107 protein-coding genes and 3 tRNA genes (2 of these 110 only partly in view) are annotated in these 113,869 nt (G+C 56.6%); 66 read left to right on the top strand and 44 right to left on the bottom strand.

The window, feature by feature from the left end; all coding sequences use genetic code 11:
- Both URZ40_RS07070 and ecnB read left to right on the top strand, forming a co-directional pair.
- Positions 1-55: the end of an entericidin A/B family lipoprotein gene (locus URZ40_RS07070; protein WP_028015234.1), read on the top strand. It extends 77 nt beyond the left edge of the window; the window shows 55 of its 132 coding nt (coding positions 78-132); its start codon lies off the left edge, out of view; it ends in the stop codon at positions 53-55.
- 108 nt (positions 56-163) lie between these two features.
- A complete protein-coding gene (gene ecnB, locus URZ40_RS07065; protein WP_003025482.1) occupies positions 164-310 on the top strand; it encodes a lipoprotein toxin entericidin B in 147 nt (48 codons plus the stop codon).
- A gap of 37 nt (positions 311-347) precedes the next feature.
- Here ecnB and URZ40_RS07060 read toward each other — a convergent pair whose 3' ends face one another.
- Positions 348-947, bottom strand: a complete 600-nt coding sequence (locus URZ40_RS07060) for a LuxR C-terminal-related transcriptional regulator (protein ID WP_116344018.1) — start codon at positions 945-947, stop codon at positions 348-350.
- Positions 948-1,206: 259 nt separating this feature from the next.
- On the opposite strand from URZ40_RS07060, the gene sugE reads away from it, so the two are divergent.
- Positions 1,207-1,524: a quaternary ammonium compound efflux SMR transporter SugE gene (sugE, locus tag URZ40_RS07055; protein WP_061099494.1), complete on the top strand. Its 318-nt coding sequence runs from the start codon at positions 1,207-1,209 to the stop codon at positions 1,522-1,524.
- Here sugE and URZ40_RS07050 read toward each other — a convergent pair.
- Positions 1,521-2,051: a lipocalin family protein gene (locus URZ40_RS07050; protein WP_116344017.1), complete on the bottom strand. Its 531-nt coding sequence runs from the start codon at positions 2,049-2,051 to the stop codon at positions 1,521-1,523. The two genes, sugE and URZ40_RS07050, sit on opposite strands and share 4 nt — an antisense overlap.
- Positions 2,052-2,157: 106 nt before the next feature.
- The gene (gene blaACT, locus URZ40_RS07045) at positions 2,158-3,303 is read right to left on the bottom strand and encodes an ACT family cephalosporin-hydrolyzing class C beta-lactamase (RefSeq protein ID WP_166712663.1); all 1,146 of its coding nucleotides are present in this window, start codon (positions 3,301-3,303) and stop codon (positions 2,158-2,160) included.
- Positions 3,304-3,435: 132 nt separating this feature from the next.
- On the opposite strand from blaACT, the gene ampR reads away from it, so the two are divergent.
- On the top strand, positions 3,436-4,311 hold the full coding sequence (gene ampR, locus URZ40_RS07040) for a LysR family transcriptional regulator AmpR (protein WP_116344016.1): 876 nt from the start codon (positions 3,436-3,438) through the stop codon (positions 4,309-4,311).
- Between the two features lie 29 nt (positions 4,312-4,340).
- On the opposite strand, the gene frdD is transcribed toward ampR, so the two are convergent.
- The 4 genes from frdD to frdA are packed head-to-tail and all read right to left on the bottom strand — an operon-like array spanning position 4,341 to position 7,634.
- Positions 4,341-4,700 carry a fumarate reductase subunit FrdD gene (gene frdD, locus URZ40_RS07035; RefSeq protein ID WP_000609653.1) on the bottom strand — a complete coding sequence of 120 codons (360 nt, stop codon included), beginning with the start codon at positions 4,698-4,700 and terminating at the stop codon, positions 4,341-4,343.
- A gap of 10 nt (positions 4,701-4,710) precedes the next feature.
- Positions 4,711-5,106, bottom strand: coding sequence for a fumarate reductase subunit FrdC (gene frdC / locus URZ40_RS07030; RefSeq protein ID WP_116344015.1), 396 nt, complete (start codon positions 5,104-5,106; stop codon positions 4,711-4,713).
- 10 nt (positions 5,107-5,116) lie between these two features.
- The gene (locus URZ40_RS07025; RefSeq protein WP_041911494.1) at positions 5,117-5,851 is read right to left on the bottom strand and encodes a succinate dehydrogenase/fumarate reductase iron-sulfur subunit; all 735 of its coding nucleotides are present in this window, start codon (positions 5,849-5,851) and stop codon (positions 5,117-5,119) included.
- Positions 5,844-7,634, bottom strand: coding sequence for a fumarate reductase (quinol) flavoprotein subunit (gene frdA / locus URZ40_RS07020; protein ID WP_116344014.1), 1,791 nt, complete (start codon positions 7,632-7,634; stop codon positions 5,844-5,846). Before frdA ends, URZ40_RS07025 begins: the two co-directional genes overlap by 8 nt.
- A 310-nt stretch (positions 7,635-7,944) precedes the next feature.
- Between frdA and epmA the strand changes: the two genes are divergently transcribed.
- Positions 7,945-8,922, top strand: a complete 978-nt coding sequence (gene epmA, locus URZ40_RS07015) for an elongation factor P--(R)-beta-lysine ligase (RefSeq protein ID WP_163331116.1) — start codon at positions 7,945-7,947, stop codon at positions 8,920-8,922.
- 197 nt (positions 8,923-9,119) lie between these two features.
- Positions 9,120-10,619, top strand: a complete 1,500-nt coding sequence (gene yjeM / locus URZ40_RS07010) for a glutamate/gamma-aminobutyrate family transporter YjeM (RefSeq protein WP_320720139.1) — start codon at positions 9,120-9,122, stop codon at positions 10,617-10,619.
- 37 nt (positions 10,620-10,656) lie between these two features.
- Here the strand turns inward: yjeM and mscM are convergent, their stop codons facing one another.
- The 3 genes from mscM to rsgA form a co-directional block, all read right to left on the bottom strand.
- A complete protein-coding gene (gene mscM / locus URZ40_RS07005; RefSeq protein ID WP_320720138.1) occupies positions 10,657-13,980 on the bottom strand; it encodes a miniconductance mechanosensitive channel MscM in 3,324 nt (1,107 codons plus the stop codon).
- 19 nt (positions 13,981-13,999) lie between these two features.
- The gene (gene asd, locus URZ40_RS07000; RefSeq protein ID WP_028015245.1) at positions 14,000-14,968 is read right to left on the bottom strand and encodes an archaetidylserine decarboxylase; all 969 of its coding nucleotides are present in this window, start codon (positions 14,966-14,968) and stop codon (positions 14,000-14,002) included.
- A 97-nt stretch (positions 14,969-15,065) separates the two neighbouring features.
- A complete protein-coding gene (rsgA, locus tag URZ40_RS06995) occupies positions 15,066-16,118 on the bottom strand; it encodes a small ribosomal subunit biogenesis GTPase RsgA (RefSeq protein WP_204320753.1) in 1,053 nt (350 codons plus the stop codon).
- Between the two features lie 107 nt (positions 16,119-16,225).
- Between rsgA and orn the strand changes: the two genes are divergently transcribed.
- From orn to URZ40_RS06975, 4 genes are all read left to right on the top strand, one after another.
- Positions 16,226-16,771, top strand: a complete 546-nt coding sequence (gene orn, locus URZ40_RS06990) for an oligoribonuclease (RefSeq protein WP_028015247.1) — start codon at positions 16,226-16,228, stop codon at positions 16,769-16,771.
- Between the two features lie 196 nt (positions 16,772-16,967).
- Positions 16,968-17,043: transfer RNA gene (locus URZ40_RS06985), tRNA-Gly, on the top strand.
- Positions 17,044-17,080: 37 nt separating this feature from the next.
- Positions 17,081-17,156, top strand: a tRNA-Gly gene (locus URZ40_RS06980).
- 36 nt (positions 17,157-17,192) lie between these two features.
- Positions 17,193-17,268: transfer RNA gene (locus URZ40_RS06975), tRNA-Gly, on the top strand.
- Between the two features lie 270 nt (positions 17,269-17,538).
- Here URZ40_RS06975 and queG read toward each other — a convergent pair.
- The gene (gene queG / locus URZ40_RS06970) at positions 17,539-18,678 is read right to left on the bottom strand and encodes a tRNA epoxyqueuosine(34) reductase QueG (RefSeq protein ID WP_320720137.1); all 1,140 of its coding nucleotides are present in this window, start codon (positions 18,676-18,678) and stop codon (positions 17,539-17,541) included.
- Here queG and nnr point away from each other — a divergent pair.
- From nnr to rlmB, 14 genes are all read left to right on the top strand, one after another.
- On the top strand, positions 18,677-20,200 hold the full coding sequence (gene nnr / locus URZ40_RS06965) for a bifunctional ADP-dependent NAD(P)H-hydrate dehydratase/NAD(P)H-hydrate epimerase (RefSeq protein WP_320720136.1): 1,524 nt from the start codon (positions 18,677-18,679) through the stop codon (positions 20,198-20,200). The two genes, queG and nnr, sit on opposite strands and share 2 nt — an antisense overlap.
- Complete coding sequence (gene tsaE, locus URZ40_RS06960) at positions 20,193-20,654, top strand: tRNA (adenosine(37)-N6)-threonylcarbamoyltransferase complex ATPase subunit type 1 TsaE (RefSeq protein ID WP_028015250.1); 462 nt, start codon at positions 20,193-20,195, stop codon at positions 20,652-20,654. Before nnr ends, tsaE begins: the two co-directional genes overlap by 8 nt.
- A 16-nt stretch (positions 20,655-20,670) precedes the next feature.
- The gene (gene amiB, locus URZ40_RS06955) at positions 20,671-22,005 is read left to right on the top strand and encodes an N-acetylmuramoyl-L-alanine amidase AmiB (RefSeq protein WP_116343617.1); all 1,335 of its coding nucleotides are present in this window, start codon (positions 20,671-20,673) and stop codon (positions 22,003-22,005) included.
- Positions 22,006-22,014: 9 nt separating this feature from the next.
- Positions 22,015-23,859, top strand: a complete 1,845-nt coding sequence (gene mutL, locus URZ40_RS06950) for a DNA mismatch repair endonuclease MutL (RefSeq protein WP_320720134.1) — start codon at positions 22,015-22,017, stop codon at positions 23,857-23,859.
- Entirely contained in the window at positions 23,852-24,802 is a 951-nt protein-coding gene (gene miaA, locus URZ40_RS06945; protein ID WP_116343615.1) for a tRNA (adenosine(37)-N6)-dimethylallyltransferase MiaA, read from the top strand. Before mutL ends, miaA begins: the two co-directional genes overlap by 8 nt.
- An 85-nt stretch (positions 24,803-24,887) precedes the next feature.
- Positions 24,888-25,199, top strand: a complete 312-nt coding sequence (gene hfq / locus URZ40_RS06940) for an RNA chaperone Hfq (RefSeq protein ID WP_008502919.1) — start codon at positions 24,888-24,890, stop codon at positions 25,197-25,199.
- Positions 25,200-25,272: 73 nt separating this feature from the next.
- Positions 25,273-26,553: a ribosome rescue GTPase HflX gene (hflX, locus tag URZ40_RS06935; RefSeq protein ID WP_023331851.1), complete on the top strand. Its 1,281-nt coding sequence runs from the start codon at positions 25,273-25,275 to the stop codon at positions 26,551-26,553.
- 56 nt (positions 26,554-26,609) lie between these two features.
- Positions 26,610-27,869, top strand: coding sequence for an FtsH protease activity modulator HflK (gene hflK, locus URZ40_RS06930; RefSeq protein WP_028015254.1), 1,260 nt, complete (start codon positions 26,610-26,612; stop codon positions 27,867-27,869).
- A 2-nt stretch (positions 27,870-27,871) separates the two neighbouring features.
- Positions 27,872-28,876, top strand: a complete 1,005-nt coding sequence (gene hflC / locus URZ40_RS06925; protein ID WP_061099477.1) for a protease modulator HflC — start codon at positions 27,872-27,874, stop codon at positions 28,874-28,876.
- Positions 28,877-28,946: 70 nt separating this feature from the next.
- Positions 28,947-29,144, top strand: coding sequence for a DUF2065 domain-containing protein (locus tag URZ40_RS06920; RefSeq protein ID WP_003855996.1), 198 nt, complete (start codon positions 28,947-28,949; stop codon positions 29,142-29,144).
- A 104-nt stretch (positions 29,145-29,248) separates the two neighbouring features.
- Entirely contained in the window at positions 29,249-30,547 is a 1,299-nt protein-coding gene (locus tag URZ40_RS06915) for an adenylosuccinate synthase (RefSeq protein ID WP_024907332.1), read from the top strand.
- Between the two features lie 192 nt (positions 30,548-30,739).
- Complete coding sequence (gene nsrR / locus URZ40_RS06910; protein WP_061099476.1) at positions 30,740-31,165, top strand: nitric oxide-sensing transcriptional repressor NsrR; 426 nt, start codon at positions 30,740-30,742, stop codon at positions 31,163-31,165.
- 38 nt (positions 31,166-31,203) lie between these two features.
- Positions 31,204-33,645, top strand: coding sequence for a ribonuclease R (rnr, locus tag URZ40_RS06905; protein ID WP_163330671.1), 2,442 nt, complete (start codon positions 31,204-31,206; stop codon positions 33,643-33,645).
- 65 nt (positions 33,646-33,710) lie between these two features.
- A complete protein-coding gene (gene rlmB / locus URZ40_RS06900) occupies positions 33,711-34,445 on the top strand; it encodes a 23S rRNA (guanosine(2251)-2'-O)-methyltransferase RlmB (RefSeq protein WP_116343612.1) in 735 nt (244 codons plus the stop codon).
- Between the two features lie 89 nt (positions 34,446-34,534).
- Here rlmB and URZ40_RS06895 read toward each other — a convergent pair whose 3' ends face one another.
- Positions 34,535-35,809 (bottom strand): MFS transporter, encoded by a 1,275-nt coding sequence (locus URZ40_RS06895; RefSeq protein WP_320720133.1) that lies wholly within the window; start codon positions 35,807-35,809, stop codon positions 34,535-34,537.
- 194 nt (positions 35,810-36,003) lie between these two features.
- Between URZ40_RS06895 and URZ40_RS06890 the strand changes: the two genes are divergently transcribed.
- On the top strand, positions 36,004-37,626 hold the full coding sequence (locus tag URZ40_RS06890; RefSeq protein WP_320720131.1) for an isovaleryl-CoA dehydrogenase: 1,623 nt from the start codon (positions 36,004-36,006) through the stop codon (positions 37,624-37,626).
- Here URZ40_RS06890 and URZ40_RS06885 read toward each other — a convergent pair.
- The 3 genes from URZ40_RS06885 to bsmA form a co-directional block, all read right to left on the bottom strand.
- Positions 37,623-39,554 carry a methyl-accepting chemotaxis protein gene (locus tag URZ40_RS06885; protein ID WP_166709862.1) on the bottom strand — a complete coding sequence of 644 codons (1,932 nt, stop codon included), beginning with the start codon at positions 39,552-39,554 and terminating at the stop codon, positions 37,623-37,625. The genes URZ40_RS06890 and URZ40_RS06885 overlap by 4 nt on opposite strands.
- A 171-nt stretch (positions 39,555-39,725) precedes the next feature.
- The gene (gene yjfN / locus URZ40_RS06880; protein WP_045134420.1) at positions 39,726-40,013 is read right to left on the bottom strand and encodes a DUF1471 family protease activator YjfN; all 288 of its coding nucleotides are present in this window, start codon (positions 40,011-40,013) and stop codon (positions 39,726-39,728) included.
- 136 nt (positions 40,014-40,149) lie between these two features.
- Positions 40,150-40,479 (bottom strand): biofilm peroxide resistance protein BsmA, encoded by a 330-nt coding sequence (gene bsmA, locus URZ40_RS06875; protein WP_028015263.1) that lies wholly within the window; start codon positions 40,477-40,479, stop codon positions 40,150-40,152.
- A 137-nt stretch (positions 40,480-40,616) separates the two neighbouring features.
- On the opposite strand from bsmA, the gene yjfP reads away from it, so the two are divergent.
- Complete coding sequence (yjfP, locus tag URZ40_RS06870; RefSeq protein ID WP_192984715.1) at positions 40,617-41,339, top strand: esterase; 723 nt, start codon at positions 40,617-40,619, stop codon at positions 41,337-41,339.
- Here the strand turns inward: yjfP and ulaR are convergent.
- Positions 41,336-42,091, bottom strand: coding sequence for an HTH-type transcriptional regulator UlaR (gene ulaR / locus URZ40_RS06865; RefSeq protein ID WP_024907324.1), 756 nt, complete (start codon positions 42,089-42,091; stop codon positions 41,336-41,338). The genes yjfP and ulaR overlap by 4 nt on opposite strands.
- A 110-nt stretch (positions 42,092-42,201) precedes the next feature.
- Entirely contained in the window at positions 42,202-43,266 is a 1,065-nt protein-coding gene (ulaG, locus tag URZ40_RS06860) for an L-ascorbate 6-phosphate lactonase (RefSeq protein ID WP_006810379.1), read from the bottom strand.
- A 359-nt stretch (positions 43,267-43,625) separates the two neighbouring features.
- Between ulaG and ulaA the strand changes: the two genes are divergently transcribed.
- From ulaA to URZ40_RS06830, 6 genes are read left to right on the top strand one after another with little or no spacing between them, the layout of a single operon-like run.
- On the top strand, positions 43,626-45,026 hold the full coding sequence (ulaA, locus tag URZ40_RS06855; RefSeq protein ID WP_080328803.1) for a PTS ascorbate transporter subunit IIC: 1,401 nt from the start codon (positions 43,626-43,628) through the stop codon (positions 45,024-45,026).
- A 12-nt stretch (positions 45,027-45,038) separates the two neighbouring features.
- Positions 45,039-45,344: a PTS ascorbate transporter subunit IIB gene (gene ulaB, locus URZ40_RS06850; RefSeq protein ID WP_003856022.1), complete on the top strand. Its 306-nt coding sequence runs from the start codon at positions 45,039-45,041 to the stop codon at positions 45,342-45,344.
- 9 nt (positions 45,345-45,353) lie between these two features.
- Positions 45,354-45,821, top strand: coding sequence for a PTS ascorbate transporter subunit IIA (gene ulaC, locus URZ40_RS06845; RefSeq protein ID WP_061099468.1), 468 nt, complete (start codon positions 45,354-45,356; stop codon positions 45,819-45,821).
- 12 nt (positions 45,822-45,833) lie between these two features.
- Positions 45,834-46,484, top strand: a complete 651-nt coding sequence (ulaD, locus tag URZ40_RS06840) for a 3-keto-L-gulonate-6-phosphate decarboxylase UlaD (RefSeq protein WP_017694667.1) — start codon at positions 45,834-45,836, stop codon at positions 46,482-46,484.
- A 9-nt stretch (positions 46,485-46,493) separates the two neighbouring features.
- Entirely contained in the window at positions 46,494-47,354 is an 861-nt protein-coding gene (locus tag URZ40_RS06835) for an L-ribulose-5-phosphate 3-epimerase (protein ID WP_116343606.1), read from the top strand.
- Complete coding sequence (locus tag URZ40_RS06830) at positions 47,347-48,033, top strand: L-ribulose-5-phosphate 4-epimerase (RefSeq protein WP_316379809.1); 687 nt, start codon at positions 47,347-47,349, stop codon at positions 48,031-48,033. Before URZ40_RS06835 ends, URZ40_RS06830 begins: the two co-directional genes overlap by 8 nt.
- Before the next feature lie 141 nt (positions 48,034-48,174).
- On the opposite strand, the gene yjfY is transcribed toward URZ40_RS06830, so the two are convergent.
- The gene (gene yjfY, locus URZ40_RS06825; protein WP_116343604.1) at positions 48,175-48,450 is read right to left on the bottom strand and encodes a DUF1471 family protein YjfY; all 276 of its coding nucleotides are present in this window, start codon (positions 48,448-48,450) and stop codon (positions 48,175-48,177) included.
- Positions 48,451-48,790: 340 nt separating this feature from the next.
- Here yjfY and rpsF point away from each other — a divergent pair, with 340 nt between their 5' ends.
- From rpsF to URZ40_RS06800, 5 genes are all read left to right on the top strand, one after another.
- A complete protein-coding gene (gene rpsF / locus URZ40_RS06820) occupies positions 48,791-49,186 on the top strand; it encodes a 30S ribosomal protein S6 (RefSeq protein WP_014068637.1) in 396 nt (131 codons plus the stop codon).
- A gap of 6 nt (positions 49,187-49,192) precedes the next feature.
- Positions 49,193-49,507 carry a primosomal replication protein N gene (gene priB / locus URZ40_RS06815; protein ID WP_028015270.1) on the top strand — a complete coding sequence of 105 codons (315 nt, stop codon included), beginning with the start codon at positions 49,193-49,195 and terminating at the stop codon, positions 49,505-49,507.
- Positions 49,508-49,511: 4 nt separating this feature from the next.
- Complete coding sequence (gene rpsR / locus URZ40_RS06810; RefSeq protein ID WP_000135199.1) at positions 49,512-49,739, top strand: 30S ribosomal protein S18; 228 nt, start codon at positions 49,512-49,514, stop codon at positions 49,737-49,739.
- A 41-nt stretch (positions 49,740-49,780) separates the two neighbouring features.
- Positions 49,781-50,230 (top strand): 50S ribosomal protein L9, encoded by a 450-nt coding sequence (gene rplI, locus URZ40_RS06805; protein WP_006810372.1) that lies wholly within the window; start codon positions 49,781-49,783, stop codon positions 50,228-50,230.
- A 151-nt stretch (positions 50,231-50,381) separates the two neighbouring features.
- Positions 50,382-51,311, top strand: a complete 930-nt coding sequence (locus URZ40_RS06800; protein WP_320720126.1) for a DMT family transporter — start codon at positions 50,382-50,384, stop codon at positions 51,309-51,311.
- Positions 51,312-51,357: 46 nt separating this feature from the next.
- Here URZ40_RS06800 and URZ40_RS06795 read toward each other — a convergent pair whose 3' ends face one another.
- Positions 51,358-52,002: an OapA family protein gene (locus tag URZ40_RS06795; protein WP_320720125.1), complete on the bottom strand. Its 645-nt coding sequence runs from the start codon at positions 52,000-52,002 to the stop codon at positions 51,358-51,360.
- A 233-nt stretch (positions 52,003-52,235) separates the two neighbouring features.
- On the opposite strand from URZ40_RS06795, the gene fklB reads away from it, so the two are divergent.
- Both fklB and cycA read left to right on the top strand, forming a co-directional pair.
- A complete protein-coding gene (fklB, locus tag URZ40_RS06790) occupies positions 52,236-52,856 on the top strand; it encodes an FKBP-type peptidyl-prolyl cis-trans isomerase (RefSeq protein ID WP_008502892.1) in 621 nt (206 codons plus the stop codon).
- 311 nt (positions 52,857-53,167) lie between these two features.
- Positions 53,168-54,577 carry a D-serine/D-alanine/glycine transporter gene (gene cycA / locus URZ40_RS06785; protein ID WP_316379806.1) on the top strand — a complete coding sequence of 470 codons (1,410 nt, stop codon included), beginning with the start codon at positions 53,168-53,170 and terminating at the stop codon, positions 54,575-54,577.
- An 86-nt stretch (positions 54,578-54,663) separates the two neighbouring features.
- On the opposite strand, the gene ytfE is transcribed toward cycA, so the two are convergent.
- Complete coding sequence (gene ytfE / locus URZ40_RS06780; protein WP_320720124.1) at positions 54,664-55,326, bottom strand: iron-sulfur cluster repair protein YtfE; 663 nt, start codon at positions 55,324-55,326, stop codon at positions 54,664-54,666.
- A gap of 244 nt (positions 55,327-55,570) precedes the next feature.
- Here ytfE and URZ40_RS06775 point away from each other — a divergent pair, with 244 nt between their 5' ends.
- Positions 55,571-57,220 carry a methyl-accepting chemotaxis protein gene (locus URZ40_RS06775; protein WP_320720122.1) on the top strand — a complete coding sequence of 550 codons (1,650 nt, stop codon included), beginning with the start codon at positions 55,571-55,573 and terminating at the stop codon, positions 57,218-57,220.
- 79 nt (positions 57,221-57,299) lie between these two features.
- Here the strand turns inward: URZ40_RS06775 and URZ40_RS06770 are convergent, their stop codons facing one another.
- The 3 genes from URZ40_RS06770 to URZ40_RS06760 all read right to left on the bottom strand — a co-directional run bounded on the left by URZ40_RS06770 (position 57,300) and on the right by URZ40_RS06760 (position 60,095).
- Positions 57,300-58,265 carry a DMT family transporter gene (locus tag URZ40_RS06770; RefSeq protein WP_316379803.1) on the bottom strand — a complete coding sequence of 322 codons (966 nt, stop codon included), beginning with the start codon at positions 58,263-58,265 and terminating at the stop codon, positions 57,300-57,302.
- Positions 58,266-58,340: 75 nt separating this feature from the next.
- The gene (locus URZ40_RS06765) at positions 58,341-59,165 is read right to left on the bottom strand and encodes an AraC family transcriptional regulator (protein ID WP_302219146.1); all 825 of its coding nucleotides are present in this window, start codon (positions 59,163-59,165) and stop codon (positions 58,341-58,343) included.
- 81 nt (positions 59,166-59,246) lie between these two features.
- A complete protein-coding gene (locus URZ40_RS06760) occupies positions 59,247-60,095 on the bottom strand; it encodes an SDR family oxidoreductase (protein ID WP_320720120.1) in 849 nt (282 codons plus the stop codon).
- A gap of 84 nt (positions 60,096-60,179) precedes the next feature.
- Here URZ40_RS06760 and URZ40_RS06755 point away from each other — a divergent pair, with 84 nt between their 5' ends.
- The gene (locus URZ40_RS06755; protein WP_116343595.1) at positions 60,180-60,566 is read left to right on the top strand and encodes a helix-turn-helix domain-containing protein; all 387 of its coding nucleotides are present in this window, start codon (positions 60,180-60,182) and stop codon (positions 60,564-60,566) included.
- A gap of 86 nt (positions 60,567-60,652) precedes the next feature.
- Here URZ40_RS06755 and URZ40_RS06750 read toward each other — a convergent pair whose 3' ends face one another.
- Positions 60,653-62,596: a bifunctional 2',3'-cyclic-nucleotide 2'-phosphodiesterase/3'-nucleotidase gene (locus URZ40_RS06750; RefSeq protein ID WP_316379802.1), complete on the bottom strand. Its 1,944-nt coding sequence runs from the start codon at positions 62,594-62,596 to the stop codon at positions 60,653-60,655.
- A gap of 190 nt (positions 62,597-62,786) precedes the next feature.
- Here URZ40_RS06750 and cysQ point away from each other — a divergent pair, with 190 nt between their 5' ends.
- Positions 62,787-63,527, top strand: a complete 741-nt coding sequence (gene cysQ / locus URZ40_RS06745; RefSeq protein WP_320720119.1) for a 3'(2'),5'-bisphosphate nucleotidase CysQ — start codon at positions 62,787-62,789, stop codon at positions 63,525-63,527.
- Here cysQ and URZ40_RS06740 read toward each other — a convergent pair.
- Positions 63,521-64,078 carry a YtfJ family protein gene (locus URZ40_RS06740; protein ID WP_316379801.1) on the bottom strand — a complete coding sequence of 186 codons (558 nt, stop codon included), beginning with the start codon at positions 64,076-64,078 and terminating at the stop codon, positions 63,521-63,523. The genes cysQ and URZ40_RS06740 overlap by 7 nt on opposite strands.
- Before the next feature lie 324 nt (positions 64,079-64,402).
- Here URZ40_RS06740 and URZ40_RS06735 point away from each other — a divergent pair, with 324 nt between their 5' ends.
- On the top strand, positions 64,403-64,609 hold the full coding sequence (locus tag URZ40_RS06735; protein ID WP_008501430.1) for a DUF1107 domain-containing protein: 207 nt from the start codon (positions 64,403-64,405) through the stop codon (positions 64,607-64,609).
- A gap of 75 nt (positions 64,610-64,684) precedes the next feature.
- On the opposite strand, the gene URZ40_RS06730 is transcribed toward URZ40_RS06735, so the two are convergent.
- From URZ40_RS06730 to URZ40_RS06705, 6 genes are all read right to left on the bottom strand, one after another.
- Positions 64,685-66,022 carry a hemolysin family protein gene (locus tag URZ40_RS06730; RefSeq protein ID WP_028015283.1) on the bottom strand — a complete coding sequence of 446 codons (1,338 nt, stop codon included), beginning with the start codon at positions 66,020-66,022 and terminating at the stop codon, positions 64,685-64,687.
- Positions 66,023-66,216: 194 nt separating this feature from the next.
- Complete coding sequence (locus URZ40_RS06725; protein WP_320720117.1) at positions 66,217-67,764, bottom strand: MFS transporter; 1,548 nt, start codon at positions 67,762-67,764, stop codon at positions 66,217-66,219.
- Positions 67,765-67,842: 78 nt separating this feature from the next.
- On the bottom strand, positions 67,843-68,865 hold the full coding sequence (locus URZ40_RS06720) for a Gfo/Idh/MocA family oxidoreductase (RefSeq protein ID WP_320720116.1): 1,023 nt from the start codon (positions 68,863-68,865) through the stop codon (positions 67,843-67,845).
- Positions 68,866-68,877: 12 nt separating this feature from the next.
- Positions 68,878-69,945, bottom strand: a complete 1,068-nt coding sequence (locus URZ40_RS06715; protein ID WP_192981773.1) for a Gfo/Idh/MocA family protein — start codon at positions 69,943-69,945, stop codon at positions 68,878-68,880.
- Positions 69,942-71,126, bottom strand: a complete 1,185-nt coding sequence (locus URZ40_RS06710; RefSeq protein ID WP_320720114.1) for a Gfo/Idh/MocA family oxidoreductase — start codon at positions 71,124-71,126, stop codon at positions 69,942-69,944. The genes URZ40_RS06715 and URZ40_RS06710 overlap by 4 nt, the downstream gene beginning before the upstream one ends.
- A 16-nt stretch (positions 71,127-71,142) precedes the next feature.
- Positions 71,143-72,294: a Gfo/Idh/MocA family oxidoreductase gene (locus URZ40_RS06705; RefSeq protein WP_320720113.1), complete on the bottom strand. Its 1,152-nt coding sequence runs from the start codon at positions 72,292-72,294 to the stop codon at positions 71,143-71,145.
- Between the two features lie 193 nt (positions 72,295-72,487).
- Here URZ40_RS06705 and URZ40_RS06700 point away from each other — a divergent pair, with 193 nt between their 5' ends.
- Positions 72,488-73,546, top strand: coding sequence for a LacI family DNA-binding transcriptional regulator (locus tag URZ40_RS06700; protein WP_116343586.1), 1,059 nt, complete (start codon positions 72,488-72,490; stop codon positions 73,544-73,546).
- Here URZ40_RS06700 and msrA read toward each other — a convergent pair whose 3' ends face one another.
- Positions 73,547-74,188, bottom strand: coding sequence for a peptide-methionine (S)-S-oxide reductase MsrA (msrA, locus tag URZ40_RS06695; RefSeq protein ID WP_116343585.1), 642 nt, complete (start codon positions 74,186-74,188; stop codon positions 73,547-73,549).
- Between the two features lie 223 nt (positions 74,189-74,411).
- Between msrA and tamA the strand changes: the two genes are divergently transcribed.
- Genes tamA through URZ40_RS06680 form a run of 3 tightly spaced genes read left to right on the top strand, consistent with a single transcriptional unit; the run spans position 74,412 to position 80,265 of the window.
- On the top strand, positions 74,412-76,145 hold the full coding sequence (tamA, locus tag URZ40_RS06690; RefSeq protein ID WP_116343584.1) for an autotransporter assembly complex protein TamA: 1,734 nt from the start codon (positions 74,412-74,414) through the stop codon (positions 76,143-76,145).
- Positions 76,142-79,918 (top strand): autotransporter assembly complex protein TamB, encoded by a 3,777-nt coding sequence (tamB, locus tag URZ40_RS06685; RefSeq protein ID WP_320720110.1) that lies wholly within the window; start codon positions 76,142-76,144, stop codon positions 79,916-79,918. Before tamA ends, tamB begins: the two co-directional genes overlap by 4 nt.
- 2 nt (positions 79,919-79,920) lie before the next feature.
- Entirely contained in the window at positions 79,921-80,265 is a 345-nt protein-coding gene (locus URZ40_RS06680; protein ID WP_008501424.1) for a gamma-glutamylcyclotransferase, read from the top strand.
- Between the two features lie 54 nt (positions 80,266-80,319).
- Here the strand turns inward: URZ40_RS06680 and ppa are convergent, their stop codons facing one another.
- Positions 80,320-80,850, bottom strand: a complete 531-nt coding sequence (ppa, locus tag URZ40_RS06675; RefSeq protein WP_041911466.1) for an inorganic diphosphatase — start codon at positions 80,848-80,850, stop codon at positions 80,320-80,322.
- A 309-nt stretch (positions 80,851-81,159) separates the two neighbouring features.
- Here ppa and ytfQ point away from each other — a divergent pair, with 309 nt between their 5' ends.
- The 5 genes from ytfQ to URZ40_RS06650 all read left to right on the top strand — a co-directional run bounded on the left by ytfQ (position 81,160) and on the right by URZ40_RS06650 (position 87,568).
- Positions 81,160-82,116 (top strand): galactofuranose ABC transporter substrate-binding protein YtfQ, encoded by a 957-nt coding sequence (ytfQ, locus tag URZ40_RS06670; RefSeq protein ID WP_021240696.1) that lies wholly within the window; start codon positions 81,160-81,162, stop codon positions 82,114-82,116.
- A 135-nt stretch (positions 82,117-82,251) separates the two neighbouring features.
- Positions 82,252-83,754: a galactofuranose ABC transporter, ATP-binding protein YtfR gene (gene ytfR, locus URZ40_RS06665; protein WP_233003414.1), complete on the top strand. Its 1,503-nt coding sequence runs from the start codon at positions 82,252-82,254 to the stop codon at positions 83,752-83,754.
- A 10-nt stretch (positions 83,755-83,764) separates the two neighbouring features.
- Positions 83,765-84,790 carry a galactofuranose ABC transporter, ATP-binding protein YtfT gene (ytfT, locus tag URZ40_RS06660; protein ID WP_162874996.1) on the top strand — a complete coding sequence of 342 codons (1,026 nt, stop codon included), beginning with the start codon at positions 83,765-83,767 and terminating at the stop codon, positions 84,788-84,790.
- Positions 84,777-85,778, top strand: a complete 1,002-nt coding sequence (yjfF, locus tag URZ40_RS06655) for a galactofuranose ABC transporter, permease protein YjfF (protein ID WP_166709927.1) — start codon at positions 84,777-84,779, stop codon at positions 85,776-85,778. Before ytfT ends, yjfF begins: the two co-directional genes overlap by 14 nt.
- A gap of 218 nt (positions 85,779-85,996) precedes the next feature.
- On the top strand, positions 85,997-87,568 hold the full coding sequence (locus tag URZ40_RS06650) for a methyl-accepting chemotaxis protein (protein WP_320720109.1): 1,572 nt from the start codon (positions 85,997-85,999) through the stop codon (positions 87,566-87,568).
- Here the strand turns inward: URZ40_RS06650 and URZ40_RS06645 are convergent.
- Both URZ40_RS06645 and fbp read right to left on the bottom strand, forming a co-directional pair.
- Positions 87,540-87,896: a LysR family transcriptional regulator gene (locus tag URZ40_RS06645; RefSeq protein WP_320720151.1), complete on the bottom strand. Its 357-nt coding sequence runs from the start codon at positions 87,894-87,896 to the stop codon at positions 87,540-87,542. The genes URZ40_RS06650 and URZ40_RS06645 overlap by 29 nt on opposite strands.
- Positions 87,897-88,046: 150 nt before the next feature.
- Entirely contained in the window at positions 88,047-89,045 is a 999-nt protein-coding gene (gene fbp, locus URZ40_RS06640; protein ID WP_023310178.1) for a class 1 fructose-bisphosphatase, read from the bottom strand.
- A gap of 197 nt (positions 89,046-89,242) precedes the next feature.
- On the opposite strand from fbp, the gene mpl reads away from it, so the two are divergent.
- Complete coding sequence (gene mpl / locus URZ40_RS06635) at positions 89,243-90,622, top strand: UDP-N-acetylmuramate:L-alanyl-gamma-D-glutamyl-meso-diaminopimelate ligase (RefSeq protein WP_320720108.1); 1,380 nt, start codon at positions 89,243-89,245, stop codon at positions 90,620-90,622.
- Between the two features lie 94 nt (positions 90,623-90,716).
- Here mpl and yjgA read toward each other — a convergent pair whose 3' ends face one another.
- Positions 90,717-91,268, bottom strand: a complete 552-nt coding sequence (gene yjgA, locus URZ40_RS06630) for a ribosome biogenesis factor YjgA (RefSeq protein WP_116343576.1) — start codon at positions 91,266-91,268, stop codon at positions 90,717-90,719.
- A gap of 95 nt (positions 91,269-91,363) precedes the next feature.
- On the opposite strand from yjgA, the gene pmbA reads away from it, so the two are divergent.
- The 12 genes from pmbA to URZ40_RS06570 all read left to right on the top strand — a co-directional run bounded on the left by pmbA (position 91,364) and on the right by URZ40_RS06570 (position 102,046).
- A complete protein-coding gene (gene pmbA, locus URZ40_RS06625) occupies positions 91,364-92,716 on the top strand; it encodes a metalloprotease PmbA (RefSeq protein ID WP_059354955.1) in 1,353 nt (450 codons plus the stop codon).
- A 40-nt stretch (positions 92,717-92,756) separates the two neighbouring features.
- Entirely contained in the window at positions 92,757-93,143 is a 387-nt protein-coding gene (cybC, locus tag URZ40_RS06620; RefSeq protein ID WP_116343575.1) for a cytochrome b562, read from the top strand.
- A gap of 316 nt (positions 93,144-93,459) precedes the next feature.
- The gene (locus tag URZ40_RS06615) at positions 93,460-93,798 is read left to right on the top strand and encodes a glycine dehydrogenase (RefSeq protein WP_116343574.1); all 339 of its coding nucleotides are present in this window, start codon (positions 93,460-93,462) and stop codon (positions 93,796-93,798) included.
- A 10-nt stretch (positions 93,799-93,808) separates the two neighbouring features.
- Complete coding sequence (locus URZ40_RS06610) at positions 93,809-94,171, top strand: SFCGS family glycine-rich protein (protein WP_023293430.1); 363 nt, start codon at positions 93,809-93,811, stop codon at positions 94,169-94,171.
- A 2-nt stretch (positions 94,172-94,173) separates the two neighbouring features.
- Positions 94,174-94,473: a DUF4312 family protein gene (locus URZ40_RS06605; protein ID WP_008501409.1), complete on the top strand. Its 300-nt coding sequence runs from the start codon at positions 94,174-94,176 to the stop codon at positions 94,471-94,473.
- 23 nt (positions 94,474-94,496) lie between these two features.
- A complete protein-coding gene (locus URZ40_RS06600; protein WP_008501408.1) occupies positions 94,497-95,273 on the top strand; it encodes a DUF4311 domain-containing protein in 777 nt (258 codons plus the stop codon).
- 13 nt (positions 95,274-95,286) lie between these two features.
- Positions 95,287-95,928, top strand: coding sequence for a DUF4310 family protein (locus URZ40_RS06595; RefSeq protein ID WP_024907276.1), 642 nt, complete (start codon positions 95,287-95,289; stop codon positions 95,926-95,928).
- A gap of 42 nt (positions 95,929-95,970) precedes the next feature.
- Complete coding sequence (locus tag URZ40_RS06590; protein ID WP_320720105.1) at positions 95,971-97,104, top strand: amidohydrolase/deacetylase family metallohydrolase; 1,134 nt, start codon at positions 95,971-95,973, stop codon at positions 97,102-97,104.
- Positions 97,088-98,206 carry a DgaE family pyridoxal phosphate-dependent ammonia lyase gene (locus URZ40_RS06585; protein WP_320720104.1) on the top strand — a complete coding sequence of 373 codons (1,119 nt, stop codon included), beginning with the start codon at positions 97,088-97,090 and terminating at the stop codon, positions 98,204-98,206. Before URZ40_RS06590 ends, URZ40_RS06585 begins: the two co-directional genes overlap by 17 nt.
- Positions 98,203-98,943, top strand: a complete 741-nt coding sequence (gene dagF, locus URZ40_RS06580) for a 2-dehydro-3-deoxy-phosphogluconate aldolase (protein ID WP_320720103.1) — start codon at positions 98,203-98,205, stop codon at positions 98,941-98,943. Before URZ40_RS06585 ends, dagF begins: the two co-directional genes overlap by 4 nt.
- Before the next feature lie 36 nt (positions 98,944-98,979).
- Positions 98,980-100,116: a lactonase family protein gene (locus URZ40_RS06575; RefSeq protein ID WP_320720102.1), complete on the top strand. Its 1,137-nt coding sequence runs from the start codon at positions 98,980-98,982 to the stop codon at positions 100,114-100,116.
- Between the two features lie 19 nt (positions 100,117-100,135).
- Positions 100,136-102,046 carry a transcription antiterminator gene (locus URZ40_RS06570; RefSeq protein ID WP_116343569.1) on the top strand — a complete coding sequence of 637 codons (1,911 nt, stop codon included), beginning with the start codon at positions 100,136-100,138 and terminating at the stop codon, positions 102,044-102,046.
- Positions 102,047-102,078: 32 nt separating this feature from the next.
- On the opposite strand, the gene nrdG is transcribed toward URZ40_RS06570, so the two are convergent.
- The 5 genes from nrdG to URZ40_RS06545 form a co-directional block, all read right to left on the bottom strand.
- Complete coding sequence (gene nrdG, locus URZ40_RS06565) at positions 102,079-102,543, bottom strand: anaerobic ribonucleoside-triphosphate reductase-activating protein (protein WP_163330704.1); 465 nt, start codon at positions 102,541-102,543, stop codon at positions 102,079-102,081.
- A gap of 126 nt (positions 102,544-102,669) precedes the next feature.
- Positions 102,670-104,808 carry an anaerobic ribonucleoside-triphosphate reductase gene (nrdD, locus tag URZ40_RS06560; RefSeq protein ID WP_163330705.1) on the bottom strand — a complete coding sequence of 713 codons (2,139 nt, stop codon included), beginning with the start codon at positions 104,806-104,808 and terminating at the stop codon, positions 102,670-102,672.
- 370 nt (positions 104,809-105,178) lie between these two features.
- Entirely contained in the window at positions 105,179-105,751 is a 573-nt protein-coding gene (locus tag URZ40_RS06555) for a PTS sugar transporter subunit IIA (protein ID WP_320720101.1), read from the bottom strand.
- 1 nt (position 105,752) lies between these two features.
- Positions 105,753-108,347, bottom strand: a complete 2,595-nt coding sequence (locus URZ40_RS06550) for a glycoside hydrolase family 38 C-terminal domain-containing protein (protein WP_320720099.1) — start codon at positions 108,345-108,347, stop codon at positions 105,753-105,755.
- 10 nt (positions 108,348-108,357) lie between these two features.
- Positions 108,358-109,755, bottom strand: coding sequence for a fructose-specific PTS transporter subunit EIIC (locus URZ40_RS06545; protein WP_316379790.1), 1,398 nt, complete (start codon positions 109,753-109,755; stop codon positions 108,358-108,360).
- A 179-nt stretch (positions 109,756-109,934) separates the two neighbouring features.
- On the opposite strand from URZ40_RS06545, the gene URZ40_RS06540 reads away from it, so the two are divergent.
- The gene (locus tag URZ40_RS06540; RefSeq protein ID WP_163330709.1) at positions 109,935-110,594 is read left to right on the top strand and encodes a MurR/RpiR family transcriptional regulator; all 660 of its coding nucleotides are present in this window, start codon (positions 109,935-109,937) and stop codon (positions 110,592-110,594) included.
- Positions 110,595-110,602: 8 nt separating this feature from the next.
- Here the strand turns inward: URZ40_RS06540 and URZ40_RS06535 are convergent, their stop codons facing one another.
- From URZ40_RS06535 to treB, 3 genes are all read right to left on the bottom strand, one after another.
- Positions 110,603-111,349, bottom strand: a complete 747-nt coding sequence (locus tag URZ40_RS06535) for an oligogalacturonate-specific porin KdgM family protein (protein ID WP_061099423.1) — start codon at positions 111,347-111,349, stop codon at positions 110,603-110,605.
- 135 nt (positions 111,350-111,484) lie between these two features.
- The gene (treC, locus tag URZ40_RS06530; RefSeq protein WP_320720098.1) at positions 111,485-113,140 is read right to left on the bottom strand and encodes an alpha,alpha-phosphotrehalase; all 1,656 of its coding nucleotides are present in this window, start codon (positions 113,138-113,140) and stop codon (positions 111,485-111,487) included.
- A 51-nt stretch (positions 113,141-113,191) separates the two neighbouring features.
- Positions 113,192-113,869 carry the final stretch of a PTS trehalose transporter subunit IIBC gene (gene treB, locus URZ40_RS06525; protein WP_116343620.1) on the bottom strand. 741 nt of this gene lie beyond the right edge of the window, so only the last 678 of its 1,419 coding nucleotides appear in the window; its start codon lies off the right edge, out of view — the gene reads right to left on this strand; the stop codon is at positions 113,192-113,194.

The raw sequence follows: 113,869 nt of genomic DNA, 5'->3' as shown, positions 1-113,869 counted from the left end.
CATGGGGGAAGATATCCAGGACCTTGGACATATCATTTCCCACGCAGCCAGCTAGGCTCGTCTAATTTTCCTAAAAATGCTTCCTTTTCCGTCAACCGACGGGATCTTGTCTATTCTTAAGTTGCTATACACAAAACAACTTTGGCTATAAAAGGAAGATATTATGGTTAAGAAGACAATTGCAGCGATCTTTTCAGTCCTGGTACTTTCTTCAGTGTTAACGGCCTGTAATACCACGCGCGGCGTCGGTCAGGATATTTCTGAAGGCGGTAGCGCGATCTCTGGTGCGGCAACGAAAGCTCAGCAGTAATGAACACACGGTACGGGACCGAATGGGTTTCGTACCGTCAGCTTTCTGACTCCTGCAAGGATAAAAAGGGTGAAAAGCGCGTATCCATATGCAGTTTCATGCGGATATTTCGTTTATAGGTATAAACCGTTTTGCCATTGATACTCAGGTGAGCAGCAATTTTTTGATTGCTCGCGCCGTCCATCCACAATGTCAGCACTTTCTCTTCCTGTCGGGTTAGCAAGGGAGCGGCCACAGTAGGTCTGTGCGTGCTTGCGCCCGAGATTAACGCGTCATTAATAACCGCCGCGAGTTCCTCAAGACGGGCATTTTTCATCAGCGAAGACCAGACCGGGAAGTTCTCCAGCCAGGCCGTCATGTCCCTGTCCTCTCCTGATTGCAGCATAATAAAGGGTAACTTTTCGCTGGCGTTCAGCAAGGACGAGAATTGCTGAAAATGGTGAATATCCTGGCGGAAACCATGCAGGTCAGCGATAACCAGCGCGGGTTTCCATTGCAGAATGTGTTCTCTGGCAAGGAAGAGATTGTTCAGCCCGGTCACAACGTAGTGCCCCGGGAACAAACCGGAATGATTGAGCCATGCTTCGAACCCGGTACGGGTGAAGTGACAACGGTCAATCAAAAGAATTTTGAACATATTTTATTCGCAATCGGCTAGTGGTTTGGCTTCCTGCCATCAGAAAGCACATCATCATAGAGAAGTCCGATGAGTAATAAATGCCTGAACTCCGCGCCTTACTGCGGCTATTTCTGGGCTTAACGCGATCAGCAGAAATTGATTGAAAAAAAATCGCACACTAACCAAAATATGGGGTGTTATCTGCCTTGCGGGACGACCCGTAAGCGCTTCCTTCATCGGGGACGGCCCCAACTTTTTTTAAGTTAAGGAGCCTGATATGTCCTGGATTATTCTTTTGATTGCTGGCCTGCTCGAAGTGGTGTGGGCGATTGGTCTCAAGTACACGCACGGATTTACCCGCCTGACGCCCAGCGTCATTACCGTTACTGCGATGATCGTGAGTATTGTTCTGCTCTCGTGGGCGATGCGTTCCCTGCCGGTGGGAACGGCCTACGCCGTCTGGACGGGGATCGGTGCCGTAGGCGCGGCGATTACCGGCATTTTGCTGCTGGGTGAGTCAGCGAGCCTGGCGCGCATTGCCAGCCTCGCTCTGATTGTGGCCGGTATCATTGGACTGAAGCTCAGCACCCATTAATGGGGCTGTTTTACCCAGATGAGTTTCGATACATCAAACCCCTGCCGGGTCGCGACGTCCAGCATCTGCTGTTTCATTTCTGACGAAATAGTTGGCGTGCGGGAAAGTATCCACAGATAGTCGCGATCCGGCCCGCAGACCAGCGCGTGACGGTACTCTCTGTCGAGCGCTATTACGTTATAGCCGCCATAAAACGGGCCGAAGAAAGAGACTTTGAGCGCGGCCCGTCGCGGGTCACCAGTGAAGTAGGCTTTCCCAACCGACTGCTGCCACATCTCTCGATCGGGATTATAACCCCGGTTGATCACCTGAATACCGCCATCATCCATCAGGCTGTAATGTGCCGTGACCTTCTCCAGGCCTTGCTCAAACCGGTGATCGAGGCGTGCGATTTCGTACCATGTTCCGAGGAAGCGTTGTGCATCAAAAGGCGTGACGACGGTGACGCCAGGCGGTGGGGTAGGGGAACTGCAGGCAACAACCAAAAACGCGGCCGTCACCGCGGCGATAACAGGCAGAATGCGCATAGGAGTTTCCTTACTGTTTTTTGTTAAGTGTAGATGACAGCAGGAAAAAAGCGGAGCAAAGTGCGGGTGTTTCGCCGGGTAAGCGTTAGCGCTACCCGGCAATGTTTTACTGCATCGCGTCAAGAATACGGTATGCCGCCTCAACTCGCGCCGGGTTCGGATAGCTTTTATTTGCCAGCATCACAATGCCGAGCTGCTTTTCAGGAATAAATGCCACGTAGCTGCCAAACCCGCCGGTTGAGCCGGTTTTATGCACCCATGAGGCTTTTACCGGAGGCGCCGGAGGATTCACTTCTCTCGCGGGCAACGGTGCCAGGGCAACCTTGTTATCGCTGCCTCCGACAACGGTTTTTACATCGACCGGCCAGTTGAGCATCTCCCAGCCCAGCCCCTGATACATAGCACCCACGCGCCAGTAGCGGGACTGCGCCAGCGTAATGCCTTGCTTCAGGGACGTATCCTGCAGCGCGTCAGGGGCCATGTTGGCCATCACCCAGCTTGCCATATCCTGCACGTTGGTTTTCACGCCATACGCCTCTGCGTCCAGCATGCCCGGTGAAACGTGGACCGCTTTACCGTCACGATATCCCCAGGCGTAATGCGCCTCCTCCGCTTTCGGAACATTAATCCAGGTATGGTCGAGCTTGAGCGGCTTAAAGACCCGCGTCGTCATGGCCTGCTCATAGCTCATGCCGGAAGGTTTGATCGCCAGCGCGCCAAACAAACCGATGCTGGCGTTGGCATAAAGACGCGTGGTGCCCGGCTTCCACTGCGGCTGCCAGTTTTGATAGAAGCGCAGCAGGGAGGCGTTATCCGTGACCTCATCCGGTACCTGTAACGGCAGACCTCCTGCTGTATAGGTTGCCAGATCCAGCATGCGAATTCCCTGCCACTGCTTGCCTGTCAGTTCAGGCCAATATTTGGTTACCGGATCGCCCAGCGATATTTCGCCGCGGGCAATGGCATCGCCTCCCAGCACGCCGGTGAAGGTTTTACTTATAGAGCCCAGCTCGAACAGGGTTTGCGGGGTGACGGGTTTGTTCGCCGCGATGTCGGCTTTTCCGAAGGTAAAGTAGCGTGGCTGGCCCTGATAAATCACGGCCACCGCCATGCCTGGAATGGCCTGCGCTTTCATCAGCGGCGTAACGGTACGTTCCACCACGTCAGCCAGCTGTTTTTCTGACATCGGGGCAGCTAATACCGAGCAGGAGGTGCTGAGCAGCAGGGCGCAGCAAAGGGATTTTGTCATCATCATTTATCTTCCGTAATACCAGGTCAAGGGAGTGTCCGGGCCCGACAGACCGCTGTAGTCTGTTGGATTTGACTATGGCTGACAAACGGTTAAATTTAGCATGAGCTGTTAATTTTTCTAACGGATGGAACGATGACCCGCAGCTATCTCCCGCTTAATTCGCTTCGCGCCTTCGAAGCGGCCGCCCGGCATCTCAGTTTTACGCATGCCGCGATAGAGCTGAATGTCACCCATTCAGCCATCAGTCAGCACGTTAAGGCGCTGGAACAGCATCTGAATTGTCAGCTGTTTGTCCGCGTTTCGCGCGGCCTGATGCTGACCACGGAGGGGGAAAATCTGCTGCCGGTGCTGAATGATTCATTCGATCGTATCGCCGGAATGCTGGATCGCTTTGCCAGCCAGCGCGCCCAGGAGAAGCTAAAAATCGGCGTGGTTGGGACTTTTGCTACGGGTGTTTTATTCTCTCAGCTCGCAGACTTTCGCCGCTGTTATCCGCATATCGATCTCCATCTTTCCACCCACAACAACCGCGTCGATCCGGCGGCTGAAGGGCTTGATTATACGATCCGCTACGGCGGTGGTGCGTGGCACGGCACCGAGGCACACTTCCTGTGCCCCGCACCGCTGGCGCCGCTTTGCTCGCCCGAAATCGCCGCCGTGCTCCACTCTCCGACCGACATCCTGAAGTTTACCCTGCTGCGCTCTTACCGACGCGACGAATGGTCGGCATGGATGCAGGCGGCAGGCGAGCATCCTCCCTCGCCAACGCACCGGGTGATGGTATTTGATTCGTCTGTCACCATGCTGGAAGCCGCGCAGGCAGGTATGGGCATTGCCATTGCGCCTGTCGATATGTTTACCCATTTGCTGAACAGCGAGCGTATTGTGCAGCCGTTTACAACGCAAATTGATCTGGGCAGTTACTGGTTAACGAGACTGCAGTCGCGGGCTGAAACGTCCGCAATGCGTGAATTTGCCCAGTGGCTGGTGGGAAAGATGAAGAAATAAAAGGCCCGCCGGATGGCGGGCCAGAAGCGTCAGATAGTGACAACCGCAATCAGCGTCACCACGGTCAGGATGGTTGCCAGCCCGTAGAATACCCATTTACCGCTCGGCACATGGATTTTCAGGTCATGCATCGCATGGTGAATACGGTGCAGACCGCACCACAATGGCAGGACGATCATCAGGAAGATGAATACGCGGCCGATAAAGCTGCTCGCAAACGCCAGCACGCGCTCGTAGCTCAGCGCATCGCCCGGGAACAGCCCCAGCGGCAGCATAATGCCGACCAGCAGGATGATAACCGGGGCGATGATGGCACTCCACATGCCGCCTGCGCCAAACAGGCCCCAGAAGACCGGCTCGTCTGAACGTTTTGGATTTGGATTGATCACAGTAGTCTCCTTACCAGAACAGTGCGACAAACAGAACGACCACAGTGACCAGGATCGTCACTGCCCACAGCCCTTTAATGACTGGCTCCGGCCCCATTTTTTCGTCTTTTATGATGATATTCGCCGCTTTTGGCGCCAGTTCAAACCAGGTTTTGGTATGAAGCAGCGCCGCCGCGAGCGCGATCAGGTTCAGAACTACGATGATTGGGTTTTGCAGGAACCCCACAAAGCTGGCCCAGGTTTCCGGCCCGTGTTTGAGGGCGAAAACGCCGTACATCAGCTCAAGGCTGAACCAGACCGCCGGTACCGCCGTGCCTTCACGCAGCATATAGAAGCGATAAAACGGCAGGTTTTTCCACCAGGTGGACGGCACTGGCCGCACGTAGGCTTTGCGTTTAGTCGTCATTATGCACTCCTTAGCGTGGTTTCAGGGTAGCGATAAGAAAGTCTTTCGAGCTTTCCACTTTACCCTGTTGAATGGCGGCGGCCGGGTCGACGTGCTTTGGACAGACTTCGGAGCAGTAGCCCACAAAGGTACAGGTCCAGACGCCGTTCTGACCGTTAAGCTGCGCCATACGTTCTTTTTTACCGTGGTCGCGGCTGTCTTCGTTATAGCGGTGCGCCAGGGTAATGGCGGCCGGGCCGATGAACTCCGGGTTCAGGCCAAACTGTGGACAGGCGGCGTAGCACAGGCCGCAGTTGATGCAGCCAGAGAACTGATGGTATTTCGCCATCTGCGCCGGCGTCTGGGTGTTCGGACCCTGGTCCGGCGTGCGTGGGTTGCCGATGATGTACGGCTTAATCGCTTCCAGACTTTCGATAAAGTGGGTCATATCGACCACCAGATCGCGCTCGATCGGGAAGTTGCCCAGCGCTTCAACCTTGATGCCCTTAGTGTAATCGCGCAGGAAGGTTTTACACGCCAGCTTCGGTACCTTGTTGACCATCATGCCGCAGGAGCCACAGATCGCCATGCGGCAGGACCAGCGGTAGCTCAGGTCCGGCGCCAGGTTGTCTTTGATATAGCCGAGCGCATCCAGCAGGGAGGTTTGCTCGTCATAGGGCACTTCATAGAAAGCGCTGTGGGGGGCGGTATCCACTTCCGGGTTGTAGCGCACCACTTCAACTTTCAGTTTTTGCATCTCAGCCATTCGCCTTCTCCTTCTTCTCGGCGGCTTCTGCTTCTGCGCCGTACACGCGTTTAGCCGGTGGCAGCGTGGTGATTTTCACGTCGCTGTAATCCAGACGCGTGGTGCCATCCGCATCGCGCCAGGCGAGAGTGTGTTTCAGGAAATTGACGTCGTCACGTTCGGTACAGCCTTCGTCCAGACGCTGGTGTGCGCCGCGAGACTCTTTACGCGCCAGCGCAGAGTGCGCCATACATTCTGCGACGTTCAGGCCGTGGCCCAGCTCAATGGTATAGAGCAGGTCGGTATTGAAGACGCTGGAGGTGTCGGTGATGCGCACGCGCTTGAAGCGCTCCTGCAGTTCCGCCAGCTTGTCGACGGTTTTCTGCATCAGTTCCGGCGTACGGTAGATACCGCAGCCTTCTTCCATCGACAGGCCCATCTCGTCGCGGATCTTCGACCAGTTCTCGTTACCTTCCTGGTTCACCAGATCCTTCAGGCGTTTTTCAACGTCTGTGACCTGCGCATCCAGCGCTGCGCCGTTTGCTTCGCCTGCGGTCGCCGCACGCTCCATCGCACGCTCGCCCGCCATGCGGCCAAAGACGACCAGCTCTGCCAGCGAGTTAGAGCCCAGGCGGTTGGCGCCGTGCAGGCCGACGGAGGAACACTCGCCTACGGCGAACAGCCCTTTAATGCGGGTTTCACACTGTTGGTCGGTTTCAATCCCGCCCATGGTGTAGTGCGCGGTTGGGCGTACCGGAATCGGCTCTTTCACCGGATCGACGCCGACGTAAGCTTTCGCCAGTTCGCAGATGAACGGCAGACGCTCCAGCAGTTTCTTCTCGCCCAGGTGACGCAGATCGAGATAGACCACGTCGCCGCGCGGCGTGGAGATGGTGTTGCCCTTGCGCCACTCGTGCCAGAAGGCCTGAGAGACTTTGTCGCGCGGGCCGAGTTCCATGTATTTGTTCTTCGGCTCGCCGAGAGGGGTTTCCGGGCCCATGCCGTAATCCTGCAGATAGCGGTAGCCGTTTTTGTTGACCAGGATACCGCCTTCGCCGCGGCAGCCTTCCGTCATCAGAATGCCCGAGCCCGGCAGACCGGTTGGGTGATACTGTACAAACTCCATATCGCGCAGCGGCACGCCGTGGCTCAGCGCCATGCCCATGCCGTCACCGGTGACGATGCCGCCGTTGGTGTTGTAGCGATAGACGCGTCCCGCACCGCCCGTTGCCATCACCACCGCATTGGCACGGATCTGGACGAGGGTGCCTTCCATCATGTTCATCGCCACCAGGCCACGTGCATGACCGTCATCGACCAGAATGTCGAGGACGAAATGTTCATCAAAGCGCTGGATTTGTGGGAACTGAAGAGAGGTCTGGAACAGGGTGTGCAGCATGTGGAAGCCGGTCTTATCGGCGGCGAACCAGGTACGTTCGATTTTCATCCCCCCGAAGCGACGAACGTTGACGCTGCCGTCCGGACGGCGGCTCCACGGACATCCCCACTGTTCAAGCTGGGTCATTTCAGTTGGACAATGGTGCACGAAGTAGTCAACGACATCCTGTTCGCAAAGCCAGTCGCCCCCTGCAACCGTGTCGTGGAAATGGTATTCGAAGCTGTCATGATCCTGCGCAACGGCGGCGGACCCTCCTTCTGCTGCCACCGTGTGGCTGCGCATTGGATAGACTTTTGAAATCAATGCGATTTTAGCGTCAGGATTAGCTTGTGCTGCAGCAATCGCAGCACGTAATCCAGCCCCGCCAGCGCCTATTACGGCAAGATCGGCTTGAAAAGTTTGCACGACATTCCTCCAGATTTTTGTTATTTCGCAACGCGACAAACTAAAGGTAGTTCACCCGTCCACGCGGACGATTGCGAAAGCGTTTCCACTGCTCCTTTATGGGTAAAAGAGTATAACCGTGTAGACGTCAGGGAAATTTGACGTGTTCGATTTTTTTGCTGTTCTGTGCGGTGATTTATCATTGTGATTGATGAATTGCGTCACGAAATAATCCACTTAAATGAAATGCGCTTTTTTACTGCGCAAAATTTGTCTCTGTCCCTGCTAACGAGTAGACTTCGTGCCCTTGTCTGAAATCGGAGAAAAACTCATGAGCGAAACGGCCACCTGGCAGCCGAGCGCATCCATCCCAAATCTGTTAAAACGCGCCGCAATTATGACGGAGATCCGCCGTTTCTTTGCCGACCGCGGCGTCCTGGAGGTGGAAACCCCGTGCATGAGTCAGGCAACGGTAACGGATATTCATCTGGTCCCGTTTGAAACCCGTTTTGTTGGCCCTGGCCACTCTCAGGGCATGAATCTGTATCTGATGACCAGCCCGGAATATCACATGAAGCGCCTGCTGGCGGCGGGGTGTGGTCCGGTGTATCAGCTGTGCCGCAGCTTCCGTAATGAAGAGATGGGGCGTCACCATAACCCGGAATTCACCATGCTGGAGTGGTACCGCCCGCATTATGATATGTACCGCCTGATGAACGAGGTGGACGATCTGCTGCAGCAGGTGCTGGACTGTTCAGAAGCCGAAACGCTCTCCTATCAACAGGCCTTCCAGCGCCATCTGGAAATCGATCCGCTGTCGGCGGACAAAGCTCAGCTGCGTGAAGTGGCGGCAAAACTGGATCTGAGCAACGTGGCGGATACCGAGGAGGATCGCGACACGCTGCTGCAGCTGCTGTTCACCTTCGGCGTGGAACCGCAGATTGGTAAAGAACGTCCGACGTTTGTCTATCACTTCCCCGCAAGCCAGGCGTCTCTGGCGCAGATCAGCACCGAAGATCACCGCGTGGCAGAGCGTTTTGAGGTCTATTACAAAGGCATCGAGCTGGCGAACGGCTTCCACGAGCTGACCGACGCGCGCGAACAGCAGCAGCGTTTCGAGCAGGATAACCGCAAGCGCGCCGCGCGCGGTCTGCCGCAGCAGCCGATTGATACTAACCTGCTGGAAGCCTTAAAAGCGGGCCTGCCGGATTGCTCCGGCGTGGCGCTGGGGGTTGACCGTCTGGTCATGCTGGCGCTGGACGCCGAGCATCTCGGCGATGTGATTGCCTTTACGGTCGATCGCGCCTGAAAAAATGCCGGGTGGCGCAGCGCTTACCCGGCATACATTACCTGTGGCAATATTCCTTTCCATTTCCGCACGGCAACATTAAAAACTGCCATTTTCTCTGTACACAGGTCTTTTTCTTAAATTGCCTCGTATAGCCACAATATTAGTCTGGTCATCTGCTACCATCCGCGCAGTTTAATTCCTCTTCGGATGGTTATATGTCCCACTCACTCAAAAAGATGACCCTCACCGGGCTCATCCTGATGATTTTTACGTCAGTCTTTGGCTTTGCCAATAGCCCGTCGGCTTTCTATCTGATGGGCTACAGCGCGACGCCGTTTTATATCGTTTCTGCTCTGTTCTTCTTTATCCCGTTTGCGCTGATGATGGCGGAGATGGGCTCGGCTTACCGGAAAGAAGAGGGCGGTATCTACTCGTGGATGAACAACAGCATCGGCCCGCGTTACGCGTTTATCGGCACGTTTATGTGGTTCTCCTCCTACGTCGTCTGGATGGTCAGCACGGCGGCCAAAGTCTGGGTGCCGTTCTCAACGTTTCTTTTCGGGGCGGATAAAACGCAGATATGGTCTCTGGCGGGGCTAAGCTCCACGCAGGTGGTCGGTATTCTGGCGGTGTGCTGGATGGTGGTGGTCACGCTGGTAGCGGCAAAAGGCATCAACAAAATTGCCCGTATCACCGCCGTTGGCGGTATTTCCGTGATGTGCCTGAACCTGGTGCTGCTGCTGGCGAGTATCGCCATTCTGTACCTGAACGGCGGGCACTTCGCGCAGGAGGTGAACTTCGTATCATCGCCTAATCCGGGCTACCAGTCAGGGCTGGCCATGCTCTCCTTCGTGGTGTTTGCCATTTTTGCCTACGGCGGTATTGAAGCGGTAGGCGGGCTGGTCGATAAGACCGAGAACCCGGAAAAGAATTTCGCCAAAGGGATTATTTTTGCCGCCATCGTCATCTCCATCGGCTACTCGCTGGCGATTTTCCTCTGGGGCGTCAGTACCAGCTGGCAGCAGGTGTTGAGTAACGACACCACTAACCTCGGGAACATCACCTACGTGCTGATGAAAAGCCTGGGGATGACGTTGGGTAACGCCATGCACCTGACGCCGGAAGCATCGGCCACCATGGGGATCTGGTTTGCGCGCATTACCGGCCTGTCGATGTTCCTTGCCTATACCGGCGCGTTCTTTACGCTGATCTACTCGCCGCTGAAAGCGATCATTCAGGGCACGCCAAAAGCGCTGTGGCCGGCACGCATGACGCAGCTGAATACCGCAGGCATGCCTGCCAACGCCATGTGGATGCAGTGTCTGCTGGTGTGCGTGTTCATTCTGCTGGTGTCATTTGGCGGTGATACCGCGTCTGCGTTCTATAACAAGCTGACCCTGATGGCGAACGTGTCGATGACGCTGCCGTACCTGTTCCTCACCCTGGCGTTCCCGTTCTTTAAGGCGAAGCGGGACCTTGAGCGTCCGTTTGTGATCTTCAAAACCCGCGCGGCAACGCTGCTGGCAACTACGGTGGTGGTGCTGGTCGTGGCATTTGCCAACATCTTTACCGTTATTCAGCCCGTGGTTGAGGCAAACGACTGGAACAGCTCGCTGTGGATGGTCGGTGGGCCGATCTTCTTCTCGCTGCTGGCGATGGGAATTTATGAGAATTACCGTCGGCGTTCAATGGCGTACGTCGCGGAAGTGGCGTAGCGGTAAAATCCCCCTCCCGAAAGGGAGGGGAGAAAGATTACAAACTGCCCGCCGGGCGCGATCTTGCTGCCGACGTGAGCGTTTTACCCATCTTGCGTCCGTCCATACTTTCCAGACGCATCTGGAACGGTGGGAACGGCATATCAATACCGTGCTCGCGGAAGCCCGCCAGAATCAGCTGGTGGATCTCATGGCGCAGCGGCATACGGTGCCCCATTTCGGCAGCGTAAATACGCAGTTCGAAAATCTGGATCCCCTGCTGTAAATCGACCAGGAACACTTCCGGTACGGGGTTATCGAGCACCAGCGTGCAGCGTTCGGCGGCGGTGTAGAGGATCTGCGTGACCTCTTCGCTGTTGGCATCCGACGGCGCCGGTACCGTCAGCACCACGCGCGTAACGGAGTCCGACAGCGACCAGTTGATAAACTGCTCGGTAATAAACGCCTTGTTCGGCACGATGATCTCTTTACGGTCCCAGTCGCTGATCGTGGTGGCACGGGTGTTGATCTTCGTTACGCTCCCGGTCAGATCGCGGATCGTCACCGTATCGCCAATACGAATCGGCTTTTCAAACAAGATGATGAGGCCGGACACAAAGTTAGCGAAAATCTCCTGCATGCCAAAGCCAAGGCCAAACGTCAGCGCCGCTACCAGCCACTGCAGTTTAGACCACTCAATACCAATCATTGAGAAACCAACCATCCCGCCAAACAGCAGTATCAGGTATTTCGTAATGGTCGTAATGGCGTATCCCGTGCCGGGGGTTAAATCCAGATGCTGCAGCAGCGCCAGCTCCAGCAGTGCCGGGAAGTTACGCACCAGTTGGGTGGTGATGATCAGCACCAGAATGGCAATCAGCACCGCGCCTAAGGTGATCGGCTCCAGGCTTTCAACGCCCTGCACCGTGGACGTCACGTCCCACAGAGAGATATTCTCCAGGAAGCCAAACGCGGAATGAATTTCTGACCACAGGAAAATCACCGACAGAAGGGCAATCAGCATCAGGAGGGAGCGCACCAGGCGCAGAGACTGGGTACTGATTGCATCCAGATCCAGTTCGACCTCGTCGGCATCCATCGTGCCTTCCGTGCTGTTGACATGGGTTGGCTCTTCCTCACCCCGGGCACGCTGAGCGAGGATCTCCGCCCGGCGATGCTTGGCGCGGTCGAAGGCCAGACGACGGCGCTGGATCAGCATCCCGCGACGGATCACGTGATACACCACCAGCAGCAGGAACCAGATCGCCACCGACGTTTCCAGTCGCGCCAGAAGTGCCTGCGAGGTTGCCAGGTAACCTACCGCGGCTGCCAGCATCGCAATCAAAGGGGCGCTCAGCAGGAGGTTCCAGAGCAGCCGGTTGAACATGTTTTCGCCGCTGCCAGATTTATCCAGATAGAGCGGTATCCCCGCGCGTTTCAGGCTGAGCGTCACGATGGCCAGCGCGCCGCAGATCAGCATAAAGCAGAGGCGGCCCAGCGAGCCTGAAAATTCCCGGTCGTTGAGATTATCAAACATGATCAGCGCCATAATCAGCGGCACAATCAGCCCGATGCTCATCAGGTAGTAGCGCATGGCGCGCGCCACGCGGTTACGCGGCCAGCTAAAGTGGGCAATGAACAAGCCATTCGGCCGTGCGAACGTGGCGCAAATCATCACCACCCACAGCAGCGGCACCGTAGCGGTGACGCCATCGCCAATGGCGACCGCGAGCGGATAGGGCCAGGCTTCCCGCAGGCCATAGCCAAGCGTCATCCACAGCACCGGCAGCGGAGACGCCACGAGAATCGACCAGAACACGGTGCGCAACGTCAGCCAGAAATGATCCTGAGTGACTTTCCCCACCCGCGCGCTGGAACGCTCCAGGAAGCGGGTGAAATGTCTGCGCGAGTAAATGCTGAAGCCCACCAGAATCAACGCGCCCAGCAGCGGGATTATCGTCTCTTTACTGGTCAGCATCATCACGCTGGCCTGTCCGAGCTGACTGAAGGTGTCCAGCGAAATCAGGCGGCGCAGATCCTGAACGATCTCTATTGGCCACGAGAAGGTCATCGGACGCACGTCGGACGTCCAGAAGAGATAACGGTGCGTCGCCTCGTTCACCTCTTTCAGCGCGTCTTCCAGTTGGCTGTTAGACACCTTGAGCTTAGTCAGTTCCAGAATCAGCGTATCCCCGCCCTGCAGCAGGGAGTTCAGCAGCTCGCGCTGGGTGCGCAGCTGGGCTTCCAGAATACGGTTTTGCTCGCTGGTCAGGGGTTGTCCGTCAGCCTGACGGATCTGGCGAATTTGCGGCTGCTTATTGAGAAGATCTTCAAAGTGCAGTCGCTGCACGCGAAGCTGGGCCATCTCGGTATCCAGCTGCTGCGGCTTCGGCATTTCCGGCAGGCGTGCGACCTGGGCGCGTAACGCTTCGCCCAGCAGGTTTGATGACCCGAGCCACTGGGACTGCTCGCGCAGGGTGTTGAGCGCCTGGCGCACCTGCAGGGTTTGATTCGTCGCCTGGCGCTGCTGGGAGGCAACCAGATCCATACGCTGCGCCTGCTGATTCAGGGCGGCAGAAAGCTCGCGGTTGACCTTAAACTGATCGACGATACCTTCTGGCAGATTGGCACTGTTTTCCGCCAGCAGCTCGGTGCTTTCAAGCGCACGCTCGGCTTCGCGCTGACGCTGGCTGTTAAGCAAATTACGCAGGGCCTGAAGATACGCATCCAGCTGCTCGCTCTGCTTCTGAGCGAGTTCAGAGCGCATCCGCGCCAGCTCCTGGCGGTTGTTGGCGGAAAGCTGCGCCAGCTCCAGCTCATCCACAAGGGCCTTCAGACGAGCTGATTCGGCCTGCAGACCCAGATTTTGCGCCTGAGCCTGCGGCGTATTGCCGCTTTGCGTCCCCACGCGACGCTCAACGTCGTTAAGCTGGCGGCGGGCGTCGGTTTGCTGCTGCGGAAGCTGACTGAGGGAGTCGGCAATTTCACGCGCCCGCTCCTGCTCCTGCTGAGCCTGGCGGCTCTTTTCCAGAAGCTGGCTGCTCACCTGCAGGATTTCCTGATTCAGGGCGTCGGTGGTCATGCCTTCCGGCACATTGCGCGGCTCATCGCGCAGATTAGCGAGCTGCGCGCGCAGCGTTTGCGAGAGTTTAGGGAAGTTGTCGATAACCTGCTGATACTGCTGAGCGCGCTCAAGCGAGCCTTTCCGCTCTTCAAGCGCGTTCAGTGCGGACTGGAGCGACTCAACGGTCTCTGGCTGAGCGGGTTTAGCCGCTTTCGCCTGCTCCAGTTCCTGGGCTATCTGTTTGGCGTCGGGGGCTGTCGCTGCGTACGCCCCCATGCTGAGGCACCAGGCCATCAGTAAAACGATAATCGGGCGCACGTCAGCGATCCTTCTGTTGTTAGCCTTCGTCTTTTTTGTCGTCAACCAGCGGGCTGGCGTCGTGCTCGGCGTCAATCTCTTCTTGCGGCAGCGGAGCAGGTTCTGCGTCCGGCGTCACGAAGGTTTCGGTAGAGACCGCCAGCGGCTGGCCAAGCTTAGTGACCGACAGGCTTTCAAGCTGTTCAGCCAGCTTCACTTTGCCCGGCGCAAACAGGTTGATGACGGTCGAACCCAGTTTAAAGCGGCCCATCTCCTGACCTTTCAGCAGGGCGACAGAGCCTTCCTCTTCACCAGCAGGCCACGTCCAGCGCTTGATTACGCCCTCACGCGGTGGGGTGATGGTGCCAGCCCAGACGGTTTCAATACTGCCGACAATGGTCGCGCCCACCAGAATCTGCGCCATAGGGCCGAATTCAGTATCGAACAGGCAGATGACGCGCTCGTTACGGGCAAACAGGTTCGGTACGTTTTGCGCGGTCAGGTGGTTTACGGAGAACAGATCGCCCGGCACGTAGATCATCTCACGCAGGATACCGTTACACGGCATATGCACGCGGTGGTAGTCGCGCGGTGACAGATAGGTGGTGGCAAAGGTGCCGTTGCGGAACAGATCCGCCATCAGGTAATTGCCCGCCAGCAGCGCTTCCAGGCTGTAGTTATGGCCTTTCGCCTGCAGGATTTTGTCGTCTTCGATGTTACCCAGCTGGCTGATCACCCCGTCTGCTGGCATCACCAGGACGTTAGGATCGGTGTTCAGCGGGCGCACTTCGTCGCGCAGCGGGCGCACGAAAAACTCGTTGAACGTGCGGTAGCTGGCGGTGTCCGGCTTCTGCGCTTCTTTCATGTCGACCTTGTAATACTTCACGAAAAGGTCGATGACCAGTTTGGTCAGCCAGCCCGCGCGTTTGCTTGCGCCCCAGCCCGCCAGGCGAGTGAGCCACAGTTTTGGCAGAATGTATTGAAGCGAAAGTTTAAATGCGTTTAACAAGGTAGCCTCCAGGCCATTGTTTTGTCGTTCCTGATCCGGCGGTAAGCCGCCGGAACCTGAAAAAAGGGGACGATTTTAGCGATGCTTAGCTTAGTTGTCAGTTGTCAGAATCAGAAAAGTTTTTACGCGTTTTTACCTGATCCATGCTCTCAAGAATGCGGTGGTAATTGTCGAAGCGGGTCTCCGCAATCTCACCTTTCTCAACCGCTTCGCGGATAGCGCAGCCTGGATCGTTATCGTGTTTACAGTCGCGGTATTTGCAAGCGCCTAAATAATCATGGAATTCGACAAATCCATTAAAGATTTGTTCCGGCTCAAGATGCCATAAACCGAATTCACGCACGCCCGGGGAGTCGATGACATCGCCGCCGTGCGGGAAGTGATACAGACGCGAGGCGGTAGTGGTGTGCTGGCCCAGACCCGAGACGTCAGACACATCGTTGGTGAGGATCTCCTGCTGGAGGCCGAGCAGATTGTTCAACAGGCTCGATTTGCCTACGCCGGACTGGCCCGCAAAAATGCTGATGCGATCGGTAAGCGCCTCTTCCAGCGGTTTGAGGCCATCTTTAGTATGGCTGGAGACCATCAGGACGCGATAGCCAATCTTGCGATAGATATCCATCTGCTCATTAACGAAAGCCATGCCTTCGTCATCCAGCAGATCGATTTTGTTCAGCACGATAATCGGTTCAACCTGCAGCGTTTCGCACGCGACGAGGTATCGGTCGATAATATTGAGCGAAAGTTCAGGCAAAATCGCCGATACGATAACAATCTGGTTAATGTTGGCGGCAATCGGCTTCACCCCGTCGTAAAAATCGGGACGGGTTAACACGGACGTACGTTCATGAACCGCTTCAACGATACCTTTTACCGTAACGCCTTCCGCCGCCTCTTTACCCGGACGCCATACGACGCGGTCACCGGTCACCAGAGAACGAATGGTCCGGCGGATGTTGCAGCGGTGGATTTCACCATCGGCGGATTCCACGTCAGCGTGCATACCGAAACGGCTGATGACTACGCCTTCCGTTGGTTCGCCAAACAGGTTGTCGTCGTAATCGACCTTCTCCGAAGTGGTTTTAAGACGGCGCTGGTGATTGGCATTCACGCGGCGCTGCTGCCCTTTGGAGAGTTTATTTTTACTCAATCGCACTGGCTCCTGGTCGCCCGTAAGGGGCAAAACCTCTATGATACACTCTAATTAATACTAGTTAACCTGCTACTGCCGGTTATGCGAGAAGGGTGGAAAATAACATGAGCGCGGATGAAAACAACCTGATTTGGATCGATCTCGAAATGACCGGGCTGGATCCCGAGCGCGATCGCATTATTGAGATTGCAACCCTGGTCACCGATGCCAACCTGAATATCCTGGCCGAAGGGCCAACGATTGCGGTGCATCAGTCCGACGACCAGCTGGCGCTGATGGACGAGTGGAACGTGCGCACCCATACCGGAAGCGGGCTGGTGGAGCGCGTGAAGGCCAGCACGTTGGGTGACCGCGAGGCGGAACTGGCGACGCTCGAATTTCTGAAGCAGTGGGTGCCGGCGGGTAAATCGCCGATCTGCGGGAACAGCATCGGCCAGGATCGCCGTTTCCTGTTTAAGTATATGCCGGAGCTGGAGTCTTACTTTCACTACCGCTATCTGGATGTCAGTACCCTGAAAGAGCTGGCGCGTCGCTGGAAACCAGAAATCCTTGATGGCTTCAAAAAGCAAGGAACGCACCAGGCGATGGACGATATCCGCGAGTCTGTGGCGGAACTCGCGTACTACCGCGAAAACTTTATTAAGCTGTGATTTTGAGATCCGGCGCCTTGCGTGGCCGGGATTTTGTCGTTAAATTGTTCAGCTTGCCGATTAAATAAGCATTTGAACTGAATTTCGAAAAAATCACTTTCAGGGGGGTTGCAGCTAAAAGGATTTCTCGTATAATGCGCCTCCCGTAACGACAGAGAATTACACGTTACGACAGCAACAAAAGCAGTACAGATTTGCGGGAATAGCTCAGTTGGTAGAGCACGACCTTGCCAAGGTCGGGGTCGCGAGTTCGAGTCTCGTTTCCCGCTCCAAAATTTGAAAAGTGCTTCTCAAGCACGGACTGCCCAAGCGGGAATAGCTCAGTTGGTAGAGCACGACCTTGCCAAGGTCGGGGTCGCGAGTTCGAGTCTCGTTTCCCGCTCCAAAATTTGAAAGTGCTTCTAAAGCACGGACCACCCAAGCGGGAATAGCTCAGTTGGTAGAGCACGACCTTGCCAAGGTCGGGGTCGCGAGTTCGAGTCTCGTTTCCCGCTCCAAATTCTTCTTAATCTCTAAAATATCCACAGCGAAAAGACACGCTGGGGACGTTTTCTATTGCATCTGAAATACTCTTGTAAACAGAGTTATCCACAGAATTCGCGCTTTACCCAAACCGTACAGAAAGTTAGCAGGGTGAATAGTATCTTTGCAATCCATTGGATTTAATGGATAAATTTTCATTTCAAAATGTTAGCGAGATCACTTGACCTCTTCTCAAGTCCAGATGGCGCTTGAGTTTTTATTTTTATTCACAGGCTGTGAATATATCACGCATCCCGCGTGAGCCCTTTTTCAATCACCCTCACCAGCCGCTGTTTCTGAGGAAGCTGCACCTCGACCACGCAGGCATTGCGCTTCTCGATTTGCTGCGCAATCGCCCATTCTATGTGTTCATCAAGAAGTGGGTGCTCACCTCTACGACTTTCAAGCGCCTGAATATTTGCTTTATCCCACGGGGCATTGCCCAGCGCGACGGCCACGTTTCGCAGCCAGCGCAGGTGGCCGATACGCCGAATGGCGGAACCTTCCGTCACCTTCAGGAACCAGGCTTCGGTCCAGGCGAACAGTTCGATCAACTGGGGGGCATGTAACGCCTTGCGGGGACTGAAGTCTTCTTCATCCGTCAGCTGTGAATAGCGGTTCCACGGGCAGATCAGCTGGCAGTCGTCGCAGCCGTAGATGCGGTTACCGATAAGCGGTCGAAACTCTTCCGGGATCGCTCCTTCGAGCTCGATGGTGAGATAGGAAATGCAGCGGCGCGCATCAACAGTGTACGGCTCAACGATGGCGCCAGTCGGGCAGATGGTCATGCAGGCCACGCAGCGGCCACAGCCTTCCTCTACCGGGCCGTCTACCGGCAGGGGTAAATCAATCAGCAGTTCACCGAGGAAGAAGAACGATCCGGCGTCGCGGCTAAGGATAAGTGAGTGCTTACCTGTCCAGCCAAGCCCGGCTTTTTCGGCGATCGGACGCTCAAGAATAGGCGCGGAATCGACAAAGGGTCTAAAATTCAGCGAAACACAGTGCTGCTGAATAGTTTCCCCGAGTTTTTTTAAACGGTTACGCAGTAGCTTATGGTAATCACGCCCCAGGGCGTACCGGCTGACGTAACCCAGAGAGGGATTTTTTAGCGTGCGCGCAAAGGCCGCGTTGGCAGGCAGGTAGTTCATGCGCACGCTGATGACGCGCAATGTACCCGGTAAAAGCTCATGTGGACGGGCACGCATCATGCCGTGACGCGCCATCCACTCCATTTCGCCGTGGTATTGTTTGTCCAGCCAGGCCTGCAGTTTTGGCTCGCTGGCAGAGAGGTCGGTATCGGTAATGCCTACCTTCTGAAAGCCAAGCTCAGCACCCCACTGTTTTATTTTTTGCGCTAATTCATTGAGATCGAGGGGCTGTGACATGACGGACCATACGGTGAAGAAAAACCCCGCAAGTATACCACATTCCATCTGGCATGCGGATGACCTCCGGCGCGCCGAAAAAGAGGCCGCAGACAGCCTCGGCATTACCCTTTATGAACTGATGCAGCGCGCGGGAGAGGCGGCGTTTAATGTTGCTCGCGGCGCGTACCCGCAATCCACTCACTGGCTGATTTTGTGTGGGCACGGCAATAACGGCGGCGACGGCTACGTTGCTGCGCGTCTCGCGGTTGCGGCCGGTATCCGCATTACCTTGCTGGCGCTGGAAAGTGATAAGCCCCTGCCGGAAGAGGCCGGCGCGGCGCGGGAGGCATGGCTGAATGCAGGCGGCGTGATTCATGCCCCTGATATCGTCTGGCCGGAAGATGTTGATCTGATTGTTGATGGTCTGCTGGGGACCGGGCTACGCAGCGCGCCTCGCGAGAACATCGCCGCGCTTATTGAACACGCTAACGGGCACTCCGCGCCGGTAGTGGCGCTGGACATTCCGTCGGGCCTGATCGCGCAGACCGGCGCGACGCCTGGCGCCGTTATTCAGGCTGCGCACACCGTGACCTTTATCGCTCTGAAGCCGGGCTTGTTAACCGGAAAAGCCCGGGATGTGGTTGGCGTATTGCACCATAACGCCCTGGGGCTGGAGAGCTGGCTCGCAGGGCAGGAAACGCGCCTGTCGCGCTTTGATGCCTCGCAGCTAAAAGAGTGGCTTCCGCCGCGCCGCCCAACGTCCCATAAGGGCGACCACGGCAGGCTGGTGATTATTGGTGGCGATCGCGGTACGGCAGGTGCGGTTCGCATGGCCGGTGAGGCGGCACTGCGCAGCGGTGCCGGATTAGTGCGAGTACTCACTCGCATCGAGAACATTACGCCAATCATTACAGCTCGACCGGAACTGATGGTCCATGAGCTTACGCCCCAGACGCTTGAAGAAAGCCTCGAATGGGCGGATGTGGTGGTCATTGGTCCCGGTCTTGGACAGCAGGCATGGGGTAAACAGGCCCTGCAAAAGGTCGAAAATTTTCGTAAACCGATGCTGTGGGATGCCGACGCGCTTAACCTTCTGGCAATAAACCCGGATAAGCGTCACAATCGCATTCTGACGCCACACCCCGGCGAAGCCGCGCGCCTGCTTAACTGCAGCGTGGCAGAAATTGAAAGCGATCGCTTACTTTCTGCTCAGCGTCTGGTAAAACGTTACGGAGGTGTTGCCGTTTTGAAAGGGGCAGGAACCGTTGTCGCCAGTGACGAGACGCAGGGCATTATTGATGCCGGAAATGCGGGCATGGCGAGCGGCGGCATGGGCGATGTGCTTTCAGGCATCATTGGCGCATTGCTTGGACAGAAACTTCCCCTTTATGATGCAGCCTGTGCGGGCTGCGTGGCCCACGGCGCGGCAGCTGACAGGCTTGCTGCGCGAGAGGGTACACGCGGTATGCTGGCCACCGATCTCTTTTGCACGCTGCGGCGTGTTGTTAACCCGGATGTGATTGACGTAGAAAATGACTAATCGAGCGATTCCTTTACCTGATGAACAAGCCACTTTAGATCTCGGCAAGCGCGTGGCGCAGGCCTGTCAGGGGGCAACCGTCATTTATCTGTATGGTGATTTAGGTGCGGGTAAAACCACCTTCAGCCGGGGTTTTTTGCAGGCGTTAGGGCATAACGGGAATGTGAAAAGCCCAACCTACACGCTGGTCGAGCCGTACACCCTCGACAATCTTATGGTGTACCACTTTGATTTATATCGCCTTGCGGATCCTGAGGAGCTGGAATTTATGGGGATCCGTGATTATTTTGCCAACGACGCCATCTGCCTGGTGGAGTGGCCGCAACAAGGTGCGGGTGTGTTACCTGACCCGGATGTCGAAATTCACTTAGATTACCAGGCGCAAGGGCGTGAGGCTCGCATCAGTGCGGTTTCCTCATCAGGGTGTTCCTTACTGGCGCGTCTCGCCGGTTAAGAGTAGGGATGACGGGATGATTAGTCGCGTTAAAGGTTGGGTGTTGGCTGCGACGGTGCTGCTGTGCGCGCAGGCCGGGGCGGCAAGCCTTTCGGATATTCAGGTGTCAAACGGCGAAAGCCAGGCCCGGATCACGTTCAGCTTTATGGGTGACCCTGAATATGCGTTTTCACAGCCAGACAGCCGCAGCGTGGCGCTGGATATCAAACAGACTGGCGTGATCCAGGGGTTACCGCTGCGGTTCAGCGGTAACAACCTGGTGAAAAGTATCCGTTCGGGTACCCCGCAGGACAGCCAGTCGCTGCGTCTGGTGGTCGATCTGACCGAAAAGGGTAAAACGAAGGCGGTGAAGCAGCAAAACGGGGCGAACTATACGGTGGTCTTCACCATCAATGCCGATGTTCCGCCGCCTCCGCCGCCACCGGTTGTCGCGAAACGCGTGGAAGAGCCGGTCTATACGCCGCGCCCATCGGAACCTGCGCGTAATCCGTTTAAATCGCAGAACGATCGCATCACCGCGGCAACCAGCAGCAATACGGTAACGCGTCCGGCGTCCAGCGCGCGGCGTGCGGTCAGCGGTGATAAAGTGATTATCGCCATTGATGCCGGGCACGGTGGTCAGGACCCTGGTGCGATTGGCCCGGGCGGCACGCGAGAGAAAAATGTCACTATTGCAGTGGCCCGCAAGCTGCGGACGTTGTTAAACGACGATCCGATGTTTAAAGGCGTACTGACGCGCGACGGCGACTATTTTATCTCTGTGATGGGCCGCTCAGACGTGGCGCGTAAGCAAAACGCCAATTTCCTGGTCTCCATTCACGCGGATGCCGCACCGAACCGTAACGCGACGGGCGCCTCGGTATGGGTCCTGTCGAACCGTCGGGCGAACAGCGAAATGGCAAACTGGCTGGAAGAGCATGAGAAACAGTCTGAACTGTTAGGCGGCGCGGGTGATGTGCTGGCTAACAGCCAGTCTGACCCGTATCTAAGCCAGGCGGTGCTGGATTTACAGTTCGGTCATTCTCAGCGCGTCGGGTATGATGTCGCCACTAACGTATTGAATCAGCTGCAGGGCATCGGAGCATTGCATAAGCGTCGCCCGGAACATGCGAGCCTGGGCGTTCTGCGTTCGCCGGATATTCCGTCAATTTTGGTGGAGACGGGCTTTATCAGCAATAACAGCGAAGAGCGCCTGCTGGGCAGCGACAGCTACCAGCAGCAAATTGCCGAAGCGATATACAACGGTTTACGTAAATATTTTGAGGCGCATCCTCTGCAGTCCGCGCCGCAGGGCGGGGCAGCCCAGACGGCCAGCGCCGCGCAGCCGGGTGAGTTGACCGCCACAAATTAAGGAGAATTCATGCCGATTCAGGTTCTGCCGCCGCAGCTCGCGAACCAAATCGCCGCCGGTGAGGTGGTGGAACGCCCTGCGTCGGTAGTGAAAGAGCTGGTGGAAAACAGCCTCGATGCGGGCGCAACCCGCATTGATATTGATATTGAACGCGGCGGCGCGAAGCTTATCCGCATTCGCGACAACGGCTGCGGGATCAAAAAAGAGGAGCTGGCGCTGGCGCTGGCGCGTCATGCCACCAGTAAAATTGCCTCTCTGGATGACCTGGAAGCGATTATCAGCCTCGGTTTTCGCGGCGAAGCGCTGGCCAGTATCAGTTCGGTGTCTCGTTTAACGCTGACCTCCCGCACCGCTGAACAGCAGGAAGCCTGGCAGGCCTACGCTGAAGGGCGGGATATGGACGTGACGGTCAAACCCGCGGCGCACCCTGTCGGTACCACGCTGGAAGTTCTGGATCTGTTCTACAACACTCCCGCCCGCCGTAAGTTTATGCGTACCGAAAAAACCGAGTTCGGCCATATCGACGAGATCATCCGCCGAATTGCGCTCGCCCGTTTCGACGTCACCATCAACCTCAGCCATAACGGCAAGGTAATGCGCCAGTACCGCGCGGTGGCTGAAGGTGGGCAGAAAGAGCGACGTTTAGGGGCTATCTGCGGGACGCCGTTCCTGGAACAGGCGCTGGCTATCGAGTGGCAGCACGGCGATCTGGCTTTACGTGGCTGGGTGGCCGATCCGCATGCCAGCAGCGCGGCGTTCTCTGAAATTCAGTATTGCTACGTTAACGGCCGTATGATGCGCGACCGCCTCATTAACCACGCCATTCGCCAGGCCTGCGAAGATAAGCTCGGGGCAGATCAGCAACCTGCCTTTGTACTTTATCTGGAGATCGACCCGCATCAGGTGGATGTCAACGTCCATCCTGCCAAGCATGAGGTGCGGTTCCATCAGTCGCGTCTGGTACATGATTTTATCTACCAGGGCGTGCTGAGCGTACTGCAACAGCAGCTTGAACCCACACTGCCGCTGGAAAAAGAAGACTCCGCACCGCGCCCCATTCCGGAAAACCGTGTCGCTGCAGGTCGCAACCATTTTGCGGAGCCTGCCGTCGCGCGTGAACCGGACGCCCCGCGTTTCTCCTCAGCAGGGGTCGCACCGCGTCCGACGGGCGCGAACTACCCGAACGCTCAGCCCGGCTATCAAAAGCAGCAGGGGGCGCTGTACCGTAAACTGCTGGAAACGCCGGCAGTCGAGCGCAAAGAGCACGTTTCGGTGGCGACACCTTCCCTTGAAGGCCATAGCCAGAGTTTTGGCCGGGTGCTCACGATTATCGCACCGGATATGGCGCTGCTTGAGCGCGACGGCAAACTGCTGCTTCTGGCGCTGCCGGTTGCCGAACGCTGGCTCAAGCAGGCGCAGCTGACGCCGGGGGATAATGTGGCCTGTGCGCAGCCGCTGTTAATCCCGGTTCGCCTGAAAATATCCCCTGAAGAAACAAGGGTATTGCAGCATGCAGAGGCCCAGCTGGCGCAAATGGGCATTGAAATTGTGCTCGAACCACAACATGTGACAATTCGCGCAGTGCCTTTACCCTTACGCCAACAAAATTTACAAAACTTGATTCCTGAACTGATAGGCTACCTGGCGCAGCAGACATCGTTTGAGGCTGCCAACACCGCGCAGTGGATCGCCCGCCATCTGGCCAGCGAACATTCACCGTGGAGTATGGCGCAGGCGATTACCGTGCTTGCGGAGGTGGAACGCCTCTGCCCACAGCTGGTGAAAGCGCCGCCGGGTGGGTTATTACAACCTGTTGATTTAAAAACGGCGATGACCGCCCTGAAACATGACTGACGTAAGTAAGGCGAGCCTGCCAAAGGCAATTTTTTTAATGGGCCCAACGGCCTCGGGCAAAACGGCGTTAGCCATTGAGTTACGTAAAGTTTTGCCTGTAGAGTTGATTAGCGTTGATTCCGCCCTCATCTATCGAGGGATGGACATCGGCACGGCGAAGCCCGGCGCAGATGAACTGCGTGCGGCACCGCACCGTTTGCTGGATATTCTCGACCCGGCAGAGGCTTACTCCGCAGCGGATTTCCGCCGGGATGCCTTAGCCGAGATGGCCGAGATCACCGCCGCGGGGCGTATACCGCTGTTGGTTGGCGGAACCATGCTCTACTTCAAGGCGCTGCTTGAAGGGTTGTCTCCTTTACCTTCCGCGGACCCTGAGGTGAGAGCAAAGATTGAGCAGCAGGCTGCAGAGCAGGGATGGGACGTATTGCATAAGCAACTGGCGGAGGTTGACCCGGTTGCGGCAGCGCGGATCCATCCAAATGATCCGCAAAGGCTTTCCCGGGCACTGGAAGTTTTTTTCATTTCGGGTAAAACTTTAACGGAACTGACGCAAACGTCAGGAGACGCTCTGCCGTATCAGGTGCATCAGTTCGCCATCGCCCCGGCGAGCCGTGAACTGCTCCATCAACGAATTGAGCAGCGTTTTCATCAGATGTTGGCTTCAGATTTTGAAGCAGAAGTGCGGGCGCTATTTGCCCGTGGAGATTTGCATACGGATATGCCTTCCGTTCGTTGTGTGGGATACCGCCAGATGTGGTCGTATCTTGAAGGTGAGATTTCATACGATGAAATGGTTTATCGAGGTGTTTGCGCCACGAGACAGTTAGCGAAGCGCCAGATCACCTGGTTGCGCGGTTGGGAGGGAGTTCACTGGTTAGACAGTGAAAAACCGCAACAGGCGTTAAACGAGGTGATTGAGGTTGTTGGTGATATCGCCCACTGAATGTGTACAATTGAGACGTATCGTGCGCAATTTTTCAGAATCGCAAGGTTCTAAGTACAAAACAAGCATATAAGGAAAAGATAGAATGGCTAAGGGGCAATCTTTACAAGATCCGTTCCTGAACGCATTGCGTCGGGAACGTGTTCCAGTTTCTATTTATTTGGTGAATGGTATTAAGCTGCAAGGTCAGATTGAGTCTTTCGATCAGTTCGTGATCCTGTTGAAAAACACGGTCAGCCAGATGGTCTACAAGCACGCTATCTCTACTGTTGTTCCGTCCCGTCCGGTCTCTCATCACAGCAATAACGCTGGCGGCGGCACAGGCAGTAACTACCATCACGGCAGCAACGCGCAGGGTTCTTCAACGCCAGCGCAGGACAGCGACGAGACCGAATAAGGTTTCAGCTGTTATCCACACGGGGAGCCAGGGATCCTGCGTTCCCCGCTGATCTTTTTAGAGAGGTTTACGCTTGTTTGACCGTTATGATGCCGGTGAGCAGGCGGTGCTGGTACACATCTATTTTTCGCAAGACAAAGATATGGAAGACCTCCAGGAGTTTGAATCTCTGGTCTCTTCCGCCGGTGTCGAAGCAATGCAGGTGATTACCGGTAGCCGTAAAGCGCCGCACCCAAAGTATTTTGTTGGTGAAGGTAAAGCAGTAGAAATTGCGGATGCCGTAAAAGCAACCGGCGCGTCAGTCGTGTTGTTTGATCATGCGCTGTCTCCAGCCCAGGAGCGCAACCTGGAAGCTCTCTGCGAATGCCGTGTTATCGATCGCACGGGATTGATTTTAGATATTTTTGCTCAGCGTGCACGAACCCACGAGGGGAAACTGCAGGTTGAGCTGGCGCAGTTGCGCCATCTGGCGACGCGTCTGGTGCGTGGCTGGACCCACCTTGAAAGACAAAAAGGCGGGATTGGTTTGCGCGGTCCGGGTGAAACCCAGCTCGAAACCGACCGCCGTTTGCTGCGTGGCCGTATTACCCAGATCCTCTCACGTCTGGAACGTGTAGAGAAACAGCGTGAACAGGGGCGTCGGGCGCGAACCAAAGCCGACATCCCAACGGTGTCGCTGGTGGGCTATACCAACGCCGGTAAATCCACCCTGTTTAACCAGATAACCGAGGCCCAGGTGTATGCCGCAGACCAGCTGTTTGCGACCCTGGACCCGACGCTGCGCCGCATTGACGTTGCAGACGTGGGTGAAACAGTGCTGGCGGATACCGTAGGGTTTATCCGCCATCTGCCGCACGATCTGGTGGCGGCGTTTAAGGCGACGTTGCAGGAGACGCGTCAGGCGACCCTGCTGCTGCACGTGATTGATGCGGCTGACGTACGCGTGCAGGAGAACATCGACGCGGTGAACGTGGTGCTGGAAGAAATTGACGCCCACGAAATTCCCACGCTGTTGGTGATGAATAAGATCGATATGCTGGAGGATTTCGAACCGCGTATCGACCGAGATGAAGAGAACAAACCGATTCGGGTCTGGCTTTCTGCTCAGGCCGGTATTGGTGTGCCACTGCTTTTCCAGGCTTTGACAGAACGTCTTTCCGGTGAGGTAGCTCAGCACACGCTGCGACTGCCGCCACAGGAAGGCAGGCTGCGCAGCCGGTTTTATCAGCTTCAGGCGATAGAAAAAGAGTGGATGGAGGATGACGGCAGCGTGGGGATGCAGGTGCGTATGCCGATCGTTGACTGGCGTCGCCTCTGTAAACAAGAACCTGCGCTGGCGGACTATATCGTCTGATCAGAAAGGGGAAGCCTGAAAAATTCGCCCTTGCATAACAAATATGGAGCATATACATGGCGTGGAATCAGCCCGGTAATAACGGACAAGACCGCGACCCGTGGGGAAGCAGCAATAATCAAGGCGGCAACTCTGGGGGAAATGGCAACAAAGGTGGTCGCGAGCAGGGGCCGCCGGATCTGGATGATATCTTCCGCAAGCTGAGCAAAAAGCTTGGTGGCCTTGGCGGAGGAAAAGGTTCAGGCTCGGGTGGCAGTTCCAGCCAGGGACCTCGCCCGCAATTAGGTGGCCGCCTGGTGGGCATCGTTGCTGCCGGGCTGGTGATCGTCTGGGCAGCCAGCGGGTTCTACACCATTAAAGAAGCAGAACGCGGCGTGGTCACCCGTTTCGGTAAGTTCAGCCATCTGGTTGAGCCGGGCCTGAACTGGAAACCGACCTTCATTGACGACGTTACTGCAGTCAACGTGGAGTCCGTCCGTGAACTGGCCGCCTCCGGCGTGATGCTGACCTCTGACGAAAACGTGGTGCGCGTCGAGATGAACGTGCAGTACCGCGTGACCGATCCTGAGCGTTATCTGTTTAGCGTGACCAGCGCCGATGACAGTCTGCGTCAGGCGACCGACAGCGCCCTGCGTGGTGTAATCGGCAAATACACGATGGACCGCATCCTGACCGAAGGTCGTACCGTTATTCGTAGCGATACCCAGCGCGAGCTGGAGGAGACGATTCGTCCGTACAACATGGGTATCACCCTGCTGGACGTCAACTTCCAGGCTGCGCGTCCGCCGGAAGAGGTGAAGGCCGCGTTTGATGATGCGATTGCCGCCCGTGAAAACGAACAGCAGTACATCCGCGAAGCAGAGGCGTACACCAACGAAGTGCAGCCGCGTGCTAACGGTCAGGCGCAGCGTATTCTGGAAGAGGCGCGTGCGTATAAGACCCAGACCATCCTGGAAGCTCAGGGTGAAGTGGCTCGTTTTGCGCGCATCCTGCCGGAATACAAAGCCGCGCCGGAAATTACCCGCGAGCGTCTGTATATCGAGACCATGGAAAAAGTGCTGAGCCACACCCGCAAAGTGTTGGTTAACGACAGCAAAGGTGGAAACCTGATGGTTCTGCCGCTGGATCAGATGCTGAAAGGCGGTTCTGCGCCGGCAGCGAAAGACACCAGCGGAGCGAACAACCTGCTGCGTCTGCCGCCAGCCTCATCAGGCAGCTCCAGCGCGAACACAACGCCTTCTTCGAACGATGGTGACATTATGGACCAACGCCGTGCTAACGCGCAGCGTAACGACTACCAGCGTCAGGGGGAATAAGGATGCGTAAGTCAGTTATTGCGATCGTCGTCATCGTACTGGTCGTGCTGTATACCTCGATCTTTGTGGTGAAAGAGGGCGAGCGTGGGATCAAATTCCAGTTCAGCAGCGTCGTGCGTGACAGTGACAAACGTCCGGTGATTTACGAGCCGGGTCTGCACTTCAAGGTGCCGTTTATTCAGTCAGTGAAAACGCTGGATGCGCGTATCCAGACCATGGATAACCAGGCTGACCGTTTCGTGACCAAAGAGAAGAAAGACCTGATCGTTGATTCTTATATCAAATGGCGCATCAGCGATTTCAGCCGCTACTTCCTGGCAACGGGCGGTGGTGACGTTTCTCAGGCGGAAGTGCTGCTGAAACGTAAGTTCTCTGACCGTCTGCGTTCTGAGATTGGTCGTCTGGATGTGAAAGACATCGTGACCGACTCCCGTGGTCGTCTGACGCTGGAAGTACGCGATGCGCTGAACTCCGGTACTGCGGGCACGGAAGACGAAGTGGAAACGCCAGCAGCGGATGACGCGATTGCTAAAGCCGCTGAACGCGTTCAGGCTGAAACCAACGGTAAAGTTCCGGTGATCAACCCGAACAGTATGGCAGCGCTGGGTATCGAAGTGGTTGACGTGCGTATCAAGCAGATCAACCTGCCAGCTGAAGTGTCCGAGGCGATCTACAACCGTATGCGCGCCGAGCGTGAAGCGGTAGCCCGTCGTCACCGTTCACAGGGCCAGGAAGAGGCCGAAAAACTGCGTGCGGCAGCGGACTATGAAGTGACCAAGACGCTGGCGGAATCTGAGCGTCAGGGCCGTATCCTGCGCGGTGAAGGCGATGCGGAAGCCGCGAAGCTGTTCGCCGATGCCTTCAGCCAGGATCCAGACTTCTACGCCTTTATCCGTAGCCTGCGCGCGTACGAGAATAGCTTCAAGAGCAACCAGGATGTGATGGTGCTCAGCCCGGACAGCGATTTCTTCCGTTATATGAAGACGCCGACCAACGCAACGCGATAAACTCAGCTCGTTTGAGTATTCAAACCACCGCTCCCAACGGAGCGGTGGTTTTCTTTTATAAGGATGAAAAATGAATTCAACGATCTGGCTTGCGCTGGCCCTGGTTCTGGTGCTGGAAGGCCTCGGTCCGATGCTCTATCCGCGCGCATGGCGTCGTATGATCGCGACCATGAGCCAGCTGCCGGATAATATCTTGCGTCGTTTCGGCGGCGGTCTTGTGGTTGCCGGTATCGTTATCTACTACATGTTGAGGAAAACGATTGGCTGATCAAAAACTAGCCGCAATTGGCATATTTTAGGGTCAAAAAGTGCTGTATATCTGAAAAAGCGATGGTAGAATCCATTTTTAAGCAAACGGTGATTTTGAAAAAAATGGGTAACAACGTCGTCGTACTGGGCACCCAATGGGGTGACGAAGGTAAAGGGAAGATTGTTGATCTTCTGACTGAACGGGCTAAATATGTTGTACGCTACCAGGGCGGTCACAACGCAGGCCATACTCTCGTAATCAACGGTGAAAAAACCGTCCTCCATCTTATTCCATCAGGCATTCTTCGCGATAACGTCACCAGCATCATCGGTAACGGCGTTGTGCTTTCTCCTGCTGCGCTGATGAAAGAGATGAAAGGTCTGGAAGACCGTGGTATCCCTGTTCGTGAGCGTCTGCTGCTCTCCGAAGCCTGCCCGCTGATCCTGGACTATCACGTGGCGCTGGACGTAGCACGTGAAAAAGCGCGCGGCGCGAAAGCAATCGGCACCACCGGTCGTGGTATCGGCCCGGCTTACGAAGATAAAGTTGCACGTCGCGGTCTGCGCGTGGGCGACCTCTTCGACAAAGCGACCTTCGCTGAAAAACTGAAAGAAGTGATGGAATATCACAACTTCCAGCTGGTGAACTTCTACAAAGCTGACGCTGTTGACTACCAGAAAGTGCTGGATGACGTCATGGCGATTGCAGACATTCTGACCGGTATGGTTGTTGATGTATCCGATCTGCTGGACCAGGCGCGCAAGCGTGGCGATTTCGTCATGTTCGAAGGTGCGCAGGGTACGCTGCTTGACATCGACCACGGTACCTACCCGTACGTAACCTCCTCTAACACCACCGCGGGTGGCGTGGCGACCGGCTCCGGCCTGGGTCCACGTTATGTGGATTACGTTCTGGGTATCATCAAAGCGTACTCCACTCGCGTGGGTGCGGGTCCATTCCCGACCGAACTGTTTGATGAAACCGGCGAGTTCCTGTGCAAGCAGGGTAACGAGTTTGGCGCGACTACCGGTCGTCGTCGTCGTACCGGCTGGCTGGATGCGGTTGCAGTGCGTCGTGCAGTGCAGATCAACTCCTTGTCTGGCTTCTGCCTGACCAAGCTGGACGTGTTGGACGGCCTCAAAGAAGTGAAAATCTGCGTAGGCTACCGTATGCCAGATGGCCGTGAAGTGACCACCACTCCGCTGGCCGCTGACGACTGGGAAGGCATCGAGCCAATCTACGAAACCATGCCGGGCTGGTCTGAGACCACCTTCGGTGTGAAAGAGCGTAGCGGCCTGCCGCAGGCAGCGCTGGATTACATCAAGCGCATCGAAGAACTGACCGAAGTGCCGATCGATATTATTTCTACCGGCCCGGATCGTACTGAAACGATGATTCTGCGCGACCCGTTCGACGCATAATCTTCGTGACTGCTGGCCTGCGGGGAGACCCGCAGGCCGGATAAGCGTAGCGCCAACCGGCGACCGCTCCTGGATCTCCGCTTTTTCGCCCCGTCTGTCAAATAAATTAGCCCCTAACTATCTGGCTGGTTTATCATCATTAATGAATATCTCAGCGGTTTGACCGCGTTTTCCCTTTTTCCTGAGGTTGATGTGCAGTTAACAAGTTTCACCGATTACGGCTTACGCGCGCTGATTTACATGGCGTCGTTACCCGAAGGGAAGATGACCAGTATCTCTGAAGTGACAGAGGTATACGGTGTATCCCGTAATCATATGGTCAAAATAATCAATCAACTTAGCCGTGCCGGATACGTTGCTGCCGTCCGCGGGAAGAATGGAGGGATCCGTCTTGGTAAACCGGCACAGAGTATTCGTATCGGGGATGTGGTACGCGAGCTGGAGCCCTTGTCTCTGGTGAACTGCAGCAGCGAGTTCTGCCACATTACGCCCGCTTGCCGCCTGAAACAGGCGCTTTCTAAGGCCGTGCAAAGTTTTCTCAAGGAACTGGATAACTACACGCTGGCCGATTTGGTTGAAGAGAATCAACCGCTTTATAAATTATTGCTGGTGGAATGAAGAAAATTTCCACCGGAGCTGACAACGGAGGAACCGACATGTCACAAGATCCTTTCCAGGAACGCGAAGCCGAAAAATACGCGAATCCTATTCCCAGCCGCGAGTTCATCATTGAACACTTAACAAAACGCGAAAAACCCGCCAATCGTGAAGAACTTGCCGTTGAATTAAATATTGAAGGTGAAGAGCAAATTGAAGCCCTTCGCCGCCGCCTGCGCGCCATGGAGCGCGACGGGCAGTTGGTCTTTACCCGCCGCCAGTGCTACGCGCTGCCTGAACGCCTCGACCTGCTGAAAGGCACCGTGATTGGTCACCGTGACGGCTTTGGCTTCCTGCGAGTGGAAGGCCGTAAAGACGATCTGTATCTCTCATCCGAACAGATGAAAATGTGTATCCACGGCGACCAGATCCTGGCGCAGCCGCTGGGTGCCGACCGTAAAGGCCGCCGCGAGGCGCGCGTGGTTCGCGTGCTGGTGCCGAAAACCAGCCAGATTGTGGGCCGCTACTTTACCGATGCGGGCGTGGGTTTTGTTGTGCCGGACGACAGCCGTCTGAGCTTCGATATTCTGATCCCACCTGAAGAGGTGATGGGCGCGCGCATGGGCTTTGTGGTGGTGGTGGAACTTACCCAGCGCCCAACCCGTCGCACCAAAGCGGTCGGGAAAATCGTCGAAGTGCTGGGCGATAACATGGGCACCGGCATGGCCGTCGATATGGCGCTGCGCACGCATGAGATCCCGTACGTCTGGCCGAAAGCGGTCGAGGAGCAGATTGAAAACCTGCGTGAAGAAGTGCCGGAAGAGTCCAAAGCGGGCCGTGTGGATCTGCGCTCCCTGCCGCTGGTCACCATTGATGGTGAAGATGCCCGCGACTTCGATGACGCCGTCTACTGCGAGAAAAAACGCGGCGGCGGCTGGCGTCTGTGGGTGGCGATTGCTGACGTAAGCTACTACGTTCGTCCGCACACGCCGCTGGATAACGAAGCGCGCAGCCGCGGTACGTCGGTCTACTTCCCGTCTCAGGTTGTACCGATGCTGCCGGAAGTGCTCTCAAACGGCCTGTGTTCCCTGAACCCGCAGGTTGACCGCCTATGTATGGTTTGCGAGATGACTATCTCCACCAAAGGGCGCTTAACGGGCTACAAATTCTACGAAGCGGTGATGAGCTCGCACGCGCGTCTGACCTATACCAAGGTCTGGCATATGCTGCAGGGCGACCAGGATCTTCGCGAGCAGTACGCGCCGCTGGTTAAGCACATCGAAGAGCTGCATAACCTCTACAAAACGCTGGATCAGGCGCGCGAAGAGCGCGGCGGGATCTCCTTTGAGAGCGAAGAAGCGAAGTTTATCTTCAATGCGGAACGCCGCATTGAGCGTATCGAGCAGACCCAGCGTAACGATGCGCACAAGCTGATCGAAGAGTGTATGATTCTGGCGAACATCTCGGCGGCGAGATTTGTTGAGAAAGCCAAAGAGCCTGCGCTGTTCCGTATCCACGATAAGCCGTCGACGGAAGCCATCACCGCGTTCCGCTCCGTGCTGGCTGAACTGGGTCTGGAGCTGCCTGGCGGTAACAAGCCAGAGCCGCGTGATTACGCCGAGCTGCTGGAGTCCATTGGCGACCGTCCTGACGCAGAAATGCTGCAGACGATGCTGCTGCGCTCTATGAAGCAGGCTATTTACGATCCGGAAAACCGGGGGCACTTCGGCCTGGCGCTGCAGTCTTACGCGCACTTTACCTCGCCGATCCGCCGCTATCCTGACCTGTCCCTGCACCGTGCGATCAAGTATCTGCTGGCGCAGGAGCAGGGTCATAAAGGGAACACCACCGAAACCGGCGGGTATCACTATTCGATGGAAGAGATGCTGCAGCTGGGCCAGCACTGTTCCATGACCGAACGCCGTGCTGATGAAGCCACGCGTGACGTTGCGGACTGGCTGAAGTGTGACTTTATGCTGGACCAGGTGGGCAACGTCTTTAAAGGCGTGATTGCCAGCGTTACCGGCTTTGGTTTCTTCGTTCGTCTGGATGAGCTGTTCATCGACGGCCTGGTGCACGTCTCCAGCCTGGATAACGACTACTACCGCTTCGACCAGGTCGGCCAGCGCCTGATTGGCGAATCTGGCGGCCAGACCTATCGTCTGGGCGACCGTGTGGAAGTGAAGGTTGAAGCCGTGAATATGGACGACCGTAAAATCGACTTCAGCCTGATCTCCAGCGAGCGCGCGCCGCGTAACGTCGGTAAAACCGAGCGTGAAAGGGCGAAAAAGGGCGGCAACGGTAAAGCGAGCGGTAAACGTCGCCAGGCAGGCAAAAAGGTAAACTTCGAGCCGGACAGCGCGTTCCGCGGCGAGAAGAAACAGAAGCCGAAGGCGGCGAAGAAAGAAGCCCGTTCAGCTAAAAAGCCTTCCGCGAAAACGCAGAAAATTGCTGCCGCCACCAAAGCGAAGCGCGCGGCCAAGAAAAAGCAGGCGGAGTAATTCTCCCCTCACCCTGACCCTCTCCCCAACCGGGAGAGGGGAAATACTTATTACGAGAACCATCAATGAGTGAAATGATTTACGGCATCCACGCGGTGCAGGCCCTTCTCGAGCGCGCACCGGAGCGTTTTCAGGAAGTCTTTATTCTGAAAGGGCGTGAAGATAAGCGTCTGATGCCGCTGATCCACGCGCTGGAAGCGCAGGGCGTGGTGATCCAGCTGGCTAACCGCCAGTTCCTGGATGAGAAAAGCGAAGGCGCGGTTCACCAGGGAATCATTGCCCGCGTGAAGCCTGGCCGTCAGTATCAGGAAAATGATCTGCCGGATTTGATTGCCGGGCTGGATAACCCGTTCTTCCTGATCCTCGATGGCGTAACCGATCCGCATAACCTCGGCGCGTGCCTGCGCAGCGCCGATGCGGCGGGCGTGCACGCGGTGATCGTGCCGAAAGATCGCTCCGCGCAGCTGAACGCGACTGCGAAGAAAGTGGCCTGCGGCGCGGCGGAAAACGTTCCGCTGATCCGCGTGACCAACCTGGCGCGCACCATGCGTATGCTGCAGGAAGAGAACATCTGGATCGTCGGTACCGCCGGTGAAGCGGATCATACTCTGTACCAGAGCAAAATGACCGGCCGTCTGGCGCTGGTTATGGGAGCGGAAGGCGAAGGCATGCGTCGTCTGACCCGCGAACACTGCGACGAGCTGATTAGTATCCCGATGGCGGGCAGCGTGTCGTCTCTGAACGTTTCCGTTGCGACGGGCATCTGCCTGTTTGAAGCGGTGCGCCAGCGGGGAGCATAAACAGCAAGGCCGTCCACAGGACGGCCTTTTGTGTTTTCTCCCTCTCCCCGTGGGAGAGGGCCGGGGTGAGGCACCAGACGGTGACAAACTCACTCTTCTAGCGACCGCAAATGGTCATCCTTCCTCAGCGTCATCAGCGCGAAAATACTCACTACCGCCGTCGCCATCACGTAATACGCCGGAATATCCAGGTTGCCCGTCTGCTTAATCAGCCCGGTAATGATTAGCCCTGCACATCCCGAGAAAATTGCGTTCGACAAAGAGTAGGCCAGCCCCAGCCCCGTATAGCGCACGCGAGTCGGGAACATCTCAGATAGCATTGCCGGGCCCGGCCCCGCCAGCATGCCCACCAGACCGCCCGCAATGAGTACCACACCAGCCTTCACCGCCAGCGTGCTCGACTCCGCCTGAAGAATTTTCAGCAGCGGCAGGGCGAGGATCAGCAGCAGCGCGGTAGCGATAATCATCACCGTGCGGCGGCCAATCCTGTCGCTCAGGATCCCGGCCGGGATAATCGTCAGCGCAAAGCCAATATTTGAAATCACCGCGATCAGCAGCGCCTGGTTAAAGCCGGTGTGCAGCGCTGACTGCAGGTAGGTTGGCATAATTACCAGATAGGTATATCCCGCCGCGGACCAGACCATCACGCGCCCAATGCCCATCAGGATGGTTTTGAGCGTGGCGGAAGTGCTGGCCTGAGCAGCAGCCGGTTTTTCCTGCTGCTGCACAAAGCTCGGCGTCTCTTCCATACTCACCCGCAGCCATAGCGCGACCGCACCCATCGGCAGGGCAAGGAAGAACGGAATGCGCCAGCCCCAGTCATGCAGGTCTTCAGGGGTAAGAACGGCAGAGAGCAGCGCGACAATACCAGCGCCCGCTAACAGCCCGAGCGCTACGGTAAAGGACTGCCACGCGCCGTACAGGCCGCGCTTGCCGCGCGGGGCGAACTCGGTCATCAGCGAGACCGCACCACCGTACTCGCCGCCCGCGAACAGCCCCTGCAGGATGCGCAGCAGCGTAATGATTAACGGCGCAGCAATGCCGATACTGGCGTAGACGGGCACGATGCCGATGGCCGTGGTGGCGAGCGTCATCAGCACCAGCACAATAATCAGCGTCGGTTTTCGCCCAATCCTGTCGCCAATACGGCCAAATATCACCGCACCCAGCGGACGGAAGAAGAAGGCGATGGCAAACGAGGCCCAGGTGAGGATCAGACTGGTCAGTCCCGCCTCTCCCTCAAGCTGGAAGAAGTTCTTCGCAATCACGGTCGCCAGAAAACCGTAGACCGCAAACTCATACCACTCGATGAAGTTACCAATGGAGCCTGCAATTAATGCACGCTTGTGCGCATCCTGTTGCATAACGATCCTCACAAAGACGGGTTAAGAATAAATTATTCAACATAAGCTGGGTAATGAAATAGTTTATTCTTATGTTCTGTGAGCTATTTCACGAATGATATCAGCGGGATCACCACCGTGTGACCTCACTCCCATGCAGCGTGCACGCGGTCTGTCCATACTTACCTTCATTGCCACTGAAGGAGGGAGACAGCATGCACTGGCAGACCCATACCGTTTTTAATCAACCTGCCCCACTCTCTAACAGCAACCTTTTCCTTTCAGACTGCGCCCTGCGTGATGCGGTGGCGCGTGAAGGGGCCGAGTGGGATATAGAACTCCTCGCCAGCATTGGTCAGCAGTTGGGTACGGCGGAATCGCTGGAGCTGGGCAGGCTCGCGAACGTGAATCCACCGGAGCTATTACGCTACGACGCCACCGGAGAGCGGCTGGATGACGTTCGCTTTCACCCCGCGTGGCACCTGCTGATGCAGGGGCTCTGCGCCAACCGGGTACATAATCTGGCATGGGAAGAGGAGGCGCGAAAAGGCTCTTTTATCGCCAGGGCCGCGCGCTTCGTGCTCCATGCTCAGGTAGAAGCGGGGACGTTATGCCCGGTGACCATGACCTTTGCCGCCACGCCGCTGTTGCAGCAGTCGCTGCCCAAACCGTTTCATGGCTGGTTAACGCCGCTGATGAGCGATCGCTACGATCCCCATCTCGCGCCGGGTGGGCAAAAGCGCGGCCTGCTGATCGGCATGGGGATGACGGAAAAGCAGGGCGGCTCGGACGTGCTCAGCAACACCACCAGAGCGGAAAAATGCAGCGACGGCAGCTACCGGCTGGTGGGGCATAAATGGTTTTTCTCCGTACCACAAAGCGATGCGCATCTGGTGCTGGCCCAGGCGAAAGGCGGCCTTTCCTGCTTTTTTGTTCCGCGTTTCTTGCCCGACGGACAGCGCAACGCCGTGCGCCTTGAGCGTCTGAAAGAGAAGCTTGGCAACCGCTCCAACGCCAGCAGTGAGGCGGAGTTCCTCGACGCTTCCGGCTGGCTGCTGGGGGAAGAGGGCGAAGGGGTACGGCAGATCCTCAAAATGGGCGGTCTGACGCGCTTTGACTGCGCCCTGGGCAGCCACGGGCTAATGCGCCGGGCGTTATCCGTGGCGCTGTACCATGCCCATCAGCGTCAGACCTTCGGCAAAAACCTTATCGATCAGCCGTTAATGCGCGAAGCGTTAAGCCGCATGGCGCTGGTGCTGGAGGGGCAAACGGCGCTGTTGTTCCGCCTGGCCAGGGCGTGGGATAACCGTACCGATCCGCAGGAGGCCGCCTGGGCAAGGCTTTTTACCCCGGCTGCAAAATTTAGCGTGTGCAAAGCGGGCATTCCGTTTGTCGCGGAGGCGATGGAGGTGTTGGGCGGCGTAGGGTATTGCGAGGAGAGTGAACTTCCGCGCCTGTATCGCGAGATGCCGGTGAACAGCATCTGGGAAGGATCGGGAAATATCATGTGCCTGGACGTGCTGCGCGTGCTGGCGAAGCAGCCAGGGATCCACGACCTGCTTGCCGATGAGTTTGCCCAGGTGAAAGGACAGGACCGACACTTTGACCGCAGCTGGCGGCAGCTTCAGCAAAAGCTGCGTAAACCGCAGGAGGCACAGGGGAGGGAGATCGCGCGGCAGCTCTTTTTGCTGGGCGCCGGAAGCCAGATGCTGCGGCACGCATCGCCGCCCGTGGCGCAGGCGTGGTGCCGCATGATGCTGGATACCCGTGGCGGTACGCTGATGAGCGAGCAGGTGCAAAGCGATCTGCTGCTGCGCGCCACGGGCAGGGTTGGCTAGCGTTTAAGCTGGAACAGGCTGACCAGTTGGGTAAGGTGTGACCCTTTCTCGCGCAGCGTGCGTGCGGTTTGCTCGCTGCGTGAGATGCGATCGGCGTTGATATGCGACGCTTCGCCAATGTGGGTCATCGCAAGATTGACCTGGCCGATCCCCGCGGACTGCTCGCGTGACGCATGGTTAATCTCCGTGACCAGCTGGCTGATGTTGTCGATATGAACGATGATGGAATCCATCGCCAGACGCGTCTGTTCAGACAGCGCGTGGCCTTCGCCCACTTTCCGTAGCGTATCGCCAATCAGCTGTTCAATCTCCTTCACCGCGTTAGCGCTGCGTCCTGCCAGGGCGCGAACTTCCTGCGCGACCACCGCAAACCCTTTTCCGTGCTCCCCTGCGCGTGCTGCTTCAACCGCCGCATTCAGCGCCAGAATATTGGTCTGGAACGCGATGGACTCGATTACGCGCGTGATGTCTTCGATGCGTTTTGATGCTTCGCGAATGTCGTCCATCGTGGCAACCGCATGGGTTACCGTTTCACCACCCTGATGAACCGCGCGTGAGGTTTCACCTACCAGCTGCTGCGTTTGCTCCATGTTGGCGGCATTTTGCTGCACGGTCGCGGCCAGTTGCTCCATGCTGGCGGAGGTTTCTTCCACGCTGCTGGCCTGCTTGTTGATCTGCTCGGAGATGTCTCCGGTATCGGAGGCCAGCGCATTGGTACCCAGATGTATCTCGCCCGCGGCTTCACGGACCTGCAGGACAATTTTTTGTAGCCCATCGCCAATACCGTTGATGGCATCGACCAGCTGGCCAACCTCATCCTGACGAGTGACGGGCAGGCTGGAGCGCAAATCGCCAGCGGCATACTGGCGGGCCAGGTCAATCACGTTACGCAGCGGACGGGTCAGCATCCGGCGAATAAGCACTACAAACAGGCCCGCGAAGAGGACTGACAACGCTACGCCGGCCAGTAGGAAACGGTCGCGCATGGCGTTAACGCTCGCGAGCAGGACTGATTTATCCACTTCACCGACGATGGTCCAGTTCCAGCCGGGCAGCGGCGTATAGGCCATTTTCAGCGTGCGGCCGTCGTCGCTTACGCGTTCCAGCGTACCTGAGGAATCGCTCAGCAGCTGCTGTTGGGTGGCGCTATCCCACTTCGGCTGTTTTCCCTCTTCGCTGGCATGGAACAGATACTGACCGCGCGTTTTGCCGTTGCTGCGGTCCAGCACAAAGAAGTGCCCGCTCTCGCCCAGGCGGCGGTTAAGGATTTTCTCGCGCATGACGTTCCAGGAGTGAGTGATATCCACCCCAACGAAGATGATCCCAATGACCTGGCCTTCACTATCCTTAACGGGCTGGTACTGGGTGATGTAGCGTTTGCCAAACAGGAGCGCCAGGCCGCGGTAGACTTCACCTTTGCTGACGGCGGCAAACGCCGGGCTGCTCGCGTCCAGAACGGTTCCCATGGCGCGATCGCCGTTCTCTTTGCGCAGGGAAGTGGCAACGCGAATGAAGTCGTTACCGCTGCGAACAAACAGCGTGGAGATTGCTCCTGTACGACTCAGAAAGTCATCAGAAAATGTCGTGTTTTCATGGAGTTCAGCGTCGCCCCCTTTCAGCAGGGGAACGGTGAGCCCGTTAATGGTCCGGGTCTGATTAGTATCGACGCTAAACGGCTGAGGCAGAAATGTCGTAAACAGTCTGGTATAGCTTTCGACTTCCTCGCTCAGGCTGGTATTAAACATCTGCACCATGTCGACCATACCGGTGGACTGATTATGCAGATCTTCTACCGCGAGGGCTTCAAGCTGCTGGCTGGCTTTTTGGCTGAGCAGGAAAGTGAAAAGCAGAAACAGCGTGGCGACACTGACGCCCGTCAGCAGCGACAGCTTTGTTCCAAGGCCCGCACGGCGGAAAAAATTGATCATAAATTGCTCATCATTGAAAAGGTATGGTTCTTCAACGGCAGAGCGGAGATTACGTTTACTGAATTAATGTAACAAAATGTTATTTTATTGTTTTTGAGTGGTTTTAAAATAGATAAAAAATTTGCAAAAACGAAAAGCCACTAAAAATAAGTGGCTTTTATCAGGAAGGACTTATACGTAGAGAATGGCCTGTACCCGCCAGTGATCGATATGGTTATCTTCCTGCATCTGGATGATGCGATACCATGACGCGCCCTGTTCATCGGCCTTTAATGCCACGATACGTTCAACGTCTTGCGGGCTCCCCGAAATGTTATTGACGGAGATATGGCCTATTTCATTCAGACCCGTTACGCAATCCGCACTGGCGAATTCTGCTGACTGCGCGGTGGTGCTCACAAGGCCTGCTGAGAGCAACAGAGAGGTCAAAGCAAGAGTTCGTTTCATCGTCAGCTCCATTTCACATATTTCCGGTATCCGCCGGGCAATCCTTCGCGAATAAACTCCCATTCCTTGTCGCTGGCATGGAGTTTATTGTGGACAGGAAAATGTCTATGGACGCAAAGCAGTGTAAATGTCGTTCAAAGGTAAACCATTATTTTCGGTACAAAATGGCTTGTGAATACCACTGTCCCGTTATGATGGTTTCGTCGATCATAATAATGACGTAATAATCTGCTTTGGCGGCGACGGCTTGTGCCTTTATTGCGTCTTCTGCGTCATCCGGCGAACCGCGAACCAGCGCGGAGACGGTGCCCATTCGCTGTAATCCTTCCGTCTGATTACGACGAATCTCCTGCGGATGATCGGCAACCGGGGGAGCGGGTTGCGGTGTACCCTGCAGTGCGCTACAGCCGCTGAGCAGAAACACCAGCAATAAAGCAGCAAACCTGTGCATAACCATATCTCGTTTCCTGTTAGCCATAGTGTAGTTGTCTGCGAATTTAGTTTTGGGGGAATGTTCCCGAAGTGTTATCTGGTACGCTATTTTCGAATGAAAATAGCGTCAAACCGTAACCCAGTTCTCAACATTATGAATCATTCATTCGTACAGGGTCGACAATGATTGAAATTGAAATACGCCATCTCGGTGAACATGAAATTTTACATGCCGTGCCGGCAGGAAAACGTGATAAACCGCTGCCGGTTGTGGTTTTTTATCATGGGTTTACCTCATCTAAACTGGTTTACAGCTATTTTGCGGTGGCGCTGGCGCAGGCGGGTTTTCGCGTGGTGATGCCGGATGCCCCTGACCACGGGGCGCGCTTCACGGGCGATGGACATGCGCGGCTTGGGCAGTTCTGGCACATTCTGCACGGCAGCCTGACCGAGTTTGCCGGGCTGCGCGATGCGCTTTATGAGGCAGGGCTGGTGGCCGATAATCGGCTGGCGGTGGCCGGGGCGTCGATGGGCGGTATGACGGCGCTGGGGATTATGACGCATCATCCTGACGTGATGTCTGTCGCCTGTCTGATGGGCTCGGGCTATTTTACCTCGCTGGCGAAGACGCTTTTCCCCCCTCAGGATTTAACGCAAATTGCGGCGATGCTGGCAGAGTGGGAAGTGACCCGGGCATTGCCGCGCCTTGCCGATCGCCCGCTGCTGCTGTGGCACGGTGATGCGGATGATGTGGTGCCGCCGGACGGAACCTTCCGCCTGCAACAGGCGTTAAAGAATGAAGGACTGGACGCTAATCTGACCTGTTTGTGGGAATCGGGCGTCCGCCACCGCATCACGCCAACGGCGCTGGACGCCACGGTGGCATTTTTCCGCCAGCACCTTTAAACGCGCAGGACTTTGACGCCCTGATCTTCCAGCTTCTGGAGGATCTCGGGGTTCGCCCCTTTGCCGGTGATCACCATGTCGATCTGTTCTGCGCGGCTGAACAGCATGCCTGCGCGTTCACCGACTTTGCTGCTGTCGACCAGCACTACGAGCTTGCCCACAACGTTAAGCATGTTTTGTTCCGCCATTGCGGTCAGCATATCGGTTTTATACAAACCGTCAGCGGTCAGGCCTTTGCCGCTGGTAAACATCCAGTGCCCGGCGTAGAGACTGTTTTCGCTGTCCTGTGGGCTGAGCGTGATGGACTGGCTTTTATTGTACTGGCCGCCCATGATCACCACGCTCTCATGTTCCTGATCGATCAGGTAGTTAGCCAGCGGCAAATAGTTGGTGATGATTTGCACCGGCTTGCCGCACATCTCGCGACCCAGCAAAAACGCCGTGGAGCCGCAGTTGATGACGACGCTCTCACCGGGGTTCACCAACTGCGATGCCGCTCTGGCAATCCGTACCTTTTCATCGTGATTCTGCGCCTGATGGATATTCATCGGCGACCAGCGTGGACGCTGCTGGCTGATGGCTTCCGCGCCGTTGCGGACTTTTTTCAGCTTGCCGCTCTCATCCAGCTTGTTGATGTCCCGCCGCGCGGTAGCGGGGGAGATGCCTAAACGTTCGATCACTTTCTCGACGGTGATAAACCCTGTTTGCGCCAGGAGTTCCAGTAAAATTTGATGCCGTTGCGCTTCCGTCATGAGCTATTCCGATAAGAATTGATTTGAAAAGATGATATTTGAAATAGCGTGAAATTACTAAAATAAATATGAAATCGCCAGACTCAGGGTCTGGCGATGTGGCCTCATAATCAGAGGAAGGACTTGAACGGAAGATCGGGCTCAATGGTGAAGCAATCATCGAAACCGCGTGGGTAGTGATATTCGAGATTGTCTTTGTCCAGAGGCCAGGTGAACTTGCCGCCGACCTGCCAGATAAACGGCTTAAAGCCATACTTCAGGCGGTCTTTTTTCATCTCCCACAGCACGCGGATTTCCTGCGGATCGGCCTGGAAGTTTGACCAGATATCGTGGTGGAACGGAATAACCACTTTGGTATTCAGCGCTTCCGCCATACGCAGCATGTCGGCGCTGGTCATTTTATCCGTAATACCGCGCGGGTTTTCGCCGTACGAGCCCAGCGCTACGTCAATCTGATGTTCGTTGCCGTGCTTCGCGTAATAGTTGGAGTAGTGGGAGTCACCGCTGTGGTACAGGGAGCCGCCCGGCGTCTTGAACAGGTAGTTCACCGCGCGCTCGTCCATGCCGTCCGGCAGTACGCCCGCAGCTTTCTGGTCGGCCGGCAGGGTAATCAGTGCGGTACGGTCAAAGGCATCCAGGGCGTGGATTTCAATGTCTTTGATTTTCACCACGTCGCCAGGCTTCATTACGATGCAGCGCTCTTTCGGCACGCCCCAGCCAATCCAGAGATCTACGCAGGTTTGCGGCCCGATAAAGGGTACGTCGTCCGCGCAGTTTTGCATTACCGCTGCCGCCACGTTCACGTCAATATGATCGTTATGATCGTGGGTAGAAAGCACAGCGTCGATCTGACGAATGGCAAACGGATCAAGCACAAACGGCGTGGTGCGCAGGTTCGGCTGCAGTTTTTCAACGCCGGCCATACGCTGCATCTGGTGGCCTTTTTTCATCAGCGGATTACCGTGGCTCTGCTTGCCGGTGCCGCACCAGAAATCAACGCAGATATTGGCGCCGCCTTCTGATTTCAGCCAGATACCGGTGCAGCCCAGCCACCACATTGCAAACGTGCCAGGAGCAACCTGTTCCTGCTCGATCTCTTCGTTCAGCCAGCTACCCCACTCCGGGAATGTGCTCAGAATCCATGATTCACGGGTGATGGTTTTCACTTTACTCATCGTTTTGACTCCTGGGTTTAATCAAAAGTAATCACATGGTGATTTGTTGTGATTAATGCTGGCACCATTTAACGCGCTTTGCAATGGTAAAAATGAGGAATTTTATCTGCGCGACTTCACGGACTCTCCGCTATTTACTTGTTAGAGTATCGCATATTAAACATTAATCTAATGAATTATAAGGATTAATTTATTTTCGCAGTACGGTAGTGAAAATCATTACTAACAGCATGGAAATAAATTGCGTGATGCGTCACAAATAATCAAATGCAATCTTGTGGTGATTATTTGTGATTAATAGAGTGATGACACCAACCGCACAGGGATTGCCCCTTGTGTTCTCATTTCTGGAGAGAGTTATGGAGATCCTCTACAACGTCTTTACCGTTTTCTTTAATCAGGTAATGACCAACGCCCCGCTGTTGCTGGGTATCGTGACGTGCCTGGGGTACATCCTGCTGCGCAAAAGCGTCAGCGTGATTATTAAAGGCACCATCAAAACCATTATCGGTTTCATGCTGTTACAGGCGGGGTCAGGCATTCTGACCAGCACGTTTAAGCCAGTTGTAGCCAAAATGTCGGAAGTGTACGGCATTAACGGGGCTATCTCTGATACCTACGCCTCAATGATGGCGACCATCGATCGCATGGGCGATGCCTATAGCTGGGTGGGATATGCGGTTCTGCTCGCGCTGGCGCTGAACATTATCTATGTTCTGCTGCGCCGCATTACCGGTATTCGCACCATCATGCTCACCGGGCACATTATGTTCCAGCAGGCGGGGCTGATCGCGGTTTCTCTCTATATCTTCGGCTACCCCATGTGGACCACAATCATCTGCACCGCCGTGCTGGTCTCGCTCTACTGGGGTATCACCTCCAACATGATGTACAAGCCAACGCAGATAGTGACTGACGGCTGCGGCTTCTCCATCGGTCACCAGCAGCAGTTTGCCGCCTGGCTTGCTTATAAAGTTGCGCCGTACCTGGGCAAAAAAGAAGAGAGCGTTGAAGACCTTAAGCTGCCGGGCTGGCTCAATATCTTCCATGACAACATCGTTTCGACCGCGATTGTGATGACCATCTTCTTCGGCGCCATTCTGCTCTCCTTCGGTATTGACGTGGTGCAGGCGATGGCAGGGAAAACTCACTGGACGGTCTATATCCTGCAGACCGGCTTCTCCTTCGCGGTGGCGATTTTCATCATCACTCAGGGCGTGCGTATGTTCGTCGCCGAACTGTCGGAAGCCTTCAACGGTATCTCTCAGCGCCTGATCCCTGGTGCGGTACTGGCGATTGACTGTGCGGCTATCTATAGCTTTGCGCCAAACGCCGTCGTCTGGGGCTTTATGTGGGGCACCATCGGCCAGCTGATTGCGGTGGGCATTCTGGTGGGTTGCGGTTCCTCAATCCTGATTATTCCTGGCTTTATCCCGATGTTCTTCTCCAACGCCACCATCGGCGTGTTTGCTAACCACTTCGGCGGCTGGCGCGCGGCGCTCAAGATCTGCCTGGTGATGGGCATGGTGGAAATCTTCGGTTGCGTGTGGGCGGTCAAGCTCACCGGTATGAGCGCCTGGATGGGTATGGCGGACTGGTCAATTCTGGCACCGCCGATGATGCAGGGCTTTGCCTCCGTCGGGCTGGTCTTTATGGCCGTCATCATCCTGATTGCTCTGGCTTATATGTTCTTCGCTGGCCGTTCGCTGCGAGCAGAAGAAGATGCGGAAAAACAAACAGCAGAAGTTTCTGCTCACTAAGGAGTATCGATTATGACCGTACGTATCCTGGCTGTGTGTGGCAATGGGCAAGGTAGTTCCATGATCATGAAGATGAAAGTGGACCAGTTTTTAACCCAGTCAAACATCGACCACACGGTGAACAGCTGCGCAGTGGGTGAATACAAAAGTGAACTGAACGGCGCGGACATCATCATCGCTTCAACTCACATTGCCGGTGAGATTAGCGTGTCGGGCAACAAATATGTGGTAGGCGTACGCAACATGCTGTCGCCTGCGGATTTCGGGCCAAAACTGCTGGAAGTGATCAAAGAACACTTCCCACAAGACGTGAAGTAAGGACGCCACATGAAACTACGTGATTCGCTGGCAGAGAATAACTCCATCCTTTTACAGGCCGACGCCAGCACCTGGCAGGAAGCGGTGAAGCTGAGTGTGGATCTGCTGGTTAAGGCGGACGTTGTCGAGCCGCGCTATTACCAGGCCATTCTCGATGGCGTGGCGCAGCACGGCCCCTACTTTGTGATTGCGCCGGGCCTGGCAATGCCGCACGGCCGCCCGGAAGAGGGCGTCAAGAAAACCGGCTTCGCGCTGGTGACGCTGAAAACGCCGCTGGTGTTTAACCACGAAGATAACGACCCGGTCGATATTCTCATCACCATGGCGGCCGTTGATGCCAACACCCACCAGGAGGTCGGCATTATGCAGATCGTCAATCTGTTTGATGACGAAGCCAACTTTGACCGTTTACGCGCCTGCCGCACCGCGCAGGACGTGCTGGATTTAATTGATAACGCCACTGCGGCGGCCGTTTAAGAGGAATTGAACATGTCATTACCAATGTTGCAAGTTGCGCTGGATAACCAGACGCTGTCTCACGCTTACGAAACCACCCGCCTGATTGCGGAAGAGGTGGATATCATCGAAGTGGGGACCATTCTGTGCGTGGGCGAAGGCGTGCGCGCCGTTCGCGACCTGAAGGCGCTCTATCCGCACAAAATCGTGCTGGCGGATGCCAAAATTGCCGACGCAGGCAAAATCCTTTCCCGCATGTGCTTTGAAGCCAACGCCGACTGGGTCACCGTGATCTGCTGTGCGGATATCAACACCGCCAAAGGCGCGCTGGACGTGGCAAAAGAGTTTAACGGCGACGTGCAGATTGAGCTGACCGGCTTCTGGACCTGGGAGCAGGCGCAGGAATGGCGCGAAGCGGGCATCCAGCAGGTGGTTTACCACCGCAGCCGCGATGCCCAGGCCGCAGGCGTGGCGTGGGGCGAAGCGGATATCAGCGCGATTAAGCGTCTGGCGGATATGGGCTTCAAAGTCACCGTCACCGGTGGCCTGGCGCTGGAAGATCTGCCGCTGTTCCAGGGTATCCCTATTCACGTCTTTATCGCCGGCCGCAGCATTCGCGACGCGGCCTCTCCGGTCGAAGCGGCGCGTCAGTTCAAACGTTCAATCGCTCAGCTTTGGGGCTAAGGAGCGGGTATGTTGTCAAAACAGGTCCCGCTTGGCATCTATGAAAAGGCACTCCCTGCGGGGGAGTGCTGGCTGGAGCGGTTACAGCTGGCAAAACAGCTGGGTTTCGACTTTGTCGAAATGTCAGTGGATGAGACGGACGAGCGTCTCTCTCGCCTGGACTGGAGCCGCGAACAGCGTCTGGCGCTGGTGAGCGCCATTGCCGAGACCGGCGTGCGCGTGCCGTCCATGTGCCTGAGCGCCCATCGTCGTTTCCCTCTGGGATGTGAAGATGATGCCGTGCGTGCTGAAGGGCTGGAGATCATGCGCAAAGCCATTCGCTTTGCCCAGGACGTGGGTATCCGCGTGATCCAACTGGCGGGTTATGACGTTTACTATCAGGAAGCCAACGATGAAACGCGCCGTCGTTTCCGTGACGGCCTGAAAGAGAGCGTTGAGATGGCAAGCCGCGCGCAGGTTACGCTGGCGATGGAGATCATGGACTACCCGTTGATGAACTCCATCAGCAAAGCGCTGGGCTATGCGCACTATCTGAATAACCCATGGTTCCAGCTTTATCCGGATATCGGCAACCTGTCGGCATGGGATAACGACGTGCAGATGGAGCTGCAGGCGGGCATCGGGCATATCGTGGCGGTGCATGTTAAAGATACCCGTCCTGGCGTATTTAAAAACGTACCGTTTGGCACCGGGGTGGTGGATTTCGAACGGTGCTTCGAGACGCTCAGGCAGACAGGCTATTGCGGGCCTTACCTGATTGAGATGTGGAGCGAAACGTCAGACGACCCGGCTGCGGAAGTAGCAAAAGCGCGGGACTGGGTGCGCGAGCGGATGGTGCGGGCGGGTTTGCTGGAGGTTGAACATGCTTAAGCTGAAACAGCAGGTCTTTGAAGCCAATATGGATCTGCCGCGCTATGGCCTGGTCACGTTCACCTGGGGCAACGTGAGCGCTATCGACCGCGAGCAGGGGCTAATCGTGATTAAGCCGAGCGGCGTGGCGTATGACACCATGAAAGCAGACGATATGGTGGTGGTGGATCTCGACGGAAACGTCGTGGAGGGAAAATGGCGTCCCTCTTCAGATACCGCAACCCATCTGGCGCTGTACCGGCGATATCCGTCCCTTGGCGGCGTGGTGCATACCCACTCCACGCACGCGACGGCCTGGGCACAGGCGGGGCTGCCCATCCCGGCGCTGGGCACGACCCACGCGGACTACTTCTTTGGCGACATTCCCTGCACGCGAGCGTTAACGCAGGCTGAAGTAGAAGGGGAGTACGAACGCAACACCGGCAAGGTGATTATCGAAACACTGGGTGAAACGGAACCGCTGCATACGCCGGGGATTGTGGTGTATCAGCACGGTCCATTCTCCTGGGGTAAAGATGCTCACGACGCGGTACACAATGCTGTCGTGATGGAGGAGGTGGCTAAAATGGCGTGGATTGCCCGCGGCATTAATCCGCAGCTTCAGGGCATTGATGATTACCTGATGAACAAGCATTTCATGCGCAAGCACGGCCCAAATGCCTACTACGGGCAGAAGTGAATAAGTGCTCTGGAATACCAAAAAACAGTTGTAACCGGTGGTATTCCGGAGCCATTCACAAAAAAAAGCCCCCGGGCAGGGGGCAACGTCAACTATGGCTATGTTTTCGTTGTTGGCTTTCCTGGTGCTAGCGTTAAGGCGTTACCGGTAGATATCTGCACTGGCGTGCATATTGCCGTTGCTGCCGGGCTCACGGGTTAACATCACATGGTAATAGGTTGCGCCCTGGGCATCGGTCTCTTCATTTAGTGCCTGATCTGCTTCGCTTTCAGTGGCGAAATTATGATTGATATAGATTACGCCTAAGCTGTGCACATCATCCATGTTTCTGGCCTGCCGGCCGTCTATTTTGATGGCTGCCATCGCGTTTGCACTGAGCAAAAGCGCAGCCATTATGGCTAATGCGATTTTTTTCATGATATGCGCTCCACGACTGCGTGCTGTGAGAGGGGAATGCTCCTTCTTTAATTCAGTGGGTCTCTGATTAAAGTGTAATCACTCATCCGGCGGGGATACGTGACCATTTCTGATGCAGTTGTTCAAAAAAGCAACGCTTCCGGATGCGTTTAATATTAAATCACCCACTTAGACCAGCTTTACGCTTTGTGCGAATTATTTGTGCAATCAGCTTGAGTTTCCAGGGGCGCGCAAGTATTATGACGCGTCAATTTTTCAGCCGACCTTTAACACGTTCCTTGCCTCCCCGGGCCTCGGCTGACCCAGACAGGAGGCTGAATAATCCGTAAGGAGCAATTCGATGCGTCATTACGAAATCGTTTTTATGGTCCATCCTGACCAGAGCGAACAGGTTCCGGGTATGATCGAGCGTTATTCTGCTGCCATCACTGGTGCAGAAGGTACGATCCACCGTCTGGAAGACTGGGGCCGCCGTCAGCTGGCTTACCCGATCAACAAACTGCACAAAGCACACTACGTTCTGATGAACGTTGAAGCGCCGCAGGAAGTGATCGATGAGCTGGAAACTACCTTCCGCTTCAACGATGCCGTTATCCGCAGCATGGTTATGCGTACCAAAAACGCAGTTACCGAAGCATCTCCGATGGTTAAAGCGAAAGACGAGCGCCGTGAGCGTCGCGATGATTTCGCAAACGAAACCGCAGATGATTCTGATGCTGGGGATTCTGAAGAGTAATTTCTGATGACCAACCGTCTGGCGTTGTCCGGCATCGTATGCAGGGCTCCCCTTCGAAAGGTCAGTCCATCAGGAATTCCGCATTGCCAGTTCGTGCTTGAGCATCGTTCTGTGCAAGAGGAAGCCGGGTTTCACCGGCAGGCGTGGTGCCAAATGCCCGTTATTATTAGCGGACACGAAAACCAGGCCATTACTCACAGTTTAACGGTCGGTAGCGCAGTAATCGTTCAGGGGTTCATCTCTTGCCATAAGGCAAAGAACGGCCTGAGCAAAATGGTTCTGCATGCCGAGCAGATTGATTTGATAGATACTGGAGACTAGCCATATGGCACGTTATTTCCGTCGTCGCAAGTTCTGCCGTTTCACCGCGGAAGGCGTTCAAGAGATCGACTATAAAGATATCGCAACGCTGAAAAACTACATCACCGAAAGCGGTAAGATTGTCCCAAGCCGTATCACCGGTACTCGTGCAAAATATCAGCGTCAGCTGGCTCGCGCTATCAAACGCGCTCGCTACCTGTCCCTGCTGCCGTACACTGATCGTCATCAGTAATCGGGCACGGTCCATTAATACGACTTTAAGAGGATAAGGTAATGCAAGTTATTCTGCTTGATAAAGTAGCAAACCTGGGCAGCCTGGGTGATCAGGTAAACGTAAAAGCGGGCTACGCTCGTAACTTCCTGGTTCCACAGGGTAAAGCTGTTCCAGCTACTAAGAAAAACGTAGAGTTTTTCGAAGCACGTCGTGCTGAACTGGAAGCCAAACTGGCTGACGTTCTGGCGGCTGCTAACGCTCGCGCTGAAGCAATCAACGCACTGGGCACTGTTACCATCGCTTCCAAAGCTGGCGACGAAGGTAAACTGTTCGGTTCCATCGGTACCCGCGATATCGCTGATGCAGTTACTGCAGCAGGCGTTAAAGTGGCTAAGAGCGAAGTTCGCATGCCGAACGGCGTTCTGCGTACCACTGGTGAGCACGAAGTTGACTTCCAGGTTCACAGCGAAGTGTTCGCTAAACTGGTTGTTAACGTTGTAGCTGAGTAATTTTACTCTGCTCGCTTCGAAGCGCCGGCCTTGTGCCGGCGTTTTGCTTTTTTAAGGCTACCGACCATTCTCTTTTTATCTTGTATGGTAGCTATTCCTGACGCATTCTCAGATAATAAAATGAAACGCAATTTTATTTATGAGATTTGTCATGGATACCGCTCTGCCCACGCCCGTCTTTGCCCGTCGAAATGTGGCCTATGCCTGCGCCACGCTCTGCTGTTTACTCTGGGGAAGCTCGTACCCGGCCATTAAAAATGGCTATGAACTCTTTCAGATTGCGACCGATGACATCCCATCCAAAGTTGTTTTTGCCGGATACCGCTTTCTGTTTGCCGGTGCGCTGCTGCTGCTGTTTGCTCTGGCCCAGCGAAAACCGATTGGCAGGCTCACGCCCACGCAGTTTGGCCAGCTCACGATCCTCGGACTGACCCAGACGACAATCCAGTACACCTTCTTCTATGTAGGGCTTGCCTACACGACGGGGGTGAATGGCTCAATCATGAACGCCACCGGCACCTTCTTCAGCGTGCTGCTGGCGCACTTTATCTATCACAACGACAAACTCAGCTATAACAAAACGCTGGGCTGTATTCTCGGGTTTGCCGGGGTGATGCTGGTGAATTTCCACAGTGGGTTAAGCGATTTCCAGTTTGTCTGGAAAGGTGACGGCTTCGTGGTGCTGGCGGCCTTTATTCTCTCTGCCGCCACGCTTTACGGGAAACGTATTTCCCAGACCGTCGACCCAACGGTGATGACCGGCTGGCAGCTGGCGATAGGCGGGGCTGCGCTGGTTGCAGGAGGCTATGCCACGGGCGGGACGCTGGAAGTGCACAGCATGAAGGCTGTCGCGGTGCTGGGGTATCTGACGCTGCTCTCATCCGTGGCGTTCGCCCTGTGGAGTGCACTGCTGAAAGTGAACCGGGTGAGCATGATTGCCCCGTTCAATTTTGTCATTCCGGTTGCAGGGACGGTGCTTTCCGCAATCTTTCTCGGCGAAAATATTCTGGATATCAAATATGCGATTGCGCTGGTGCTGGTCTGCTCGGGGATCTGGTGGGTGAATAAACGGAGTGCCTGAGAACAAAAGTGCCGGGTGGCGGCTTCGCCTTACCCGGCCTATGCCATTAACGTGCTCTGATGAAACTACCGTCCGGCTGGCGGGTAAACAGTACCTGCTGCCCATTTCCGGTATCAATCGTCAGCCCGGTGACCACGCCGCTGGCGTTCTGGCGAATCTGCACCATCTGGCCGTTCTGTAAATTGCTCAGTGGTTTACCTGCGCCTTCCACTTTTGCCATGGCATACACGTCGGTCGGCGGCAGGTTGTGGTCGCGGAAAAGCTGTGCCAGCGTTTTGCCCGGCTCCACGCGATAGGAACGCCACTGCTGTTCGATGCCGCTGGTCTGCTGGGTTTGCGGCTCAGACGGGGCCGCGGCCTGCTCCTGCGGCTGTTCATCCTGAACGGGTTCAGGTTCAACCGGCGCGACCTGGCCTGGATCGTTAGACGGGGTCACCAGCTGTGTCTGCATGGGCTGCGCGTCAGGCTGCGGCCGCGTTTGCGACTGAATATCCAGCTGCGCATTGCGGGTAACAGGCGCGGTATCGACATCATCACCGCCGGAAGGAAGCAGGAAGCCCACGATGACCATCAGCGCACCAATGATGATCCCCCTGCGGTGCAGAGGAGGCAGCGGGTCCATAATGCGAAAATTGTCCGGCGCCTGCCAGATTTTCGCCAGGGTAGGTTTCAGTTCAAATCGCCCGGGCATGGCTCTCCTCCTGCTCCGCGTCTTTTATATCCTGTGCTTCGAAGTATAGTTCGCTAACTGCCTGAACGACGTAACAAACCCGACTTCCGTGACATCAGTTCGGGATTAATCCTGGTTGCCTCTATTGTTTCTGTTTCGTCGCGGTTTGTCACCCTAACTTAAGACAAAGTTTTACCCATAAGGGCATGGCTGATATGCTGCCCGCTACTTTAAATGTGATGGAAGGAAAACCCATGACCACCCCGACTTTTGACACTATCGAAGCGCAGGCAAGTTACGGTATCGGCTTGCAGGTAGGACAGCAGCTGAGCGAATCCGGCCTGGAAGGTCTGTTACCTGAAGCGCTGGTGGCGGGTATCGCTGACGCGCTGGAAGGTAAACAGCCTGCCGTTCCGGTTGACGTTGTGCACCGTGCGCTGCGTGAAATTCACGAACGTGCTGACGCCGTGCGTCGCGCGCGTTTCGAAGAGATGGCAGCCGAAGGCGTGAAATATCTGGAAGAGAACCGCGAGCGTGAAGGCGTGAACAGCACCGAGTCTGGCCTGCAGTTCCGCGTGATCAACCAGGGCGACGGCGCTATCCCGGCGCGTACCGACCATGTTCGCGTTCACTACACCGGTAAACTGATCGACGGTACCGTGTTCGACAGCTCCGTGGCGCGCGGCGAACCGGCTGAATTCCCGGTCAACGGCGTTATCGCGGGTTGGATCGAAGCCCTGACCCTGATGCCAGTCGGTTCCAAATGGGAACTGACCATCCCGCACAACCTGGCCTACGGCGAGCGTGGCGCTGGCGCGTCCATTCCGCCATTCAGCACCCTGGTATTTGAAGTCGAACTGCTGGAAATCCTGTAATCGACTTTTCTTATTTCCTCTCTCCGCTCGGGGAGAGGAAATAGTGATAAAACCTATAGTTACGACAGAATTAATATTTTATCTTGCAAACGAAACTGTTGCGTGTATTTTTGTGAGCTGTTTCGCGCTGTATGAGTGATATGACACTCACTTTCAACATATTATTAACATAATATCTAAATCATAGTATTCATCCCGCCGATTCTTACCTAATATCGATAAACCCTTACAAAGGGACCGTCATTTATTTGACGTTTTTAAAGGCCAGAAGAGCCTTAACAACACAGACAGGCATAAACAGGAAAAATTACATGGTAGATCAGGTCAAAGTCGCCGCTGCAGAAGAGGCGACGTCTGAACAGTCGCTACGGCGCAATCTCACAAACCGTCATATACAGCTTATCGCCATTGGCGGTGCCATCGGCACCGGGCTGTTTATGGGATCGGGCAAAACCATCAGTCTTGCCGGGCCGTCGATCATTTTCGTTTATATGATCATCGGTTTTATGCTCTTCTTCGTGATGCGTGCAATGGGTGAATTGCTGCTCTCGAACCTCGAATACAAATCCTTCAGCGACTTCGCGTCTGACCTGCTCGGGCCATGGGCGGGCTATTTTACCGGGTGGACCTACTGGTTCTGCTGGGTGGTCACCGGAATGGCGGACGTCGTGGCGATTACCGCCTACGCGCAGTTCTGGTTCCCGGGGCTGTCGGACTGGGTCGCCTCGCTGGCGGTGATTATTCTGCTGCTGAGCCTCAACCTCGCCACCGTGAAAATGTTCGGTGAGATGGAGTTCTGGTTCGCGATGATCAAGATCGTCGCTATCGTGGGGCTGATTGTTGTGGGCCTGGTGATGGTATTGACGCACTTCCAGTCGCCAACGGGCGTTCAGGCGTCCTTTACCCATCTGTGGAACGACGGCGGCTGGTTCCCGAAAGGCATCAGCGGCTTCTTTGCTGGCTTCCAGATTGCGGTGTTTGCGTTTGTAGGGATTGAGCTGGTGGGGACTACGGCTGCGGAAACCAAAGACCCGGAGAAATCCCTGCCGCGTGCCATCAACTCTATTCCGCTGCGCATTATTATGTTCTACGTCTTCGCGCTGATCATTATTATGTCCGTGACGCCGTGGAGCTCCGTGGTGCCCAGCAAGAGTCCGTTCGTTGAGCTGTTTGTGCTGGTAGGGCTGCCCGCTGCCGCTAGCCTGATTAACTTCGTGGTACTGACCTCAGCGGCATCGTCTGCGAACAGCGGCGTGTTCTCCACCAGCCGTATGCTATTTGGTCTGGCGCAGGAGGGCGTGGCGCCGAGCGCCTTTGCGAAACTGTCTAAACGTGCGGTGCCGGCGAAAGGGCTGACCTTCTCCTGCATGTGCCTGTTGGGGGGCGTGGTGATGCTCTACGTGAACCCAAGCGTGATTGGCGCGTTCACTATGATCACCACGGTCTCGGCGATCCTGTTCATGTTCGTCTGGACCATTATCCTGTGCTCGTACCTGGTGTACCGCAAACAGCGTCCACACCTGCATGAGAAATCGATCTACAAGATGCCGCTGGGCAAGCTGATGTGCTGGGTGTGCATGGCGTTCTTCGTGTTCGTTCTGGTGCTGCTGACGCTGGAAGATGATACCCGTCAGGCGCTGATCGTCACGCCGCTGTGGTTTATCGCGCTGGGGCTGGGCTGGCTGTTTATCGGTAAGAAACGTATAGCAGGCATGCGTTAAGCATGTTGCCGGGTGGCGCTGACGCTTACCCGGCCTATGTTCGAGGACGTTGTAGGCCCGGTAAGCGCTAGCGCCACCGGGGTTTTTTATTCCCCCGCCAATGCCCGCGGGAACAGAACGTTATTCTCAAGACTGATGTGCTCCATCAGGTCGTCAATCATCTCGTTAATGCCGTTGTACATCGCTTTCCAGGTGGTGCACGCTTCTGGCGGCGGCGTGACGTTGTCGGTGGTGTGTTTGATCACGTCCAGCAGTTCGCCCGCATCATCATGTTCGCTTTCCATCACGCTGATGGGCCCCATCGCCTGGCTGCCCATTCCCTGTTTAATCATCGGGAAGAGGATCTGCTCTTCTTTCATCATGTGGCTGGAAAGCTCTTCGTGCAGCATGGTCAGGTATTTCGCCAGACCGCGCGGTACGGAAGGCTTGTCGGCGTGAACGCGCTCAACTTTCGTCGCCTGCAGGATCAGCTCAGGCAACTGCTCACGGTGGCGGTCGTGGTAACGCACGATGATATGGTCGATGATTTCCGCGAGCGGGGCGGTGCGCCAGTCTTTGTCGACAGGCTGTTCGGCCAGAAGTGCCAGTTCCGCTTCGATAGCCTCCACGTTCAGCTCTTTACGCGAGGCCGCTCGCGCCAGGGTCTGCTTACCGCCGCAGCAGTAATCCATATCGTATTTACGGAACAGCGCAGAAGCGCGAGGGATGGAGAGCGCCAGCTCGCCAAGGGGTTGGTCGCGAAAGGCCATAGCAGTTACCTCGTCATCAAGAATATAAGGTGCATATTAAATGCATCTTTATGACGACGCTATAACCCTTTAGAGGGAAGGGAGAAAGTGCGACGGGGATCACAAAAAAATGTCCCGTTTAACTCCCTGAATGGACTTAGGAAAGTGGTTTAGAAACTTTTTAAAGGTGGAGAAACAGTAAACAACCCGCCGCGCGTGCCGATAGATACTCGTCAGAGAAACCTGCATATAACAAAGGCAACGTATGTTTAAACGTATAAAAGTCATTACTCTTCTTATTTCGGTGCTGCTTGTGCTCGGCATCATGCAAGTGATTTCCGCGGGTATTTTTATTAACGCGCTGAATAACGATAAAGACAACTTCACCGTGTCGCAGCTCTCCAGTAAAAACGTCGCGGAGTTTACCGATGCGTGGATCAGCCTGAATCAGGCGCGGGTGACGCTGAACCGCGGGATGCTGCGCCTGCAAAGCAGCATGGCCTCTCAGATTAACGGTGGGCAGCTCAATGAGCTGGTCAACACGGCGAAGAATCTGCTGGCCGATGCGCAGGTCCATTACGATAAATACTACGCCCTGCCGAATACGCCGGGGCTGGATGAGAATCTGGCCAAGCGTCTCGAAGAGCAGTACCGCATTTACTCCTCCACGCTGACGCAAATGAACGTCCTGCTGAGCCAGGGCAATCTGGAGGACATGTTCAAGCAGAACGCGGAGCATAAACAGACCGCGATGCAGGCGGTTTACCGCGAGTGGCGCGAAGCGCAGGCAATGCTTACCGATAAAGGCATCCAGGATAATGAAAGCGACTACAAACGCATCCTGTGGATCCTCTCTGCGGTGATGCTGCTGGTGATTGTGGTGATTGTCTCCAGCTGGATCGCTATGCGCCGCGTGCTGCTGCTGCCTCTGGAAGAGGTGATTAACCATATTCGCGCCATTGCGGCGGGGGATTTAACCCAGCCGATTCAGGCTGAAGGTAAGAATGAAATGGCTATTCTGGCGCGCAACGTTCAGGAGATGCAAACCTCGCTGGCGAACACCGTGGGCGTGGTGCGTGAAGGTGCGGATACCATCTACACCGGCGCCGGTGAAATTTCTGCCGGGAGTAACGACCTCTCTTCCCGTACCGAGCAGCAGGCCGCGTCTCTGGAAGAAACGGCAGCCAGCATGGAACAGCTGACGGCAACCGTGAAGCAGAACGCCGATAACGCGCGTCAGGCCTCCCGTCTGGCGCTGGATGCCTCCTCAACAGCGAAGAAGGGTGGGAATGTAGTAGAAGGCGTCGTGCGTACGATGGACGAAATCGCGACCAGTTCCAGCAAAATCGCGCAAATTACCAACGTGATCGACGGTATTGCCTTCCAGACCAATATTCTGGCACTGAACGCGGCGGTGGAAGCGGCGCGCGCGGGCGAACAGGGCCGTGGCTTTGCGGTAGTCGCAGGGGAAGTTCGAACGCTTGCCCAGCGCAGCGCACAGGCGGCGAAAGAGATTAAGGCGCTGATCGATGATTCCGGCGAGCGCGTCAACGCAGGCTCGCAGTTGGTGAATGAAGCGGGCGCGACGATGGCGGAGATCGTCAACGCGGTCACCCGCGTGACCGACATCATGGGCGAAATTGCCTCTGCCTCTGACGAGCAGAGCCGCGGTATCGACCAGGTGGGCCAGGCGGTCGCCGAGATGGACCGCGTGACCCAGCAGAACGCCTCGCTGGTGGAAGAGTCTGCGGCTGCTGCGGCCGCGCTGGAAGATCAGGCTGCACGCCTGAACGAAGCGGTGGCGGTGTTCAAAATCACCCGCAACCAGGCGGTCAAAGCGGCACCGGTGAAAACCTATGTGCCAAAAGCGCAGCCCGCAGCGGCGGCGTCAGAAGGGAACTGGGAAACGTTTTAAGGACTTGCCCGGTGGCGGCTACGCCTTACCGGGCCTACGGTTTTGTAGGCCCTGCAAGCGCAGCGCCGCCGGGCAATGCTCACATCTCCGACGCCGGAACGACCCTTGGTTTTTCCGGCTTCGCTCTCACCGCAATCACCACCCCCACGACCAGCAATAATATTCCACAGGCCGTTAAAAGCGGCGGCACGCTCTGGCGCATCAGGAAGGTATAAAGCAGTCCCGCAAGGGTTTCGAAGACAATCAGCGGCCCTAAAATCACCGTCGGCAGCTTCTGGCTGGCAATGTTCCAGCACAGCGCACCCACCCAGGAGCACAGCACCGCAATCGCAACCATTAAGCCAATAAACACCCACGGCCTCGGCCCGAAGGGCTGGGCGAAGTCTGGCTGTTGATGGCCTAACCAGAGGCACGCGCCGACATACCCCACCAGTGACACGGGCAAGGTGACCAGCGCCTGCGCCGTCGCCCACATCATCGGGTGCTTGTCCGGGTTTTCCCGCAGCCAGCGCGCATTGCGCAGGGCGTACCAGGCCCAGCACGCCACCGAGATGAACGCTAAAACGATCCCCGAACCGTAACGCCATAAGCTGAAATCGCCCAGCCCGTGGCGCAGCTCGGCGATATTGACGCACACCAGTCCCACTGCGGTGCACATCAGCGCCGGCGCCATTTTTGACCACGCCAGCCTGCCGTCCCGGTGGCTATAGAGCAGATTCGCGAAGATGGGGATGACCACCGGCAGCGTGCCGATAATCATGGTGGAAACCGGCGCACCGGTACGCTGAATGGCGCTTGCCAGACAGACGTAATAGATCAGGTTACCCATCATGGTCAGTGCCAGCGCGGTACCCCAGTCCTGACGGCTGAGCTGACGCAAGCGCGCGCGTCCCAGCCACGCCAGGGGCAGGGCAATCAGCCCCAGCGCCAGGTAACGTCCGGTCGACTGCAGTATGGCCGGATACTCGGGTACGATCAGCGGGCCGACAAAAATCAGCCCCCACATCATCCCTGCCAGCAGGGCATACAACACGCCACTAATCATTTTTCCATCCTGTTTGATTCACGTTGCACTCAGTGTAGGAGGGACAAATACGCGCGTATTGTATGAGATTGCGCTTTAGCGCCGGGTGACCTGCTTCTGGTAGCGAACGGGAGTAATGCCGTAGCGGCGGGTAAACGCGCGGGTTAAATGCGACTGGTCGGTCAACCCGGTCGCGGCGGCGACCTCAGCTGCGGGCATGCCGTGGGTGAGGAACGCTTTGGCGCGCCACAGGCGGATGGCCATCAGCATCTGGTGCGGCGTAACGTGGAAATGGGCTTTGAACTGACGCTGAAAATGGTACGGGCTGAGCGAGACAACGTTCGCCAGCTCGTCCAGCGTCAGGGCGTGCATATAGTTGTCGTGCAGATACTCGCGCACGCGTTCGAACCGGTGTGCACCTTCCTGAACTACCGGCGCGTGATGGGCTAACGGCTGAAAGGTCTCAATCAAATCCAGCAATAAGCCTTTTTGCGCCAGCGGGTCGTCCGTATGCCACAGGCCGTAAATCAGCCTGCCGATTTGCTGCGAGCGCAGCGGGTCATAGCGGGTTACGTCGCTGAACCACCAGTGGCGCAGGCCGGTTACCTCTTCCAGCAGGTCAGGCTCGATGTAAACCATCCGGTAGCGCCAGCCGTCTTCAGTGGCGGACTCCCCGGTATGGATCTCATCCGGGTTCATGGTAACAACGGATTTTTCAGGTGCGAGATGCTGGGTACCGCGATAGCGAAAGCGTTCGGCACCGGTTTCAATCGTGCCGATCCCGAAGGCTTCATGGGTGTGAGGCTCAAAGGCGTAGTCAGAGATATGCGCGTGATAGAGTTCAAGGCCCGGCAGCTGCGCCAGGTGGCGAAAGCGCGCGCTGTCTCTCTCATCAATAAACTGTTCCGGTACGCCTTGCACGGTGAGCCTCCTCATGGGTCATCGTTTCATTATCAGAGATGACCCGAGGGGATGCCACAAAAAATAACCAATCCGTAACAATTACAGAATGGCTTTGATGCTCTCCGCCAGCGGCGTGGTTGGACGGCCAATCAGCTTGCTGAGGGTACGGCTGTCGTCAAACAGGCCGCCTTTGGACGCGCCCACATCGGAGTCCGCGAGCATATCTGCCAGCCCGGCAGGCAAGCCGACGCTTTTCAGCGCGCCGGCGAAATCCGCCTCGCTGAGATTCTGATAGGTTACCGGCTTTCCGCTCTGCTTGCTGAGTTCCGCCGCCAGCTCGCTCAGCGTCCAGCCGTGGTCGCCTGCCAGTTCGTATACCTTGCCCGCATGACCCTCTTCAGCGATAACTTTGGCGGCCGCCGCTGCATAGTCTGCACGGGTCGCAGAGGCAATTTTGCCTTCGCCTGCGGCACCGATAAACACGCCGTGTTCCAGCGCGGGCGGCGCGCTCGCCAGGTAGTTTTCGGTATACCAGCCGTTGCGCAGCAGGGCATGAGGAATGCCGGACGCCGCCAGCGCTTTTTCCGTCGCGACGTGTTCAACGTGCAGACCCAGTGGTGATTTGTCCGCATGCAGCAGGCTGGTGTAGGCGATAAATTTCACGCCTGCCGTTTTGGCGGCGTTAATGACGTTCTGGTGCTGGGTTGCGCGCTGGCCTACTTCGCTGGAAGAGATCAGCAGCAGCTTATCCACACCGCTCAGCGCGGCGGTGAAGGCGGCTTCGTCGGTGTAATCCGCCTGACGAACCACAATGCCCTGCTGGCTCAACGCTTCAGCTTTCGCCGGGTTACGCACGATAGCCACAATCTGGCTGGCCGGTACGGTATTTAACAGCTGCTCGATAACGAGATGGCCAAGCTGGCCAGTAGCGCCGGTAATCGCGATCATGATGAATCTCCTTCGTGTTTGTCTGGTGTTGTGGCACACTAGCACCATAGCTAACTTTTAGTAAGTACGTACAAAAAGGTAAGTATGAAAACAACGATACCAACGCTCAGCGAACAAATGCGCGATGGCAATCTTTTCGCGGAACAGTGCCCTTCACGGGAGGTGCTCAAGCACGTTACCAGCCGCTGGGGGGTACTGATTCTGCTGGCCCTGCAGGAGGGAACGCACCGATTCAGCGATCTGCGCCGTAAAATGGGTGGGGTGAGCGAAAAGATGCTGTCCCAGTCGCTTCAGGCGCTGGAGCAGGACGGATTTGTCGATCGCGTGTCGTATCCGGTCGTGCCGCCTCATGTCGAGTATAGCCTGACGCCGATGGGGATTGAGGTCAGTGAGAAAGTGGCCGCGCTGGCAGACTGGATTGAGGTCAATACGCCGAAGGTGATGGCGAATCGGGATGAGCGTGCGGCGTAAAAGCCGGGTATGTGCGGCCTGATGCCCTCTCCCACAAGGAGAGGGAACAAACACCATAAACGGCAACGCGCGTTGCCGTTTTGCTTTTACCTGCTCAAATCCACCTGATAAATCGCGAACCCGATATCATCCGTCGCAACCTTCTTCATCGGATACTGCGCCTTGTCCTTAATGAACCTGGCCGCCTTATCTGACGGTGATGTTTCAAAGCGGATATCCAGTTTTGTCTCGCTATGAATCGGCGCAAGACGCCAGTTGTTATCCACCGCCGGGTGAATTTCGCCCGCCTTCTTCGACTCTGCGCCGATCCACGCCGCCAATACCGAGCGGTTTTCGTCCGGTGACGCAAAAGCGATGTGGCTATCCCCCGTACCGGCAAACTTACCGCCGTAGGCGCGATAGTTATTTGTCACCACCAGGAAGGTGGCATTCGGGTCGATCGCCTTGCCGTTGAAGGTCAGGTTTTTAATGCGCTCTGCCTGCGGATTAATGGCCTGGCACTCGCCGTCATATTTCGCAGGCTGGGTGACGTCAATCTGGTAATTCACGCCGTCGATCACGTCGAAGTTGTAGGTGCGGAAGCCGTCCCAGTTAATCAGCGACTGCGGTTTGCTGCTTGTCGGATCGATCTGGTTAAACTGTCCGGCGGAGCACTCCAGCCACTCTTTCACCTCCTTTCCAGTGGCTTTAACCACCACCAGCGTGTTCGGGTAGAGATAGAGATCGGCGGCGTTACGGAAGGTCAGCTGGCCCTTTTCGACTTCAACATAGCTTGCCGGGTCATTCTTACGCCCGCCCACTTTGAATGGCGCAGCGGCAGACAGAACCGGCAGTTTTGCCAGATCCGGATCGCCCTGCACAAAGTGTTCGGCATAGGCTTTCTGCGCCATGTTGACCACCTGAACGGTTGGGTCGTCCTGCACCAGCGCCAGGAAGCTGTACATATTGTCGGCGGATTTGCCGATCGGCTTGCTGACGAATTCGCGGGTGGCGTCGTGATCGTGCTTCAGCACGTCGACCAGTTTTTTATCTTCAGCCGCCAGAGATTTTTTAGCCGCAGCGTCGTAAATCGGGCGCGCTTCGGCTTTTGACTGCGTCACCTTCCAGCTGCCGCCGTCGTTATTCAGCACCAGGTCCACCACGCCAAGATGGTCGCCCCACATGCCCGGCATCACCGACGGCACGCCGTTGAGCGTTCCTTTCTCAATATCAGCCCCTTTGATGCTGGCAAAATCTTTGCCCGGGAAGACGGCGTGGGCGTGGCCGAACAGGATCGCGTCAACGCCCGGAACTTCACTCAGATAATAAACGGAGTTTTCAGCCATGGCCTGGTACGGATCGGCGGAGAGGCCCGAGTGGGCGACAACCACGACCAGATCCGCGCCTTTTTCGCGCATTTCTGGCACGTATTTGCGCGCGGTTTCGGTAATGTCGTTAACGGTCACTTTACCGTCGAGATTGGCTTTATCCCAGGTCATGATCTGCGGCGGTACGAAGCCGATATAGCCGATTTTCAGCGTCTGCTTTTTACCGTCCTGATCGACAACGTCAGTCTCTTTTATCAGGTAAGGGGTAAAGAGCGGTTTCCGGGTCTTAACGTCAATGATATTGGCGTTAACGTACGGGAATTTCGCGCCGGCCAGCGCATCGTGCAGGTATGTCAGGCCGTAGTTGAATTCATGGTTGCCCAGGTTACCGACGGCATAATCCAGCGTGTTCATCGCTTTATAAACCGGATGGATCTCGCCTTTCTTAAGGCCTTTCGCCGCCATGTAATCGCCGAGCGGGCTGCCCTGAATGAGATCGCCGTTGTCCACCAGCACGCTATTTTTTACTTCACCGCGCGCGGCGTTAATCAAACTTGCTGTGCGTACCAGTCCGAATTTTTCCGTAGGGGTATCTTTGTAGTAATCGAAGTCCATCATATTGCTGTGCAGATCGGTCGTTTCCAGAATACGCAGATCTACCGTCGCCGCCTGTACGCTTGCTGCAACCAGCGTTGCCAGGAGCGTTGCACTAAACTTAATCATCAGAGGAGTCCTTTTTTCGATGCAGACCACAAAAGAGTATGTATCTATCGCTTGTTGCTTACAGAAATGTGAATCCTGACAGAAAAAAGCGTCCTGAAACCGGAATTGCTTCACAGATAGCGGAATTGTTCACATTACGATATAACTAAAACAAAGAGTTAACCTCACTGCGTTAACAAAGAGGTGGAGAATGCTAGATAAAGTTTGTCAGCTCGCACGGGATGCGGGAGATGCCATCATGCAGGTGTATGACGGTAGTAAACCTATGGAGGTGGTCAGCAAAGCCGACGACTCTCCGGTCACGGCGGCGGATATTGCGGCGCATAAGGTGATCCTGAAAGGATTACAGGCTTTAACGCCGGAGATCCCCGTTCTGTCAGAAGAAGCGCCGCAAAGCTGGGACGAGCGCCAGCACTGGCAGCGCTACTGGCTGGTCGATCCTCTGGACGGGACAAAAGAGTTCATCAAGCGCAACGGTGAGTTCACGGTCAATATCGCCCTGATTGAGAAGGGCAAAGCGGTGCTCGGTGTGGTCTACGCGCCGGTGATGAACGTGATGTACAGCGCCGCAGAAGGCAAGGCCTGGAAAGAGGAGTGCGGCGTACGGAAGCAGATCCAGGTGCGCGATGCGCGTCCACCGCTGGTGGTGATTAGCCGCTCGCACAGCGACAGCGAGCTGCAGGAGTACCTGCAACAGCTGGGTGAACACCAGACTACCTCGATTGGCTCGTCGCTGAAATTCTGCCTGGTGGCGGAAGGTCAGGCGCAGCTGTATCCGCGCTTTGGGCCAACCAACGTCTGGGATACTGCGGCAGGTCACGCCGTGGCTGCGGCCGCCGGGGCGCACGTTCATGACTGGCAGGGCAAGCCGCTGGACTACACCCCGCGCGAATCCTTCCTCAACCCCGGCTTCCGCGTCTCTATTTATTGAGCCAGCAGCTTATGCAGCAGGTCGACAACCTGCTGCACCTCTTCCTGGGTTAACGCCCCGTCTTTCACCCACTGTACGCGACCGTTCTTGTCCAGCACGATAATCGCAGAGCTCTCTTCCTCCAGTTGCCAGGCCTTACGGGTGATGCCGTTGCTGTCGACGATAAACTGCGACCACGGATAGAGCTTTTTATTGCTCTCAAGGCTCGAGCGCACAAACATCCCGGAGCCCGGAATAGCGTCATCGGTGTTCACGATCGTGGTGGTCTGGTAGCGGTCATGTGGGAATTTTGCGGCCTTGATCGCTTCCACCAGGTTGGCATTTTTCTCTTTTGCGGATGTACGACCGGCAATATGTTGTACAACTCTCACTTTGCCCGCAAGCTGCGCGCTATTCCAGGCTTTATAGCTAAACTTATCATTGTCGAGAATCAATTCTCCCCGGTCTGCAATGCCGACTGGCGGTACACGTTGTCCTTTTTCAATGTTGTGAGCGCAAGCCCACAGGGGCAGCAGCAGACAAGCTGCTGCAAGGATGTTACGTAGGGTCATGGCGTTTCCTTATTGTTTGCAGGTGATCCGACCACTTGGTCATACGCTTTTAATCATAAGTGCGATCAATGTGGTTTTCCCGCAATCCCGATGCCAGTTTGCGGGCGAACGCACATATCCATGAAAAAACGACGGCTTATACTGCTCTCTATCACGCTTTGCAAAGATTATTCTGAATAATTGTAATCAAACGGTAAATAAACTTATGCACACTGGGTAACACCGTAGTTCTGGTCTATAGTCATTGGGCATCAAAATTTGCGCTCAGGACAGTCGGGCCGATTGTGGCACCGCAAGAGCGTATGATTCGCAGGAGATACAAGAATGAAAATTTTCCAACGCTACAACCCGCTTCAGGTGGCGAAGTACGTGAAGATCCTGTTCCGTGGACGGTTGTACATCAAGGATGTTGGCGCTTTTGAGTTTGATAAGGGCAAGATCCTTGTCCCAAAAGTGAAGGACAAACAGCACCTGTCTGTGATGTCCGAAGTCAACCGTCAGGTTATGCGTCTGCAAACTGAGATGGCTTAACCAACGTGCTATGCAGTAAGTAGTTAGAAAAACGGCTCCCGATGGGAGCCGTTGATGTTTGTGGGGGCAGGAACGTTACGCCGACACTTTCTCTTCCGCGTCCGGCAGCTTCGGCACCAGCACGGTCGGCTTGTTGTCGATGCGCGTAACCAGTAGCTGGTCGATGCGGTAGTTATCAATATCCACCACCTCAAACTTGTAGCCGGAGAACTTCACCGAGTCGGTACGTTTCGGGATTTTACGCAGCATAAACATCATAAAGCCGCCGATGGTCTCGTAGTTGCCGGACTGCGGGAACTCGTCGATATCCAGCACACGCATCACGTCTTCAATTGGTGTGCCGCCATCAATCAGCCATGAATTATCGTCACGCTGGACAATCTGCTCTTCCAGACCCTGACCTACCAGGTCGCCCATCAGCGTGGTCATCACGTCGTTCAGGGTGATAATGCCCACCACCAGCGCGTATTCGTTCATGATCACCGCGAAGTCTTCCCCGGCGGTTTTGAAACTTTCCAGCGCTTCTGAGAGCGTCAGGGTGTCCGGCACAATCAGCGTATTGCGGATCTGTACGCCGCTGTTAAGCGCGAGGCTCTGGTTTGCCAGCACGCGGTTCAGCAGGTCTTTGGAGTCGACGTAACCGATGATGTGGTCGATATCTTCATTACAGACCAGGAACTTGGAGTGCGGATGCTGCGCCACTTTGTTCTTCAGGCTCTGCTCATCTTCATGTAAATCGAACCAGATAATGTTTTCACGGCCCGTCATGGAAGAGGGCACGGTACGGGATTCCAGTTCAAACACGTTCTCAATCAGCTCGTGTTCCTGCTTGCGCAGCACCCCGGCCAGTGCGCCGGCTTCCACCACCGCATAAATATCGTCAGAGGTGATGTCGTCTTTACGCACCATCGGCAGCTTAAAGATGCGGAAAATCACGTTCGCCAGGCCGTTGAAGAACCACACCAGCGGACGAAACACGTACAGACAGAAGCGCATCGGGTTGATGATACGCAAAGCCACAGCTTCTGGCGCAATCATACCGATGCGTTTCGGGGTCAGGTCTGCAAAAAGGATGAACAGGCCGGTTACCAGCGAGAAGGAGAGAATAAAGCTCAGCTGTTCGGCAAGCTCTGCGGACATGTACTTCACAAAGAGGCTATAAAACGCCGGAGAAAACGCTGCATCCCCTACGATACCGCCGAGGATGGCGACTGCGTTCAGGCCAATCTGCACCACGGTAAAGAACATACCGGGGTTTTCCTGCATTTTCAGGATGCGGGTGGCATTGATGTTGCCTTCATCGGCAAGCAGCTTCAGTTTGATTTTACGGGACGCGGCCAGCGAGATCTCAGATATCGAGAAAAATGCACTGACGGCAATCAGACAAAGTATTACTAAAATACTGTTTAACATAGTTTATCCGGCTTCACGCCAGATCCTCAGAAGGGGAGTTGATACCATTTGTGTGGAAACACGTAGAACGTCAGCTCGTAGCGTTGAGCCGATTATTTCAGCGGTAGTATAGCGTAAAGAGATGTAAATCTGCCAGAGGTCACATTTTGGCATAAAAACAGACCGGACAGCGGGGTGCTGCCCGGTACGCGAGGTTATTTCACGGGAGATAAGCGGGCGCTTCCCACCGTCCGTCTTGTGGCATCGCCTCCCCACACCTGGTCATATTCATAACCCGTCAACTGCTTGATTATCAGGCGGGTTCTGGCGTCGCAGTCGCGGTAATCTCCGCCCAATTTCCGGCGGGCAATCTCCTTAAGCAGCAGCTTATGCGTCTCGCGGGTGAGCTTAAATTTGTAGGTGGTAAAGAAGCTCACCGCCAGAAGGGCTGCCGTTGCGAAGATCATCAGGCCGATAATTGCCCCCAGCGCGCTTTCTGGCTGTGCGCCGCTGCCCTTCACGAAGCCGGACTCCTGCAGCACAAGGCCAATAATCATGATGGCAATTGCCACGGTGCTTTTGCGGGTCAGAACCATCACACCGGCAAAAATCCCTTCGCGGCGCTGCTGCGTCACCATCTCGTCGATATCCGGAATAAAGCTGTAGATGTTCCAGGGAATATAGTAGAGGCCAGAGCGGGAAGCGCCCAGCAGGATAAAGACCGCCGAGAACAGCAGCGTCGGCACCTGCGTTTTGGTGAGGTAGACCGTAAACAGGAATACCAGCACGCAGAAGATACAGCCGTAGGAGAGGCGCAGAGCGGCCGAAGGGGTAACGTTCAGCCGGTTCAGCAGCTGCATAAACCCGTACGTGCCGGGTACCGAGGCGAAGGCCGCAATGCTCAACCAGCCGGATACCGCAGCTGCATCCTGGCTCAGACAGTACACGACGTAATAGGTAAACACCGAACCGAATACGTCCATCGCCGTAAACGAAAAGATATAAATAATAATATGCAGGCGGAACGCGCGAATGCGGAATGAGGAAAAGAGATCCAGTACCAGATATTTCAGGTGATTAAGTATTCCGCTGCTGCGCTGGTTATCCACCTTAAAATCGGATTCCTGCTGCACATCTTTGGCTTCCCAGGTGGTGTACCAGGTAATAAATACCGCGATGCAAAATACGCAGGAAAATATCAGCCCGGTGAGGGTATAGGTAAACGGATTATCTTTCCCCGTGAACTGCATGATCACGCCCGGGACGGAAACCGCAAGGAAACCGCCCAGCTGGGAGCAGATCATACGCACGCCGGAGAGGCGGCTACGCTCTTCATAGCGGTTTGTCATTTCCGCCGCCAGTGTCTCCCAGGGCACCAGCACCATCGCCGACAGCAATTCGATCGAGAGATAGGTTCCCAGGTAATACCAGTAGCCCATATCCGTCAGCCACAGCAGGGCATACAAAAACATTAATGGGGCGCTGAGTAATAAAAAGAAGCGGCGACGGCCAAATTTACGGCCGAGCCAGGTATTGCCGAAATTATCGGTGATATAGCCCATAATCGGGCTTAAGAGTGCATCAATGACGCGGGCAATCGCGAATATCGAACCCGCTTCAATAACCGAGAGTCCGCAATAGGTGGTGTAAAAAAATAGCAGCCAGGTGCCGATAATGGCGAAAGCGCCTCCGCCAAACAGATCGGTTACGCCGTAGCCAAGCGCTACGCCATAACCAACTCTACGTTCAGTTGGTTTGACCATAATAATATCCAGTGTAGGGTAATGATTAACCTGTTTTCAGGTCGTATTTTTATTTACTGCTGGACGACACATTACGTTCTAATTATTGATATCTATCCATTGTCTCAATTGAGATGAGCGATAAAGGGCCTCCACAAGCGCGAGTGATTTTCCGGCAGAATGGATATCGGTGTAGTCCGTTTCTCCCGAGTGATTAATGGCGTGATAAAAACGGCGGATCGCCTGCTGATGTCCCAGCCCCCAGTAGCTTTTGACCGAGCCGTCAGGGGAGTCATCGCTCACCAGCCTGCGACGCTCGCCGGGGGTGATGCGCCAGAGCACGTTGTCATTCATTAACAGCGAACCCCGTTCACAGTGGATTTCCAGCCAGAGAGGGGAATCCACTGTATTGCAGTTGCTGGCATAAAACAGGCCGCGCGCGCCGTTGGCAAAGTGCAGCGTCGCCATTGCGCTGTCTTCCCCTTCGGTGACGTCCGCCAGTTCACCGCTATCCACCACGCCTTTCAGACGCGTCACGCCGCCGGTGAACCACTGCATCAGGTCAAGGGTATGGATCGCCTGGTTGATCAGCAGGCTGCCGCCTTCCGTTGCCAGCCGTCCACGCCACGGGCTTTCGGTGTAGTACGCCCCCGAGCGTGACCACGTCAGCACCGCTTTCATACTGAGCATCTTCCCCAGTTCGCCATTGTTCAGCGCCTGACGGATGCGCAGGCTGGTGGGGTTGAGCCGGTTTTGATAGCAAACGCCAAGCAGGCCTGGAGCCTGCTCAACGGCGCGGGCGATATCGTCGAGTTCGCTGCTGTTCATCCCTACCGGTTTTTCGCAGAACACATGCTTCCCGGCAGAGAGTGCATCCAGGATCATGCGTTTATGTTCGAAATGCGGCGTGCAGATATGAACCACGTCGATGGCATCATCCCGCAGCATTTCCCGGTAATCCTGATAAAAACGGCACTGGTAATCCATCGCCAGCTTCAGTCCTTTGACGCTGTCGATGTCTACCAGCGCGCGCAGCGCGACGTTGGGGATCTGGCGTAAGGCGTTCACATGGCAGCCGTGAATCGCGCCGGCGCCGATAACCGCCGTGTTCAGGATCGTCATCGTTACCTCCCGTTATGCCGTCGCGTTGGCCAGCATCTGTGCCTTCACGCAGAGCTCCGCCGCCTTGAAGGCGTGCGACTGCGTCATGGCGTTTTCGGTACGGTGCAGGCAGTCGAGGATCAGTTCCCCAAAGAACGGGAACCCGACCTGCCCAGCCACCGGATAACGGAATTCCCCCTCTTTATTGACCAGGTAAACCACGTCCTGCTCGCCACGGGTGAGATCGACATATTTACGGATTTCGATATAGCCTTCGGTGCCGAGCAGCGTCAGGCGGCCGTCGCCCCATGTTGAGAGCCCGTCCGGGGTGAACCAGTCGCAGCGGAAATAGCCGCTGGCGCCGTTTTCTCCTTTCAGCATGGCATCGCCAAAATCTTCAAATGCCGGGTACTGCGGGTGTTTAACGTTGCGAACCTGGCTTGCCACCACGGAGGCCTCGCTGTTTCCGGTGTAAAACAGGAACTGCTCAATCTGGTGGCTGCCGATATCGCACAAAATGCCGCCGAAGTAACGACGATCGTAGAACCAGTCCGGGCGACCGGTGCCTTCCCGGTGCGGGCCGGTTCCCAGGGTTTGCACGACGCGGCCAATCGCGCCCTGCTGCACCAGCTGTCCGGCAAAAACCGCACTCTCTACGTGCAGGCGTTCGCTGTAGTACACCGCGTATTTCTTCCCGGTTTTCTCCACCATCGCTTTAGCGTCGGCCAGCTGTTCAAGGGTGGTGAGCGGTGCTTTATCCGTGAAGTAGTCCTTGCCCGCCGCCATTGCTTTCAGCCCCAGCGCGCAGCGTTCGGACGGGATGGCCGCACCCGCAACCAGACGCACCTCGTCGTCGTTGAGTATCACCTCCAGCGACTCCGCCACTTTTGCCTGCGGGTACTGCTGGATAAATTTATCCACTTTTGCCGGGTCAGGGTCGTACACCCACTTCAGCGTGGCGCCGGCTTCAATCAGGCCGTTACTCATCCCGTAGATATGGCCGTGGTCGAGCGCGGCGGCGGCAAACACAAACTCTCCTTCCCTGACAACGGGCTGCGGTTTGCCCACCGGGGCGTAGTTCATTCCGTCATTTTTGTTCATGCTGATACTCCTCGATCCAGATCTTTACCCAGAGGGATAGCGCCCACTTCGCTGAAGTTGGCGACGCTTGCAGATTTTTCATAAAAACGGGGGGCGAGGGCGTTGGTCCCGCCGGTGCGATAAAACGGGTCATCACGCTGAATCGGCAGCGAAACTACGCTCCGGGTAATGGCGGATTTATAGATCGCGGTAATCAGCTCCAGCGAGCGTTTGCCCTGTAACCCATCCACTAACGGCGCCGTGCCGTGCTCGATGGCATAAAGCAGATCGTTAATCTGCCCGGCGTGCAGCGTCCATTCGAGTTTTCGGGTGTCGTGAAAAACGGCGTTGAGCTGCGCTTCTCGCGACAGATCGTTAGTTTCCTGCGGGAAGCCATTATCGGCACTGACGCTGGCGAAGGCCTGCCACGGCGCGGAGATGCGCGCCTTATCGCCCTGAATGACGATCTTCTGATCTTCCCCGTGGTGCACAACGGAGGCGGTAAGCTGCGCGAGCGCGCCGCCGGGGTATTTGAAAATTGCCGCGCTGAGGTCTTCCACTTCGGCGTTGTCGTGCGCCACGTTGGTCATCATCGCCACCACCTCTGACGGGAAGCCGAGCATCCACTGAATGGCGTCGATATGGTGTACCGCGTGGTTCAGGGTGCAGCCGCCGCCCTCTTTTTCCCAGGTACCGCGCCACCACAGGTCGTAGTAGCAGTGTCCGCGCCACCAGAGCGAATCCACCTGCGCGTGGCAAATCTTCCCGGCGAGCCCCGATTCCAGCGCGGCTTTTAAGCGCCAGAAGGCATCGGTAAAACGGTTCTGGGCAATGATGGAGAGCGTCTTGCCGCTGGCCTTTTGTGCAGCGATCATCGCGTCGCACTCCTCCAGCGAGGCGGCCATCGGTTTTTCGCACAGCACGTGGCAACCCGCGTGCAGGGCATCAATGCTGATTTCTGCATGGACGTAAGGCGGGGTACATACGTCGACGATGTGGATATCCGCCTCTGACGCCAGCATTTGCTGGTGGCTTTCATACACGCGCGCATCCGTCAGGCCGTAGCGCGTTTTTTTCTCGTGGGCTTTTTCCGGGTAGATATCGACCAGCGCGACGATCCGGCAGCGCTGGCCAAACTGCAAATAGCCCTGAATATGGTTATGGGAGATATTCCCTGTTCCCACGATGGCGACATTTAACATCGTTTTATCTCCGAAGTTACCAGGTGCCAGAGGCGTCCAGCGTGACGCTGGTGGTCTCTTTAGCTACTGAGGTGCTGATACGCTGTTGAAGCAGACGCAGATACTGTTTCTCGTTGAGCGGCAGGTCGACCCAGTCGTCTGTCCAGGTGGAGAGGTGCATGGCGTTGGAGAGCGTCAGCCCGCTGATCCCCTCCAGACCCGGCGCAATCAGCGGCTCGCCGCGAAGGATGGCGGCACAGAAGTTGGCGGTAATAACGTGATGATCGCTGCATTCCGGGGCGACGGGGAGCGTCACCTCCCAGCATTCAGGTTCACCGAAGCCGTTTTGCCAGCGGGCGTTGAAGGCGGTTTCGGACTCACGCAGCCGCCAGTAGCGCAGCTTGCCCTCTTCAACGACCACCTTGCCGCGGTCGCCGACGATTTCCAGCCGGTTGGTACCCGGCGTTTCCGCCACGGTGGTGATAAACACGCCGGTCGCGCCGTTGGCATACTCAGCGTAGGCGGTGACCTCGTCTTCCACTTCGATATCGCGATGCTTGCCGAACTGACAGAACGCGCGCAGGCGGACCGGCATCCCCACCAGCCACTGCCAGAGATCGAGCTGATGCGGGTCCTGGTTGAGCAGCACGCCGCCGCCTTCTCCTTTCCAGGTGGCGCGCCAGCCGCCGGAGTTGTAGTAACTCTGCGAGCGATACCAGTTGGTGATGATCCAGTTGGAGCGGCGGATCTCACCCAGCTCGCCGCTGTTGATAAGATCTTTCACCTTCTGGTAAAGCGGATTCGGGCGCTGGTTGTACATGATGCCAAACACCACGTCGCACTCCCGGGCGCAGGCGTTCATCTCCTGCACCTGCGCCGTATATACGCCTGCCGGTTTTTCACACAGGGTGTGAATGCCGTTGCGCATCGCCAGCATCGACAGGCGCGGATGCTCGTAGTGCGGCGTCGCGACAATCACCGCGTCGATAAGCCCGCTCTGGAGCATCTCCTGCGCGTCGCTGAATAACGGGAGGGTGCCGACCAGTTGGCGAATAGCCGGATGCTTTTCAACGGCATTATCGCAAACTGCCGTCAGGCAGGCGTCGCTGACCGTACCCGCCAGTAAATAGCGTGCGTGGACCGTACCGATATTACCTATTCCAATAATGCCAAAACGTACCTTCTCCATGTCACACCTTAATTTCTGTTGAAAAGAAGTGATGACCGGAAAATAGGAAAGGCGAGCCGCAGCGACAATGTGTTTTTGTGAGAATACTCGCAAGGTGGTTAAGTAATCTCCAGGCTTTTTGAAATTTGGTTTTAAAATCAAAAGGCTGTTTCTGCAAATATTTGCAAAAACTGAATGAGAGCGAGGTCACACTATGCCCGGCAGGTTAAAAATGGAGGAAATTGCGGCCCTGACGGGCTTTTCCGTCAGCACGGTTTCGCGGGTGTTAAGCGGCAAATCGTATACCAGCGATAAAGCCCGGGAGGCGATCGTTCGCACCGCACGAGAATTAGGCGTACTGGAGTCAATGGCGAGCGGCAGACTATTAATTAACGGTATCGCTGTTTTTGCACCAGAAAGAACTTTTCAGGGACGCGGGGATATTTTTTATCTGGAGGTGACGAAAGGGATTGCTGAAGCCTGCGCGCGGCACAACGTGTGGGTCAGCTGCTGTGGATTAGAAGAGCAGCACGCCGATGTGAAATTATTTATGGAAAAGGCCAGCCAGAAGAATATCAACGCGATAATTATTATTGGGACTGATGATTCCACCATATTTAAACTCGCCAGCACGCTGAATAAGCCCTGCGTATTAATTAATTCCGTTGACCGGGATCGGGAGCTGGATGCCGTTTCGCCCGATCACCGGGCGATTGGCTTTACCGCCATGCAGTATCTTTTTGAGCAGGGACATCGGCGGGTACTCACGCTCACCTGCCTGCGGCGAGAAACGCTGTATGCGCGTCTGGACGGCATTAAAGAGGCGTACCGCCATTTTCACGTGGCCTTTGATCCCCAGCGAGATTTGCTGGTGACGGAGTGGTTTACCGCAGAGGAGGCCGAGCGGGCGCTGGATGCGTGGCTGATGAATCATGACAGATCCCAGTGGCCGGAGGTTATTTTCCCGAACAGCACCAGTATGGTGGAGGGGGTAGTCAGGGCGTTAACCCGCCACGGGCTGCGCATTCCGGAAGACATTTCGCTGATTACGACCGATTTTGCATGGAACCTGGCGCACCGTCTGGAAAAACCGGTCACGGGCGTGACGGTGCCCTGTCGCGAGCTGGGGATTGAAGCCGTACACCTGCTGCAAACGCGGCTCAACCGGCCGCAGGCGCCGGTCTTTAACCTGCTGCTGCAGGGGAAGGTAATGGACTACGGTTCGGTCAGTAACGCCACGCGCCACGCGGCTCGCGTGGCGCTGGAACGCTAATCAGGCCAGCTGTGGCGGCAGACAGACGCCGATGCCCCCGATACCGCAGTAGCCGTACGGATTTTTGTGCAGGTACTGCTGGTGATCGTCCTCGGCATAGTAGAACGGTTTCGCGGCGGCGATCTCTGTCGTCACGTCGCGCGTATCACCCGCTTCACGCATGGCCTGCTGGAAACGCTCAAGGCTGGCGCGTGCGGCGGCGTCCTGCTCAGGCGTGAGCGGATAAATCGCCGAGCGGTACTGCGTGCCGTGGTCGTTGCCCTGACGCATGCCCTGGGCCGGGTCGTGGTTTTCCCAGAAGACCTGCAGGAGCTGTTCGTAGCTAATGACCGCAGGGTCATACACCACGCGGACCGCTTCCGCATGCCCGGTTTCGCCGGAGCAGACTTCGCGGTAGGTTGGGTTCGGCGTGTAACCGCCCGTGTAGCCGGCCGCGGTGCTGTACACGCCGGGCAACTGCCAGAAGAGGCGCTCAACGCCCCAGAAGCAGCCCATGGCGAACAGGGCGATTTCCATTCCATCCGGCACGTTGGTCATTGAATGGTTGTTGACGGCGTGTAAGGTTGCCACAGGCATAGGGGTGTTGCGTCCCGGTAATGCATCAGCTTGTGAAACCAGATGCTTTTTGTCGAATAAACTCACGATGGGGCCTCCCGGGGTGCGATGTTTCGGTTAAGGTTGTCACGAAGCGTTTAATTGAACACAATAAATGCGCTGAATGAGACTAGATTTAATCATAAGAAATATTTGGGTGTTACACCCGTTTTCAACCCACGATTTGGGTTTTTGGCTACCAGGCCGTATTTTGCCGCACAGCGGCGCTTCATTTGCTTCCAGGGTGGAAAAGGGATATTCAGGAGAAAACGTGACAAAAATCCGCCAGTTATGTTTAGTCAGTGTGTTGCTGACAAGCGGGGTTGCCAGCGCGGCGAATGTCCGTTTGCAGGTTGAGGGGTTATCCGGGGCGCTGGAAAAAAACGTGCGTGCGCAGCTGTCGACCATCCAGAGTGATGAGGTGACGCCGGACCGGCGTTTTCGCGCGCGCGTGGATGATGCGATCCGTGAAGGGCTAAAAGCGCTGGGGTATTACGAACCCACCATTGATTTCGATCTCCGCCCGCCGCCAAAGAAGGGGCGTCAGGTGCTTATTGCCCGCGTCTCACCGGGTGAGCCGGTGCTGATCGGCGGCACGAACGTCATCCTGCGCGGCGGCGCGCGTACCGACCGGGATTACCTGGATCTGCTCAGCACGCGGCCAAAAGTCGGCACCGTGCTTAATCACGGCGACTACGACCACTTCAAAAAAGAGCTGACGAGCGTCTCCCTGCGCAAGGGCTACTTCGACAGCCAGTTCAATAAAAGCCAGCTGGGCATTGCGCTGGATCGACGTCAGGCCTTCTGGGATATCGACTATGACAGCGGGGAACGCTACCGCTTTGGTGATGTGACGTTTGAAGGTTCGCAAATTCGTGAAGAGTACCTGCAAAACCTCGTGCCGTTCAAAAAAGGCGATTACTACCAGTCGAGCGACCTGGCGGAGCTGAACCGTCGTCTTTCTGCTACCGGCTGGTTTAACTCAGTGGTTGTCGCACCGGAATTTGATAAGTCTCGCAAAACCAAGGTGTTGCCGCTGCATGGCGTTGTCTCGCCGCGCACCGAGAACACCATTGAGACCGGTGTTGGCTACTCGACAGACGTCGGCCCGCGCGTGAAGGCCACCTGGAAAAAGCCGTGGATGAACTCCTACGGCCACAGCCTGACCACCAGCGCCAGCATTTCCGCCCCGGAACAGCAGCTTGATTTCAGCTACAAAATGCCGCTGCTGAAAAACCCGCTTGAGCAGTACTATCTGGTTCAGGGGGGCTTTAAGCGTACCGACCTGAACGATACGGAGTCCGATTCCACCACGCTCGCGGTTTCCCGCTTCTGGGATCTCTCCAGCGGCTGGCAGCGCGCCATTAACCTGCGCTGGAGCCTGGACCACTTTACCCAGGCTAACGTCACCAACACCACCATGCTGCTCTATCCTGGGGTGATGATCAGCCGCACCCGCTCGCGCGGCGGCCTGATGCCAACCTGGGGGGATTCACAGCGTTACTCTATCGACTACTCCAATACGATGTGGGGCTCTGACGTCGACTTCACTGTGGTGCAGGCGCAAAACGTCTGGATCCGCACGCTGTATGACAAACACCGCTTTGTCATGCGCGGCAATCTCGGCTGGATTGAAACGGGCGATTTCGAGCGCGTTCCGCCGGACCTGCGCTTCTTCGCCGGGGGCGACCGCAGCATTCGCGGGTATAAGTACAAATCGATCTCGCCTGAAAACGAAAAAGGCCAGCTGACCGGGGCATCAAAACTGGCGACCGGATCGCTGGAGTATCAGTACAACGTCAGCGGCAAGTGGTGGGGCGCCATGTTTGTTGACGGTGGTGAAGCGGTGAACGATATCCGCCGCAGCGATTTTAAAACCGGTGCAGGCGTGGGCGTACGCTGGCAATCACCCGTCGGGCCCATCAAGCTCGATTTTGCCGTGCCTGTCGGCGACAAAGACGAACACGGATTACAGTTTTACATCGGTCTGGGGCCTGAATTATGAGTTTATGGAAGAAAATAAGCCTCGGGGTGCTGATTTTTATCGTGCTGCTGCTCGGTACGGTGGCGTTTCTGGTAGGAACGACGACCGGGCTGCATCTGCTGTTTAACGCCGCGAACCGCTGGGTGCCGGGGCTGGAGATTGGTCAGGTGACGGGCGGCTGGCGCGATCTGCGTCTGAAGAACATCCGCTACGAGCAACCTGGCGTGGCGGTCAACGCCGGGGAATTCCATCTCGCGGTGAAGCTGGGCTGCCTTCGGGACAGTAAGCTCTGCGTGAACGATCTGTCGCTAAAAGACATCAACGTGGCGATAGACTCAAAGAAGATGCCGCCGTCTGCGCCGGCCGAGGAAGAGGACAGCGGCCCGCTGAATCTCTCCACGCCGTACCCGATTGCGCTTTATCGGGTGGCGCTGGATAACGTCAATATCAAAATCGACGACACCACCGTGTCCGTCATGGACTTCACCTCCGGCCTGCGCTGGCAGGAGAAAAACCTCACCCTGACGCCAACCTCACTGCAGGGGTTGCTGATCGCGCTGCCGAAAGTGGCGGACGTGGCGCAGGAGGAGATCGTCGAGCCGAAGATCCAGAACCCGCAGCCGGAAGAGAAGCCGCTGGGCGAAACGCTGAAAGATCTCTTCTCGAAACCTGTCCTGCCGGAAATGACTGACGTGCATCTGCCGCTGAACCTCAACATTGAGGAGTTCAAAGGCGAACAGCTGCGCCTGACCGGCGATACCGACCTGACGGTCTATAACATGCTGCTGAAAGTCAGCAGCATTGACGGCAACATGAAGCTCGACGCGCTGGATATCGACACCAACCAGGGCTCGGTGAACGCGTCAGGCAACGCCCTGCTGCGCGACAACTGGCCGGTGGATATCACCCTCAACAGCTCGCTTAATATTGACCCGCTGAAGGGCGAAAAAGTGAAGGTTAAAGTGGGCGGGGCGCTGCGCGAGAAGCTGGATGTCGGGGTGAATCTCTCCGGCCCGGTAGACATGGCCCTGCGTGCGCAAACCCAGCTGGCGGAAGCCGGGCTGCCGCTCAATCTTGAGGTGGTCAGCAAGCAGCTTTACTGGCCGTTTACCGGCGAAAAACAGTATCAGGCCGATGACCTGAAGCTGAAGCTGAGCGGCAAGATGACCGACTACACGCTCTCGTTCCGCACCGCGGTGAAGGGGCAGGGCGTGCCGCCCGCCACTATCACGCTGGATGCTAAAGGCAACGAACAGCAGGTTAACCTCGACAAGCTGACCGTCGCGGCGCTGGAAGGTAAGACCGAGCTGACCGCTCTGCTCGACTGGCAGCAGGCGATCAGCTGGCGCGGCGAACTGAAGCTGACGGGGATCAACACCGCCAAAGAGGTGCCGGACTGGCCGTCGAAGCTCGATGGTTTGATTAAAACCCGCGGCAGCCTCTACGGCGGTACGTGGCAGATGGACGTGCCGGAAATCAAGCTCACCGGGAACGTGAAGCAGAACAAGGTGAACGTTGAAGGCTCGGTGAAAGGCAACAGCTACCTGCAGTGGGTGATTCCGGGGCTGCACGTGGCGCTGGGCCGCAACACGGCGGATATCAAAGGCGAGCTGGGGGTGAAGGATCTCAATCTGGATGCCACCATCGACGCGCCGAATCTGGATAACGCTCTGCCGGGTCTGGGCGGTACGGCGAAAGGGCTCGTGAAAGTGCGCGGCACCGTGGAGGCGCCGCAGCTGCTGGCGGACATTACCGCCAACAATCTGCGCTGGCAGGAACTGAGCGTTGCCCGCGTCCGCGTGGAAGGGGATGTGAAATCCACCGAGCAGATCGGCGGCAACCTGAACCTGCGCGTGGAGCGCATTTCCCAGCCGGACGTCAACATTAGCCTGGTGACTCTGGACGCCAAAGGGAACGAGAAGCAGCACGATCTCCAGCTGCGTGTGCAGGGCGAACCGGTTTCCGGCCAGCTTCACCTGACCGGCAGCTTCGACCGAAAAGAAGCGCGCTGGAAAGGGACGCTGGACAACACCCGCTTCAACACCCCGGTGGGTCCGCTGGCGCTGGCGCGCTCTATTGCGCTGGACTACCGTAACGCCGAGCAGAAGATCAGCATCGGGCCACACTGCTGGACCAACCCGAATGCGGAGCTGTGCGTGCCGCAGACCATTGATGCGGGCGCGGAAGGGCGCGCGCAGATCAACCTCAACCGTTTCGATCTGGCGATACTTAAACCGTTTATGCCGGATACCACGCAGGCAAGCGGCGTCTTCAGCGGGAAAGCCGATGTCGCCTGGGACACCACCAAAGAGGGGCTGCCACAGGGCAGCGTTACGCTCTCCGGCCGCAACGTGAAGGTGACGCAGGAGGTGAACGACGCGCCGCTGCCGGTGGCCTTCGATACCCTGAACGTCAGCGCGGACCTGCATAATAACCGTGCGGAGCTGGGATGGCTTATCCGACTGACCAACAACGGCCAGATGGACGGGCAGATACAGATCACCGATCCGCAGGGACGGCGCAATCTGGGCGGTAACGTCAATATTCGGAACTTCAACCTGGCGATGGTGAACCCGATTTTCGCCCGCGGGGAAAAAGCCGAGGGCATGGTGAATGCCAATCTGCGTCTGGCTGGCGACGCGCAAAGCCCTCAGCTGTTCGGCCAGCTGCGGCTCAGCGGTGTGGATATCGACGGTAACTTCATGCCGTTTGATATGCAGCCCAGCCAGATCGCGATGAACTTCAACGGCATGAGCTCGACGCTGAGCGGCTCGGTATTAACTCAGCAGGGGCAAATTAACCTGAGCGGCGACGCGGACTGGAGCCAGCTCGACAACTGGCGAGCCCGTATTGCTGCGAAAGGCAGTAAGGTGCGCATCACCGTACCGCCAATGGTGCGCCTGGACGTCTCGCCGGACGTGGTCTTTGAAGCGACGCCAAGCCTCTTCACCCTGGATGGCCGTGTGGACGTGCCGTGGGCGCGCATTGTGGTTCACGAGGTACCGGAAAGCGCGGTCGGCGTCTCCAGTGATGAAGTTATGCTCAATGAAAATCTGAAACCTGCCGAAGAGAAGAGCGCTGGCATACCGATTAATAGTAACCTTATCGTGCACGTGGGGAATAACGTGCGGTTGGATGCGTTTGGGCTGAAGGCGAGGCTCACGGGCGACCTGAAAGTGGCGCAGGATAAGCAAGGGCTTGGCCTGAACGGGCAGATCAATATCCCTGAAGGGCGTTTCCACGCCTATGGTCAGGATCTGATTGTCCGCAAAGGCGAGCTGCTGTTCTCCGGTCCACCGGATCAACCATTGTTGAACATCGAAGCGATTCGTAACCCGGAAGCGACGGAAAACGACGTCATTGCTGGCGTACGCGTTACCGGCTCTGCCGACGAACCGAAGGCGGAGATCTTCTCTGACCCGGCGATGTCGCAGCAGGAAGCCCTCTCTTACCTGTTGCGCGGACAAGGCCTGGACAGCGGTCAGAGCGACAGCGCGGCGATGACCTCAATGTTGGTCGGCCTGGGGGTTGCACAAAGTGGGCAGGTTGTGGGTAAAATCGGCGAGACGTTCGGCGTAAGCAATCTGGCGCTGGACACCCAGGGCGTGGGTGACTCCTCGCAGGTGGTGGTCAGCGGCTATGTACTGCCGGGTCTGCAGGTAAAATATGGTGTGGGGATCTTTGACTCACTGGCAACACTCACGTTACGCTATCGCCTGATGCCTAAGCTATATCTGGAAGCAGTGTCCGGCGTAGACCAGGCACTTGATCTGCTCTATCAGTTTGAGTTTTAGCAATGCGAATATTTGTCTACGGCAGTTTACGAACCAGGCAAGGCAACAGTCACTGGATGACCAATGCCCAGCTACTGGGGAATTACAATATCGAGAACTACCAGTTGTACAGCCTGGGCCACTATCCAGGCGCGGTTCCCGGCGAAGGAACAGTACAGGGTGAAGTTTATCGTATTGATAACGCGACACTTGCCGAACTTGATGCCTTGCGCACCAGGGGCGGTGAATACGCTCGCCAGTTGATCCAGACGCCGTACGGAAGCGCGTGGATGTATGTCTACCAGCGTCCGGTCGACGGGTTAACGCGGATTGTAAGCGGTAACTGGTTAGACAGAGACCAGTACTGAAAAACGACAACGCCACCGTAAGGTGGCGTTGTTTTTTGTGTCTGGCAGTAAGAATTACTTCTTAGCAGCGCGTTCGAAGGAGGCGATGATTTCTGCTTTCGCCGCTTCTGCGTTGTCCCAGCCGTCAACCTTAACCCATTTGCCTTTTTCGAGGTCTTTGTAGTGCTCGAAGAAGTGGGCGATCTGCGCTTTCAGCAGCTCTGGCAGGTCGTTCACATCTTTAATGTGATCGTACTCTTTGCTCAGCTTGGTGTGCGGTACCGCAACCAGCTTCGCATCTTCACCCGCTTCGTCAGTCATTTTCAGCACGCCAACAGGACGGCAGCGAATGACGGAGCCTGGCTGCAGTGGGTATGGCGTTGGGACCAGCACGTCAACCGGGTCACCGTCCAGAGACAGGGTGTGGTTGATGTAGCCGTAGTTGCACGGATAGAACATTGCGGTAGACATGAAACGGTCAACGAACAGCGCACCGGTGTCTTTGTCGATTTCGTATTTGATTGGATCTGCGTTGGCCGGGATTTCGATAACAACGTAGATGTCTTCTGGCAGTTCTTTACCCGCAGGGACGTTGAGTAAGCTCATGTCGGTGTCCTTAAAAATGGATGGTAAACAAGTGGCAGGTATTATAGCCAACTCACGCCGAATGTCTCCGCCTGTTTTCGCTTTCTCTCCCCGCTAGCCCCACTTTTCAGACCGTTTCCATGACAGAAATATCCATAAACTCAGCCGCATTTTTAATGGTGAAATGAAAGCGATTACAAACTTGTGATTAACGTTTTATTCACTTTTCTGAAGTGTGATGTAACGCAATTCGTTACATATTTCATTGGCTATAGTCATTTCGCAGAACATCTTTTAACCAACAATAAACACCCCTACGAGGACGCTCATATGTGGAAGCGCTTACTTCTTGTCACAGCAGTTTCGGCAGCCATGTCGTCTATGGCGATGGCCGCTCCCTTAACCGTAGGTTTCTCGCAAGTTGGCTCTGAATCCGGCTGGCGTGCGGCAGAAACCAACGTTGCGAAAAGCGAGGCTCAGAAACGCGGTATCACCCTGAAAATCGCCGATGGTCAGCAAAAACAAGAGAATCAGATCAAAGCCGTACGCTCCTTTATCGCCCAGGGCGTGGATGCCATCTTTATTGCACCAGTGGTGGCGACCGGCTGGGAACCCGTCCTGAAGGAAGCGAAAGACGCTGAAATTCCGGTCTTCCTGCTGGACCGTTCCATCGACGTCAAAGACAAATCCCTCTATATGACCACCGTCACTGCCAACAACGTGCTTGAAGGACAGTTAATTGGCGACTGGCTGATTAAACAGGTCGACGGCAAGCCGTGTAACGTCGTTGAGCTGCAGGGCACCGTCGGTGCCAGCGTGGCCATCGACCGTAAGAAAGGGTTTGCTGAGGCCATTGCCAAAGCGCCAAACATCAAGATTATCCGCTCCCAGTCCGGCGACTTTACCCGCAGTAAGGGTAAAGAGGTCATGGAGAGCTTTATCAAGGCTGAAAACAACGGCAAGAACATCTGCATGGTTTACGCCCACAACGATGATATGGCGATCGGCGCAATTCAGGCCATTAAAGAAGCGGGCCTGAAGCCGGGCAAAGACATCCTCACCGGCTCTATCGACGGCGTGCCTGACATCTATAAAGCAATGATCGATGGTGAAGCCAACGCCAGCGTGGAGCTTACGCCAAACATGGCGGGCCCGGCATTCGACGCGCTGGAGAAATTCAAGAAAGACGGCACGATGCCTGAGAAGGTGACCGTCACCAAGTCCACGCTCTACCTGCCGGATACGGCGAAAGAAGAGTTAGAGAAGAAGAAAAATATGGGCTACTAAGCCCCGCCGCGCCCCTCACCCTAGCCCTCTCCCCGGAGGGGAGAGGGAAAAGGCGGGTTGGGCAGAAAATTAAAGACAGGCACGAACATTCCCCTCTCCCCTCCGGGGAGAGGGTCAGGGTGAGGGGCGGACATTATGACCACTGAACAACACCAGGAAATCCTCCGCACAGAGGGCTTAAGCAAATTCTTCCCTGGCGTAAAGGCGCTGGATAACGTCGATTTCAGCCTGCGGCGCGGTGAGATCATGGCGCTGCTGGGCGAGAACGGCGCGGGCAAATCAACGCTGATTAAATCTCTGACCGGCGTGTATCAAGCCGATCGCGGCACCATCTGGCTGGAAGGTAACGCCATTTCGCCAAAAAATACCGCCCATGCCCAGCAGCTGGGGATCGGGACGGTTTACCAGGAAGTGAACCTGCTGCCGAATATGTCGGTGGCGGATAACCTGTTTATTGGCCGCGAGCCACGCCGCTTTGGCCTGCTGCGCCGCAAAGAGATGGAGGCGCGAGCCACGCAGCTGATGGAGTCGTACGGCTTCTCCCTCGATGTTCGCGAGCCGCTGAACCGCTTTTCTGTGGCGATGCAGCAGATCGTCGCCATCTGTCGGGCGATCGATCTCTCCGCGAAGGTGCTGATCCTCGACGAACCCACCGCCAGCCTCGATACCCAGGAAGTGGAGATGCTCTTTACCCTGATGCGCCAGCTGCGCGATCGGGGCGTGAGCCTGATCTTCGTCACGCACTTCCTCGATCAGGTGTATGAGGTGAGCGATCGCATTACGGTGCTGCGCAACGGCAGCTTTGTCGGCTGCCGCGAAACCCGCGAGCTCCCGCAGATAGAGCTGGTGAAAATGATGTTGGGCCGTGAGCTGGAAACTAACGCCCTTCAGCGCGCAGGGCGCACGCTGCTGAGCGAGAAGCCGGTCGCCGCGTTCAGCGATTACGGTAAAAAAGGGGTGATCTCGCCGTTTAACCTTGAAGTGCGGCCCGGTGAAATTGTCGGACTGGCGGGCCTGTTAGGCTCAGGACGAACCGAAACCGCCGAGGTGATCTTCGGGATCAAGCCAGCGGACAGCGGCAGCGCGATGATCAAAGGCAAACCGCAAACCCTGCGATCGCCGCATCAGGCGTCGTGTCTGGGCGTCGGCTTCTGCCCGGAAGACCGGAAAACGGACGGAATTATTGCCGCCGCCTCGGTGCGCGAAAATATCATCCTGGCCCTGCAGGCGCAGCGCGGCTGGCTACGCCCGATCCCCCGTAAAGAGCAAAACGCGATCGCCGAGCGCTTTATACGCCAGCTCGGCATCCGCACCCCGAGCGCGGAACAGCCGATTGAGTTCCTCTCCGGCGGTAACCAGCAGAAGGTGCTGCTCTCCCGCTGGCTGCTGACCAAACCCCAGTTCCTGATCCTCGACGAGCCGACGCGCGGTATCGACGTGGGCGCGCACGCCGAAATTATCCGGCTTATCGAAACGCTCTGTGCGGACGGGCTGGCCCTGCTGGTTATTTCGTCCGAGCTGGAAGAGCTGGTGGGCTATGCCGATCGCGTCATTATCATGCGCGATCGCAAACAGGTGGCAGAGATCCCGCTGGATAAGCTGTCCGTTCCGGCAATCATGAATGCCATCGCGGCGTAAGGAGTGAATCGTGATGTCCCGTTCGCTTTCGCAAACCGGTGAGTCAAAGCGCCGCTTTAGCTGGCCAACCGGCACGCCGCAAATTGCGGCACTGCTGGTCGTGCTGCTGGTAGATAGCCTTGTCGCACCGCATTTCTTCCAGATCGTCGTGCAGGATGGCCGCCTGTTTGGCAGCCCGATCGATATTTTAAACCGCGCTGCGCCCGTGGCGCTGCTGGCGATTGGGATGACGCTGGTGATCGCCACCGGCGGGATTGACCTCTCCGTCGGCGCGGTAATGGCAATCGCCGGCGCTACCGCTGCCTCCATGACCGTGGCCGGACACAGCCTGCCGGTGGTACTGCTGGCGGCATTGGGCACCGGGGTGCTGGCCGGACTATGGAACGGCATTCTGGTCGCGGTGCTGAAAATTCAGCCCTTTGTCGCCACCCTTATCTTAATGGTGGCCGGGCGCGGGGTGGCGCAGCTGATTACCTCCGGACAGATTGTCACCTTCAACTCGCCGAGCCTGGCGTGGATCGGCAGCGGCAACCTCCTGTTCTTCCCGACACCGGTGATCGTTGCGCTGATCACGTTAGTGGTGTTCTGGCTCTTCACCCGCAAAACGGCTCTCGGCATGTTCATTGAGGCGGTGGGGATCAACATTCGCGCCGCGCGCAACGCCGGGGTCAACACCCGGCTGATGGTGATGCTGACCTACGTGCTGAGCGGCGTGTGTGCCGCCATCGCCGGGGTCATCGTCGCGGCAGATATCCGCGGGGCCGATGCCAACAACGCCGGGCTCTGGCTGGAGCTGGACGCGATCCTCGCGGTGGTGATCGGCGGCGGGTCGCTAATGGGCGGGCGTTTTAACCTGCTGCTCTCGGTGATTGGCGCGCTGATCATTCAGGGCATGAACACCGGGATCCTGCTTTCGGGGTTCCAGCCGGAACTCAACCAGGTGGTAAAAGCGGTGGTCGTGCTTTGCGTGCTGATCGTCCAGTCGCCGCGCTTTGTCAGCATCATTAAGGGGATCCGTGGCCATGATAAAACGTAATTTACCGTTAACGATCACGCTGGGCGTGTTTGTGCTGGGGTATCTCTACTGCCTCACTCAATTCCCCGGTTTTGCCTCGACGCGCGTGATCTGCAATATCCTGACCGATAACGCCTTTTTAGGCATCATCGCGGTCGGGATGACCTTTGTGATCCTCTCCGGCGGGATCGATCTCTCCGTCGGCTCGGTGATCGCGTTTACGGGCGTATTCCTCGCGAAGGCGATCGGCTTCTGGGGCATCTCTCCGCTGGTGGCGTTTCCGCTGGTGCTGGCGATGGGCTGCGCGTTTGGCGCTTTTATGGGGCTGCTGATCGACGCGTTAAAAATCCCGGCGTTTATCATTACCCTCGCGGGAATGTTCTTCCTGCGCGGGGTGAGCTATCTGGTGTCGGAAGAGTCGATTCCGATTAACCATCCGGTGTATGACACGCTCTCCAGCCTGGCGTGGAAAATTCCCGGCGGCGGTCGCCTCAGCGCAATGGGGCTGCTGATGCTGGGCGTGGTAGTGATTGGCATCTTCCTCGCTCACCGCACCCGGTTCGGCAATCAGGTTTACGCCATCGGCGGCAACGCTACGTCGGCAAACCTGATGGGGATCTCGACCCGCAGCACCACCATCCGCATCTATATGCTCTCGACAGGCCTGGCGACGCTGGCGGGTATCGTCTTCTCGGTGTATACCCAGGCGGGCTATGCCCTTGCAGGCGTGGGCGTTGAGCTGGATGCGATTGCTTCTGTGGTTATCGGCGGCACGCTGCTCAGCGGCGGGGTAGGAACGGTGCTGGGGACGCTGTTCGGCGTGGCCATCCAGGGACTGATACAAACCTATATCAACTTCGACGGCACGCTCAGTTCCTGGTGGACGAAGATCGCCATCGGCATTCTGCTGTTTATTTTTATCGCGCTCCAGCGCGGCCTGACGGTGCTCTGGGAGAACCGACAAAGCTCGCCTGTTACCCGTGTAAACACATCGGTAACAGAGCGATAACACGCTGAATTTGCTTAAAGTCTATACACTAAATCATTCAAGCTGCATCAAGGCGGCAAGTCTGAGAATCCCCAGGAGCTTACTAAGGTAAGTGACTGGGGTGAGCAGACGCAGCCAACGCAGAGGCAGCTTGAAGGATGACGTGTATAAACATTTACCGGTAGCGGCCGATACTCTTCTTTTATGCCCAGAAATATCTCGCTACCGGAAATAATATCATGCTGAAAACGCTATCGATTCGTACCGGCTTGCTCTCTTTACTGGCCGTTATGACCCTTCTGCTGCTGATTGTCAGCGGCATTGGCATTTATGCCCTCACACAGAGTTCTTCTTCGCTGCAGCGCATTAATCATCTTCAGGGTGAGCAGATGGTGCAGCTTAATTCAGGCTATACGCTGATCCTGCGCGCGCGCAATGAGGCGGGTCAGGCCGTCCGGATGATGGAAATCGGCATGCTGGACGATGCGGCCAAAGCGGTAAAAAACATCAGTCAGGAAGTTGCCCTGGCACAGAAAACGCTGAAAGGCGTGATTGACGGCGGCGTGGCTGACGAGCAGGGGCAGCAGCTCCTCGATAAAGTCGCGGCCAGCCTGGCGACGTATAACCAGCAGGGGATCGGCCCGATGCTGAAAACCCTGAATAACCAGAGCGCGGACAGCTATTACGATCTGCTGGAGAACACGCTGATCCCGGTAGCGAAGCAGTTTGATAACGATATGCAGGCGTTTCAAAAATGGAGCGAAGCGCGAGGTCAGGCGGAAGTGAGCGCTGTGCAGGCGAGCAAAACCCGCGTGCTGATCCTGATTATCGTCGCCGCGCTGCTGACGGCGGGCATTATCGTGCTCGCCTGGCTGGTGCTGCGCCATATGCTGCTTAAGCCGCTGTCGGCCTCCATTGCGCAGCTGGAGAACGTGGCGGCGGGGGACTTAACCCATACGCTGAATGCGCCGGCGAGCCAGGAGTTTAACCGCCTCAACGCGGCGATAGAGGAGATGCGCCAGTCGCTGATGAGCTCGGTTATGCGGGTACGCGATGCCAGCTCGCAAATTGACACCGGCAGCCGCGAGCTGACGGCGGGGAACCGGGATCTTGCCGAGCGCACCGAATCTACCGCCACGTCGCTGGAGCAGACCGCCGCCAGCATGGAGCAGATCACCGCGACGGTGAAGCTCAACGCCGATAATGCCGAGCAGGCGCACCAGCTGGCGAAGTCCGTTTCCGACACCGCCGATCACGGCAGCGAAATGGTCTGCTACGTGATTGAAAAAATGCGCGATATCTCCGGCAGCTCGGCGCGCATCGCCGACATCCTGAGCGTGATCGACGGTATTGCCTTCCAGACCAACATTCTGGCGCTTAACGCCTCCGTGGAAGCGGCGCGCGCGGGCGAGCAGGGACGCGGGTTTGCCGTCGTCGCGGGTGAAGTCCGTAACCTTGCCAGCCGTAGCGCCGACGCGGCGAAAGAGATCCGCTCGCTTATCAGTGATTCGCAGACCCACGTTAACGAGGGCAGCGAGCTGGCCCAGCAGGCGGGTGAAACGATGGATGAGATCGCAACAGAAGTGCTGCGCATGACTAAACTGATGCGCGAAATTGCCACCGCGTCTCAGGAGCAGAGCCGCGGCATTGAGCAGGTGAATATTGCGGTGAATCAGATGGACGAAACCGCGCAGCAGAATGCGGCGCTGGTGCAGCAATCCTCCGCCGCGACCCGCTCCCTTGAGGAGCAGTCACGTCAGCTGATGGAAGCCATGTCATCGTTCAAAGTAACGGCTCAGACTGCGGCATAATATTCCCCGGCCCCGGTGCATTCTGTGCCGGGGTTTTATTTCTCGCGGAATTTACCGCCGCAATATTATCGTGAATATCACCCATTAATATTTCCAGCGAGCTGGTTAAGGCTAACGCTTTTTCCGTCGGCTCAAGATATAAACCTTTGCGGGAAAATAAAGGCTCATCAAACAGTTGATTAAAGCGTTTCAACGCCAGGCTCACCGCAGGCCGGGACATCTCCAGGCGCAAAGAGGCTTTTGCCATACTGCCGCAGCGGACGACTTCAATAAATACAGGAATAAGGTTTAAATCAATGCCGGTATTAGCCCGGGAATAATTTTTCATTGCAATTCTGCTCCAGGAAATAATTTTCAAACTGTTATGGAAATAATGCAGGAGCAGGGGTGAATATTAAAGCGTGTTTTTTATAAACACTTATACGGTAAAATATATAAATGTGTCGGGGGGCCAGACTGGCTCCCCGGGGGAGTGGGATTACGCGTCCGGATACTCACGGATAAAACGTTCAACGTCTTCAACCATGTGGTTGTTGCCGACGAAGAATGAACGGCGCTGGTGAAGGCTTTCCGGCACGATATCCAGAATACGCTCTTTACCGTCGCTCGCCTTGCCGCCCGCCTGTTCGGCCAGGAACGCCATCGGGTTGCATTCGTACAGCAGACGCAGCTTCCCGTCCGGGTGGCTGGCGGTGCTTGGGTAGAGGTAGATACCGCCTTTCAGCAGGTTACGGTGGAAATCCGCGACCAGAGAGCCAATATAGCGGGACGTGTAAGGGCGCTGGGTCGCTTTATCTTCTTCCTGACAGAATTTGATGTACTTCTTCACGCCGTTCGGGAAGCGGATGTAGTTGCCTTCGTTGATGGAGTAGGTGTTGCCTTTCTCCGGGAAGCGCATGCGTTCCTGGCTCAGGCAGAAAACGCCCAGTGACGGATCGTACGTAAAGGCGTGAACCCCGCACCCGGTGGTATACACCAGCATGGTGGAGGAGCCATAAACGACGTAACCGGCTGCAACCTGATTAATGCCAGGCTGCAGGAAATCTTCTTCGGTCACCGGCGTGCCAACAGGCGTGACGCGGCGGTAGATGGAGAAAATGGTACCGACAGAAACGTTAACGTCGATGTTGGAAGAGCCGTCGAGCGGATCCATCAGAACAACGTATTTAGCGTGTTCACACCCTTCGAAAACAACAATTTCATCTTCTTCTTCAGAGGCGATACCCGCAACGATGTCGCGCGCGCGCAGTGCAGCTTTCAGTTTTTCATTTGCGAACAGATCGAGTTTCTGCTGAACCTCGCCCTGAACGTTTTCGGCACCGCTGGCACCCAGGATATCGACCAGACCGGCCTTGTTGATATCACGGTGGATGATCTTAGCGCCCAGCTTTATTGCCGACAGCAAAGCAGTGAGTTCACCTGTAGCATGAGAGAACTCGTGCTGCTTTTCGACAATAAATTCACCTAACGTTTTCATAACACTTTCCCTGCATCTTTGTGAGTAGAGCGATTGTATGTTCACTAAAACGACTAAAGCCCAACAATCTTAACAAATATTCAAATAGTAGCGCAGAGGTGAATCGCGCCAGCAACATACGGATTTACCTGAAATGCGTTTCACAGCCGCTAACATGTGAGTAAAATGTGCGCCACATTGAAGAAGGATAGTGACGTATGCGCATTCATATATTGGGGATTTGTGGCACTTTCATGGGCGGACTGGCAATGCTGGCGCGCTCGCTGGGCCATGAAGTGACAGGTTCGGACGCCAATGTGTATCCGCCGATGAGCACGCTTCTGGAAAAACAGGGCATCTCGCTGATTCAGGGCTACGATGCCAGCCAGCTGGATCCCGAGCCGGATCTGGTCATTATTGGCAACGCCATGACCCGCGGTAACCCGTGCGTTGAAGCGGTGCTGGAACGCAATATTCCGTTCATGTCCGGCCCGCAGTGGCTGCATGACTTCGTGCTGCGCGACCGCTGGGTAGTTGCCGTGGCCGGTACCCACGGAAAAACCACTACCGCCGGCATGGCGACCTGGATCCTCGAAGCCTGCGGCTACAAGCCGGGCTTTGTGATCGGCGGCGTGCCGGGTAACTTCGACGTCTCTGCGCGTCTTGGCGACAGCCCGTTCTTTGTGATTGAAGCGGATGAATACGACTGCGCATTCTTCGACAAGCGCTCCAAGTTCGTGCATTACTGCCCGCGCACGCTGATCCTCAACAACCTTGAGTTCGATCACGCGGACATCTTTGAAGATCTGAAAGCGATTCAGAAACAGTTCCACCATCTGGTGCGCATTGTTCCGGGTCAGGGCCGCATCATCCTGCCGGAGAACGACATCAACCTGAAGCAGACCATGGCGATGGGCTGCTGGAGCGAGCAGGAGCTGGTGGGCGAGCAGGGCCACTGGCAGGCGAAAAAGCTCAACGCGGATGCCTCCGAGTGGGAAGTGCTGCTCGACGGTGAAAAAGTGGGCGAGGTGAAGTGGGGCCTGGTGGGCGAGCACAACATGCACAACGGCCTGATGGCGATTGCTGCGGCGCGCCACGTGGGCGTGCTGCCTGCGGATGCCGCTAATGCGCTCGGCTCGTTCATTAACGCCCGCCGCCGCCTGGAACTGCGCGGCGAAGCGAATGGCGTGACGGTCTATGACGATTTCGCGCACCACCCGACCGCCATTCTGGCGACGCTTGCCGCGTTACGCGGCAAGGTTGGCGGTACCGCGCGCATTCTGGCGGTGCTGGAACCGCGCTCAAACACCATGAAAATGGGCATTTGCAAAGACGACCTCGCACCGTCCCTGGGACGTGCCGACGAAGTCTTCCTGCTGCAGCCGCAGCATATTCCGTGGCAGGTGGCTGAAGTGGCGGATGCCTGCATTCAGCCTGCGCACTGGAGTGCGGACGTGGATGTGCTCGCGGATATGGTGGTGAAAGCCGCTCAGCCTGGCGATCACATTCTGGTGATGAGCAACGGCGGGTTCGGTGGGATCCATCAGAAGCTGCTGGACGGTCTGGCGAAGAAAGCGGAAGCGGCGGCTGCAGAGTAAAAAAAAGCCCGGTGGCGCTAGCGCTTACCGGGCCTACTTTCCCGTGTTTTCTCCCTCGCCCCTCCGGGGAGAGGGCTGGGGTGAGGGGAAGAGATTACTCGCCGTTCTCAGACAGCTCGCGCAGATACTGGAAAATCAGGCGCGCGGACTTCGGCGGCTTATTCCCTTCTTTCTCTTTCTTCGCGTTGCGGATCAAAGAACGCAGCTGCTGGCGGTCGGCATCCGGCCACAGGTTCAGTACTTCCGGTACTGCATCATCACCCTGTTCAATCAGACGATCGCGGATCTGCTCCAGCTTATGGAACAGCGCAACCTGCTGGTTGTGGCGGTTTTTCAGCTTGTCCAGCGCCTGACGGATCGGATCCACGTCGCGCTGACGCAGCATTTTACCGATAAGCTGAAGCTGGCGACGACGGCCTTCTTTTTTGATTTTCTGTGCCAGTTCAATGGCATCACGCAGATCCTGGTCGAGCGGGATCTTGTCCAGCGCGTTTTTACCCAGTTCTACCATTTCTGCGCCAAGCTGTTTTAACTCTTCGGCGTCACGTTTAATTTCACTTTTACTGACCCAGATGATCTCATCATCTTCGTCTTCGATGTCATCACCGGGAACGTCGTCGAGCCAGTCTTCGGGCTGCTTAGTCATGTCAGGCTCCTTAAAAAAAGAGGCTAATGTTACCAGTTAAGACGCGCACTGAAAAACGGTTCTCTGTTAGACTTCACTTAACTCTCTCTTACAGTATGGCATTTGCGATGAAAGTAACCTCACAAGTTGAAGCGCAGCGTAAGATTCTGGAAGAAGCCGTCTCCACCGCGCTGACGCTCGCTTCAGGTAAATCAGATGGCGCCGAAGTGGCGGTCAGCAAAACCACCGGCATTAGCGTGAGCACCCGCTATGGCGAAGTGGAGAATGTAGAATTTAACAGCGATGGCGCGCTTGGGATCACGGTGTATCACCAGAATCGCAAAGGCAGCGCGTCATCCACCGATCTCAGCCCGGATGCCATTGCCCGTACGGTGCAGGCGGCGCTGGATATTGCCCGCTATACCTCTCCGGATCCTTACGCAGGCGTGGCGGATAAAGAGCTGCTGGCGTTTGACGCGCCGGATCTCGATCTTTTCCACCCGGCGGAAGTGACGCCGGATGAAGCCATTGAACTGGCCGCGCGCGCCGAGCAGGCGTCATTGCAGGCTGACAAGCGCATCACCAATACCGAAGGCGGCAGCTTCAATAGCCACTACGGCATCAAAGTGTTCGGCAACAGCCACGGCATGCTGCAGGGCTACTGCTCTACCCGCCACTCGCTCTCCAGCTGCGTCATCGCTGAAGAGAACGGCGACATGGAGCGCGACTACGCCTATACCATTGGCCGCGCGCTGGGGGACTTGCAGTCTCCTGAGTGGGTGGGTAAAGAGTGTGCCGAACGCACGCTGTCTCGCCTGTCGCCGCGTAAACTCTCCACCATGAAGGCCCCGGTCATTTTTGCTAACGAAGTGGCAACCGGTCTGTTTGGCCATCTGGTGGGCGCTATCGCGGGCGGCTCGGTGTACCGTAAATCGACCTTCCTGCTCGACTCGCTGGGCAAGCAGATCCTGCCGGAATGGCTGACGATTGAAGAGCACCCGCACCTGCTGAAAGGGCTGGCCTCCACGCCGTTCGACAGCGAAGGCGTACGCACGGAACGCCGCGATATCGTTAAAGACGGCATTCTGACCCAGTGGCTGCTGACCAACTACTCCGCGCGCAAGCTGGGGCTAAAAAGCACCGGACACGCGGGCGGCATCCACAACTGGCGCATTGCCGGTCAGGGCCTTAACTTCGAGCAAATGCTAAAAGAGATGGGCACCGGTCTGGTGGTCACCGAGCTGATGGGGCAGGGCGTGAGCGGCATCACCGGCGACTACTCGCGCGGTGCGGCAGGCTTCTGGGTCGAAAACGGCGAAATTCAGTATCCGGTGAGCGAAATTACCATCGCCGGCAACCTGAAGGACATGTGGCGCAATATCGTTACGGTCGGTAACGATATTGAAACACGTAGCAATATACAGTGTGGTTCTGTATTACTGCCGGAAATGAAAATCGCCGGCCAGTAATACCCGAAAAGCGTTTTAATAATAAAAAAGGAAGTGAGCAATGCGTAAACACCTGTTAGCGATCGTCGCGGCTTCAACGCTGGTTCTTGGCTCTTCTGCGTTTGCTGCCGATCTCGAAGACAACATGGACATCCTCAGTCAAAACCTGAAGATAGTGCAGAAAACGGACAATGCGGCCGAAATGAAAGGCGCACTGACCAAAATGCGTGAAGCGGCGCTGGACGCGCAAAAAGCGACCCCGCCAAAGCTGGAAAGCAAAGCGGCAGACAGCGCAGAGATGAAAGACTATCGCCACGGCTTTGACGTGCTGGTCGGCCAGATCGACGGTGCGCTGAAGCTGGCTAACGAAGGCAAAGTGAAGGAAGCCCAGGCGGCGGCTGACCAGTTTGTGGCGACGCGTAACACGTATCACAAGAAATATCGTTAATCGATCGCGCATCTGACAAACAACCAGCGGGGGCCAGTGGCTCCCGTTTTTTTTACGCGTTAATAAGTAAACCCTATCGCCATCACATTTTTGCGTCACCACGCCTGAACGTTTTCGTTTCCCCGGCGCGCGTTTTGCCGCTGGAATACGTGATATTCATCACGCAAATACCGTTATTAATCCAGATTCACCGCATTTATGTGGCACAGATCACTGCTGCGGCTCGCCTTTCCACTTCGAAGTGGAAAACAACTCGCTACAAACCCTTCCCGCCCAACGTTAGTTTTATTCCAGAGCCATTAACGGGGTAAGACCAGTGATTAACGGAGCGGTAATGAACGACGTTGGGGAACAGGCGGAGCAAACAGAACAGCTCGCGACCACCATGCTGCAGCAGGTTTATGCCCTGCTGGCACGAAACAACATCATCCCCAATGCGGTACAGGAGCAGATGCTCACCTCCCACGTGCGCGCAATGGCGCACCGGTCCGTGACCGGCGAGCCGCTGCCGGAGGTAGAAGCAGAGCTGTTTGACGAAATTTCACCAGATTCAATGCAACTTGCCCGTGAAGTGGTAGCGCAGTTTGGCAACCTTCCTGATGAAGAGGCCTGGCTGCTCTCCGTTCACTTTGAAGTCGCGAAAGACAACCTTTAAGGAGCAACACATGGAACAGATTACAGTCGTGATTGGCGATCGCCTGGGCAAAGGTCAGAAAGTGGCTGCCGGTGTGGAAAAAGCAGGCGGACGCGCGGTTGTCGTGCCGGGCATGGCGGCTGACATGAAGCTCGGCGACGTGATGAAGGCGGAAAATGCCACTTTCGGCATCTCCTTCTGCGGCAGCGGCGGTGCGGGCGCTATCACCGCCCAAACCAAATATGGCTACAAAGCCAAATACGGCATGCGTTCCGTGGAAGAGGGTGTGACCGCCATCAACGAAGGCTGCAACGTGCTGGGCTTCGGCTTTATGGATAAAGAAGAGCTGGGCGAGCGTCTGGTACAGGCGTGGCAGAAGAAATACGGCGCATAAGCATGAAAGAACAGTTCACAACCACGGTGAGAGTGAAGGGCAAAGGCGACGCCAAAGCGCGCGCCTTTGCTGACGCGCTCAACCACGTTCAGGCCGCGGTGATGAAAGCCTCACCGCATATCTTACTGCGTATTGAGCCACAGGATGTGCAGGTTGTTCAGGCGCAAGAAGCGGTGCGTAAAGAAGCGTTTCTGTTCTTCTTTTTGCGCCGGGAAAGACGCACCTACAGCGTGGAGCTGGATGTGACCGTCAACGTGACCGCCATCAATCTCGACCGGGTGGATTTCGTCACGCAACGCTGATTATTCATAAAAAGGGCAGACTGATGTTCTTAATTATATTAATAAAATCGCTCATCATCGGCGGCCTGGTAGGCGTCGGTGTTGGCGCCGGGGCTGCACGCATGTTTCATGCGCCTACCACTCAGGGTATGGGCGCGTTTCGTACGTTGGGGGAACTGAACTCCTGCGAAGGGGATCCGGCTTCTCACTTCTCCTTTGGGTTAGGTTTCTTCTTTAACGCCTGGGCCTCTTCCGTGGCTGCAGGCGCCTTCACACAGGACGTTGACCACCGCATCATCCCGAACTGGGGTGCTGCTGCACTGATGATCAAAAACCGTAACGTCGGCGAAACGCTGCACGATCCCCGCAAAATGGCGATTGCCTGCGGCGTGATCGGCATGATCGTCGTGACCTTCCTGAACCTGACCGCCTCCTCCGTTCCGGCCGCGCTTCAGGTCACCGCCGTGAAGGTACTGGTGCCTGCCGCGAACCTACTGGTGAACACCGTCATGCCGGTGATCTTCTGGCTGGCGGCTATCGACGCGGGTAAAAAATCGGGCTTCTGGGCCACCATCTTCGGCGGCGCGGCGCAGCTGATTATGGGCAACGCCGTACCGGGCCTGGTGCTGGGGATCCTGATCGGTAAAGGCGTGGAAGAGAGCGGCTGGAACCACGTCACCAAAGTGATGATGGCGGCTATCGTCCTGCTCTTCGTGCTGAGCGGCTTCTTCCGCGGCTTCGACATGAAGATGATCGAATCCTTCCATCTGACCGTGCCGAACTGGCTCGATATGATCCACAACTCGCTCAGCGGTAAATAACAGGAGCCTCTACATGGAACAGAATAAAGGTTTTTGGTATGCCGACTGGTCGTTCCCGATCTTCGTTGGCCTGCTCTCCTCCGGCGTTTTCGCCGGGACGCACATGTACTACCTCTACGGTATCGGCGCGTTTAACGAAGTGGCCTTCGTGGCGATGCTGAAAGCGGGGATTGATACCGGCGTCTACGGCGCGGTGGCGGCGTTCGGCGCAAGCTTCCTGTTCGCCCGCATTATCGAAGGGTCGCTGGTCGGTATTCTTGATATCGGCGGTGCGATCCAGACCGGCGTGGGCCTCGGCGTTCCGGCGCTGCTGTTGGGCGCGGGGATCATGTTCCCGGTGACCAACTTCATCGCCTCGCTGATTACCGGCCTGGTGATTGGTCTGGCGATCGGCTACGTCATCATCCTGGCGCGTAAGTTCACCATCAACCAGAGCAACTCTACCTACGGTGCAGACGTGATGATGGGCGCGGGCAACGCCTCCGGCCGCTTCCTCGGGCCGTTGATTATCCTCAGCGCCATGACCGCCTCCATTCCTATCGGCGTCGGTTCCCTGCTGGGCGCGCTGGTGTTCTACATCTGGCAGAAGCCGATTACCGGTGGCGCCATCCTCGGCGCAATGCTGTTGGGCTGGCTGTTCCCGGTCGCCCTTTAATACCCGCGGGCGCTCCGGCGCCCGCCTTATCAGGAGATCCTCATGTTTGATTTACTCCTGCGCCGTGCGCGCCTCGCCGACGATACCCTGACCGATATCGCCATTCAGGACGGAAAGATCGCCGCGACGGGCGACATTGATGCCCCTGCGCATAAAACGGTTGAGCTGAATGGCGACGTGTTCGTCAGCGCAGGCTGGATTGACTCCCACGTTCACTGCTACCCGAACTCCCCGATTTACCACGACGAGCCGGACAGCGTGGGCATTGCCACCGGCGTTACCACCGTGGTGGACGCGGGCAGTACCGGGGCCGACGACGTGGACGATTTCTACGACATCACCCGCAAAGCTTCCACAGAAGTCTTTGCCCTGCTGAACATCTCCCGCGTGGGGCTGATTGCCCAGAACGAGCTGGCCAACATGGCGAATATTGACGCCGACGCGGTGAAGCAGGCGTTGAAGCGCCACCCTGATTTTATCGTCGGCCTGAAGGCGCGCATGAGCAGCAGCGTGGTCGGTGAAAACGGCATTACGCCGCTGGAGCGCGCCAAAGCCATTCAGAAAGAGAACGGCGACCTGCCGCTGATGGTGCACATTGGCAACAACCCGCCGAACCTCGACGAAATTGCCGAGCTGCTGAGCTCGGGCGACATCATCACCCACTGCTACAACGGCAAGCCAAACCGCATTCTGACGCCCTCCGGCGAGCTGCGCGCCTCCATCACCTCCGCCCTGAAGCGCGGGGTGCGTCTGGACGTCGGCCACGGCACGGCGAGCTTCAGCTTTGAGGTGGCGAAACGCGCCATCGCCATGGGCATTTTGCCGCACACCATCAGCTCGGATATCTACTGCCGCAACCGCATCAACGGCCCGGTGGGCTCGCTGGCAAGCGTGATGTCGAAGTTTCTCGCCATCGGCATGTCGTTGCCGCAGGTGATTGACTGCGTGACCGCCAACGCCGCCGACGGCCTGCGCCTGACGCGCAAGGGTCGCATCCAGCCGGGTCTCGACGCCGACCTGACGCTGTTCACGATTAAACGCCAGCCAACGGTGCTGACAGACGCTGAAAACGACAGCCTGCAGGCTGAACACATTCTGGTGCCGCTTGCCGCGATCCGCGCGGGCAAGGGCTACATGACCGAACAAGGGAGCACGGAACATGTCTTCGATTTATGAGAAGTATAATTTAAAGCAGGTTATCAACACCTCTGGCCGCATGACGGCGCTGGGCGTCTCCACGCCGCGCCCGGAAGTGGTGCAGGCGGCGATGGACGGCATGAATCACTATTTCGAGATGAAGGATCTGGTTAACAAAACCGGGGAGTACATCGCGAAGCTGCTGGACGTGGAGGGCGCGACGGTGGTCTCCTGCGCGTCGGCGGGCATTGCCCAGTCCGTGGCGGCGGTGCTGGTGAAAGACAGCGACTGGCTGCTGGAAAACTTGCACGTGACCCCGATTGAGAATAACGAAATCGTCCTGCCGAAAGGCCACAACGTGAACTTTGGCGCGCCGGTGGGCACCATGGTGGCGCTGGGCGGCGGCAAGCTGGTGGAGGCGGGCTACGCCAACGAATGCTCTGCCGATCAGCTGGCGGCGGCGATCACCCCGCGCACCGCGGCGATCCTCTACATTAAATCGCACCACTGCGTTCAGAAAAGCATGCTCAGCGTCGAGCAGGCGGCGGTCGTGGCGCGCAAGCACGATCTCCCGCTGATCGTCGATGCGGCGGCAGAAGAAGATCTGCACGCCTACTACCGCTCCGGCGCGGATCTGGTGATCTACAGCGGCGCGAAGGCGATTGAAGGGCCAACCAGCGGGCTGGTGATCGGCAAAACCCAGTACGTTGAGTGGGTGAAGCGCCAGACTGCGGGCATTGGCCGTGCGATGAAGGTCGGGAAAGAGGGCATTCTTGGTCTGACCTGCGCCATCGAACACTACCTGACGGCGAACAAAGAGAGCGGGGCCGAGATGGTGGCGAAGATGACGCCGTTTATCGACGCGCTCAATACCCTGAACGGCGTAACCGCGCGCGTGGTCTGGGACAGCGCCGGTCGCGATATCGCGCGCACCGAGATTAAGTTCGACGAAGCCGCAACGGGCGTCGGCACGGGTGACCTGGTGGCGAAGCTGAAACAGGGGGAATACGCCATTTACTTCCGCGGCTACAAGGCCAACGAAGGGATTATCGAGGCGGACGTGCGCAGCGTGAGCGCTGACCAGCTGAACATCGTCTACCGCCGCATTAGCGAAGTATTAGGACAGGAGAAAAACGCATGAAACTGACCCCCAACTTTTACCGTGACCGCGTCTGCCTGAACGTGCTGGCAGGATCGAAAGCCAACGCCAGCGCCATTTACGAGGCGGCGGAAGGCCACGTGCTGGTGGGCGTGCTCTCCAAAAATTACCCGGACGTGGCGAGCGCCGTTGCCGATATGCGTGAATATGCCGCGCTGATTGATAACGCGCTTTCCGTCGGCCTCGGCGCGGGGGATCCGAACCAGTCGGCGATGGTGGGCGAAATCTCCCGTCAGGTGCAGCCGCAGCACGTCAACCAGGTCTTTACCGGCGTGGCCACCAGCCGTGCGTTGCTGGGGCAGAATGAGTCTGTGGTCAACGGTCTGGTCTCTCCGACCGGCACCGTCGGCATGGTAAAAATCTCCACCGGTCCGCTGAGCAGCGCAGCACCGGACGGCATCGTGCCGGTTGAAACGGCGATTGCCCTGCTGAAAGATTTCGGCGGCAGTTCCATCAAATACTTCCCGATGGGCGGCCTGAAGTGCCGTGACGAGTACAAAGCGGTGGCGGAAGCCTGCGCCCGTCACGACTTCTGGCTGGAGCCAACCGGAGGTATCGATCTGGAAAACTATGAGGAGATCCTGCAGATCGCCCTCGACGCGGGCGTGAGCAAAATCATCCCGCATATTTACAGCTCGATTATCGACAAGGCCAGCGGCGACACGCGCCCGGAAGATGTGCGTACGCTGCTGGAAATGACGAAGAAGCTGGTTAAGTAGAACAAAACCTTACCGCACACACCTGAAGGAGCCACCATGCACACCCGTACCCTGCTTGTTGCTTCACTCTCAATGTTCGCCACTGCCGCTGTCGCCCAGACGCAATACGCCTGGGTGGGCACCTACAACCCCAACGGGGAAGGGCTGTACCGCTTTACCGTTGACCCACAAACCGGCGCGCTGGCGAATAAAACGCTGGTGAGCAAGCTGCCGAACGCCGCGCAGCTGACCGTCTCGCACGACGGCAAAACGCTCTATCTGGCAAGCGAAGTGGAGCAGGGCTTGGTGCAGGCGCTGCGGGTGGGGGATAACGGCGAGCTAAGCGAACTGAATCAGGTGGCTTCCGGCGGTGCGGGGCCGGTGTACCTGTCGCTGACGCCGAGCGGCCAGCATCTGCTGGTGGCGAACTATGTCAGCGGATCGATTGCCGTGTTGCCCGTCAACGCGGACGGCAGCCTGGGTGACGCTACGGACAAACATCAGGATCAGGGGGAACCGGGCGCGGCGAAGCCGGAAGCGGCTGTCGAAGGTAGCTTTGCCATCAGCGATCACAACGGCCCCCATGCGCACATGATCGCTGCCGATCCGAGCGGGAAATATGTTTTTTCTACCGATCTGGGGCTGGATCGTATCTATCAGTACCGCTTTGACGATCGAACCGGAAAGCTGACGCCGAACGATCCGCCGTTTATCAGCGCCTCCTCAAAAGGCGCCGGCCCGCGCCACTTTGTCTTTACGCCAAAGGGGGACGCCCTGTGGCTGATTAACGAAGAGGCGTCTACGCTCACCCATTATGCGCTGGACAGCAGCGGCAGACTGAAAGAGGGCAAAACGGTCTCTGCCCTGCCGGACGGCTATAAAGGCACCAGCTTTGCAGCCGGGCTCGCATTAAGCGCCGACGGTAAGCAGCTGTATGTGGCTAACCGTTTGCATAACAGCATCGGGCACTTTACCGTAACAGCGGAGGGCACGCTGACCCATCAGGACGACGTGTGGACGCGCGGCGACTACCCGCGCACCCTGACGCTCGATAAACAGGGACGCTGGCTGTACGTCATGAACCAGCGCAGCGACAACATTACCCGTTTCCGCGTGGCGCAGGATGGCAAGCTGAGCTTCGAGCCAGACTATACCCCGGTCGGCAGCCCATCCCAGATGGTCATTTCACCTTAAGCTGTAAGAGGACAAACCCGTGCGATTTCCGAACCAACGTTTAGCGCAACTTTTCGATCTGTTGCAAAACGAGACGCTGCCACAGGACGAGCTGGCGCAGCGGCTGTCGGTCTCCACGCGAACCGTCCGCGCCGATATCACCGCCCTGAACGCGCTGCTGGCAAGCCACGGCGCGCAGTTTATTCTGAGCCGGGGCAACGGCTACCAGCTAAAAATTGATGATGCCGAGCGCTATCAGCAGCTGCAGGCATCGCACCCGCGCGCGCTGCGAATTCCCCGAACGGGAGCGGAGCGCGTGCACTATCTGGTGGTGCGTTTTCTGACGTCGGCGTTTTCGCTTAAGCTTGAAGATCTGGCTGACGAGTGGTTTGTCAGCCGCGCCACGCTGCAAAGCGACATGGTGGAAGTGCGCGAGTGGTTCCAGCGCTATAACCTGACGCTGGAAACCCGCCCGCGCCACGGCATGAAGCTGTTTGGCAGCGAGATGTCGGTGCGCGCCTGCCTCACCGATCTCCTGTGGGAGCTGGCGCAGCAGGACAGCCTCAACCCGCTGGTGACGGAGGTCGCGCTCAACGCCGGGGTACCGGAGCAGATGGTAGCCGTGCTGCACGACGCGCTTACCCGGCACCACATCCGCCTGACTGACGAAGGCGAGCTGTTCCTGCGTCTGTACTGTGCGGTGTCGGTGCGTCGTATCAGCGAAGGCTTTCCGCTGCCGGAATTTCATGCGGAAGACGTGGAAGAGAACGTGCGCGAGGCGGCGAAGGATATCGCGGTGGTCATTCAGGAGCTGGCGGGCAAAGCGCTGTCGCCGTCCGAAGAGAGCTGGCTGTGCGTGCACATTGCTGCGCGGCAGATTCAGGAGATCGCCCCAAGCGCGATTAACGCCGACGACGACGAGGCGCTGGTCAACTACATCCTGCGCTACATCAACACCCACTATAACTACAACCTGCTCAGCGACGCGCAGCTGCACGCGGATCTGCTCACGCACATTAAAACCATGATCACCCGCGTGCGGTATCAAATCATGATCCCCAATCCGCTGCTGGAAAACATCAAGCAGCATTACCCGATGGCATGGGATATGACGCTGGCGGCGGTGTCGAGCTGGGGCAAATACACGCCGTATGCGATCAGCGAAAACGAGATTGGCTTTCTGGTGCTGCATATCGGCGTCGGGCTGGAGCGCCACTACAACATCGGCTACCAGCGCCAGCCGCGCGTGCTGCTGGTGTGCGATGCCGGGAATGCCATGGTGCGCATGATCGAGGCGGTGCTTCAGCGCAAGTATCCGCAGATCGAGGTGACGCGCACGCTCACCCTGCGCGAGTACGAGCTGGCGGATGCCATCGGCGAGGACTTTGTTATCTCTACCGCCCGCGTCAGCGAAAAATCCAAACCGGTGGTGACGATCGCCCCGTTCCCGACCGACTATCAGTTAGAGCAGATCGGCAAGCTGGTGCTGGTGGACCGCACCCGTCCGTGGATGCTGGAGAAATACTTCGACGCGGCCCATTTCCGCATTCTCGACAAGCCCGTTGACCAGCAAACGCTGTTCCGCGAGCTGTGTGACCAACTTGAACGCGAAGGTTTTGTTGGCGCGGAGTTTCTGGATTCGGTCGTGGAGCGTGAGGCTATCGTCAGCACCATGCTCGGCGACGGCATCGCGCTGCCGCACTCCCTCGGCCTGCTGGCGCAGAAAACGGTGGTCTACACGGTTCTGGCTCCGCAGGGCATCCCGTGGGGGGATGAAACCGCGCACGTCATCTTCCTGCTCGCCATCAGCAAAAGCGAGTACGAAGAGGCGATGGCGATTTACGATATCTTCGTCACCTTCCTGCGTGAACGGGCGATGGCGCGCCTGTGCCAGTGCGGAGATTTTGCCGGGTTTAAGGCGGTGGCAATGGAGAGTTTGAGCCGGTTTTGAGGTAAGGGCGGACGGATAACATCCGCCTTTGATCAACGCAAATGATGCACAACCTGGTTGCTGCTGCCGCGCCAAATCAGCGCCGGGTCTTTTAAATCCTGTACGAACTTGCCGTCGACCAGCACGTTAATCAGTTCCACCACTTCCATTTGCTGCGCGTTCAGCTCATCCAGCTTATAGCCTGTCCAGACCCAGATATCTTTTCCCGTACACTCTGCCCGAATGCGCTTCACCAGCTTCAGGATATCCGGCACGTTTTGCGGGTGCAGGGGGTCGCCGCCGGAAAGTGAGATCCCCTGACGGTGAATGCGCGTGTCGTTCAGGTCGTTGACGATCTTGTCTTCCATCTCAGCGGTAAACGGCATGCCGGAGTTCAGACGCCAGGTGCTTTTGTTGTAGCAGCCGGGGCATTCGTGGACGCAGCCTGAGACGAACAGGGTGCAGCGGGTGCCGGGGCCGTTGACGATGTCGACGGGGTAGTATTGATGGTATCGCATAGAAAATGTCCAGAGAATGTGCGCGCGGATGCCCTCACCCCGGCCCTCTCCCACAGGGAGAGGGAGAAGAGTTCCCTCTCCCTTGAGGGAGAGGGGTAGGGTGAGGGGGAGAACCCTGCGCAGAACTTACCCGATCTGCCCATTCCCCAAATGCTTCACGCGGCGCTTCACCTCTTCCTGCTTGCCGGCGTTAAACGGACGCGCGTCCGGGCTGCCGAGATAGCCGCACACGCGACGGGTCACGGAGACGCGGGCCGCATCGTGGTTGCCGCATTTCGGGCAGGTGAAGCCTTTACTCGTACACTCGAACTCACCGGTAAAGCCGCACTCGTAGCACTCGTCGATTGGCGTGTTGGTCCCGTAATACGGCACGTGCTGATAGCTGTAATCCCATACGTCTTCCAGCGCCTTCAGGTTGTGCTGAATGTTCGGGTACTCGCCGTAGCAGATGAAGCCGCCGCTGGCGATCGGCGGATAGGCCGCTTCGAAGTCGATCTTATCGTACGGGTTCACCTTTTTCTCCACGTCGAGGTGGAAGCTGTTGGTGTAATACCCTTTGTCGGTCACGCCTTCCACAATCCCGAACTCGGCGGTATCCAGACGGCAGAAGCGGTCGCACAGGTTCTCGCTCGGCGTGCTGTAGAGGCTAAATCCGTAGCCGGTTTCCTCTTTCCACTGGTCAACCGCGTCGCGCAGGCGTTGAACAATCGCAATGCCTTTTTCGCGCAGGGCCTCGCTGTCGTACATATGCGTATCGCCAGCCAGTGCGTTGATGGTCTCGTGGATGCCGATATAGCCCAGCGAAATCGACGCGCGGCCGTTTTTGAAGATCTCGGACACGTCATCGTCCGCCTTCAGGCGCACGCCGCAGGCCCCTTCCATATAGAGGATTGGCGCGACGCGGGCTTTCACTCCTTCAAGGCGAGCAATACGGGTCATCAGCGCCTTACGCGCCAGCTGCAGGCGTTCATCCAGCAGTTTCCAGAATTCAGCTTCATTGCCTTTGGCCTCCAGCGCGATGCGCGGCAGGTTCAGGCTGATCACGCCCAGGTTGTTACGCCCGTCGTGGATCTGCTCGCCGTTTTCATCTTCGTACACGCCGAGGAAGCTGCGGCAGCCCATTGGCGTTTTAAACGAGCCGGTCACTTTAACGACCTGATCGTAGTTCAGGATGTCCGGGTACATGCGCTTGCTCGCGCACTCCAGCGCCAGCTGTTTGATGTCGTAGTTCGGGTCGCCAAACTTGTGGTTCAGGCCGTCGCGAATCGCGAACACCAGTTTCGGGAATACCGCCGTTTTGCGGTTCTTGCCGAGGCCGGAAATACGGTTGCGCAGGATGGACTGTTGAATCAGGCGTGATTCCCAGCTGGTGCCCAAGCCAAAACCGAAGGTCACAAACGGCGTCTGGCCGTTGGCGGTGTGCAGCGTGTTCACCTCATATTCCAGCGACTGGAACGCGTCGTAGCACTCTTTTTCGGTGCGGGAGTGCGCGTAGCCGTCCGCGTCCGGGATCTGCCACTCTTCGGCGGTTTTACGGTGCTTGTTGAAGCTCGCCGTTACGAACGGGGCCAGCACTTCATCAATGCGGTTAATGGTGGTCCCGCCGTAAATATGGCTCGCCACCTGGGCGATGATCTGTGCCGTAACCGCGGTGGCGGTGGAGATGGATTTTGGCGGTTCAATCTCGGCGTTACCCATTTTAAAACCGTGGGTCAGCATGCCTTTCAGGTCGATCAGCATGCAATTGAACATCGGGAAGAACGGCGAATAGTCGAGATCGTGATAGTGGATCTCGCCGCGCTCGTGCGCAGACACCACGTCGCGCGGCAGCAGGTGCTGACGGGCATAGTGTTTGGCGACGATACCGGCCAGCAGGTCGCGCTGGGTCGGGATCACTTTACTGTCTTTGTTGGCGTTTTCGTTGAGCAGGGCAGAGTTGGTCTGCTCCACCAGGCCACGGATCTCCTGGTTCAGGCGACCACGCTTCTCACGCTGCACGTCACGATCGTGGCGGTACTCAATGTAGGCGCGCGCCAGCTGCTTATAAGGCCCCGCCATCAGCTGGTTTTCAACCGCGGTCTGGATCTCGTTGATATCGACCTGGCTGCGTTCAGTCATCTGGCTGCTAACGACTTCTGCGACGGTGGCGCAGTAATCTGCGTCATCGACTCCCGCTGCTTTAGCTGCACGCAGAATGGCTTCCTGGATGCGCTCTGATTTAAACGGCACTTTACAGCCATCACGTTTCATCACATGCGGTGTCATGATCACTCCATTTTTTGAAAACAGGTTATCCACAGAGGTGGAGAAGTATTCACCGGGCGTATTCCCCGCCGGGCCAAAGACTTCCCGCGTTCCCAGCTCGTGTTATCCACAGTTCCGGCCAGCGTCAGCGCCGTCTTGTTGTTGGAATAGTAGACGAAAAATACAAGATGTTGGGTCGGCGTGCATTTTAAGTGCTACATATAGTGATTTGCATCAAACAAGTTTGCGATTTATTTGACGCAGAACAAAGTAAAAAGACGAGAGTACAAACGGCGGGCGCTTCAGCCTTTGTAAAGACGCAGAGGAAAAATCTGATTAATTATTCAACAAAAACAAGCGCTCAGCACGGTACGTGCTGAGCGCCGTTCGGTTAACTCATTCCGCAGGCCCAGCTCAATCCTGCCTGTATAAAGGCTGCGGTAGCGATACTACCCAGTATCATCGGAATGAGAAGGGAACGGTCGGGGGACGCATCCTGTTTTTGCGGTTCTTCAGCACTCAGGGCTGACATCGCCTCTTCCCGGGTGCGCGACGCCAGAAGCTGCTCACGTACCCGATCTTCCGTCAATAAACTGGTCAGCGTCGTCAGCAGCTGCATATGGGTACTGCCTGCTTCTGCGGGCGGAATGGCGAGCAGAAAAACCATTCTCACCTCTTCATCCCCTTCCAGACCCGGCCAGCGTATCGGGTCGTCAAAGAGCGCCAGACAAAACGCCGCCTGCTGCACCGCCTCGGTTTTACCGTGCGGAACGGCGAGCGCTTCACCCAGCGCGGTAGGACCTTCGCTTTCGCGTTGTAAAACGCTCTGGATAAACGTTTCTTGATCGCTGATGATTTTCCGCCCGGCGAGCGGTTCGGCGAGCCAGCGGATCAGCGTTTCAGGCGTACGGTGCGGCGGGTTGATAAAAACCAGATCGGGGTGCGTCAATGCAAGCAAGTTCATATTAAGCCTCCATTAAAAAATCGCAGGTCGCGGAAGGGGGGATCGCCGTTACCGGCTGCACCGGCTCTTCCAGATAGTTGATCTGATGGAGCTCTGCCAGCGCTGCCGGGACGGGAACCGGCTGCGTCCCGGCGTTAAACACCCGGACGACCGTGCCGCGCGACTGCTGCGCATGGGGCAGGGCAGAAAGGATGAGCGGCTCCGGCAGGGTCAATAGTGAGAATTGTGCCGGAAGCTGGCGGTCGGGCAGGCGCAACGAAAAGCGCTCAAGACGGTGATCGAGCGTGTGCAACGATTGCCGCTGATAGGTGAAGGGCTGCCCGGCGGCCTGATTTTCCAGCCGACGAAGCGTGAGATGGTCGGCGCTGTCGGCCAGCGCGACGGTGAATGAAAAGTGCAGCGGTTTCAGCAACTGGGCATCGGGGGTTTCAACCACCGTATTATTAATGCCGGACGCCCGGCCTGGCCGCCAGTCGAGATCGTTGCGCCCGAGCACGCCCGTCGCTTTAAACAATGTCAGGGCAATCGCCGCCGGTTCGCTGCCGATAATCTGAAACTCTTTCATACCTCGGCTATTCACCACCAGCGCTTTGCCCGCTTCCGCGACGGCAATAATGCCTTCGGTGGTTTCGATATCCACGGGCATCTCGCGATAGCGCTCCTGCCAGTTTTCTCCGGCACATCCCGTTTCGCGCTGGATTATCGCGAAGGGCTGGGAGGCGATAGCGTGACGGGTGTGAATATCGCTGTCGATCAGTAAACGTAGCCGGTGATCGCAGTGGCTGTTTTCAAGCGTACTCTCGACATACAGGTTCGGATCGTCGTGGCGTAATTCGCACACCAGACGAATGGATAGCGGCGTTCGGTCCGTATTCTGACGGCCTGCGAGATCCTGCGGAAGAAGCATCGTGGCCTCAACGATCAGCTTTTCAACAAGTGGCGTTTTCAGGCTGTCGACGAGCGTAAAATGCGAACAGCGCGTCGGCACGTCGCCCGCAAGCGGCGAGAAATCGTAGCTGTCGCCCGCATCCGCGCAGTCTTCAAGGGTAAAGAGAGAGGGGATACGCCTGCCGCTGCGTTTGTCTTCCAGGATTAGCGTTCCGGCGTCCAGCGACAGTCGATAGTGCGCATTCACTATCTCGCTTCCCTTTGTCTGTACATGCTGGCGGAACGGCGCAGGGTCATCTTCCACGTTAACCGTGATGTAGCCGACCGACGGCAGAACCGGGGTTTGCAAAGCAACCTGCCAGCGGAAATAAGGGGGAAGGGGCGTTTCACACTCGCCTTCAGCGGTAAGGGAGATCGCCGTTCCGCCGGGCAACACGTCTCTTTTCAGGACGTCGAAGGGGATAGGCTGGCCCTGATACGTCAGCGCGATATTGTCAGCGCGGCTGTAGAGAGTGGTTTTCACCACGCGTTGCGTTTGCGCGGCCAGCGGGTTGAAAATCAGCAGGTCGCCGTCCTGAATGCAGGCGGCCAGGGTTTTCACCACCAGATTCCACAGACTGTGGCACAGCTGTTCGGTTTGCTCCAGCCGATGCAGGATGTCGCGGTTGGTGGCATCACTGTTACAACCGCCAATGGAGTCGTGGGCGTGGCTTCGCAACAGCTTCTTCCAGAGGGTATCGACCACTGAGAGGTTGACCGGGATGCCCTGATGACGCGCCATGGCGATTGTCGGCTCCAGCTGTCGCAGGAGGAACTGCTCAACCTCATCATTTTTCTTTTTGATGTCGTAGCGCACGGAGCCGATCGTTTTATGAATGCGGGTGTAGCGCGGTGATTTCAGCTCTCCTTCCCATAGTTCAAACTGCTCACGCTGCGCGCGCAGGGTGTCGACGTAGCGCTCCAGCGAACTGAGGACGTACCGGTCCTCGTCTGGGGAGCGTGCGCTGGCGAGCTCCAGGATTTTCGGCAGCGCCGGGTCGATGCTGACCTGATCCCCGCCGCAGGGCAGGAGCAGGTCGTTGATACCGGCGCGTGAACGCAGGTGATTGACCATCGGAAAGATTTTGTCCTCCAGATGGCTCGCTTCTGACCCTATGTTTTTCGCCGCGCCATAACCGAACGCCATCGCGCAGGCGATAACGGTCGCCCCTGACGGCGCGCGCCAGAGGAACTGGCTGCTTTTGGCGTGCCTGTCATGATCGATACCGCGCCAGAAGACGATGCTGTCGAGATTGCAGCCCTGCAAGATCGTCGGCATCTGCGCATTGTGGCCGAAGGTATCCGGAAGATAGCCAACCTGCATGGCGTGCCCCAGCGTCCGGGCGGCGAAGATGCCGTATTTGAGGTTGCGGATGATGGATTCGCCATGCACGTTGTAGGTGTCCGTCTGGGTATACCATGGCCCCACGAAGATCCTTTTGTCTCTGACCAGCGTTTCCAGCCTGGCGCGATAATCGGGATTGATAGCGAGAAAGTCCTCCACCACCGCCATCTGGCCGTCAAGGTGATAGCAGCTATATGCCGGGTCCTGCTCCAGCGTGTCGATGACTTCCGCAAAGTTATATGACGCCAGCACCATGCTGTCCTGACGGGTGAAATACCACTCCTGATCCCAGTGCGTGTGGGCAATGACGTGGATCTGATTCATGACGTTCCCCTTACCTGGCGTTCTTTGGGCTGACGTAAAGCACGCCCAGGGCGCAAATCAGTGCGCCAATAAAGACGCTCGCCAGGTAGCCCGCCACGTTGGTTGCCAGCGGCCAGCCCCAGATGGCCGGTAGCGGCAGCGTCTGCTTCACGCCGAGTGCAATGGCGACCAGCGCGCCAGCGACGGCACCGGTCATGAACACCGGGATCAGGCGTGGGTTTTTCAGGATGAACGGGATCGCACCTTCCGAGATCCCAATAACGCCCAGCAATAGCGAGGTGCTGCCAACGGTCTTCTCTTCCCGGCTGAAGACATCCGGTAGTCCAAAGCGGCCGTTAAGGAACGCGGCAAAGCCAACGCCAATAGAGGGGATGACGATGGAGAGTTCACGGGCGGTTAAATCAAACGTCTCGCTCATGCCATTCAGGCCGAGTGCGACGGAACCTGCCGCCTTGTTAACCGGGCCGCCCAGGTCGAACGCGGTGCCTGCGGCTATCATCGCAGAATAGAACCCGCGCCCGGTGTCACCTGCCGAGGTAAAAAAGACCACCATCAGCTGGTTAAGTGAGCCAAAAATGGGGTTAATCAAATACTCCATGACCATCACCAGCGTAATGCCGGTGATCAGCGGGACGATCAGCATGGTCTTAATGGTGGTCAGTTGCTGGCGGACGTGAATAGCATCGTTCAGCCAGCGCACCAGATAGCCCACAAAAAAGCCGATGCCGATCGCGCCGAAAAAGCCGGACGGCATAAAACCTTCGATATCAAAGAAGCGCTTGTAGACTTCGTCGGACATAATGCCGCCGATAAGCCCGGGGATCAGCGCCGGTTTGCCGGCAATGGAAAATGCCAGATACATAGCGAAAACCGGATACATGAACTTGATGGTCATAAAGCCCATTTTATCCAGCACGCTGAACGGCGAATGTTCGATGTTAATAAACTGGCCGGTAATTTTAGCCGTTGCCATCATCAGCCCGCCCATGACCACCACCGGCAGCATATAGCTGATGGCTGCCATGATATGGCCGATAAAAATCTGGTAAGCCGAACGCTGGAGATCGTCTTCATGTACGACAGTGGTGACGCTTTTTTCCATGGCCAGCGCCTGGCGCAGATATCGATCGGTATGCTTGATCAGCTCTTGCGTACGGGTCTGAAGGTGAGGAATGTTTTCAAAGCGCTCGGCATCCTGAATGGGGACGTCGGTTGCCAGAATAATGGCCGTGGCGGAGGCGATGTCCTGCTTCGTTAAGCGGTTTTTAACGCCGTCGCTGCCCTGCGTTTCGACCTTAACCTCAATATTGTGCGCTTTAGCCCATGCAATAATTTTATTCGCCGCCATAAAGGTATGTGCAATGCCCGTCGGGCAGGCTGTTACCGCGACAACTTTTTGTTTCGTCATTGTCATAATTCCCTGGATGTGAAAACAGGGAAAGTATAAAGAGAACCTAAAACAGTTTTTAACGTTTGCTAATACTAATTACGTATCGTGATACGCGTAAATGCAATGTGTGAAGCGCCTTCCAGAGACTATTTTTCCGTTGTGTTAATATCATGTCGGGATTAAACAGGGCGTAATTTATGAATTCATTTCAGGGAAGTGAACGTTTGATATTTGAATACATTCAGCATCACGCGTGTAATATTTCTAATATATCGGCAAAAGAGATTGCCCGTGATACCTTTACAACGACAACATCCGTTAATCGTGTGTGTAAAAAAATGGGGTATAAAAGTTATACCGAGCTCCGGTACCGTTTTTTGCGCGATCATTTTAGCCCTGCGCCAGTAGCGCCCGACGTAGGGCCACAGGCGGACGATATTGTGGCGGAGGTGTCCAGGTTGCTCGCCCATTCCAGCCATATCTATCTGTACGCACGCGGCGCCTCGCTCACCAGCCTCAACTACCTGTCGCGCTTTTTATCGCTGGCGAGCCTGCCGCACCTTATTTTGAATGACATGCACCAGCTGACACGGGTATCGAAGGGGACGCTGGTGCTGATCAGTAAATCCGGGGAGACGCAGTCGCTGATTGAAATGGCGCGTAACGCGCTGCGTAAAGGCTTAAAGATTATTGCCATTACCCGCGAGGGGTCGACACTGGCGGCAATTTCAACGCTATGCTGGCCGTTACCGATCGACATTAACGCGGTGTCGCTGTATCAGCGGGAGGGCCAGCTTGAACTGTTAAGCGCCGTGGACCGTATCGGCTGCAGGCTGCTGCAGCACGATACGGTGTAGTCAGGTCGTCAGAGCTGCTTCACTATCCCCAGACGTACGGCATAATCATTTTCATGGTTGCCGTCATCGTTGATATAGGTTTTATCCAGCGAAACCAGTTCGACGTATGGCGTCCAGCCATCGTCGAGCTTGTAGTTGAACGCGACGGTATGTTCCCAGTAGGTATCATCCCCGGTTCCCTGATCGACATTATCCTGCCAGCGGAAGCGCGGGTTGTAGGACATGCCGAATTTGCCAATGTTGTACGCGAACCAAATGTCGAACTGGTGTGACTGGCGGCGGGTGTAGCCGCTGCCGTCGAGTTCTTTGTCGCTGTGCGCGTCATTGACGGTGTTATAGCGATAACGGGCGGAGAGGTTCAGACCATTATCGAACGCTTTCCACCCCTGAATGAAGGGGCGGTAATGGGTATTGCTGGCGGTGAAAACCGTCACCATGCCAGGCGCAACGGCGAAACCATTTCCCAGATCGAAGCGCCAGCGCGTTTCAATCTCCTGCGCCGCTTCCGTTAACCCCTTGTCGTCGGAATTATAACGGTCGGTATCACCAAAAAAGGTATCGTTGTGGTTTTGTGCGGCTTCAACGGAGAAGTAAAAGCCGTTATTCGCCTGGTGCATCACTTTAATACGTGAATCATTGACGTCTGAGCGCGTATTATGCCCAAAACGAAGGTCGACGGACGTATTTCCGCACCATCCCTGCGTACTTAATAATAATGCGCTAATACACGTTGCTTTAATAATTGTCTTTTTCATAATGTCCTGCCGAGGTTATTTAATTGGCAGGGCTATTTTTATTTTGGGTACGTCGTGATGTAAAAGTTATCGTCGTACATTTAGCGTATCGCTAAACATAAAAAAGGAGATACAGCATGCTGTATCTCCTGACGTTTATTCCTGCACCCACCAGATGGCTTCAAACGGGCGCAATAGCAGCGTATCGGGACGGGAGGGGACGTCCTCATAGTTGCTAAGGGCGACCCGCCATGCGCCCTGTACCGGGTCCGGCTGCCACTGCTGGCGCTCGCCGCTCAGGTTCGCCACTACCATCAGCGTCTGGCCCTGCCACCGGCGGCGATAGCACCACAGGGAAGGGTGTTCCGGGAGCAAATCGTCATAGTCTCCCCACGTCAGCACCGGCAGGGTTTTACGCAGGCTAATCAGCGACCGATAGGTGTAGAACACCGAATCAGGGTCGTCCAGCGCCGCGCGGGCGTTCACGGTTTCGTAGTTGTCGCAGACACCAATCCACGGCTCGCCCTCGGTAAAGCCCGCATTGTGCGACGCGTCCCACTGCATTGGCGTGCGCCCGTTATCGCGGGATTTGCTCGCCAGAATCGCCAGCAATTCATCCGGCTCGCGGCCGCTGGCCCGCAGTTCCGCGAACATGTTCAGACTCTCCACGTCGCGGTAGTCGGTGATGCGGCTGAAGTGCGGGTTGGTCATCCCCAGCTCTTCGCCCTGATAGATATACGGCGTGCCCTGCATGCCGTGCAGCACCATGCCGAGCATCTTCGCGGCAGCCACACGATGTTCCCCTTCGTCACCAAAGCGCGACACGATGCGCGGCTGGTCGTGGTTACACCAGAACAGCGCGTTCCAGGCTTTGTTGTGCATCCCCTGCTGCCAGTGGCGGAAGAGGGTTTTCAGCGCCACGAAGTCAGGCTTCGCCTTCGTCCACTTTTCGCCGCCGGGGTAGTCCACCTTCAGATGATGGAAGTTAAAGGTCATCGACAGCTCGCGCCCGTCGAGCGACGCGTACTGCTGGCAGTTCTCCAGCGAGGTCGAGGACATCTCGCCCACCGTCATCAGGTTGCGCGGGGTGAAGACGTCGCGGCTCATCTCCTGCAGATATTCGTGGATGCGCGGCCCGTCGGTGTAGAAGCGGCGGCCGTCGCCGATGCTGTCGTCCGGGAAATCCTGATCTTTAGAGATGAGGTTAATCACGTCCAGGCGCAAGCCGTCCACGCCGCGATCGGCCCAGAACTCGCACACCTTTTTCAGCTCTTCGCGCACCGCCGGGTTTTCCCAGTTGAGATCCGCCTGCTCTGGGGCAAAAAGGTGAAGGTAGTACTGCTCGCTCTCGGCGTGCCAGCGCCAGGCGTTGCCGCCAAACTTGGATCGCCAGTTGTTAGGAAGCTGCTCCGGCGTGCCGTCGCGCCAGATGTAGAACTGGCGGTACGGACTCGCTTTGTTCAGCGACTCGCGGAACCAGGCGTGCTGCGTGGAGGTGTGGTTAAACACCATATCGAGCACAATGCGAATGCCGCGCTCGTGCGCCCGGGCAACCAGCTCGTCAAAGTCATCCAGCGTGCCATAGGACGGGTCGATGGCGGTGTAATTCGCCACGTCGTAGCCGTTATCCACCTGCGGGGAGATATAAAACGGCGTCAGCCAGATGGCGTCGATGCCGAGGGATTTCAGGTAATCCAGGCGCTGGGTCACGCCGCGCAGATCGCCGGTGCCGCTGCCGGTGGTGTCCTGGAAACTCTTTGGGTAAATCTGATAGATGACGCCGTTCTGCCACCAGTGAGGAAGGGTATTCATAGTGCGTTCCTGCAAATGCGAAGGGGCGCAACTGCGCCCCGAAAGATGAAGTTAAACAATCTGCAGCGTGCCCTGACGGAACTTACGCTGGTAAACCACGGTGGTGAGCGCCATGGGGACGATAATCGCTACCGCCATCGCCAGGGCAAACACCTGCCAGAAAGCGGGCTGGATGGAGAGGATGCCCGGCAAGCCACCGACGCCAATCCCGTTTGCCATCACGCCGTTCAGGCCGCACAGCAGGCCCGCCAGACCGGAGCCGATCATCGCGCAGAGCATCGGGAAACGGTATTTCAGGTTGATACCGTACATCGCCGGTTCGGTGACGCCGAGGTAGGCAGAGATGGCCGCCGGAACGGAGATCTCACGCTCGTTGTGCTTACGGCTGACGATGATGATGCCCGTAACCGCCGACGCCTGCGCAATGTTAGACAGGGCGATAATCGGCCAGACCGGCGTGCCGCCGAGGCTCTGGATCATCTGCATATCAATAGCCAGTGTGGTCTGGTGCACCCCGGTGATCACCAGCGGGGCGTACAGGAAGCCAAACAGCGCGGCACCGACTGGCGCGAAGCTGCCAGTCATCAGGTGACGGACCGCGAAGGCCACGCCGTCGCCGATCATGCGGCCAAACGGACCGATAAAGGCGTGCGCCAGGAACACCGCCAGAATCAGCGAGCAGACCGGCACCACCACCAGATAGAGGTAATCCGGCACGATGCGCTTCAG

The sequence above is a fragment of the Enterobacter sp. 296B2 genome, assembly GCF_034106185.1.
GTDB classification, from domain to species: domain Bacteria; phylum Pseudomonadota; class Gammaproteobacteria; order Enterobacterales; family Enterobacteriaceae; genus Enterobacter; species Enterobacter cloacae_N.
Note: the sequence above shows the minus strand (reverse complement) of the source record. Positions and strands in the feature narration are given on the sequence as shown.

Coding starts and splice junctions, on each gene's coding strand:
- ulaB (WP_003856022.1), top strand. CDS start 45,039: ATGACCGTACGTATCCTGGCTGTGTGTGGCAATGGGCAAGGTAGTTCC.
- tsaE (WP_028015250.1), top strand. CDS start 20,193: ATGACTAATCGAGCGATTCCTTTACCTGATGAACAAGCCACTTTAGAT.
- ytfR (WP_233003414.1), top strand. CDS start 82,252: ATGACCACTGAACAACACCAGGAAATCCTCCGCACAGAGGGCTTAAGC.
- rpsR (WP_000135199.1), top strand. CDS start 49,512: ATGGCACGTTATTTCCGTCGTCGCAAGTTCTGCCGTTTCACCGCGGAA.
- URZ40_RS07050 (WP_116344017.1), bottom strand. CDS start 2,051: ATGCGCATTCTGCCTGTTATCGCCGCGGTGACGGCCGCGTTTTTGGTT.
- URZ40_RS06890 (WP_320720131.1), top strand. CDS start 36,004: ATGCACTGGCAGACCCATACCGTTTTTAATCAACCTGCCCCACTCTCT.
- URZ40_RS06645 (WP_320720151.1), bottom strand. CDS start 87,896: ATGAAAAATTATTCCCGGGCTAATACCGGCATTGATTTAAACCTTATT.
- hflK (WP_028015254.1), top strand. CDS start 26,610: ATGGCGTGGAATCAGCCCGGTAATAACGGACAAGACCGCGACCCGTGG.
- URZ40_RS06885 (WP_166709862.1), bottom strand. CDS start 39,554: ATGATCAATTTTTTCCGCCGTGCGGGCCTTGGAACAAAGCTGTCGCTG.
- mpl (WP_320720108.1), top strand. CDS start 89,243: ATGCGCATTCATATATTGGGGATTTGTGGCACTTTCATGGGCGGACTG.
- nrdD (WP_163330705.1), bottom strand. CDS start 104,808: ATGACACCGCATGTGATGAAACGTGATGGCTGTAAAGTGCCGTTTAAA.
- URZ40_RS06555 (WP_320720101.1), bottom strand. CDS start 105,751: ATGAACTTGCTTGCATTGACGCACCCCGATCTGGTTTTTATCAACCCG.
- ytfQ (WP_021240696.1), top strand. CDS start 81,160: ATGTGGAAGCGCTTACTTCTTGTCACAGCAGTTTCGGCAGCCATGTCG.
- nrdG (WP_163330704.1), bottom strand. CDS start 102,543: ATGCGATACCATCAATACTACCCCGTCGACATCGTCAACGGCCCCGGC.
- URZ40_RS06650 (WP_320720109.1), top strand. CDS start 85,997: ATGCTGAAAACGCTATCGATTCGTACCGGCTTGCTCTCTTTACTGGCC.
- fbp (WP_023310178.1), bottom strand. CDS start 89,045: ATGAAAACGTTAGGTGAATTTATTGTCGAAAAGCAGCACGAGTTCTCT.
- URZ40_RS06605 (WP_008501409.1), top strand. CDS start 94,174: ATGAAAGAACAGTTCACAACCACGGTGAGAGTGAAGGGCAAAGGCGAC.
- cysQ (WP_320720119.1), top strand. CDS start 62,787: ATGCTAGATAAAGTTTGTCAGCTCGCACGGGATGCGGGAGATGCCATC.
- epmA (WP_163331116.1), top strand. CDS start 7,945: ATGAGCGAAACGGCCACCTGGCAGCCGAGCGCATCCATCCCAAATCTG.
- nnr (WP_320720136.1), top strand. CDS start 18,677: ATGACGGACCATACGGTGAAGAAAAACCCCGCAAGTATACCACATTCC.
- URZ40_RS06725 (WP_320720117.1), bottom strand. CDS start 67,764: ATGGTCAAACCAACTGAACGTAGAGTTGGTTATGGCGTAGCGCTTGGC.
- URZ40_RS06680 (WP_008501424.1), top strand. CDS start 79,921: ATGCGAATATTTGTCTACGGCAGTTTACGAACCAGGCAAGGCAACAGT.
- yjfP (WP_192984715.1), top strand. CDS start 40,617: ATGATTGAAATTGAAATACGCCATCTCGGTGAACATGAAATTTTACAT.
- blaACT (WP_166712663.1), bottom strand. CDS start 3,303: ATGATGACAAAATCCCTTTGCTGCGCCCTGCTGCTCAGCACCTCCTGC.
- URZ40_RS07060 (WP_116344018.1), bottom strand. CDS start 947: ATGTTCAAAATTCTTTTGATTGACCGTTGTCACTTCACCCGTACCGGG.
- treC (WP_320720098.1), bottom strand. CDS start 113,140: ATGAATACCCTTCCTCACTGGTGGCAGAACGGCGTCATCTATCAGATT.
- URZ40_RS06715 (WP_192981773.1), bottom strand. CDS start 69,945: ATGAACAAAAATGACGGAATGAACTACGCCCCGGTGGGCAAACCGCAG.
- URZ40_RS06755 (WP_116343595.1), top strand. CDS start 60,180: ATGAAAACAACGATACCAACGCTCAGCGAACAAATGCGCGATGGCAAT.
- URZ40_RS06775 (WP_320720122.1), top strand. CDS start 55,571: ATGTTTAAACGTATAAAAGTCATTACTCTTCTTATTTCGGTGCTGCTT.
- miaA (WP_116343615.1), top strand. CDS start 23,852: ATGACTGACGTAAGTAAGGCGAGCCTGCCAAAGGCAATTTTTTTAATG.
- bsmA (WP_028015263.1), bottom strand. CDS start 40,479: ATGGCTAACAGGAAACGAGATATGGTTATGCACAGGTTTGCTGCTTTA.
- ulaC (WP_061099468.1), top strand. CDS start 45,354: ATGAAACTACGTGATTCGCTGGCAGAGAATAACTCCATCCTTTTACAG.
- URZ40_RS06550 (WP_320720099.1), bottom strand. CDS start 108,347: ATGAATCAGATCCACGTCATTGCCCACACGCACTGGGATCAGGAGTGG.
- ampR (WP_116344016.1), top strand. CDS start 3,436: ATGACCCGCAGCTATCTCCCGCTTAATTCGCTTCGCGCCTTCGAAGCG.
- pmbA (WP_059354955.1), top strand. CDS start 91,364: ATGGCATTTGCGATGAAAGTAACCTCACAAGTTGAAGCGCAGCGTAAG.
- URZ40_RS06585 (WP_320720104.1), top strand. CDS start 97,088: ATGTCTTCGATTTATGAGAAGTATAATTTAAAGCAGGTTATCAACACC.
- URZ40_RS06835 (WP_116343606.1), top strand. CDS start 46,494: ATGTTGTCAAAACAGGTCCCGCTTGGCATCTATGAAAAGGCACTCCCT.
- URZ40_RS06920 (WP_003855996.1), top strand. CDS start 28,947: ATGAATTCAACGATCTGGCTTGCGCTGGCCCTGGTTCTGGTGCTGGAA.
- fklB (WP_008502892.1), top strand. CDS start 52,236: ATGACCACCCCGACTTTTGACACTATCGAAGCGCAGGCAAGTTACGGT.
- rnr (WP_163330671.1), top strand. CDS start 31,204: ATGTCACAAGATCCTTTCCAGGAACGCGAAGCCGAAAAATACGCGAAT.
- sugE (WP_061099494.1), top strand. CDS start 1,207: ATGTCCTGGATTATTCTTTTGATTGCTGGCCTGCTCGAAGTGGTGTGG.
- URZ40_RS06800 (WP_320720126.1), top strand. CDS start 50,382: ATGGATACCGCTCTGCCCACGCCCGTCTTTGCCCGTCGAAATGTGGCC.
- URZ40_RS06595 (WP_024907276.1), top strand. CDS start 95,287: ATGGAACAGAATAAAGGTTTTTGGTATGCCGACTGGTCGTTCCCGATC.
- amiB (WP_116343617.1), top strand. CDS start 20,671: ATGATTAGTCGCGTTAAAGGTTGGGTGTTGGCTGCGACGGTGCTGCTG.
- yjfF (WP_166709927.1), top strand. CDS start 84,777: ATGATAAAACGTAATTTACCGTTAACGATCACGCTGGGCGTGTTTGTG.
- URZ40_RS06735 (WP_008501430.1), top strand. CDS start 64,403: ATGAAAATTTTCCAACGCTACAACCCGCTTCAGGTGGCGAAGTACGTG.
- URZ40_RS06730 (WP_028015283.1), bottom strand. CDS start 66,022: ATGTTAAACAGTATTTTAGTAATACTTTGTCTGATTGCCGTCAGTGCA.
- priB (WP_028015270.1), top strand. CDS start 49,193: ATGACCAACCGTCTGGCGTTGTCCGGCATCGTATGCAGGGCTCCCCTT.
- ecnB (WP_003025482.1), top strand. CDS start 164: ATGGTTAAGAAGACAATTGCAGCGATCTTTTCAGTCCTGGTACTTTCT.
- rlmB (WP_116343612.1), top strand. CDS start 33,711: ATGAGTGAAATGATTTACGGCATCCACGCGGTGCAGGCCCTTCTCGAG.
- cycA (WP_316379806.1), top strand. CDS start 53,168: ATGGTAGATCAGGTCAAAGTCGCCGCTGCAGAAGAGGCGACGTCTGAA.
- yjfY (WP_116343604.1), bottom strand. CDS start 48,450: ATGAAAAAAATCGCATTAGCCATAATGGCTGCGCTTTTGCTCAGTGCA.
- mutL (WP_320720134.1), top strand. CDS start 22,015: ATGCCGATTCAGGTTCTGCCGCCGCAGCTCGCGAACCAAATCGCCGCC.
- URZ40_RS06700 (WP_116343586.1), top strand. CDS start 72,488: ATGCCCGGCAGGTTAAAAATGGAGGAAATTGCGGCCCTGACGGGCTTT.
- URZ40_RS06575 (WP_320720102.1), top strand. CDS start 98,980: ATGCACACCCGTACCCTGCTTGTTGCTTCACTCTCAATGTTCGCCACT.
- tamB (WP_320720110.1), top strand. CDS start 76,142: ATGAGTTTATGGAAGAAAATAAGCCTCGGGGTGCTGATTTTTATCGTG.
- ulaG (WP_006810379.1), bottom strand. CDS start 43,266: ATGAGTAAAGTGAAAACCATCACCCGTGAATCATGGATTCTGAGCACA.
- yjeM (WP_320720139.1), top strand. CDS start 9,120: ATGTCCCACTCACTCAAAAAGATGACCCTCACCGGGCTCATCCTGATG.
- URZ40_RS06600 (WP_008501408.1), top strand. CDS start 94,497: ATGTTCTTAATTATATTAATAAAATCGCTCATCATCGGCGGCCTGGTA.
- URZ40_RS06720 (WP_320720116.1), bottom strand. CDS start 68,865: ATGACGATCCTGAACACGGCGGTTATCGGCGCCGGCGCGATTCACGGC.
- URZ40_RS07025 (WP_041911494.1), bottom strand. CDS start 5,851: ATGGCTGAGATGCAAAAACTGAAAGTTGAAGTGGTGCGCTACAACCCG.
- ulaA (WP_080328803.1), top strand. CDS start 43,626: ATGGAGATCCTCTACAACGTCTTTACCGTTTTCTTTAATCAGGTAATG.
- URZ40_RS06760 (WP_320720120.1), bottom strand. CDS start 60,095: ATGATCGCGATTACCGGCGCTACTGGCCAGCTTGGCCATCTCGTTATC.
- URZ40_RS06750 (WP_316379802.1), bottom strand. CDS start 62,596: ATGATTAAGTTTAGTGCAACGCTCCTGGCAACGCTGGTTGCAGCAAGC.
- URZ40_RS06895 (WP_320720133.1), bottom strand. CDS start 35,809: ATGCAACAGGATGCGCACAAGCGTGCATTAATTGCAGGCTCCATTGGT.
- URZ40_RS06740 (WP_316379801.1), bottom strand. CDS start 64,078: ATGACCCTACGTAACATCCTTGCAGCAGCTTGTCTGCTGCTGCCCCTG.
- hfq (WP_008502919.1), top strand. CDS start 24,888: ATGGCTAAGGGGCAATCTTTACAAGATCCGTTCCTGAACGCATTGCGT.
- rplI (WP_006810372.1), top strand. CDS start 49,781: ATGCAAGTTATTCTGCTTGATAAAGTAGCAAACCTGGGCAGCCTGGGT.
- ppa (WP_041911466.1), bottom strand. CDS start 80,850: ATGAGCTTACTCAACGTCCCTGCGGGTAAAGAACTGCCAGAAGACATC.
- orn (WP_028015247.1), top strand. CDS start 16,226: ATGAGCGCGGATGAAAACAACCTGATTTGGATCGATCTCGAAATGACC.
- dagF (WP_320720103.1), top strand. CDS start 98,203: ATGAAACTGACCCCCAACTTTTACCGTGACCGCGTCTGCCTGAACGTG.
- URZ40_RS06535 (WP_061099423.1), bottom strand. CDS start 111,349: ATGAAAAAGACAATTATTAAAGCAACGTGTATTAGCGCATTATTATTA.
- hflC (WP_061099477.1), top strand. CDS start 27,872: ATGCGTAAGTCAGTTATTGCGATCGTCGTCATCGTACTGGTCGTGCTG.
- frdC (WP_116344015.1), bottom strand. CDS start 5,106: ATGACGACTAAACGCAAAGCCTACGTGCGGCCAGTGCCGTCCACCTGG.
- URZ40_RS06795 (WP_320720125.1), bottom strand. CDS start 52,002: ATGCCCGGGCGATTTGAACTGAAACCTACCCTGGCGAAAATCTGGCAG.
- ulaD (WP_017694667.1), top strand. CDS start 45,834: ATGTCATTACCAATGTTGCAAGTTGCGCTGGATAACCAGACGCTGTCT.
- URZ40_RS06830 (WP_316379809.1), top strand. CDS start 47,347: ATGCTTAAGCTGAAACAGCAGGTCTTTGAAGCCAATATGGATCTGCCG.
- URZ40_RS06710 (WP_320720114.1), bottom strand. CDS start 71,126: ATGTTAAATGTCGCCATCGTGGGAACAGGGAATATCTCCCATAACCAT.
- URZ40_RS06540 (WP_163330709.1), top strand. CDS start 109,935: ATGAATTCATTTCAGGGAAGTGAACGTTTGATATTTGAATACATTCAG.
- cybC (WP_116343575.1), top strand. CDS start 92,757: ATGCGTAAACACCTGTTAGCGATCGTCGCGGCTTCAACGCTGGTTCTT.
- ulaR (WP_024907324.1), bottom strand. CDS start 42,091: ATGACGGAAGCGCAACGGCATCAAATTTTACTGGAACTCCTGGCGCAA.
- yjgA (WP_116343576.1), bottom strand. CDS start 91,268: ATGACTAAGCAGCCCGAAGACTGGCTCGACGACGTTCCCGGTGATGAC.
- rpsF (WP_014068637.1), top strand. CDS start 48,791: ATGCGTCATTACGAAATCGTTTTTATGGTCCATCCTGACCAGAGCGAA.
- URZ40_RS06610 (WP_023293430.1), top strand. CDS start 93,809: ATGGAACAGATTACAGTCGTGATTGGCGATCGCCTGGGCAAAGGTCAG.
- ytfE (WP_320720124.1), bottom strand. CDS start 55,326: ATGGCCTTTCGCGACCAACCCCTTGGCGAGCTGGCGCTCTCCATCCCT.
- URZ40_RS06590 (WP_320720105.1), top strand. CDS start 95,971: ATGTTTGATTTACTCCTGCGCCGTGCGCGCCTCGCCGACGATACCCTG.
- URZ40_RS06915 (WP_024907332.1), top strand. CDS start 29,249: ATGGGTAACAACGTCGTCGTACTGGGCACCCAATGGGGTGACGAAGGT.
- queG (WP_320720137.1), bottom strand. CDS start 18,678: ATGTCACAGCCCCTCGATCTCAATGAATTAGCGCAAAAAATAAAACAG.
- yjfN (WP_045134420.1), bottom strand. CDS start 40,013: ATGGAGCTGACGATGAAACGAACTCTTGCTTTGACCTCTCTGTTGCTC.
- URZ40_RS06545 (WP_316379790.1), bottom strand. CDS start 109,755: ATGACGAAACAAAAAGTTGTCGCGGTAACAGCCTGCCCGACGGGCATT.
- URZ40_RS06770 (WP_316379803.1), bottom strand. CDS start 58,265: ATGATTAGTGGCGTGTTGTATGCCCTGCTGGCAGGGATGATGTGGGGG.
- URZ40_RS06705 (WP_320720113.1), bottom strand. CDS start 72,294: ATGGAGAAGGTACGTTTTGGCATTATTGGAATAGGTAATATCGGTACG.